Source organism: Vibrio superstes, from assembly GCF_003569005.1.
GTDB lineage: Bacteria > Pseudomonadota > Gammaproteobacteria > Enterobacterales > Vibrionaceae > Vibrio > Vibrio superstes.
On the sequence record NZ_BCUR01000004.1, the window covers coordinates 2,196,893 to 2,283,926 of the forward strand.

Below are 87,034 nucleotides of genomic sequence, written 5' to 3' on the forward strand. Positions count from 1 at the left end.
ACGTTCAATTCGTAATGATGAACGTAGTCGAGCTAATGAAGACCGCTCGATCAACAATGAGACCAAGACAGAACATAATCGCCGTCAAATTGAAAATAACCAAGAAGGCATAAAAAATAACACTGATGCAATCAAAGACACTAACACTCGTATCACCGATGAAGTAGCTAAACAAGATACTATAAACAATGAAGCTAAGTCTGAACGATCCAATAACCGCAACGATATAAACAAGAATACCAAGCGTATTGATGACGAAATTGAAGCAGGAAAAAAAGAGTCAGAGGTAACTGTTCGCGCTGCTATCACTGAATTCGAAAAGCAAGACCGAGTCATAGAAAGACAACAAACCTCCATCGAATCTAACTCTACAGCGATTTCGAAGAACAGTGCGAGGATTGATAGTCTTGAAGAGGCAATCAAACAACAAGGACAAGAAATGAGAGAGCGCTATGACGGCGTTAAAGCAACAATGCATGCTGTTACCAATGCGCGCCCGGTAGCTTACGGCGTTGGTGAATTCGCGGTTGGTGCTGGTATTGGTGCTGCAGGTTCAAAACAAGCGCTAGCTATTGGTGGCGCCTACCGTTTTAATGAGTCTTGGAGTAGTTCATTTACCACTGCGTATGAAAGTGAAGGTAAACAAACTAAGGCTGACTTGTCTGCAGGTGTAGGTTTACATTACTCATTTAAGTAGATAGCTACTCAAATTCTAGATAATATAAAAGACGACTTATATGAATTAGTTCAGACTAGATCTGACACTTCAATTTGAAAAGAAGAGGGTTACCTACTTTGATTAAAGGTGCTTATTCCGTAATCAAAGACAACAAGAGGTAACTCTCATGCTTCATACTCGCAATCCAATCATCAAACACACAGCTGGCCTTCTCAATCTTGCAGGAGAACTCGGAAATTTATCTAAAACCTGTTAGATTATGGGCGTCTCCAAAGACTCTTTCTATCGTGATTAATAGTTGGTAGAAAAAGACAACAGGGTCAGGCTTTAGGTTTTTCCCCGCATTATTTTTTGTATGTCAAAATTGGCGGGCTATCTGAAACGTGTTAAAAAGTGAAAGAAACTTTGGGGCAGTTTCGTGTTACGCGACCCCATGAAAAATGATCTAGGCATTTCCAGCTTGTAGCCCTCCTTTCCCCATTCAATCGACCATATATTTCACAAACCAATGGTGTTTGTTCGCCCAAATCTTTCTAAATCTCTGAGAGATCCCTAACTACTTCCTCCAATCCCTAATTATTTTCCCGAGCCACATTGCCCTCTAGAATAGAGCTTGGCTAAGGTGAGTCAATCACAGAGCCCCTCTAGGCTCAGGATAGAATTTAGTTCTTCAAAATCAGTGCTTTAAAATCAAATTTGACGGTCTACCTAGGTTTCAAATCCCCATCTCTCCGCCACATTCGAAAGCCCATGCCTTAACAAATAGAGCTTATTTCGTTGCCCCAGTCGATTGGCATGTAACGAGCGAGTGGTACGAACATGTTCTTACTCAAAAACCGAAATACTACGCACACCACAACTTTGCTAAAGATAAAATACGTTTAGGCTTTGTTGCTGCATGAAGTGATCAAAGTAAATTAGACTTAATTACATAGTAAGGAAACCGTTAATCAGTTGCCGTTTAAAATAACTTACTTCAACGTATTCGTCGAACCAAAAAAGGCACATCGAAATGCACCTTATTCTCTTGGGAAACCATTGGGCAGTCTAATTGGGTGCCAAACAACCTGTTACTGTTCACACTCAAACACAGGCTAACTCTGCGCGCTCGCGAAACTATCATGTACCCAGTTATCAATTTCCTTTTTCGGCCACCCGATAACAACCCCATCACTTGAAATCGGCTTGGGGAAGAGTCCTTTTTGGCGAATACGCCAGAATGTCGTAGAGCTTAAACCTAAGTATTCTGACGTTTCTGTTACGTTCATTAACTTTAGTTGGTTTTTTTCCATCATTACTCCCCTAGATAAAAGAGACTAGCCAACCAACTTGGTTGGCCTTCAAAGCAATACTTCTGCATTCAGTCTTAGTTGGCTATAGGTGTTCTACTTAAACACCTATATTTCTGCTTTTTCTAACGTGGTTATGGGATCGTGATAGCAAAAATGTTTTTGTTCAAGAGAACTAAACTGCATCCTAGGAAATGCTTAGACAAAAGAAGGTTAGGTTATTTAGTGCCTGAGTGTTAGAAGCAATATGTTTTCGAGCTTTATGCTTTAGCTCTAATCTCACCTTTCAACTATCTCCCACTTTCTGAGTCAATATAAGAGCCTTCGTTATCGACTTTTCAAACCGTTTCAATTATTGCCAACTCCCAACTTGACTAATTACTTGACTAAAAACGACAGAAACGAAAAAGGCCTGATGACTCAAAGAGTCATCAGGCCTTATAGAATATGGCGCGCCCTGTAGGATTCGAACCTACGACCACATCCTTAGAAGGGACGTGCTCTATCCAGCTGAGCTAAGGGCGCGCTATGGGGAAGGATTATACGAGTTGAGATACAATGGTCAACGGCTTTATTGAACATTATGATCTAAGTGCCGAAAAAAAAGTCAGCACTATACATTGTGGATATAAAATACTCGACGCAAACGTTTGCTATGTAGCAAAACTGTTTCGTTTCTGCGACAATGCGCCAAAATGTTGAACCGCCTTAACTTAGGGATCGTCATGACTGCTCAAAACATTGATGGAAAACTGATTTCTCAAACCGTTCGTTCTGAAGTTTCAGCTCGAGTAAAAGCTCGCACTGAAGCTGGGTTGCGTGCACCAGGCCTAGCTGTTGTTCTTGTGGGTCAAGACCCTGCATCTCAAGTCTATGTCGGTAGTAAGCGCCGCGCTTGTGATGAGGTTGGCTTTGTGTCTAAGTCTTTTGACCTGCCATCTACTGCTACCGCGCAAGAGCTTTTAGAGCTGATTGACCAACTTAATGCTGATAATGAAATCGACGGCATCTTGGTTCAACTTCCGCTTCCAGCGGGTATCGACTCTACTGAGATCCTTGAGCGTATCACTCCAGAAAAAGATGTGGATGGCTTCCACCCTTATAACGTGGGGCGTCTTGCACAGCGTATGCCTAAGCTTCGCTCTTGTACGCCAAAGGGTATCATCACTCTGCTAGAGCGTTACAACGTACCAACACACGGTAAGCATGCGGTAATCGTCGGCGCTTCCAACATCGTTGGCCGCCCTATGACTCTTGAGCTTCTGCTGGCGGGCTGCACAACGACAACCTGTCACCGCTTTACTAAAGACTTAGAAAGCCACGTGCGTCAGGCCGATGTACTTGTGGTTGCGGTAGGTAAGCCTAACTTTATTCCGGGTAACTGGGTGAAAGAAGGCGCGATCGTGATTGATGTAGGCATTAACCGCCTAGACAATGGCAAACTAATTGGTGACGTTGAGTATGATGTTGCGCGTGAGAGAGCAAGCCTTATCACTCCAGTACCAGGCGGTGTTGGCCCAATGACAGTGGCAAGCTTGATTGAAAATACCATGATTGCCTGCGAGCAGTTTGGTAAATAAGGCTCAAAACAACATAACAACACAAAAAGAGCGAGGTTATCCTCGCTCTTTTTAAACTACTTCAGCTGATCCGCTAAGTGGCTCACTGCCAACCCAAAATAGTAGGAACGGTTCCATTTCATTAACACCTGATAGTTGTTATACACCAAGTACACCCGTCCTGACGACGAATCTGGTGCTACCAGCCAAGCATCTATATCGTTTTTAAGCTTAGGTAAATCATGCCCTTGCAGGTTTCGAACTCCTAGCGCTTGCCACTGTGCTAATGTTTTGGCTTGCTCAAGCTGTCGCCCAAAGAGGCTGTTATCTAGAGGCTCAGATAAGGTCACCTGACGACCCCAGGTGTAGGTATCATTCCATCCAGATTGCTTTAGATAGTTAGCAGCAGAGGCGAACACATCGGATTCATTCTTCCAAATATTTTTACTGCCATCACCGTTACCATCAGCCGCATAATTTAAAAAAGAACTTGGCATAAACTGAGGCTGACCCATAGCTCCAGCCCACGACCCTTTCATATTTCTCGCTGTGATATGACCTTCATCTAAGATGGTTAGCGCCGCCATTAACTCATTGCGGAAAAACGTCTCACGGCGCCCTTCATAAGCCATAGTGGTCAAAGCATCAATCACATTGTAGCCGCCAGTCAGCACGCCAAAGTTACTCTCAACGCCCCATAGAGCAACGATAAACCTTGGCTGGACGCCATAAAGCTCACCGATGCGCTCAAGCTCAGCTTGGTGTTTACGATACTTCTGCTTGGCCTGTTTTACTTTCCACTTTGGTACAGCTCTAGGTATGTACTCATCCAGAGTGATTTTGTTTTCTGGCTGAGAACGATCAGCAGACACTGCACGTGGTTTAAACTGAACATTAGCAAAGGCACTTTCTATGGTTTTAGAAGTAATCCCCTGCTCTGCTGCCTCGCTTTTGAGCGCAACAACGTATTCATCAAAGCTGGCACCTCGTTCAGGTATCTGCGTATTCGCTGATACTGAAAAACTACTTGCTAGTAAGATAAGCCCAATGCTTCTTGCGCACTTCAACATCCTTATCATGCTATCTGTATTCCTTTAGTTAATCAGCCGAATCGTCTTGCTCTTTTTTACGTCGCTTATAGGCATCCAATTCATTCTCAACTGGAGGTGGCAACTGCAGGAAGAAGCCATCGCTCAGCAGTGACTCTTTTACTTTATCGACATTGACAGTGGCAAGACCGCGCTTCGCTAAATTCACCACCATCACCATGGTCGGCTTACCGAACATCTGCATCAATTGATCTGGCACTGCAGAAAAATCATCTTTCTTAGTGATGTAGAGGTACATCCCCTGTTTTTTGTTACTTTTATAGATTGCACAAATCATATATCGCCTTGATCTATCGAGTTCATATCCAAGCTTAAACAGCTAAAGTGTCAATTTTAAAGACTTTGTGTAATTTTGAGCTTAAAACCAACATTTGACAACAAGTTACTTGTTCGTTGTCACTATGATAGATAACATAACAGGTAACTGTTTGATTATATGCCAAGGCTAGGTTAGATGTCTCAAACTCCAGATCTAAAGGGAAGCAGTTTTCCACTTACTGTGCTTCACATGTATGAGCACGACACTGATTCAGCAATTCGTTATTTAGATGAAAAAGTGGCTAAGGCCCCTGCCTTTTTCAAAGCTGCTCCACTGGTCGTTAACCTGTCTCAGGCAAGCTCTGAGCTCGATTTAGCTCGTCTCAAACAAGGCATTATTAATATTGGTATGGTGCCTGTAGGCGTCACCGATTGCACCAACAAACACCTCGAAAAGCTAGCAAGAGAAGCTGGGCTTGCTGTTATGACTGGTACCAACCGTCCAGATAAGGCACCCGTAGCCATTACGCCAAGCAAAATTATTCGTACTCCAGTGCGTTCTGGACAACAGATCTATGCCAAAGATAGCGACCTTATCATCCTGAGCCATGTGAGCGCTGGTGCAGAGGTGATCGCTGACGGAAGCATTCATATCTATGGCACTTTGCGCGGACGTGCTATCGCTGGCGCGAGCGGGCAAGCAGCCTCAATACTTTGCCATAACATGCAAGCAGAATTAGTCTCCATTGCTGGAAACTATTGGCTTAGCGAACAAATAGAATCTCACTTCTGGGGAGAAAAAGTGATCTTGGGTTTAACGGACCAAACCCTGCACTGCGATCTCCTCAATATTAAATAAAGGATAAAATGATGGCACGTATCATTGTTGTTACTTCAGGAAAAGGCGGCGTAGGGAAAACCACCTCCAGTGCTGCTATTGCATCGGGTCTAGCCCTGCAGGGTAAGAAGACCGCTGTTATCGATTTCGATATCGGTCTACGAAACCTAGACCTTATTATGGGCTGTGAGCGCCGCGTAGTGTATGACTTCGTTAATGTCATCAACGGCGAAGCGACACTAAACCAAGCGCTTATTAAAGATAAGCGCACAGAAAACCTATTCATTCTGCCTGCATCGCAAACTCGTGATAAAGACGCACTTTCTAAAGAAGGCGTTCAGCAAGTATTGAATGACCTAGACGAAATGGGTTTTGATTTTGTTATCTGTGATTCTCCAGCGGGTATCGAGCAAGGTGCATTAATGGCATTGTACTTTGCCGATGAAGCGGTTGTAACAACCAATCCTGAAGTATCATCAGTGCGCGATTCAGACCGTATCCTAGGTATTCTTGATTCTAAGTCACGCCGCGCGGAACAAGGCCTTGAGCCTGTGAAGACGCACCTGCTACTGACTCGTTACCATCCTGCCCGCGTAACTCAAGGTGAAATGCTTAGCGTGGAAGATGTAGAAGAAATTCTTCACATCAACCTATTAGGCGTGATTCCTGAGAGCCAAGCGGTACTGAATGCGTCTAACAAGGGCGTGCCAGTTATCTTTGACGAGCAGTCTGATGCAGGCATGGCTTACCACGACACTGTACAGCGTCTACTAGGTGAGCAGATCGAATTTCGATTCCTTACGGAGCCGAAGAAAGGTATCTTCAAACGTCTATTTGGGGGTTAATTAATTTATGTCTTTACTAGAATTTTTCCGTCCAAAAAAGAAGACGACGGCTAACGTTGCCAAAGAGCGTTTGCAGATCATTGTTGCAGAGCGTCGCAGTCATGACGACCCAGCGCCGTCTTACCTGCCAGAACTTAAGGCTGATATCTTGAAGGTTATCAGCAAGTATGTAGACATTGATCCAAATATGGTGAACGTCTCTTTTGAGCACAAAGATGATGACATTTCTGTACTCGAATTGAACGTGAAATTACCAGAAGAAGAGTAACTCTTACTCTGACAGAAAAAAGTAAGGCGATGATTTCTCATCGCCTTTTTTATCACTTCAATTTCTTGAGTAAACGCTCACCAAGCAGTGGTTTACGCCAGCCCTGCATTAAATCAGGGGTGGACTCTGGCGCCATGTTCTTACGCCATACCCAAGAGATAAGTTGGTTAACTTGCTTCTTAGAGGCCAAAAACTCTGGGGCAAGATGTGAGTCCTTCACCACCTTGTTCACTTCGTCTTTCAATGACTTGAAAGTCTGCTTGTAGTTTGGCAGATCAACCAGGCGATCAATCTTTTGCGGCCACTCTGCTTCTGGCGTGCTTTGCGCCTTACGCACAATATTTGCAATCACAGTGCTATAGCGGCGTACCGAGCGCACATCACACTGCTCTCTTTCCATATCTCGTGCTGAGGTGAGGCTAAAGCGAGCAACTGCGAGCAGATCGACTTCTTTAAACACAAAGTTAAGTGCTAAGTCTTTACGCAGTGCCATTTCATAGCGCCATGTTGCCAACGGCTTAAGAACGCTAAGTTGCTGTGGAGACAATTGCCATGCGCCCTTGATATCAAGGTACGCTTTCTCTGGCTGATGATGACGAATACGCTTAGACACCTGTAGCTCAGACTCTTGCATCGCATTCTGCCAGTAACCCGACTCCTTAAGAGCGGTTTGCAGTTTGTCAAATAGAGGCTGCAGATAGAACACATCCGCTGCCGCATAATCGAGTTGTTTTGATGTCAATGGACGAGCTAGCCAATCTGTACGCGCTTCGCTTTTATCCAGCGCTACTGACAAATATTCGTTCACTAAGGTCGCAAAGCCTGTAGAAAGGCCGTGGCCTAAAAATGCCGCCATTACCTGAGTATCGACCATAGGTGTTGGGACACTCTGGAAATGGTGCTGGAAGACTTCAATATCTTCACCACAAGCATGCAACACCTTAAGCACAGAGGTATCTTGTAGCAGTTGCACTATCGGAGTGACATCATCAATAACGGTGGTATCTATCAAGCTAAGAAGCTCACCATCGTACATCTGAACCAAGCCAAGCTGCGGGAAAAAAGTACGGGTACGGACAAATTCGGTATCCAACATCACCGCTTCTTTTTGACGGGCTTGTTCGCACGCCTGTGCCAGAGTTTGAGTGTCTGTCACTATCTGATAATTCAAAACAGTCTCTTTATATTTCCATAATTAAAAATGCCCCTGCATTGCATGCGCTGATTGCGTCTGCTCTACAGGGGCTTATATCGATCATACTACATACTGCTCAATATCGGTTTCGTTTAAGCCGATTTTGCTTCTTTAGGGTCAGTACGTAATTCACGACGCAAGATCTTGCCGACGTTTGTCTTTGGCAGATCTTCCATAAACTCAACAATCCTAGGTATCTTATAACCTGTTAGATGCTGACGACAATGGTTAATTAGCTCATCCTTGGTTAAAGATGGGTCGCGCTTAACTACGCAGATCTTAACCACTTCACCGGATACATCGTGCGGTTCGCCAATCGCGGCAACTTCTAGTACCTTACCATGCAGCGCAACCACGTCTTCGATCTCGTTTGGATAAACGTTGAAGCCAGACACTAGAATCATGTCTTTCTTACGATCAACAATGTGCAAGAAACCTTCATCGTCAAACTTAACAATGTCACCGGTTGATAGCCAGCCGTCTTGAGTGATCACCTCACGAGTTGCTTCTGGGCGTTTCCAGTAGCCCTGCATAACCTGCGGACCACGGACTTGTAGCTCACCCACCTCAGTGTTTTCTAAAGGCAAGCCTTCGTCATCAACAATACGAACCTCTGTAGAGGGTACAGGTAAACCGATAGCGCCATTGTAATCAGTCATGTCGTGTGGACAGCCCGATACCAGTGGAGAACATTCTGTCAAACCATAGCCTTCAAGCAAAAAGACACCTGTTGTCTTTTTCCATTTGTCCGCCACCGCTTGTTGAACCGCCATACCACCACCAACAGATAGCTTCATACGGCTAAAGTTCAGCTCGTGGAAATCTTCATTATTGACTAAGGCATTGAACAAGGTATTTACGCCCGTAATCGCGGTAAACGATACCTTCTTCAATTCTTTCACAAAGGTAGGAATATCACGCGGGTTGGTGATCAACAGGTTGTTGGCCCCCAACTCTAAGAACAGCAAGCCGTTCACGGTCAAAGCGAAGATATGATAGAGCGGCAGAGCGGTAACGACTAACTCCTTGCCCTCCTCTAGCTTAGCGGCATATGCCCCCTTAGCTTGCAATACGTTGGCAACCATATTGCGATGCGTCAGAACCGCACCTTTGGCCACGCCTGTTGTTCCACCGGTGTATTGCAAGAAGGCAATATCTTCACCACTCATAAATGGCTTAACATATTGAAGGCGACGGCCTTTATGCAATGCTTTTTTGAATGAGATAGCACCAGGAAGGTCGTATTTTGGCACCATGCCTTTCACGTACTTCACTACAAAATCGACAACCGTACCTTTGGCTGTCGGTAGCATTTGTCCTAGGCTCGTCAATACCACGTTTTTCACGGAGGTATTGTCAACGATTTGCTCAAGGGTGTTCGCAAAGTTAGAAACAATAACAATGGTCTCTACTTCGGCGTCATTCAGCTGATGTTCAAGCTCGCGAGGGGTGTAGAGTGGATTTACGTTCACTGCAATACAACCAGCACGAAGCACACCAAACAAAGCAATGGGGTATTGCAGCAAGTTTGGCATCATCAAGGCAACTCGATCGCCCTTTTTAAGCTTTAATTCATTTTGCAAATACGCAGCAAATGCACGACTTCTTTCTTCTAATTTACGATACGTCATTACCGACCCCATATTGAGGAAGGCAGGTTGGTCAGCAAACTTTAGAACACTGTTTTCAAACATCTCGACCAAAGATGGGTAGGTATCTGGGTCAATCATTTCTGGTACATCAGAAGGATATCGAGAGAGCCAAGGTTTATTCACGTTATTACTCCTGAAAAAATAGCAACGCATTATATACGACTATCAGGTTGAATTTCTTTGTTTTATTGCGATTCCATTACAGGATAGCTGGAAAATACAAAGGCGTTCAAATGGTGTTCACAAAAGCACACTAACCGAACAAAATTAGAGCGATTATTGCCTCAGAAATAGACCTTGGACAGGTTAAGTGGCAGTGATGACCACCCTTAATGTGTGAAATTCGCGTCGTTGGAGTACAAATTGAGCTCAAATGGGTAAAACCCGTATCCCCCAAAATGAGTAGATTTGACTTAGGAAGTGCATCAATAACCTGTTTCGCATGCGCTTCTGTCATCCGATACAGGGACTCAGCCTTGAGCTTTTTGTCGTGTCGCCAACGCCAACCTTGCTCTGTTTGCTCAGAATCTCGCTCCACCAGCGGAGTGATTTCATCAGCGTTTAAAACATAACGCTTAGCGCGCAGCTGCAGCATTTCTTCAAAACTTTCAAAGAAACGCGCTGGTTTTTTGCTGACTCTTTGCCGACTCAGCACACCCTTTCTCAATCGAGCTAAGCTGTTTTGTGGCGACTCGGATATCGGGCCATAACCCTCTATTTGAACCAAGTGATCGATATTCTCCGGAAAGGCTGCAGAGTAACAACTAGCGATAAGCGCACCCATTGAATGCCCCACTAGGGTTAGCGGGCAATTGAGTTCTTTCTTTAGCTCAGTGATAACTTGATGTAGGGAATCAATATAGTCATGAAAGGGGTAATAGCCACTGCGTGAGTGGGAGCTATAACCGTGACCAGGAAGGTCTAACGAGATGAGTTGGATGTCAGGGCTTTGCGAACGCATCACATCCATTAAAGGAATAAATGATGCCGCATTATCTAGCCAGCCATGTAGCATCAAAACACAATGCGAAGGGCTTTGTGATTCATGGCACAAAGCCGATAGCGAGTAGTCACTAACCTCAAAAGTGCGTTCTGATAACACCGTTATTCAACACTCTGCACGACGTGTCCTGTTCTAGGTCCATAGTTGACCTCTCGACAGTACAGCGAACGACAAGGGAACATACTCAGTGGTTCATCATGCACAATCAGCTTTTCTTTGATTTGCCATAGATGGTAGCCATCGGCATTAAGCACAGGGAATCGATATTCATACTCCCCTACTTTTCCACTCTCATTGCCAACAGGCTTTCCTAGCACAGAGATCAAACGCCCTTTGGTGAAGGTTACAGGATCTATAAAGCCATCGACGTAGGCAACAAAGCGCCCCTCAGGCTCTACATTGATATCCGGCTTGCCATCTTTAGCTATCGGTAGGTTCACTATTTCAAGGCGTGTTTTCGCTTCAAGATTCGTGATCTTGGCAATCACACCGCCAAGTCGTACTTCGGAGACCTCTTCGGTTGCGCTGTTCACCCAAGTCTCATAGTCGGTCACTATCTTCTCGTTGCTTGAAACAAGTGAATCAGGCAAAGAGCTACAGCCTGCTAATACTATGCCGAATAGAACAACGGTTATAAATCGATACATACAACCTCCATATACAACTTATCTAAGGTGGTGTGGATTATTCTCGCCCCGGAAGCTTCTTCCAAGCTACTTTGTCTCGCAGATAAACAGGTGACGCTTCTTCCGCCCCCACTTGATTGCCATTGGCAAGTTCGTGCTGAGCCAAAATAACGATATCTTGCGACTCAGGGTATAGTAGACCGCTGTCAGTGCGCTTAAGTTCAAGCTGATTTAACTCTTCCGCATACGCTTCCCAGCCAGTACCTACTTGAGCCCAAACTAATTCGCTTTCCGCCGTTTGCTGAACAAGCTCAGCAGGAGGAATTACACACTCTTCATCTTCGATGTGCCAAATGCCTGATTCCATACGGCTGAATCGGCCCCAGTACACCTCGCTCATGCGAGCATCAATGGCAGCAGCCACGTTGTTTGCTTGAGTCGTACGATACGCACCTTGAGCCATCGCTTGCAGGGTAGAAACACCCACCATAGGCAAATCAGCACCAAAGGCTAGGCCTTGAGCAATACCAATACCAATCCTAACACCCGTAAAACTGCCAGGGCCTTGGCCGTAGGCAAGGGCATCTAAATCCCCCAGTTTCAAACCTGCATCAACCAAGAGTTGATCCACCATCGGCAAGATCTTGGTGGTGTGTTCACGAGGGGCAACCTCACCTTTAGATAACACCTCTCCGTCAACCATAATGGCTGCAGAGCAAAACTCAGTTGAGGTATCTAGTGCTAGAATTTTCGCTTTCATCTATTACTCAATTATTCGCTGTACTATTCAGCTTCGATCACGACATCGGTCGAAGGCTGTAAGAAATTTATAATGTTCGAAACACTACGAGTGCGCGGTATCGGTGGCAGACTGGATAAAAACATTTTGCCGTAATCGCGTGTTACCAAGCGATTATCGCAAATAATCAGTGCACCTCTATCGCTTTTATCTCGAATTAAGCGCCCCACCCCTTGCTTCAATGCAATAACAGCATCAGGGAGTTGCACCTCATAAAAGGGTTCGCCACCGTTGAGTTTACAGTCCTCAATGCGCGCCTTTAATAGCGGGTCATCAGGGGCGGTAAACGGCAATTTGTCGATAATAACACAGCTTAACGCGTCACCTCTAACATCTATCCCTTCCCAAAATGCTCCGGTTGCCACCAGCAAGGCATCGCCTAGCTCAGTAAACTCTTTCAATAACGCCTGCTTACTACTCTCGCCTTGCATCAACACAGGCAAGTCTAGTCGTTGTCTAAAGCGTTCGGTGAGCTCTTTCATCATGGCGTGCGAGGTGCACAAAAAGAAGCAGCGCCCTTTGTTGGTTTCAATAACGGGCGTCAACATAGACACCAGCTTTTGCGCCATTTGCGGGCTGTTTGGCTCAGGCAAATAGCGAGGCACGCACAGCCTTGCTTGTGATTGATAATCAAATGGGCTGCTCAAGGCTAAACTTTTTTTTGCCTTTAATCCCAAACGAGAGGTAAAGTGCTGAAAATCGCCAGATACCGACAAGGTCGCCGAAGTAAACACCCAACTCCCGCCATGTGCATCCACTTGTTCTTGAAACTTATTGGCTACCGAAAGCGGTGTGATATTCAATGAAAAATGTCTTGGGGTGCATTCAAACCAGTAGGAATACCCCATAATCGAAGTATCACACACTCGCGTTAAGCGGTTTTGTATCTGAGTGACACGATCAAACGCAGTATCTAGAAGTTGGCTGCGACCCAACGCCATTTTGAGCACATCACGGCACAGCTGCAGTGCGTCTTGCAGTCGCTCCATCTCTCGTTGTAGCTTTTGATTCTTCAGCGCGTCGCGCCAGTTGCCACGAAAGCCTGGTTCACCCAGAGAAATGCGCATCTCAGAGGCCGAGCTCACCAGTTTATCCGCCACCTTTTGTAGCTGACGCATGTCTTTGGCTTCCGTGCGATAACCAATCTCTATGTCTTTGGCTAAATCCGCAATCTGCTTAGAGCTAATAGACTGACCAAAGTATTGGCTAGCAATATCTGGAATCTGGTGTGCTTCATCGAATATGAAGACTTCTGCCTCTGGCAACAGCTCACCAAAACCGGTTTCCTTTACCGCCATATCCGCCAAAAACAGGTGATGGTTCACCACCACAAGATCGGCCTCTAGCGCTTTATTGCGCGCCTTAAATACAAAGCAATCGCCGAAACTCGGGCATTCCTTTCCCAAGCAGTTTTCATTGTTCGAGGTAATGTCTGGGATAATTTGGCTGTCTTCGGCAAGATCTTCACACTCGCCAAGGTCGCCACTTTTTGTCGATGAGGACCAAGAACGAACCTTAACCAATTGGGTCAGTAATTGCGGGTCGGAATGGTGGCCGTGACTCTCGACAATCTGTCGGCTCAATCGGTCAAGGCACAAGTAATTGGCGCGCCCTTTTAACAGCGCAATGCGACCAGTAAAACCCAGTGCATCTTTCATCAATGGCAGGTCGCGGTGAAACAGCTGTTCTTGCAGGTTTTTCGACCCGGTAGAGACGATGGTTTTCTTACCGCTCAACAATGCAGGAGCAAGGTAGGCAAAGGTCTTTCCGGTACCCGTTCCCGCCTCAACCACCAGTTGAGACTGCTCTTTAATAGCTTGATGGACACTGTCTGCCATCATGGTTTGCTCATCACGCGGCTGAAAGCCAGAAATCGCTTTACCTAGTGCGCCATCGGCAGAAAAAACGGTACTGATATTCACAAAAGGGGCCTTGTTGATTGAGCGAGAAAATAATTATGTCAGCTTTTGCCATTTGGTGCGACTGTGAGCTTAGGGTGCTAGGCAATTTAGCCACTCGTTGAATTTGCAAGCAGGAGAAAAATTGGATAATGTCGAAGCAGACCTATTTTCATCATTTTTATTAAAGAGTCATCATGGAAAGAAAGACCCTACTCACCCATTGCTCTGACGAGCCTGGGCTGATCGCGAAGATCACCAATATCTGTTACAAACATCAACTGAACATCATTCATAACAACGAATTTGTAGACAACACCAGTGGTCACTTTTTCATGCGTACAGAGCTTGAAGGCAACTTCAACGATTCGGTATTTATGGAAGATCTAGCGTTTGCATTGCCTAAGAACGCCAGTAAGAAACTGGTGGATTCAAGCAAGAAGAAGGTAGTGGTGTTAGTCACCAAGGAATCGCACTGTATAGGCGATATCTTAATGAAAACCTTTGATGGTAGCCTAAATGTGGATATCACCGCAGTGGTCAGCAACTATGACATCTTGCAGCCATTAGTAGAGAAGTTTGATATCCCGTTTCGTCACGTAAGCCATGAAGGGCTAAACCGTGAAGAGCATGAAGCGAAAGTGAAGGAAGCCATCGATGGTTTTGACGCGGATTACCTGGTGCTGGCCAAATACATGCGTATTCTAACGCCAAGTTTTGTTGAGCATTACCGCAATCGTATCATTAATATTCACCACAGCTTCTTACCGGCCTTTATTGGCGCTAAGCCTTATCTTCAGGCGTATGAGCGCGGTGTGAAGATCATCGGTGCAACGGCACACTTTGTGACCAACGATCTGGACGAAGGCCCAATCATCAAGCAAGACGTGATCCCTGTGGATCATAACTTCAGCGCTCAGGACATGGCGCAAGCAGGTCGCGACGTTGAGAAGAACGTGCTGAGTAAAGCGCTAAACAAGGTAGTGAACGACCACGTGTTTGTTTACGGCAATAAGACCGTTATCTTGTAATCTTCTACAACTGAACCCCGTTTGGGGTTCAGTTCCTACCTTGTTACGCTTGCTCTGATTCTACAATGCTCTTTAGCGGATGCGGATGCAGTTTGATGCACACTCCGTCTTTCTTAAACGCTACGGTAGGATTAGCTAAACGCTCCCCTTCACCCTTAGGGCTAGATAGCTTCATTTTCATCCCTGTTTCAAGGTTAAAGCTTGGGAATCGTTGCTTGATATCTTGCAGGTAATCTTGCGCATCAATCTTATCTGATGGAATCACAAACTCGATGTGCTCCCAATCTTGAGCAGGATAGATCTTTCCCTTTGCAGGATAAGGAAGCTCTAGGCAATCAATTGACCAAGCGCCGGCGGTGATTGGGGTATCAAAGGCAATCACTATGATAGGTCTGCCATTAATTTGCGCCTGTGAAATGGTCGCTCCTAGCTCTGACCACGCCTCGTGAGCAAGCTTAGCAAGAGCCGAATCATTGATTCTAAGGGCAATATGATCCGCCTGAAATTGGCTAAGGTCTAACCCTAGTTCTTGTCCCAAGACGGCTATCTTTTCGGCAAACGCATCCACCCTATCTAGCATCTGTTGTGGGTGCAGATTTACCTGTTGTAATTGCTCCATATTCCCTACCCTTTGGTCATTTAATCCGGTTTTGGCAGAAGTTTACCTGCAACAGAGAGTTTTGCTACAGATTAATTGGATTGCACCCTTTGAGAGCACTTTTAGATCAGCGCTGATCTTGTTATCATTACCCCCATTTTTGTGAACTACGGCACGAAAGCACTTATTATTAGCTTTCTTGACACTCCTTGAATTGAAGGAATTGCGTGTGAATATCCAAGCACTTATTAACGACAAAGTATCTCAAGCACTAGAAGCAGCAGGCGCGCCAGCAGGCAGCCCAGCAGCAGTGCGTCAATCTGCAAAAGCTCAGTTTGGTGACTACCAAGCGAACGGCGTAATGGGCGTTGCAAAGCGACTAGGTACAAACCCACGCGAATTTGCTCAAAAAGTGCTTGAGCACCTAGACCTTGATGGCATCGCTAGCAAAACTGAAATCGCAGGCCCAGGTTTCATCAACATTTTCCTAAGCGAAGAGTTCCTAGCGAAATCAGCCAAAGCAGCATTAGCGGATTCTCGTCTTGGCGTTGCATCAGAAGCACCGCAAACTATCGTAGCTGATTACTCTGCGCCAAATGTGGCAAAAGAGATGCACGTAGGTCACCTTCGCTCAACCATCATTGGTGATGCTGTAGTTCGTACTCTTGAGTTCTTGGGACACAAGGTAATCCGTGCTAACCACATTGGTGACTGGGGTACTCAGTTCGGTATGCTTATCGCAAACCTTGAGCGCGTTTCAGAGCAAGACGGCGAAGTTTCAATGAAACTGTCTGATCTTGAAGCCTTCTACCGTGAGTCTAAAAAACTGTACGACGAAGACGAAGAGTTCGCGGTTAAAGCTCGTAACTACGTGGTTAAGCTACAAAGTGGCGATGCGTTCTGCGTAGACATGTGGGAGAAGTTGGTGGATATCACCATGCAACAGAACCAACTGAACTATGACCGTCTAAACGTCTCTCTAACTCGTGACGACGTTATGGGTGAGAGCCAATACAACGACATGTTAAAAGGCATCGTTGCTGACCTTAAAGAAAAAGGCCTAGCAAAAGAAGATGACGGCGCACAGGTTGTATTCCTAGACGAGTACAAGAACAAAGACGGCGAGCCTATGGGCGTTATCGTTCAAAAGCGTGACGGTGGCTTCCTATACACCACAACCGATATCGCTTGTGCAAAATACCGTTATGAAGAACTAGGCGCGAACCGCGTACTTTACTTCATCGATTCACGTCAGCATCAGCACCTAATGCAAGCTTGGACTATTGTTCGCAAAGCTGGTTACGTGCCAGAAGACGTTTCTCTTGAGCACCACGCGTTTGGCATGATGCTAGGCAAAGACGGTCGTCCATTTAAGACTCGTGCTGGCGGTACTGTTCGCCTAGTTGATCTTCTTGACGAAGCAGAAGAGCGCGCGGGCAAGCTTATCGAATCTAAGAACCCAGAGCTTGCAGAAGACGAGAAGAAAAACATCGCGTCTACTGTTGCTATGGCTGCAGTTAAATACGCTGACCTTTCTAAGCACCGTACTACTGACTACGTGTTCGATTGGGACAACATGCTGGCATTTGAAGGCAACACAGCGCCGTACATGCAATACGCTTACACTCGCGTAGCGTCTGTATTTGCAAAAGCTGGTGTGTCTATGGATGACCTGCAAGGCGACATCATAGTGACTGATGAAAAAGAGAAAGCGCTTATCGCTAAACTGATGCAGTTTGAAGAAGCAGTACAAGCTGTTGCTCGCGAAGGTCAGCCTCACATCATGTGTAGCTACCTATTCGAACTAGCGGGTCAATTCTCTAGCTTCTACGAGGCATGCCCAATCCTAGTAGCAGAAGACGAAGCGGTTAAGCAAAGCCGTCTGCAACTAGCAGCGCTTACAGCGAAGACCATCAAGCAAGGTCTGTCTCTACTGGGTATTGAAACTCTAGAGCGCATGTAATCTACTGATCTAGAAATAGTTTTGTAGCATCAAACATGACAAAGGGGCTGAATATTGCATTCAGCCCCTTTTCTATAGAAATCATTAAATCGTCATCTCTAATTCTTGAATTTTCTTTATCTTGCGCTGTACAAGCAAGTAAGCGCGCCAATAATTAAAGACCCCACCTAGCAAGAAAAGTAAGCTGCCAATCATATACTGCCAGGCAAGAAAATTGAGAATAAGTCGATGATCATTGGGCGACTCAAATGCCCACAAATAAGGCACAGAAGCGGTGCCATATAGGACAGAACCCACAATGAAAGTAATCGATGTTAGGTTCATCAATTGCAGTAGTTGCACTGACTCGGCTTTGATTATTAGCAACACATTCGTAGCGGCGCCCACAATAAAGAGAAGACTTCCTATGATAAACAGCCAGGTGCTGGTCATGGCGAGATCTAATATAGGGAAGCCGGTAATACGCCCAATAACAAAACATAGGGTACCGAGTAAATAACAAGCCCCCGCGAAATACTCCATCATTTCGTCCAAGCTATGAACCGAATGACTCTTCCAGTAACGCCTAATTTCCATCATATCGTGGGCATTCACCACTAGGTAAACCAAAGAAGCACATAGGAATAACCAACCGCCGATAAACGCATATTCAGCCTGACTTGGGAAAAAGAAATAGCTACCAATAACAAACAGAACACCGCCCAGTTTGTAGGCCAATGCATTGATTGTTTCCCAGCGAAATTGCGCTGCTAGGTCTTTACGATTTGAGGTTAGATTTAAGAAACGTCGACGATTAGAAAAAACATGAGGCATTGATGAGTGTTCTCTTTTGATATTCGGTTAAATAAGGGGCTTTTTGAGGGGAGGTAGGACAATGCCCTATTGCTACACCCTCTCTTTCTAAATAAACACTTAAGATGAAAAGCATTTTTCTATAGTTCCAACTCTTTAACGAATCTCTTATGCAGGGCAAAACCCTACATGCTTGGTGTTCAAACTCACTGCAACACTATTTATTGACTTTTGATGGTTTAGATCAATCAAAGTTGATTTTATGAATAACCTTATCCTACATAGTATTTACCTCACCGTACTGAAACACATTTCTATCCCAGGTAATAAATAGGTGAACACTATGAGCAAATCACTACAACGAACCCCACTTGAAGAATTCATTAATGGTTTTCCTTTAGAGCTTTCACAAAGAACCATGCACGCCAAATTACCCGTTTTATTCGCCGGTGGCGACGAGTCACATTATTGGTCAATGCGCACCGCTGAAATCCTGCCAACTGCGATCATTCCTAAACGCACCGAGACTATGCCTTTGGCAAGGCGAATCATGCCGGAAATTGGCGCTATCAAAGCAGAAACGGAACACTTCGGCACTCTGACACTGAATGAATTTCTTGCTCGCCCTGACAGCTTTTCACAAGGTTATCTAGTGATTCATAAAGGTGAGATCGTGTTTGATGCCTATCCTCGTATGCGCCCTACAGATCACCATGTATGGATGTCTACCGCTAAGCCAACCGCTTCGTTATTGGTTGAATTACTGATTAATGAAGGCAAGATTGACGAGCATGCGCCTTTGTCCGATTACATTGCAGAGTTTAAAGGCACTGCATGGGACAATGTGACGGTGAACAACACATTGAACATGGCAACAGGCCTTGATGTTGAGGATACGAGTGAGTCTCGTGCAGACCCTGACTCACACCCTACTCGTCTGTACAGTGCCGAATTTAATCTGCTGTATAAAGGTAAGGTAGAACACCTCATTGATGTGCTAGCTGATGCAGAAAAAGAGTGTGAACCTGGTGAGAAATTTGCTTATGCATCCGCCCATACCCAAGCCTTAGTATGCCTAGTAGAGTCATTAACTGGCGAACGCTGGCATCAGACCTTTGACCGCTTAGTATGGTCAAAAATGGGAGTCAATGCTCCTTTGCAAGTTCATACCGCTCCAGATGGCAGTGCCCTTGCCCACGGCGTGATCTCTAGTCAACTGATTGACCTCGCCCGATTTGGCATGCTGTATACGCCAAGTTGGAACAAGACAGCAACAGAACAAGTTGTCTCAGACGAAACCCTAAAGCGCATTCAAGATGATGTTCAGACTCATGAACTATTGATGGCGGGTTTTGATGGCCCGGTATTTGCGAGCTATCACGGCGAAGTAGACGCACCCACCTTTATCTCAAACTCTCGTCAATGGGATGTTCTATGGCCGGACAATGATATGTGGAAGGGGGGAATGATGAGCCAGGGCCTTTATGTATCCCCGGACAAAGACCTCGTGGTTGTGTACTTTGGCACAAACAATCACGACCATTCCGTCCATCGCTGGGCACGTCGTATCGCAACTTCTGGTCTATTTTCCTAGTATTACTGTTGACCTTTTGCGATTAATGATGAAAATCTCTGCTCGTTTGGACGACGAACAGAGATTTTTCTGCATCTAGATAGGATTTATTTCAGAGGGTCGTTATCGGGTAATACGCTATGCATCCACAACGCCAGGCGGTGCTTAATGTTAGGGCCGTCCAGTTTGTTATCTGGCAATGGCGTGATTTGATTTACGCCTACTAGAAACAAGTACACACCTTGCGCTTTCAATGGTCCTGTCGAACTCGGCAAATCAATGCCTTGCATTTTTGCCATCTTCAAACCGACTTCTATTGCCTTTTTTACTAGCTTGTCTTCGTTGTGAATCTTTGCGGTTTTTGACATATCGAGCTCATCCTTTGCGTTGATTTACAACTGAGTATATCAAAGGCTAAGAGTCTCACGCTTACGCAAATCTCAAGTTGAGAAGTGAGTCTCAGGCCGCTTGCATTAACGTTCGATTGCTAGAGCGTCTGGTTTCATAAATAAGCTGTGCCAGTAGCAGTATTCCTGTCACTCCAAGACCCACACCGATACCGCCCCAAATACCCGCTAAGCCATAAGCCTTCATCAAGTACCATGCGGCTGGCAAACCAAATGCCCAGTAACCGATTGCCGTCATTATGGTCGGCACCATCACTATCTTCATGCCGCGCAGCAGGTTAATGGCTAGTAGCTGCCATGCATCCACCACAAAGCACAATGCTACTACCCAAATCATCGACGCAAGCATAGTGGTCAGTTCATGACTGCCCTCTGTATCCAATTGGAACAGGTTAGCAATGGCCTCTGGCCATACGATAAAGCCAAAGGCGATCACAAAGCTCAGCGCGGTAACCGCCACAAAGCTCTTCTTAGCGATGGTTTTGATGCCGTCATAATTGTTCGCACCGTATTCTTTGCCCACCAAGATGGCAGAGGCTTGTGCAAAGCCAAAGTTGATGTTCCAAGTAAAAGACAAACACTGCAGTAAAATTTGGTGCAATGCCAGTGATGCCACACTAATCATGCCTGCCATCAAGGTGCCGCCATAGATAAGGCCGTGTTCCAGCATGCCTGCTAACGCAATTGGCATACCCATAGACAAAATCGGTCCCATGAGCCTTGGGGTGTACTCGTGCATATTTTGCCAAGGTGCAAAGCGTTGATATTTGCTTTGACGAAATACCCAAGTGCCATAACCCACCAATACAAACCAAGCAGCGATTGCAGTGCCGTAACCAAGGCCTGCAATACCCCAATCTAGAGTAAATGCAAGGAAGTAGCTGATTGGCACATTGATGATTACCGTCAGAATCGACATCACCATCACTGAGCGTACATCACCAAAGGTGCTGGTAAGACCGCGCAAAACAAGCAAAAGCAGCGTTGGCAACATTGCCCACTTCAATGCATTAAGATACAGCATTGCAATATCTATGACTTCTGGTGATTGCTGTGCTTTAGCGAGCAGTTGGGGTGCATACAAGAAGCTAAAACTCAGTATGACCGCTAGCAAAACAGAGAGCATCACAGCGCCTTTAACCGCAAAGCGGATCTGCTGCTGGCCAAAATCTGGACGTGCAATACTCTGCCCATAAGCAATGGCTATCAAGTTGGCGACACAGCCCACGATGCTGCCTGCCATTAGAAAAACAAACGAATACACAGAGGCGCCCAATCCACCAGCGGCGAGATCGGCAACACTGATTTGCGACATCATCCAAACATCGGTGAGTACCAATGCCATAGCGATGAGTTGGGATAATGTCAGCGGCAATGCCAGTTTAAGAATGTTTTTCATACAGCCCTCTATAATTTGGGCTCAAAGTACTGCTAATTGAGCTAGGATTCAATTAACATTTATGTCAGTTGCCATTACCTGAGATCATGTGAATAACTATGACGCCTTATCCCGATATCCCCTACTCCCATAACAGCTTGAAAACCTTTGAGGCTGTTGCTCGCCATCTGAGCTTTACTGAAGCAGCAGATGAGTTAAACGTTACCCAAAGCGCCGTCAGTCGTCAGGTAAAACAGCTCGAACAAGGCCTAGGTGTCGAATTAATTGTAAGAGGGCATCGAAGCATCGACTTAACGCTGCAAGGCTCAGAACTGTTTGCTGTGCTTCAGCGGAACTATCAGAGCGTACAAACCTTAGTACAGTCTTGGCAGCCCAATCAGCAGCAGCGAATCGTAATTAAGGCAGCGCTCAGTTATGCCACTCGTTCCTTGCTCCCAAAGATACAGCAACTGCAAGAGCGCTACCCTGAACATGAAATCGTGGTGATTCCGACTATTGATGAAGACGAGGCGCTTAAATCCACTGACTATGACTTGCTGATTCTTAACACTCGAGTTCCCCACCAATACAAGAAGCGCTCCGATGTGGTGTTTTTAAGAGATGAATACATGGCACCAGTATGCTCTCAAGAGCTGTATTCAAAAGAAGGAAACCTGCAATCTCTACTAGCGATGCCACGATTGCACCCAACCCTTGACCACCATGACTGGAAAACCTGGCTGGCCCGTGTCGGACATAAAGACAGTGTAAAGGTACGCAACACCACCTTTTTTACTCTAGATTTGGCCTTGAGTGCTTGTCTATCCAGCCAAGGAGTGACAGTGAGTGACCTACTATTGATCTTGCCTGAGCTGGAACACGGCTATTTAGTTTGCCCTAGCAATGCACAAATCCAGCCTAGTGCTTGGCAATACTTCTGCCATTGCCGAGGCACTTCCGACATTGTTAAAGAGATCCACCAATGGATTCAAAAAGAAACGGCAAAAGAATTAGAGACATTAGAGAGGTTAAGCAGAGAATTTGGCTGGAATAGCGTTTAAACGCAATTACAGGCAACTAAAGTGAATATAAATGCACGGGTGATTTCTAAATAAACAAGCGATAAATTTGAATTCGCAAGCCACAGTGATGTTCAAGAATAAGAGACTTTAAGACAGAAAGTGGCGCTAAAACACGTAAAGTTCTTTGAACAACTCAAGCGAAAACATTTTTCAGAGAGATATTTTTAGGGGTAATCAGCTAGTGATTGTGCAATAAACTAGCGATTAACTGCAATTATGCGATCAATGCCCGATAAATGTACTTTTAAGGGTTTCAACTTTACTCACAAACTGGTTAACTTGCCACTCTTAGAGCGTCACTCAAAACTTATATGGTGTACACCTTTGTTTACATCCCTCTTTTTAAGGCGCCGAGTAGTAAAAACACAACATTAAATTTGGAGTAATTGTGGCGACTGGAAATGCATCAGCAGCCCCTCGTGATAACTGGGGTTCAAAACTTGGATTTGTAATGGCAGCGGCTGGTTCAGCTGTTGGCCTTGGTAATATTTGGAAATTTCCGTACACAGCGGGTGAGAACGGTGGTGGTGCATTCGTACTTATCTACCTAGCATTCGTAATCATTATCGGTTTCAGCGTAATGCTGACTGAGTTTGCAATCGGCCGTCACACTAGCCGTTCTGCTGTAGGCTCATTCAAATCAACAGATAAGCGTTGGAGCTTTGTTGGTGTTATTGGTGTACTAAGTGGTCTATTGATCATGGGCTTCTACCCTGTTGTGGGTGGTTGGGCTCTAGCGTACATCCCTAAAGTGGCTACTGGCCTACTAGACACCCCTGAAGCAATCGGTGATAGCTTTGGTGGTTTCATCTCTAACCCTATCCAACCACTAATGTGGATGGCTGCATACCTAGTACTTAACATTGTCATTGTTAGTAAGGGTATCTCTGGCGGTATTGAGAAAGCAGGCAAGATTCTAATGCCTTTGCTATTCCTTATTCTTATCATTGTAGCGGTTAAGGGTCTGTCTCTACCTGGTGCAAGCGCAGGTCTTGAGTTCCTATTCAAACCAGACTTCACTCAAGTAGATAGCCAAACTGTTCTAGCAGCACTGGGTCAAGCGTTCTTCTCCCTATCTCTTGGTATGGGTTGTATGATCACTTACGGTAGCTACCTGAAGAAGAAAGAGAACCTAGTTCAAACTACAGGTATGGTTGTAGGTATGGATACTGCGGTAGCTCTACTTGCAGGTATCGCGATGTTCCCTGCCATGTTTGCATTCAACATGGAACCAGCGGCTGGTCCAGGTCTAGTATTCGTTGTTGTTCCTCAGCTATTTGCTGAAATGGGTGGCACAGGTCTTATCTTTGCACTTATCTTCTTCGTTGGTCTAACGGTTGCTGCACTAACTTCTTCTGTATCTCTACTAGAAGTAGTTGTGTCTTACCTAATCGATGAGAAAGGCATGAAGCGTGTTAACGCTGTACTTTCTGCAAGTGCAGTAATGGCAGTAATGTGTGTGTTTGCTTCTCTATCACTAGGTGGCCTTGGTCCTAAGCTGTTCGATACAGGCGTATTCGACATCTTCGACCTACTTACTGACAAGGTATTCCTAGCGGTTGGCGGTATGTTCATCTGTATCTTCGCAGGCTGGCGTCTAAACCGTGTTGACCTTGAGAAAGAAATTACTAACGACGGTAAAGTATCTTTCCCACTATTCGGTCTATGGTACAACCTAGTTAAGTACATCATCCCTGTAGCAGTTGCTGTAGTTGCAATCGCAGGTATCCTAAGCGGCTTTGAAAGCGGCAAAGGTCCAATCATGATTCTAGCAATTGCTATCATTGGTTTGACTGCGGTAGTTTCTAAGAAGCTGTAATTAAAATAGCTGACAGCTTGACGCTTCAAGCCGTCAGATAAAGATTTGAAGAGACCCTTTTGGGTCTCTTTTTTTTGTCTGCTGGCCACTGAAAGCCTGTCTCTTAATTACACCGAGTGCCTCTGTCAGGATCTATAAACGCACAATCCTGAGATTGCCGATAAGAGACTTCGGCAATGACGCGTTTTCTTAAGCAAGTCGCGTGCACACAAGCAACCGCAGTCATCCTCGAGCGCTCCTATCGAGGATCTGTGAACGCACAATCCTAAGATTGCCGATAAGAGACCTCGGCAATGACGCATTTTCCTAGGCTAGTCGCGTGTACAAAGGTCAATCCAGTCATCCTCGAGCGCTCCTATCGAGGATCTGTGAACGCATAATCCTGAGATTGCCGATTAGAGACCTCGGCAATGACGTTTTTACTAGGCTAGTAACCTGCACAAAGGGCGACCCCAGTCATCCTCGAGTGCTCCTATCGAGGATCTATGAACGCACAAGCCTAAGATTGCCGATTAGAGACCTCGGCAATGACGTTTTTACTAGGCTAGTAACTTGCATAAAGGGCGACCCCAGTCATCCTCGAGTGCTCCTATCGAGGATCTATAAACGCACAAGCCAAAGATTGCCGATAACAGACCTCGGCAATGACGTTTTATTCTAGGCTAACAGCGTGCACAAAGGTCAATCCAGTCATCCTCGAGCGCTCCTATCGAGGATCTATAAACGCACAGTCCTGAGATTGCCGATGAGAGACCTCGGCAATGACGTTTTTACTAGGCTAGTAAAATGCACAAAGGGCAACCCCAGTCATCCTCGAGTGCTCCTATCGAGGATCTATAAACGCACAAGCCAAAGATTGCCGATAACAGACCTCGGCAATGACGCGTTTTCTTAAGCAAGTCGCGTGTACACAAGCAACCCCAGTCATCCTCGAGTGCTCCTATCGAGGATCTGTGAACGCACAATCCTAAGATTGCCGATTAGAGACCTCGGCAATGACGCACTTTCCTAGGCTAGTCGCGTGTACACAAGCAACCGCAGTCATCCTCGAGCGCTCCTATCGAGGATCTGTGAACGCACAATCCTAAGATTGCCAATTAGAGACCTCGGCAATGACGCATTTTCCTAGGCTAGTCGCATGTACAAAGGCCGCCCCAGTCATCCTAGAGCGCTCCTATCGAGGATCTGTGAGCGCACAGGCCTGAAATTGCCAATAACAGACTTTGCCAATGACTCGTCTGATGTTGCTTGCGTATAAAAGTCAGGCTAAAGGCTTCCCACCATAAAAACCCATTTTCTCTGCCTCTAAAGTTTGCTACCTTAAATGGACTTCAGGGCGGGGCGGAATTCCCCACCGGTGGTAAAAGCCTAGCTTGAGCCCACGAGCGCCTTCACCAAGTGAAGGGACAGCAGATCTGGTGTGAATCCAGAGCCGACGGTTACAGTCCGGATGAAAGAAGTGACACAATTGATAGCGTATGACCACCAAGCGAGCTCTCGTTATTGGTGTTGATTGCGTTTTTCGCAAAACTGCACTCAAGATCCGTCTTGGGCGGTTTGGCGCATCATATTGCCTTGCCTCTTAGCTCTGTTCACGTTTTTAGAAATCTAACCCGATAGCGCGTCGCTACTGGTATGAATTTGGAGATCCTCGTGGCAGGTATAGTTTTTGTAATGATCGCGGCTGGTTTATGGGCTGCTGATACCCTATTTCGTTACCCTCTTTTAGAGACAAACAGCACCTTACAGATCGTGTTCTTTGAACACATAGTGTTGGTGGTGATGATTGCCCTATTGCAAATTGCAGTACCGAGATGGCGCTTTGCCTACATCAAGGGCTCACTACTGCCCTTTATCTTAATTGGCGTACTTGGCTCAGCCATTGGCACCCTCGCCTTCACCAAAGCTTTTACCCTGATGAATCCGACTATAGTGATCCTGCTGCAGAAGCTTCAGCCTATCGTGGCTATTTCGCTATCGGTAATCTTGCTCAAAGAAAAACTCCAGAAACATTTTGTACTGTGGGCGAGTGTTAGCCTTGTTGGCAGTATCGTGATGATTGCGCCGGATATAATTGAACTATGGTCAGAAGGCTCGGTTTGGCACTATGACCCGAAATTAATTGCTATCTTGCTTGGCTATGGCGCAGCATTGCTCGCCGTTGTCGCCTGGGGAGCTTCCACTGTGTATGGCCGCAAGCTGACGATGATAGGTTACAACACCATGCAAATCATGTCGGGTCGCTTTAGCCTTGCTCTCGTTACACTGACCATTGCGATGCTTTTCTATGGTGAACATTTCACCCTATCTGAGGGCAGTTTTGATAGCCTGTTTTATATGGTGTTGTTGTCGGGTTTATTGGGAATGTTCATCTATTACAAAGGGCTTGAAAGAATACCTGCGCGATACGGCACAATTGCAGAATTGTTCTTTCCTGTTTCCGCTGTTGCCATCAACTGGGTGGCGTTTGATGCTACTTTAACTCCACAACAGATTTCGGGTGCAGTATTGCTAGTCGGCGGCGCATTGATGATGAGCCGCGAGCCTAAACAATCACTACCAGCAGAGCCTGTCACCGCACAATAACAAATAAGGGATTATCGATGGAATTTCAACTTCATCCGCAGTTAGCAAAAGATACCAGTGTGATTGGTGAGTTTCCGCTGAGCTTAGCGCTGTTGCATAAGGATAACTGCGTGCCTTGGGTGATTTTGGTGCCCAAGAAGCATGAGCTTAAAGAACTTCACCATCTACCGATGCAAGATCAACAGCAGTTTTTAGTGGAATCACAAACGGTGATGCAGGCACTAGAAGGGTTATTTTCTCCCGATAAGATGAATCTTGGCGCTCTGGGCAATATGGTACCGCAGCTGCATATTCATCATATTGCGCGCTTTAAGACCGACGATGCATGGCCAGGACCAGTATGGGGAAATACTAAAGGTGAATTCAGAAGCGATCTGGAACAACAGCAACTGCTAGAGCAGATCAAAAAAAAGCTAGGCAACTGCGAGCAGTTTAAACCTAGCTGATTGGAAACTTAGCTTGTAAAGACGTTTACATCTGAACGTTTAAGCTTATACCTTGATTGATGGTATAGCGCACGCCCTTTTCTTGACCCTTGATGGTGTCAAACATGCGGGTGACCTTACCTTTGTTCACCCACACTTGAAGCATTGCGTCTACACCGTCTTCAGATAAACCAAAGTGATTGGCTAGCACGGCTCTCTCAGTGGTGCCGTGCTGTTCGAGATAAGACTTGAGTTGTTGCAGTATCATAATCGACCTACGCCGCAGATTCTTGTTCTTGGAACTGCTGTTTGTTGCCTTGGTGCTTCAAACCTAGGTAGGTTGCCACCGACACTATCATTACAGCCAATATCCAAATAGCGCTCTTAGCCGGGTGAGCTGAGAAGTTCATTACTTGGTTGTAAAGCACAGCGCCAAAGTAACCCAGCCCCATAGTCCACACTGCTATAAAGCGTGCATACTGAGCACCAAACTCACGAACGTATGCACCCATCGCTGCTACGCACGGTGTGTACAATAGGATAAACAGTAGGTAAGCAAAGGCTGCATGGCCGTTAGCAAACTTACCCTGTAGGTTCGCAAACACAGACTGATCGACTTCTTGGTCATCCGCCACGGCTTGAGTATCTGTCAGGTCGCCTACTTCGATACCTAGCGGGTCACTAAAACTCAGACCGCTTAGGTTTTCAGGAATCGACATTACTGCCTCTTCTAGGCTCGCCATTAAGTCAAATTCGGCTTCTTCATCAGAAGGAGAGGCGTATAGGTTGTTCAATGTCCCTACCACGGCTTCTTTTGCAAAAATACCTGTGACGATACCTACCGTTGCTGGCCAGTTATCTTGCTCGATGCCCATAGGTTCAAACACTGGAGTGATGACTTGCGCAGCCTTCGATAGAACCGAATGCTCGCTGTCTTCATTACCAAAGCTGCCATCAGTACCGATAGAGTTTAAGAAGCTAAGAATAGTCACAACCACAACGATGGTTTTACCTGCGCCAAATACAAAGCGCTTCAGTTTTTGCCATGTCTTGATCATTACGTTACGCAGACGAGGGATTTCGTAATCTGTCATTTCCATAACGAAGCTGTCGTTGCTACCAGGGTAGATAGTGTTCTTCAGAATAAACCCTGTGAATACCGCTGCTAGAATACCAATCACATACAGCGCAAATACCACGTTTTGACCCGCACTTGGGAAGAAAGCCGCTGCAAACAACGCGTAAACTGGCAGTCGAGCACCACAAGACATAAACGGAGCCATAGATGCAGCTAAACGGCGCTCACGCTCTTGGTCAAGTGTACGGCTTGCCATGATAGCAGGTACGTTACAGCCAAAACCTAATACCAGTGGAACAAAGGCTTTGCCCGGCAGGCCTACTTTCTGCATTACTTTATCCAGTACGAATGCCGCACGAGACATGTAGCCAGAACCTTCCAGTAGGGTAAGGAATAGGTAAAGACCGGCAATAACAGGGATAAAGGTTGCTACGGTTTGGATACCGCCACCGACACCATCGGCAAGCAAAGTCACCATCCATGCAGGCAGAACTGGATCTAGAAGCGCATGAGTACCATCGACTAATACCGCACCAAAGGCAATATCAAAGAAATCGATGAAGGCGCCACCGATGTTGATAGCAAACATAAACATCAGGTACATCACGCCAAAAAACAGCGGTACACCAATCCATTTATTCAGCACAACGGCATCAATCTTCTCGCTTAGGCGACGGGTGATTTTTCCTTCTGTCGTTCTGAAGGATTTAGACAACTCATGTAAGAAAGTGAACTTCACATCTGCAATGTGCAGCTCTATATCCATATCAAGAGAGTGACGTGCTTGAGCGGTCGCGTCTTTTACTTCTGCAGGCACTGTGTGCATGACAAGCTGATCGTTCTCTAGCGCACGAATGGCCAGAGCACGATTACTCACCATGTCGTTTTCAAACTGATCTTGAATATCTGACACCACTTCTTCAAATTGAGTGCCGTAGTCCAGTGCCAGAGGTTCAACCTCAATGCCTGTTGCTAACATCTTGTGCAGGTCGGCTTTTAGCTTATTTACCTCGTTGTTACGAGTCGCTGTTACCGCCATAACCGGACAGCCAAGCGCTTTAGATAAGCCTTTGATATTCACCTTCTGACCCATGCGAGCCAGCGCATCCATCTTGTTTAGGATAACGATCATCGGACGACCCAACTCACGCAGCTGCAGCGTTACGTATAGGCTGCGCTCTAAACAAGTGGCATCAATAACATTGATGATAATGTCAGCAGGCGTGGATAACACAGCGCGAGAGGCAATGGTCTCATCCAAGCTGTTGTTGTCATTACCACTGTCCAGAGCATAGATACCAGGAAGGTCTGTCAGGCTAAACTCTTCGCCAGCTAGAGAATAAAGACCTGTCTTTTTCTCAACGGTCACACCAGCCCAGTTACCGACTTTTTGGTTTGCACCGGTGAAGGCGTTAAAAAGTGTGGTTTTACCGCTGTTAGGATTACCAACGGTCAGAATTGAATAGTCCACTATGCAACCTCTACTGAAATTTGTTCTGCTGTAGATTTACGAATTGCAACGCTAACGTCTCGAACTCTCACTTGTAGTGGGTCGCCCATTGGCGCTTTACGCACTAAAGTGACTGGCGTATTAGGAAGAATCCCCATTACCATCAGTTTTTTACGAGTAGAGCCATCTAATTGTTGCAGAGAAGAAATAGTGGCTTCTTGTCCTATTGTTAGTTCAGCGAGCTTCATAATCTAAATGCCAATCGTTATCATTTGCGTAGACTTTAACACAACTTGTTACAAAGTCACCTGTTCTAAATCAAAAAAAAGCGCCCTTTGAAAAAGAGCGCCTTGTGAAAGTTTAAATGTTACTTATTTCAAGCACGTCTCAAATTTACCCGATAACTGCCTCAAGAACGCAAAATAAGCACCCGGTTTATCGTCAATGTCTGTTGCTAAAGGGTCTAACTCACCAGTATTCACATTACTGCCTCGCGTGACCGTTTCAATCACCGCAGGAGTATATTGAGGCTCACTGAACACACAATATACGTCCCCTTCCGCTAACCGTGTTTTTATCTGAATTAGGGTTCTCGCACCCGGTTTTCTTTCTGGGCTTACCGTAAAGTGCCCTAGATTATTCAAGTCGAAGAAGTTTTCAAAATAACCATAAGCATCATGAAAAACAAAGTACCCATGACCACGTATAGGGTCAAGACGCTCATTAATTTCACTAGTTGTCAGCTGCAAATTGCTCATGAATTCTTCAAGATTATCTTTGTAATGAACAGCATTTTCAGGGTCTAATTCTATCATTTTATTGGCAATCGCTTTTGCGACCGTGCCCACTTGCTTTGGACCCAACCAAAAATGCGGATCAGTATTGCCATGATTATGGCCATCATGATCATGGTGACCTTCCTCAAAATGACGCAAATCCAAGTCTGGAAGCTCGCTGATGGTTAATACATTATCTTGACCTTCAACAATAGAGGACATGAAGCTTTCGAGATCATGTCCAAACCAAATTACAAGATCGGCATTCTGAACCTTTTTCACATCAGATGGGCGCAATGAGTAATCATGCGGAGACATATTGGTGCCGAGTAATGCTGACGATGAAGAGACGTCTTTCGTAATTTCTTGGGTAATAAGGTGTATCGGTTTAATACTATTAAGCACCTCAATAGCTTGGGCACTAGTAACAAAGCTCAGTGAGAGCAGACATAAAAATAAACGTTTCATCAATGCGGTTCCATTGCAATAGCCAAATTTCTGCGCAAATGTTACTTTATATCATTCGCAATAAGCAAACGATAAGTATGTTTGCACACTATTATTTTACTTTACTCTTTGGATGAACAAGGGTAGAAAACCTCAGTTTGCTACCCAATCCATACACAGGCCTAATGCTATGACGCAACTCGTCACCCTAGAAGACGTGACTGTTCAATTTGAACAACGAAAGGTATTGGACAAGATCAACCTTTCCATTAATGAGTCTGAAATTACTACCTTAGTTGGGCCAAATGGCGCGGGTAAATCTACCCTAGTTAAGGTGATACTGGGGCTTCAGAAAACAGACTCTGGCAAGGTCATTAAGCACGGTAAACTGCGCATTGGCTATGTTCCGCAAAAGCTTAAACTCAATGAGACCCTGCCTCTTACTGTTGATCGCTTTCTGCGTTTAGCTGGGAAATACAGCCAACAAGAACGTCAAGATGCGCTGTCACTTGTAGGTGCAAGCCACCTTATTAAGGCTGATGTCCATAAGCTATCTGGAGGAGAAACTCAGCGAGTGCTGCTGTCCCGTGCCCTTTTGATCAGACCTCAATTACTGGTGCTTGATGAGCCGGCTCAAGGAGTGGATGTTCAGGGTCAGGTTGACCTTTATAACCTCATCGATACCATTCGTCATAGGTTTAACTGTGCGGTGTTTATGATCTCTCATGACTTGCATTTAGTGATGGCCAAAACCGACAATGTGATTTGCTTACAGCACCATATCTGCTGTTCAGGCACGCCTTCAGCCATCTCAAATCACCCTAGTTATTTGCAGATGTTCGGCAATACCCCTGAATCTAGTCTCGCGCTTTATCAACATCATCACGACCATCATCATCATGATCTCTCTGGCGACCCTGTGACTGGAAACGCTATCTCATGTCAGAACCACAAACACGGACATACCCATGATTGAGTTTTTATTGCCTTCATTACTGGCAGGCTTCGGCATCGCTATTATCGCCGGCCCTCTCGGCTCTTTCGTGGTTTGGCGAAAAATGGCTTACTTTGGCGACACCCTCGCTCACGCATCACTGATGGGGTTGGCTTTAGGGTTTCTGTTAGACATTAACCTTTATTTAGCGCTTGTTGTGTGTTGTATGGCGCTAGCCATAATTTTGGTGACATTGCAGAGACAACAACTCGTAGCGACCGATACCTTGCTGGGTATTCTTGCGCACAGTGCGTTATCGCTAGGCCTTATTGCGGTGAGCTTTTTGGACAACGTGCGCATCGACTTAATGGGCTACCTCTTTGGTGATCTTCTGTCGGTGAATAACTACGACGTTATGTTTATTTATGTGGGCGCAGCAGTGGTAATGCTGCTGCTGGTCGCATTTTGGAGACCGCTACTTTCCAGTACCGTAAATGAAGAGTTGGCTGCCGTTGAAGGCGTGAATATCTCTCTGATGAGGTTACTGATCATGCTGATGATTGGCTTGGTTATTGCTGTGGGTATGAAGTTTGTTGGCGCCTTAATAATTTCTTCGCTGTTAATTATCCCAGCAGCAACCGCAAGGCGCTTGTGCCGCAGTCCTGAGCAGATGGCGATCATGGCTTCTATCATTGGCATGATCTGTGTCTGTACTGGATTAAGCATGTCTTGGTTCTACGATACCCCAGCAGGCCCTTCGGTCGTGGTAAGTGCTACGGTGCTATTTTTGCTGGCACAGTTTAAGCGTCAGGTGGGGTGAAGCAAGCTGTCAGCTATTAGCCTTCTCTTGATCACAAGTCAGACTTTAGGTTTTCCGTCATGCCCGAGTGCTTTTATTCAAAGTATTGATCTAATAAGGGGTACACCTTGTTAGATCACATTTAGATCGACTATCAATACTTGTGTATGAAAGTCAGACTATTAGCTTTCAGCGATCAGAGTTTTCAATGCGAAAAACAAGTGACACTTGCTAATCACCAACAAAAAAACCTCTGATAAATCAGAGGTTTTTACGTATTAGTATCAAAGAAAAGCTAGACTACCAACCGGTGATCTCACGTAATCCTTTGCCGATGTCTGCAAGGCTTTTCACTGTCTTAACTCCAGCCGCTTCTAGCGCTTGGAATTTGTCTTCAGCTGTACCTTTACCACCAGAGATGATTGCACCAGCGTGACCCATGCGTTTGCCTGGAGGCGCTGTAACACCTGCGATGTAAGACACTACAGGCTTAGAGACGTTGTCTTTAATGAATGCAGCCGCTTCTTCTTCCGCTGTACCACCGATCTCACCAATCATCACGATAGCTTCAGTTTCAGGGTCTTGTTCAAACAGCTTCAAGATATCGATGAAGTTTGAACCAGGGATTGGGTCACCACCGATACCAACACACGTTGATTGGCCAAAGCCTTCGTCTGTGGTTTGCTTAACCGCTTCATAAGTCAGCGTACCTGAACGCGATACGATACCTACTTTACCCTTCTTATGAATGTGTCCTGGCATGATGCCAATCTTACATTCATCAGGAGTGATAACACCCGGGCAGTTAGGACCGATCATGACCACGCCGGCTTCATCTAAACGCACTTTTACATCAAGCAAGTCGAGAGTAGGAATGCCTTCAGTAATAGTAACGATAAGCTTAATCCCAGCGTCAATCGCTTCTAGGATTGCGTCTTTACAAAATGGCGCTGGTACATAAATAACTGACGCCGTTGCACCCGTTGTTTCTACCGCTTCACGTACCGTGTTAAATACAGGCAAGCCAAGGTGTGTTTGACCACCTTTGCCCGGAGATACACCACCGACCATTTGCGTACCGTAATCGATCGCTTGCTCAGAGTGGAATGTACCTTGTCCGCCGGTGAAACCTTGGCAGATCACTTTAGTCTCTTTATTAATTAGTACAGACATTATTTGCCCTCCGCTGCAGCTACTACTTTTTCAGCTGCTTCAGTTAGAGAGTTTGCAGCAATAATGTTTAGACCACTTTCAGCCAGTTTCTGAGAACCTAATGGTGCGTTGTTACCTTCAAGTCGAACAACTACTGGTACCTTAACGCCTACTTCTTCAACTGCGCCAATGATGCCGTCTGCAATAAGGTCACAACGTACGATACCGCCAAAGATGTTGACTAGAACCGCTTTAACATTGCTATCAGATAGGATGATCTTAAACGCTTCAGTTACACGTTCTTTAGTCGCGCCGCCGCCTACGTCTAGGAAGTTAGCAGGTTGGCCACCGTGCAGGTTCACGATGTCCATAGTACCCATCGCAAGACCAGCGCCGTTAACCATACAACCAATGCTACCATCTAGAGCAACATAGTTAAGCTCCCACTGTGCAGCATGAGCCTCGCGCTCATCTTCTTGAGAAGGATCGTGCATTTCACGTAGCTTAGGCTGACGGTACATCGCATTTGAGTCGATATTGATCTTACCATCTAGGCAAAGCAGATTACCTTCACCCGTAATGACCAGTGGGTTGATCTCTAGTAATGCTAAATCGTATTGAGCAAACATGTCACCAAGACCCATGAAGATCTTAACGAACTGCTTAATTTGATCGCCAGTTAGACCCAACTTAAATGCTAACTCACGGCCTTGATATGCCTGAGGGCCAACCAATGGGTCGATGGCTGCTTTATGGATCAGCTCTGGTGTTTCTTCAGCGATCTTCTCGATGTCTACGCCACCCTCTGTTGAGGCCATAAACACGATACGACGTGAAGCACGGTCAACAACTGCACCTAGGTACAATTCGTTGGCAATGTTCGAAGCCTCTTCAACCAGAATCTTAGTTACAGGTTGGCCGTTAGCGTCTGTTTGATAAGTCACTAGGTTTTTGCCTAGCCACTTTTGGGCAAACTCTTTCACGCCATCTTTAGTGTCGTGTAGTTCCACGCCACCCGCTTTACCACGGCCACCAGCGTGAACCTGACATTTTACGACTTTCTTAGCGGTGCTAATACGTCCAGCCGCTTCAAACGCTTCTTGTGGCGTGTCGCAAGCAAAGCCTTCTGGTACTGGCAGTCCAAACTCAGCGAATAGCTGTTTAGCTTGATATTCATGCAAATTCATTAGTATCTTCCATTCTTATTTCTATTCCAAAGCACGCTTTGCATAGAATTATTTCCTATGGTTAAAGATTGCTCTTTAACAGGTGTAGGTGTACATCTTGAGCTTTGACCCGAGGGTCTAATAAGGGTGCCAAACGACACCCCTAATTTCTAATTAAACATCCAATAGAAGGCGAGCTGGGTCTTCTAGTAGTTCCTTGATGGTTACCAAGAAGCCTACTGATTCACGGCCATCAATCAAACGGTGATCGTAAGACAGAGCCAGATACATCATTGGTAGGATTTCAACCTTGCCATCGACAGCCATTGGTCGGTCTTGGATTTTATGCATACCCAAGATAGCGGCTTGTGGTGGGTTGATGATAGGTGTCGACATCAGAGAGCCGAATACGCCACCGTTAGTGATTGTGAAGTTACCGCCAATCAACTCATCGACGGTTAGCTTGCCGTCACGACCTTTTATTGCCAGCTCTTTAATGCCCTTTTCAATCTCGGCAAAGCTGAGTGTGTCACAGTCTTTTAGCACTGGAGTCACTAGGCCACGCGGTGTAGATACCGCCATGCTGATATCGAAGTAGTTATGATAAACAATATCGTCACCATCGATAGACGCATTCACTTCTGGGTAGCGTTTCAGTGCTTCTGTCACAGCCTTCACATAGAAAGACATGAACCCTAGGCGAGTGTCATGACGCTTCTCAAACGAGTCTTTGTACTGCGCACGAAGATCCATAATTGGCTTCATGTTCACTTCGTTGAACGTCGTCAGCATTGCGGTGCTGTTCTTCGCTTCTAGTAGACGGTTTGCAACTGTCTTACGCAAGCGAGTCATAGGCACACGTTTTTGCGTGCGAGCGGCGGCTGGTAGCTCAGGCTCTGCAGCTGGAGTCGCTACAGGTGCAGCTTTGGCAGCTTTAGCCGCGTTAGCTAGGTGCGCATCGACGTCTTCACGAGTAATACGGCCACCAACACCTGTGCCTTTCACATCTGATGGGCTAAGGTTGTGTTCAGCTAGAAGACGACGTACAGCTGGGCTCAATGCCTCATTGCTCTCTTCTGTCAAAGACGCCTTGTGACGCTTGTCAGGAGAGGCCTCTGTATCTTCAGTGCTGTCTTTGGTTGGCTCGCCAGCAACAGCGCCTAGCTTGATCTTTGCAAGAAGTTGCTTTGAAAGAACCGTTGCACCTTCTTCTTCGAAAATCTCTTCAAGAACGCCTGCTTCAGGAGCGGGTACTTCAAGGACAACTTTATCAGTCTCGATATCAACCAATACGTCATCACGCTCTACTCTTTCACCTGGCTTTTTGTGCCAAGTTGCAACGGTAGCATCTGCAACTGATTCAGGTAAATCAGGAACCAGAATTTCAATTGTCATTTGTTGGGCTTCCTTATTCTTCTAGTTCTTTGTCAATGGTAAGAGCGTCATTGATTAACGCCTTCTGTTGTTTCAAGTGCACTGACATATAACCAACCGCAGGCGATGCAGAGGCTGGGCGGCCTGCGTAGCTCAAGGTGGTGTTAAATGGCGTTGCCGCTCTAAAGTTGTGCTGGCTTGAGTACCAAGCGCCTTGGTTTTGTGGCTCTTCTTGACACCAAACGAAGTCTTTCGCTTCAGGGTAAACCGAGATCACTTCACGAAGGTCCGCTAGCGGGAATGGATATAGCTGTTCAATACGAACAATCGCTACATCATCAAGCTCACGCTTACGTCTCTCTTCTAATAAGTCGAAGTAGACCTTACCCGAACAGAATACAACGCGGCGTACCTTAGCGTTATCGAGCTCATCGACCTCAGGAATCACCGATTGGAAGGTACCTTCCGCTAGGTCTTCTAGAGACGACACACACTGCGGGTGGCGCAATAGCGACTTAGGTGACATCACAATAAGAGGACGGCGCATTGGGCGCACTACCTGACGACGCAGCATGTGATACACCTGCGCAGGGGTAGATGGCACAACAACCTGCATGTTCTGTTCAGCACACAACTGTAGGTAGCGTTCTAGGCGAGCCGATGAGTGCTCAGGGCCTTGTCCTTCATAACCATGAGGTAGCAATAGTGTGATACCACATAGACGATTCCACTTTTGCTCACCAGAAGAGATGAACTGGTCAATCACTACCTGAGCGCCGTTGGCAAAATCACCAAACTGAGCTTCCCAAATAGTCAGGCCACCTGGCTCTGCCGTGGTATAGCCATACTCGAATGCCAATACCGCTTCTTCAGACAATACTGAATCGAAAACTTGGAACGGGCCTTGCTTATCATGGATATTCGCAAGTGGAACGAAGGTGCTGGCATCTTCTTGGTTATGCAATACCGCATGACGGTGGAAGAAGGTTCCACGGCCTGAGTCTTGACCTGAGATACGGATGCGTTTTCCGTCATCCACTAAGGTGGCATAAGCGAGTGTTTCTGCCATGCCCCAGTCGATGGCTTTCTCGCCCTCGACCATTGACTTGCGGTCGTTATAAAGCTTATTTACGCGGCTTTGCAGCTTGTGGCTATCTGGGTAATCACAGAGCTTGTTGCCCAGTTCTTTAAGACGAGTCAGCTCATATTGGCTGTCCCACTCCATATCCCATTCATGGCCTAGGTAAGGAGACCAATCCACTGAGTGCAATGCCATTGGACGCCACTCTTTCACCACCACTTCACCGTGGTCGAGGGCATCTCGGTATTCATTCACCAGTTGAGTCGCAGTATCGATACCAATCTCTTCGCGCTCCATCATGACATCAGCGTACAGCTTACGTGGCGTTGGGTGCTTCTTGATTTTTTGGTACATCAACGGCTGTGTTGCATTCGGCTCATCGGCTTCGTTGTGACCATGACGACGGTAACAAACTAGGTCGATGACCACATCACGCTTAAAGGTGTTGCGGTAATCAAGAGCGATACGCGTTACAAACGCGACGGCTTCAGGATCATCAGCATTCACGTGGAAGATAGGGGCCTGTACCATCTTAGCGATATCAGTACAGTACATGGTTGAGCGCGTATCACGAGGGTTAGAGGTGGTAAAACCAATTTGGTTGTTCACAACGATTCTAACCGTACCGCCCACTTGGAAACCACGCGCTTGAGACATGTTAAACGTCTCTTGCACCACACCTTGACCTGCGATTGCAGAGTCACCGTGGATAGTAATTGGTAATACCTTTGAACCATTCTTGTCACCAAGACGGTCCTGACGAGCACGTACTGAACCAATAACTACTGGATTAACGATCTCTAGGTGAGAGGGGTTAAATGCCAATGCTAAGTGAACATTGCCGCCTGGAGTGGCAAAGTCCGCTGAGAAGCCTTGATGATACTTAACATCGCCGGTACCCCAGGTTTCATCGTGCTTACCCGCAAACTCATCAAACAGGTCCTGAGGTTTTTTACCCAGAACGTTGACTAGCATGTTCAAACGACCACGGTGAGCCATGCCCACAACGACTTCACGCATACCGCTGCGACCAGCATGACGAATCAGCTCTTTGGTCATCGGAATAAGTGCGTCACCGCCTTCTAGAGAGAAGCGTTTTGCGCCTGGGAATTTAGCGCCAAGGTAGCGCTCTAACCCTTCGGCTGCGGTAAGTTCGTCAAGATAGGTGATCTTCTCATCGAGAGAAAATTCTGGCTGAGATTGAACCGATTCAAGGCGTTGCTGAACCCAACGTTTCTGTTCTGTGTTGGTCATGTGCATGTATTCTGCACCGACGGAGCCACAGTACGTTTTGTTGAGCGCTTTATAGAGGTCTTTTAACTGCATGGTTTCTTGCGCTACCGCAAAAGAACCGACGTTAAAACTTTCGTTGAGGTCGTCTTCGGTCAGACTGTGGAACGCAGGGTCTAGTTCAGGCTGAACTGGGCGTTCCCATAATCCTAGTGGATCCAGATTGGCCGCTTGGTGGCCTCTAAATCGATAGGCGTTAATAAGTTGAAGTACCCTTACTTGTTTTGCATCGACATCAGGATCACTTACTTGGACATTATAATGCTTAGTCTCTTGTGCAAGTCTGCGAAAGTAGTCACGAACACGCGTATGAGATTGCTCCCCTTGCTCTGATGCCTGCACCGGCAGTTCATCAAAAACGCGTTTCCATTCCTCACTCACCAGATCTGGGTCACTTAGATAAAGTTCGTAGAGTTCTTCTACGTACGTTGCATTGGCGCCTGCCAAGTGTGAAGACTCGAGCCATGCCTTCATCACACCGTTATGCATATATTCCCTTAACCTGTAGATTAATACTTATTGTTTCGGTCTTTGCCGAACTTCTGCCCAAACCTAAATGTTTGGCTACGACGGGCTAAACAGTAAACTCTGAAAAGCCCGTAATTTCAATAATCTATACCGAACGATTGACCAACATTGTCTTAATATGCCCAATCGCTTTGGTAGGGTTCAACCCCTTAGGACATACACTGACACAGTTCATGATGCCATGACAACGGAAAACACTAAATGCGTCGTCTAGATCGCTCAGTCGTTCATCAGTTGCCGTATCTCGGCTATCAATTAACCAGCGATAAGCCGCTAAAAGACCTGCAGGACCAATGAACTTATCCGGATTCCACCAGAATGATGGGCATGATGTGGTACAACATGCACACATGATGCACTCATACAAACCATCGAGATGAGCACGCTCTTCTGGTGACTGTTTATGTTCACGCGATGGTGGCAATTCGCCGTCTGAAATTAAGAACGGCTTCACCTTGGCGTAGTTGTCATAGAACTGAGTCATATCAACAATCAAGTCACGCACAACAGGCAAGCCTGGTAGCGGACGAATCGTCAAATTATCGCCTTTTAAGGCTGACAGTGGCGTGATACACGCCAAACCGTTCTTACCATTCATGTTGAGGCCATCACTGCCACACACACCCTCACGGCATGAGCGACGGAATGAAAGCGATGGGTCTTGTTCTTTCAACAAGATCAACGCATCCAATACCATCATGTCCGACCCTTCTTCCACGTCAAGCGTGTACTGTTTCATGTAGGGCTTGCTGTCTACGTCTGGGTTATAGCGATAGACAGAAAAATTCAGGTTCATATCTCGCTCCCTTAATAGGTTCTAGCTTTCGGTGGAAACGCTTCGCGATGCACAGGTTCCATGTTCACGTCACGCTTAGACATGCTCTCCGTTTCCGGGTTGTAGATTGAGTGACACAGCCACTGCGAATCATCACGGTCTGGATAGTCAAAGCGAGCGTGTGCGCCACGGCTCTCTGTACGGTAGTTCGCAGCAACAGCCGTTGCTACAGCGGTTTCCATCAAGTTGTCTAGCTCTAGACACTCAATACGTTGTGTATTGAATTCTGTTGATTTGTCGCTAAGGTGCGCATCTTGTAGACGCTCACGGATAACACGTAGCTCTTCAAGACCTGTTGCCATCGCTTCACCTTCACGGAATACCGAGAAGCTGTTTTGCATGCAGCTTTGCATGTCTTTACGAATCTGAGCTGGGTCTTCGCCGCTAGTACTGTTTTCCCAGCGCATGGTACGAGCTAGAGAAGCCTCAATATCCGACTCTGAAACCGGACGAGCTTCTGATTGAGCGGCCAACGTATCGCCAAGGTGCAGACCAGTCGCTCGGCCAAATACCACCAAATCAAGTAGCGAGTTGCCACCTAGACGGTTAGCGCCGTGTACTGATACTGATGCAATTTCACCACAAGCAAACAAGCCTTGTACTTCAACATCTGAACCGTTTTCGTCTAGCTTGATCGCTTGACCAGAAACCTGTGTTGGTACACCACCCATCATGTAGTGACAGGTTGGGATAACCGGAATCGGTTCTTTCACTGGGTCAACGTGAGCAAAGGTACGTGATAGTTCACAGATACCTGGCAGACGTGACTCGAGTACGTCTTTACCCAAATGATCCATCTTCAGCTTAATGTGTGGACCCCAAGGACCATCACAGCCACGACCTTCACGGATTTCGATCATCATTGAACGAGCCACAACGTCACGACCGGCCAAGTCTTTCGCATTTGGTGCATAACGCTCCATGAAGCGTTCGCCGTCTTTATTGAGCAGGTAACCACCCTCACCACGACAACCTTCGGTCACAAGCACACCTGCACCGGCGATACCAGTTGGGTGGAATTGCCACATCTCCATGTCTTGCATAGGGACGCCAGCACGAAGTGCCATACCAACACCATCACCTGTGTTGATGTGCGCATTAGTAGTTGAAGAGTAGATACGACCTGCGCCACCGGTCGCTAAGATAGTGGCCTTCGACTTGAAGTAACACATCTCGCCGGTTTCCATACAGATTGCCGTACAACCCATGACGACGCCGTCTTGGTTTTTCACCAAATCAAGGGCGTACCACTCACTGAAAATAGTGGTTTTGTATTTGATGTTCTGTTGGTACAGGGTGTGCAATAGTGCGTGACCTGTACGGTCAGCTGCCGCCGCAGTACGTGCAGCTTGCTCGCCACCGAACTGTTTTGACTGGCCGCCAAACGGACGCTGATAAATAGAGCCGTCTTCGAAGCGAGAAAATGGTAGGCCCATTTTTTCTAGCTCGATTACGGATTCTGGACCGTTCTTACACATGTATTCAATCGCGTCTTGGTCACCAATGTAGTCCGACCCTTTAACGGTGTCGTACATGTGCCATTGCCAATTGTCTTCATGTGAGTTACCCAGAGCAACGGTGATACCACCCTGCGCTGATACGGTGTGAGAACGAGTAGGAAATACTTTTGATAACAATGCGCAAGTCAAACCTTGCTCAGAGATTTGCAGTGCTGCACGCATGCCTGCACCACCAGCACCAATGACTACTGCATCAAATTCGCGAACTGGAATCGTCATTTATGCCCCCCAAAGAATAAATAGGCCAGAGAAGAAATAACCTAGTAGCACTGCAATGAGAACCAGTTGCAGACTACCGCGCAATAGCGCCGGTTTAATGTAGTCGGTCAGAACCTGCCATAAACCAATCCATGCATGAATCAGAATGCAGAACAACGCGATCATGGTGAAGATCTTGGTGAACAGTCCACCAAAGAAGTTGCTCCACTCCATATAACCTATGTCACCTGAGATCAGGAAAAATCCACATAAGTAGATGGTGTAGAGAGTCAGGATGATTGCAGTTGCACGAACCAGCAGGAAATCATGGACGCCATTGCGCCCAAATGAAGATACGTTGTTTACCATACGATTATCCCCGCAACGAGTGCCAGAACGCCGGTAATGATGAAGGAGATTTGTGCGCTTTTAGCACCGCTCTCTAGTTCTTCAAAATACCCTAAGTCTTGGCAAAGGTGTCTAATACCGCCCACGATATGGTAGAAAAGCGCAGTTAGTATTCCCCACAAAATGAATTTAACGAAGAAGCCATCAACGTAACTGGCAGCCTCCATAAACCCTTTAGGTGACGACAGAGAAATGGAAAGTAACCAAAGTAAGATTCCGACAGCGACAAAGGTGATAACACCAGATATCCTGTGCAGGATCGAAGCAATGGCAGTGATCGGGAAGTGAATCGTCTGGAGATCCAGATTGACAGGTCTTGTTTTTTTCTTGTCCACGGCGTGCTCACTCAGCTCCTTTGAGCAGTTTTACAAATTGTAAACATTTGGGCTTCTTTAGCAGAAATTTAACAAAAACTTACATAACTACGGGTCGCCCCTGAATGTTTTGTCACTTTGTTAGTCTATAAAATAGAACACTCTCCCTTAGCAAAGCCGATATCATAGGGAGATGAAACAAAGATATAGCTTAGATTTCAGCGCCACTATACGACCGTTAACAATCCAATACAATTGCATTAACAAATAATGTTACATAGACCCAATTTTTACTAAATCTACGTATAGAAACCTAAACAAGTGCACACAAAAAGGTATATAAATTGACTTCTCGCCCGAAGATCAGTACAAATTTGGTGCACCATTGAATCAAGATGGAAAATAAAATAACAAAGGAGAATGTTATGGCAGATAAGCAAGCGACTCTGACTATTGAGGGTCAAGCGCCTATCGAATTGCCGATTATGAAGGGAACCGATGGCCCAGACGTGATCGATGTTCGTACATTGGGAAGCAAGGGTTACTTTACCTTTGACCCTGGTTTTCTTGCCACTGCATCTTGTGAATCTCAAATCACTTACATTGATGGTAACGCGGGCATTCTATTGCACCGTGGTTTTCCAATCGATGAATTAGCAAACAACGCGGATTATTTGGAAGTTTGCTACATTTTGCTGTACGGAGAAGCCCCAACTCGTGAAAAATACGAGGATTTCAAGAAGATTGTAACGCGCCATACTATGGTGCATGAGCAAATCGCAAGCTTCTTTCACGGCTTCCGTCGCGACGCCCACCCAATGGCGGTAATGTGTGGGGTAGTCGGTGCACTAGCGGCCTTCTACCACGATTCACTAGACATTAATAATGATAAACACCGCGAGATTGCGGCATTCCGACTTCTGTCGAAAATGCCAACACTAGCGGCAATGTGCTACAAGTACAGCATAGGTCAACCATTTATTTACCCAAGAAACGACCTAAGCTATGCAGAAAACTTCCTTCATATGATGTTCGCAAATCCTTGTGAAGAATATGAAGTAAACCCTGTCGTTGCTCGTGCTATGGATAAGATCTTTACCCTGCACGCTGACCACGAACAGAATGCTTCTACGTCGACCGTTCGACTAGCCGGCTCTTCTGGTGCTAACCCATTTGCGTGTATCGCAGCGGGTATTGCATCTCTATGGGGACCTGCTCACGGCGGTGCAAACGAAGCCTGCCTACATATGCTTGAGGAGATCGGCAGTGTAGATAAGATTGAAGAATATGTAGCACGCGCGAAAGACAAAGATGACCCATTCCGTTTAATGGGCTTCGGTCACCGCGTTTACAAAAACTACGATCCACGCGCAACAGTAATGCGTGAAGCGTGCCACGATGTATTGAAAGAGCTGAACATTAAAGATCCTCTGCTAGATGTAGCTATGGAACTTGAGCGTATCGCTCTATCAGACGAGTACTTTGTAGAGAAGAAACTGTACCCTAACGTAGATTTCTACTCAGGTATCATTCTTAAAGCGATTGGTATCCCAGTATCTATGTTTACGGTTATCTTCGCTATCTCTCGTACCGTTGGTTGGATTGCACACTGGAGCGAAATGCACAGTGACCCTCACAACCGCATTGGCCGCCCACGTCAGCTATACACTGGTGAAACGCAGCGCGAGTTTAAGCCCCTTCACGAACGTGAATAACCACGCTTAAGCGACAACGATCAAAAGCCGTATTTCGATACGGCTTTTTTCGTTATTGGGCTATCAATAACCTCTACAATCGAAAGTTCACGGCCCTACTCTCAGCGCCAGAAACAAAAAAATCGCCCCATAGAGGCGACGTTAAATAGCATTATCACCATACATCTGCCTGAATACCCACAATGAAATCATCTTCTAATTCAGTGGAGCCATCTGGCTGTATGTGCTTATACCTAACCCAAGCAATTATTTGGCTGAATTAAGCACAAGGTGTGTTTATAATTGGGCTATCCGAGCACTTCAACTCAACGATGAATGTTCGTTCTTTCTCGAAATAGTTAGATTTACAAACTTATCACTGTTTCGAGAAGTAAATTAACAGGTAATAAAATTGGCAACGATAAAAGAAGTTTCAGCGCTAGCAAAAGTCTCAACAGCAACCGTTTCACGAGTTCTCAACGGGCACGCTTATGTTAAGGAGGCTAACAAGCAGAGAGTCTATGAAGCGATGAAGGCTTTGAATTTTCAACCAAACGCGTCTGCTCAAGCCTTGGCATCCAATAAAACCAATAGTATTGGCATGCTAGTAGGCTCCTTCGATAGTCCCTTTTACGGTCCTTTAATGCATCACGTTGAACAGCAAGTGCGTGAGAAAAACATGCATCTGATCGTAACCAGTGGCCAAGAGTCTCTTCAAAAAGAACAAGACTCCATCGAATTTCTTCTTGCTAAACAAGTCGACGGATTGGTTGTTCATTCAGATAAGCTCTCCGATGACACTCTGATTAGCTTGCTGTTACGCCATCCCAATACGATGATCGTTAACCGTCTTGTTCCAGAGATTGCCGAGAGTTGTATCTACATTAACAATGAGCAAGGTGGCATGGTTGCCACTCAGTTTTTGATAGACAATGGTCACACTGAAATAGCCTGTATCAGCGGCCAAATGAGCAAGGTTGATAGTAGAGATCGCTTGCAAGGGTACAGAAACGCGCTGGGTGCTTCCGAGCTTCCTTACAATCCAATGTATGTGATAGAAGGAAGATTTGATCATCAGGGAAACCACGATACAGTAAGACGATTGCTTGATCGAGCGCCGCAAATCACCGCCGTCTTCTGTCAGAACGATAATATAGCGTTGGCCGTTTACGATGTATGTGCGGAGCGAGGCATTACTATTGGCAAAGAGTTATCTGTCATCGGCTTTGATAACAATAGCCATAGTCAGCACGTGAGACCAAGACTGACGACGATTGATTATCCTGTTCATCGAATTGGTGAGGTGGCAGCGAAAGCCTTGCTAGCACGAATCGAGAACCGAAAATATTTACTGTCTAATAACCTTATACCAGAGTTGGTAGAGCGAGATTCTGTCTGTAAGCTCAAGTAATACCAATCACAGTAAGTAAGTGGTCAGAAATAGCGTAGGAAAAACGCTGGATAACAAGGCAGAACTTTTTGATAAGTAGTGATTCTACAATCAAAAATTCTAACGCCGTTATCGAGTGTTTTAACAAGCTAGGATGATCAGTTATTTACTACGATTGGTATAAGGGTAGCCCGCTCGTTATTACTAATGCTCTGGGGATACCCATTACCATTAAACTGGATTATTAATATCAACAAAGGTTACATCTAGCCCGTGCTCTGCCGCTAGCCATTCACCCAGCGCTTTAATGCCATAGCGCTCTGTCGCGTGGTGACCCGCTGAGAAGTAATGAATATCTTGCTCACGAGCCACGAATGTGGTGCGCTCTGAGATCTCACCTGAGATGAAGGCATCCAAGTCGTAGTCTGCAGCCAATTGAATGTAATCCTGACCACCGCCCGTGCACCAGCCAACGGTTTCAATCTTTTTATCCGCGTTTTCAGGTGCGATATGCAGTGGCTCTCTATCTAGAGCTTGGGCGATGCGCTTGGCAAATTCCGCGCCGCTCACCGCTCGTTTCAAGCGGCCGTGCATGGCGACAGATTGAGCATGCCCCTCTAACCCGCCTTCAACATCAATCTCTAGTAGCTGAGCCAGACGTGCGTTGTTACCCAGTTCCGGATGGATATCCAATGGCAAGTGATATCCATAAAGATTAATATCGTTCTTGATCAATGAGCGAATACGGCGACCTTTCATACCGACTATCGGCTCAGGCTCACCCTTCCAGAAATAACCATGATGAACAAGGATAGCATCGGCACCTAACTCGATAGCCTTATCGATAAGCGATTGAGAAGCAGTCACTCCGGTAACAACTTTATTGATGGTTTTGCTTCCTTCAACCTGAAGTCCATTCGGCGCGTAATCTTTAATCAGTTCAGGGGAAAGCGTGTAATTGAGAATGCGTTGCAGTTGTAAATTGTCCATTTTGCTTCCAAATAATTGAAAATACGTCTGATATGTAGCAAGTTAAACAAACAAATGTCTGCTCGTCTACCTGCTAGGGTCTGTTAACCAATGCCAAATACCTATGTTGATGTCTCTACTTTATCTCAATTCGCTGATTGGATAGCGACAACACCGCCGCTGCTGCATGGTGATGAGATTATTGTAGAAGAGCTTCCTTTTAAAACCCTCTGCGCCGAACAAATGCAAACCTATACGGGCAACCCTCGACTCGGGTTTATCTATCAGCACCTGTGTGAGCAACTGTTCATACAACACCCTTCCCTATCCATCACCACCACTGAACTGCAGCTCAGTGATAATGGAAGAACCATTGGCGAGCTGGATTTTATTCTGCACAACCACCAGCACGATAGAACCGAGCATTGGGAAGTAGCCATTAAGTTTTACCTGTTACATGGGGATAAATGGTACGGCCCTAATGCCATTGACCGACTCGATAAAAAGCTTAAACATATGCTGGAAAGACAACTTCAGCACACACAATCAGACATCTTTATCCGTCAATATCCACAATGGAAAGACCTATCACAACACCTGTTAATGCAAGGACGTTTGTACATTAACCCTTTTGAGAATCACACTGTCCCCACTCACTGTGAAGGGAAAAGGATAAACACCTCGCAGATCGTCGGCTATTGGTGTCATCAGAATCAGGCTCATCGAATAGCTGAAAAACTGTATCGCTTAGATAAGCCGCTTTGGGCTACTGGTAGAACCGAAAACTCTCCATTATTGGATAGTATTCAAGGCAAAGTTTTGCACTGCCAAAGCGAATCAGGTCGCTTCTGGTTTATTGTTCCTAATGATTGGCCCAATAATATTTAATCAAATGTAGAAACAGTGATTTCACATTCAAAACAGTCAATAACGAGTGCAAATAAATCTTTTTAATACAACAAGTTAAATATTGTATATCCACTTACTCATAAAGGTGCGCCGCATAAGCGCATGGGCTCATATTGAATCCTAACCTACATAGGCATACAGTCTCGCTGACTTAAAACACTTGATATATATGCGATTCATCTAGGAGTTCCCATGACCGAATTGATTGAAGCCATATCTGTTTTTATGCTGATGCTCTGTGCACCAATCTTGCTTGTCACTTTATTTCAGAGAAAGCAAAAAAATAAACAGATATAATACCAATCGTTTTGACACCATAAAAAATCCCCACTGTGCGCAAACACAATGGGGATTTATTTATTCAGGCTTAAGCTATAAAACGTAAGTTCTAAGGCTTAAATTACAGGCCTGCAGCCTTGAATACTTGGTTCACAATCTCTTGTGCTTCCGTTTCAATTAGCTTCAGGTGCTCAGCACCCTTAAAGCTTTCACAGTAAATCTTGTAGATTTCTTCTGTGCCTGATGGACGCGCTGCGAACCAGCCGTTGGCTGTCGTCACTTTAAGTCCACCAATTGCCGCACCGTTACCTGGCGCGTGAGTCAAACGAGCAGTGATTGCATCACCTGCTAGTGTATCCGCAGACACCATTTCAGCAGATAGCTTCTTAAGCACATCTTTTTGTGGGCCATTGGCAACCGCTTGAATACGGTTATAGCTAGACTCACCGTGCTTAGCCGCTAGTTCGTTATAGTATTGCTGAGGGTTCTTGCCAGTTACTGCAGTAATTTCTGCTGCAAGAAGACATAGGATGATGCCATCTTTGTCCGTAGCCCAAGGTGTGCCATCTTTACGCAAGAATGAAGCGCCCGCGCTCTCTTCTCCACCAAAGCCAAACTTACCTTCGTATAGACCATCTACAAACCATTTGAAGCCAACTGGCACTTCACATAGCTCGCGACCAAGGTCAGCAACAACGCGGTCGATGATTGCACTTGATACTAGAGTTTTACCAACAGCAACCTCAGCGCCCCAACCTTCACGGTGACGATATAGGTAATCGATACATACCGCTAGGAAGTGGTTAGGGTTCATTAGACCTGCTGGAGTCACAATGCCGTGACGGTCATAATCTGGGTCGTTACCAAATGCCAGTTCATAGTCGTCTTTCAGTGCTAGTAGACCTGCCATTGCATAAGGAGAAGAACAGTCCATACGAACCACGCCGTCTTTGTCCAAAGACATAAACTGGAAGCTAGGGTCTACTGCTTCGCTTACTAGAGTGAGGTCTAGGTTGTAAGCCTTCTGGATTTGACGCCAGTAATCGATGCCTGAGCCACCTAGTGGATCAACACCAATCTTAAGATTTGCTTTTTGGATTGCTTCCATGTCAACAACGTTCACTAGATCAGCAACGTAAGGAGCAACCAAATCTTTCTCAACGAATAACTCGCTAGCTTTTGCTGCGGCAATGCCTACACGTTTCACATCAGCTAAACCTGCTGCGATGATCTCGTTTGCGCGATCTTCGATAGCTTGAGTTAGCTCGCCCTCAGCAGGACCACCGTGAACTGGGTTGTACTTGATGCCGCCATCTTGTGGTGGGTTATGCGACGGAGTAATTACAATGCCGTCTGCTTTTGCATCATTAACCAAGTTGTAAGTAAGAATTGCATGAGAGATACCCGGAGTTGGCGTGTAGCCTTCGTCTTCTTGACAGATAACTTGAACACCGTTTGCCACTAATACGTCGACAACCGTTGCAAATGCTGGCTCTGAAAGTGCGTGAGTATCTTTACCCACAAATAGAGGACCAGTCACACCGTTGCTTGCGCGAACTTCAGCGACCGCTTGAGCGATAGCGAGAATGTGGTTTTCGTTGAACGTAGTTTTGTCAGCACTACCGCGGTGTCCAGAGGTACCAAATGCTACCTTCTGATCCGCGTTGCCTGCTTCAGGTTGAAGTAGGTAATAGTTAGCTACCAACTGAGGGATGTTGTGTAAATCTTCTTGCTGAGCCTTTTGCCCAGCGCGAGGATGCATAGCCATTGTGTTATTCCTTTTTTATAGTTCTTCAAATATTAAAATGCCCGCAAAAAGGGGGGAAGTTCTTTGCAGGCATAATTCCTTGGGATTAAATTGAGCGAGTCACTCGCTCTATTAACTCGGCGGGGAATGACATTCTCACCATCAACTGCTCAACCATCTGACGTTTACGGCTGGTATTGTTATTGGTGATCACCCAGAAAGGTGACCCAGGAATGGCTCTTGGTTTGGTCGTGGTGCCACTTGCCAAGAGCACTGCTTCGTTATCTGCGAAGTAAACGCGTTTGCGACCCTTAACCTGAGTCGCTTCGGCGAATCCATCTTTATCAATTCGATGAAGTGCAGATAAAACAAACATAAATCTATCAATCGCTTTATCTAAAGCGGCAAATTCATCAGAGATAAGTTCACTGCGAATCTGCTTGATAGGGTCAATCGATTGCGACGGTTTACCTACGATGATAGGTGTGGCCGCGCCTGTAGGCTCAATATCTGTTTCTGGCTTTGCCTCAACAGATTCTGCTTCTAGCTTGGCTATACCATCCACATCTAGTAAACGTCGTAGAATATCGGATGCACTCTCTCCAATGCGTTGGGTACGGCTCGCGATAAATCTATACAGTTCTTCGTCAACTTCGATGGTTTTCATTCGCTTTTCACAATCTTATTAGTTTAAACTGCGCCAGATTATACCCAGTTATTGAGTAAGTCTCTACGGAAAGCAAAAGGGAATTGGAGAAAATGTCGAGCCAGTTACACTATAAGATCCAAGGTCATGGTAAACCTATACTTTTGATCCACGGTTTGTTTGGAAGTTTGGATAATTTAGGCCTCCTCGCCCGCGATCTCAGCCAAGATCACCAAGTGATTAGCGTGGATCTGCGCAATCATGGGCGATCCTTCCACAGTGATGAGCATACTTATGCCGCACAGGCCGAAGATATTCGTCAGTTAATCGATGAACTAGCGCTAGATGAGTTAACCGTGGTCGGCCATTCGATGGGCGGTAAGGTGGCAATGAAGTATGCCTCTATTAGCCCAATGAACATCAAAAGATTGATTGTATTGGACATGGCACCTGTCGCCTACAACGTGGATCGACACAGCAATGTCTTTGCTGGGATTCAAGAAGTCGCCAAACAGAAGCCAAAACTACGCTCTGAAGCTATGAGCCTTATGGCCAAGCACATCGAGATGGAAGGTGTAAGGCAATTTTTGAGCAAGTCGCTCTATAAAAATGGCGATACCTTAGATTGGCGCTTCAACCATCAAGCCCTTAAGTCACAATATTCTGAGATCATGACCTGGTCTACCCTAGCAGAAAACCCTTTGCCTACCCTCTTTATTAAGGGCGCAGATTCGGATTACATTCAAGGTGAACATCAGCCTGAAATTATGGCCCAGTTCCCGAACGCCAAAGCGCATGTGATTGCGAATACAGGACACTGGCTGCATGCCGAGAAACCGGACATGGTGTTGCGAGTTATTCGCAAGTTTATTGCACAAAATTAAGGGTCAAGGGTAAACAGATATAAGCTGACTGTGATATAGTTCCGCGATTGATAAAGCATAAAGGGATGCCATGCTCTACGATTACATAAATCAGATTGAATCCATTGGACTTGATTTGTTGTTTGCCTCCGTATTTTTACTCATCGGTCTCGCAATCAAAGACGTTCTAAAGCAGGGTAATGTCCCTCCATTTGGCCGTCGTATCGTATGGCTTGTGTTGTTTTTAGGTTGTGCTGGTTTCATTATCAAGGGGCTTATTCAGCTCTCTTGGGAAGGTTCAGGTATATAACCTACAACTCACTTTATAAACGCATCCGATTACATCTAATATAGGTACTGATTCTATGGCAAGTGTAGGTCTCTTCTTCGGCAGTGATACTGGTAATACAGAAGCTGTTGCAAAGATGATTCAAAAGCAACTAGGTAAAAAACTGGTTCACGTTCAAGATATTGCAAAGAGCAGCAAAGAAGATATTGATAACTTCGATCTGCTTCTAATCGGCATTCCAACATGGTACTACGGTGAAGCTCAATGTGACTGGGACGATTTCTTCCCTGAACTAGAGGGTATCGACTTTAGCACTAAGCTCGTCGCTATCTTTGGTTGTGGTGACCAAGAAGATTATGCTGAATACTTCTGTGACGCTATGGGTACCGTCCGCGATATCGTAGAAGGCAAAGGTGGCACCATCATGGGTCACTGGCCAACAGAAGGTTACGAGTTTGAAGCATCAAAAGCACTTGTTGATGACGACAATTTCATCGGCCTATGCATCGACGAAGATCGTCAGCCAGAATTGACTGACGAGCGCGTAACTAAGTGGGTTAACCAAATCCACGCTGAGATGTGTCTTGCTGAACTAGAAGACTAAGCTTGCACAGATTTTGAAATTTTGAAAAAGGGGCTTAGTGCCCCTTTTTTGTACCTGTTATTTCACGAGTTACAAATTTGTAAATATTTATCACATACTATTCGTGACATCCTTCCGTTTTATGACCAAAAGAAATAACCATCATAAGTACATGGTTTATTGTTCTGGTTCCTTCCCATATAATGAACGTTAGAGTAAGGCTCAGATTTTTATAGGAACATGCATGCCAGATAATAATAAAGCCCTAAAGGAAGCAGGGTTGAAGGTCACTTTACCACGCTTAAAAATTTTAGAGCTACTTCAACAGCCAGGTTGTCAGCACATAAGTGCGGAAGAGCTGTACAAGAAATTAATAGATATCGGTGAAGAGATTGGTCTTGCTACCGTTTACCGAGTTCTCAACCAATTTGATGACGCAGGCATTGTTACTCGTCACCACTTTGAGGGTGGTAAATCAGTGTTTGAACTGTCTACCCAGCACCACCATGACCATCTTGTTTGTCTAGATTGTGGCTCAGTCATTGAGTTTAGCGACGAAGTTATTGAAGAGCGTCAGCGCGAGATTGCAAAACGTTACAATATCAATCTGACTAACCACAGTCTCTACCTATACGGCCGCTGTGCCAATGGTGACTGTAAGGCGGGTCCTAAGGCGCACACGCCTAAGTAGTAGAGTCAAAAAACAAAATGTCTATCAGTAAAAACGGATTTACGCTGATTGAGTTAATTGTTGTTATCGTGATAATCGCGGTGCTAGCTGTTGTGGCTGCCCCGCGATTTTTAGATCTTAACTCAGACGCACGAGAATCGATGCTTAAAGGTGCGGCGGCTGAACTCCAACAGTCTATTAATTTTGCGCATCAAAGATGGGCTCTAGAAGGCAGAGGCACGGAATCGTACGCAAATATGCCAGGGTACGCTGAAGGAACAGATTCAGCTGAAGGCAGTAACACCATAGATAGCCACCTCGATATGAATGACGTTGGATACCCGCTTGGAGTTGATAAAAATGACCCAATGGGAGCGCCCTTTAATATTGGTAAAGGTGATAAAGCCTGTTATTTATTATGGGATAGGCTTCTCGATTCATCACTAACTGCGACCGATAATGTAAATCAAGCTGAAAATTATGATTTTTATGCCATTCGACAAACAGGTAAAGAAGGTCATTATTCTAAGTGTGTTTTCATCTATACCAAAGACGGATATACGTCTAACCCAAACAACGCGAAACACGTGATCTGGTATGACTCTCGAACCGGTGATGTCTCTTACGTTCTAAACGATTGACTAGAGTTAGCCTCATAAAGCAGACATAAAAAATGCCAGCATCTAGCTGGCATTTTTGTTTCTAGCACAAAGCATTAATTAGCTATTGTTTGCCCAAGTATCACGTAGACCGACTGTGCGGTTAAACACTAGGTTTTCTGCAGTGCTGTCTTTGCTGTCTACACAGAAGTAACCTGTGCGCTCGAACTGATAACCCGCTTCTGCTTCAGCACCCACTAGGCTAGGTTCAACAAAGCCTTGTTTCACATCTAATGACTCAGCATTAATCGTTGCTTTAAAGTCTTCTGCCGCTGCTGGGTTTGGTACCGTAAACAAGCGATCGTATAGACGAATCTCTGCAGGAACACCTTTGTCAGCGGATACCCAATGGATAACGCCCTTCACTTTACGACCGTCCGCTGGGTTCTTACCTAGCGTCTCATCATCATAAGTACAGAAGATAGTGGTGATGTTGCCTTGCTCATCTTTATCGATGCGCTCAGCCTTAATCACGTAAGAACCACGCAGACGCACTTCTTTGCCTAAAACTAGGCGTTTGTACTTCTTGTTCGCTTCTTCACGGAAGTCATCAGCCTCGATCCACACTTCACGAGTGAAGGGTACTTCACGACTGCCCATTTCAGGTTTGTTCGGGTGATTCGCAACGTTTAGTGTCTCTACCTGACCTTCTGGGTAGTTTTCGATCACGATCTTAACGGGCTCAAGAACCGCCATTGCACGAGGTGCATTCTCGTTTAGGTCATCACGAATACAAGACTCTAGTGAACCAAACTCAATCATGTTCTCTTGCTTGGTGACACCAATACGCTTACAGAATTCACGAATAGACGCAGGAGTAAAACCACGGCGACGCAAACCAGAGATGGTTGGCATACGCGGGTCATCCCAGCCATTTACCAAATTTTCAGTCACTAGTTGGCTCAGCTTACGCTTAGACATAACCGTGTATTCAAGGTTTAGGCGGCTAAACTCATACTGATGAGGCTGAGTCTCAATGGTAATGTTTTCCAGCACCCAGTCGTACAAGCGACGGTTGTCTTGGAATTCAAGGGTACACAAAGAGTGAGTAATTCCCTCTAGGGCATCCGAGATACAGTGAGTGAAGTCGTACATTGGATAAATGCACCACTTGTCAGCGGTTTGATGGTGATGGGCAAAACGCACACGATATAGAACCGGATCGCGCATCACCATGAATGATGAGCTCATATCGATCTTAGCACGCAGACATGCTTCGCCTTCTTTGAAGCCACCATCACGCATTTTTTCAAATAGCGCTAAGTTTTCTTCAATGGTGCGGTTGCGATATGGGCTTTCTTTACCCGGCGCTTTCAACGTGCCACGGTATTCACGAATCTCGTCAGCCGTTAGCTCTTCAACATAAGCTAGGCCCTTGTTGATCAACTCAACAGCATACGCATACAACTGATCAAAATAGTTTGACGAGTAACAGATATCGCCAGACCAGTTGAAACCAAGCCATTGAACGTCATTCTTAATTGATTCAACGTATTCAATGTCTTCTTTTTCTGGGTTGGTGTCATCAAAGCGCAGGTTACACTGGCCCTGATAGTCTTGAGCAATACCAAAGTTTAGACAGATCGACTTAGCGTGTCCGATATGCAGATAACCGTTTGGCTCTGGCGGGAAACGAGTATGCACGCTGTTATGTTTGCCATCCGCGATATCTTTATCGATGATTTGGCGGATAAAATTCGATGGTCGAGCCTCAGCTTCACTCATCTACAACACCTCATGGTTCAATTTTGAAATTCTTCTACGCCCTACATTGTATTCGTCTAAAGAACTAAATCTAGATGTTTGTGTTATGAAAGGTAAAAAAAATGCCTCCCGAGGGAGGCATTGGCACAATAATCTAGGAGTTATTGATTAAGATGGAAGCTGTACAGTTGTTAGGTCAGCATCTGCAGGGATTTGTTTCATCTCACCTGCTACGATTTCTGCTAGTGGACCTAGGATAACTTGAACGTTATTTGAACCTAGTTTAACCACACCCATTGCACCTAAGTCTTTTAGTTGCTTCTCGTTGATTACGCTTGTGTCGTTTAGAGTTAGGCGTAGACGAGTGATACATGCATCAATTGAAGAGATGTTGCTGTGTCCACCTAGTGCTTTCAGGTACTGCTTAGCAAGCTCAGAAGAGTTTGAAGAACCCGCAGTTGTTGAAGCGCCATCTTCGTCATCTTCACGACCAGGAGTCTTAAGACCGAACTTAATGATTACTGTACGGAACACTGCGTAGTAGATTCCGAAGAATACTAGACCTTGAACGATTAGCATGTACCAGTTAACAGCTAGTGGGTTACGGCTAGATAGAACCATATCCACAAGACCTGCTGAGAAGCCGAAGCCTGCAATCCATTCCATTGATGCTGCGATGTATACAGAGATACCCGTCAAAACAGCGTGCAGAACATACAGTGCTGGCGCTAGGAACATGAATGAGAACTCTAGTGGCTCAGTCACACCTGTGAAGAAAGAAGCGAAACCTGCAGCAATCATGATAGACGCTACTTTTTCTTTGTTCTTAGATTTTGAAGTGTGGTAGATAGCCAGTGCTGCACCTGGTAGACCGAACATCATGATTGGGAAGAAGCCCGCTTGGTACATACCAGTAATACCTACTGTTGCAGTACCTTCAGCGATAGACTTAGCGCCACCTAGGAAGTTAGGGATATCGTTAATACCGGCAACGTCGAACCAGAATACTGAGTTCAATGCGTGGTGAAGACCAACAGGAATCAATAGACGGTTGAAGAATGCGTAGATACCAGCACCTACAGAACCCATACCTTGGATAGACTCACCGAAGTGTACTAGGCCATCGTAGATTGCAGGCCATACGTACATAAGTACGAATGCCATTACGATACCAGCAAAAGAAGTCAAGATAGGAACAAGACGCTTACCAGAGAAGAACGCTAGTGCTTTATGAAGCTCAACGGTCGAGAAGCGGTTGTAGATTTCAGCAGAGATAATACCGACTAGGATACCTACGAATTGGTTTTGAATCTTACCAAATGCCGCTGGAACTGCGTCGCCGCTAATACCCTGAATCTGTGCTACTGCACCAGGAGATAGAAGAGTAGTAACAACGTACATCATTACAAGGCCAGCCAGTGCCGCTGCACCATCTTTATCTTTAGACATACCGTAGGCAACACCCACAGCGAATAGCCAAGACATGTTGTCGATGATTGCTGCGCCCGCCTTAATAAGGAAGCCAGCTAGTGCACTGTTGCCACCCCAACCGGTTGGGTCAATCCAATAACCGATACCCATTAGTATCGCTGCTGCTGGTAGCGTAGCAACCGGCACCATTAGCGCCTTACCTACCTTCTGAAAATATCCAAGAATGTTCACGTTATCTCTCCCTCTGAGGAATCTGAAAATAAGTTAAAAACTTTTTTTAGTTAATTAATTTAGTCCTCTTCATCTTAATGGCTTAAATTTGCGTCGCAAATTAAAACCCTATAAAACGTGAGCCATGTCATAGCAATCCGTGTGAACAGCCTATTTTTGTTAGGTAGATCATAAAACTTATTTCACTCTTAAAAATAACGATCATTTTGAGTATACTAAGGACAATTAAATAAATCTTAAATCTTAAATCTTGGCGAGGTATCCACCGTGAGGCTCATCCCATTACAAACAAGCGCAGACGTCGGTCGTTGGTCTGCTCGACATATTGTTAATACTATAAATAAGTTCAACCCGACAACTGACAGACCTTTTGTGCTTGGCTTACCTACCGGTGGTACACCACTAAATACCTATAAGTATTTAATTGAAATGTACAATGCAGGAGAAGTGAGCTTTAAGAATGTAGTGACCTTCAATATGGATGAATACGTTGGCCTGCCTAGCGATCACCCTGAATCATACCGCACCTTTATGTACGAATACTTCTTCAACCATGTCGACATTCAACAGCAAAACATAAACTTGTTGGATGGCAACACTGAAGACCACGATGCCGTGTGCAGAGCTTATGAAGCTAAGATTAAATCTTATGGCCGAATTAACCTGTTCATGGGTGGTGTGGGTCATGACGGTCATATCGCATTTAACGAGCCAGCATCGTCTCTTTCATCACGTACCCGCATTAAAACGCTGACCGAAAAAACCCGTATTGCTAATTCTCGCTTCTTTGACGGTGACATTAGCCAAGTGCCTAAGTATGCACTGACTATCGGTGTTGCGACGCTTCTCGATGCAGAAGAAGTGATGGTGTTGATTACTGGTCACAATAAAGCTCAAGCACTGCAAGCAGCAGTAGAAGGTTCGGTCAATCACTTATGGACAGTAAGCGCAATGCAGATGCATTCAAAAGCCGTTATTGTCGCGGACTCTCCGGCTTCTCAAGAATTGAAAGTCAAAACCCTAAAATACTTCCGCGAGTTAGAAGCGGAAAACATCAAAGATCTTTAATTAGGAGCAGCAAGTATGTATGCATTAACGAACTGCACCGTATTCACGGGTAGCGACATTTTAATTAACCACGCGGTTGTCGTTGAGAACGACCGTATCAAGGCGGTATGCCTTGAAGAAACATTAGACTCAGGCATTGAACGTATCGATCTAGAAGGCGCTAATCTAAGCCCAGGCTTCATCGACCTTCAATTAAATGGCTGTGGCGGTGTGATGCTCAATGATGACATCTCGCCTGAAACGATGCAGATTATGCACGAAGCCAACCTAAAATCCGGCTGCACCAGCTTTTTACCAACGCTGATCACCTCTTCAGACGAAAATATGCGCAGCGCTATCGAAGCTCAGCGTAAATATCAGGAACAAAACAAGCATCAGTCACTCGGTCTACACCTTGAAGGTCCTTACCTTAACCTTGCAAGAAAGGGCATCCATACCGAGTCATACATTCGTCAATCGGATGATGAGATGATCGGTTTTATTTGCCAGCACTCAGACCTAGTGGCCAAGGTAACTCTAGCACCAGAACAAAACAGACCTGAGCACATCAAGCAACTGAAAGAAGCTGGGATTGTTGTTTCTATTGGTCACACTGCCGCAACGTATCAAGAAGCACGTGATAGTTTTGAGCAAGGTATTACCTTTGCAACTCACCTATTTAATGCTATGACGCCAATGACAGGTCGTGAGCCAGGCGTAGTGGGCGCAATATTCGACACTCCAGACGTATATGCGGGCATTATCGTTGATGGGCATCATGTTGATTATGCTAACATCCGTATCGCTCACAAACTTAAGGGCGAAAAGTTGGTGCTAGTAACCGATGCAACAGCCCCAGCAGGCGCTGAAATGGACCAGTTCAATTTTGTCGGAAAAACCGTGTACGTTCGTGATGGGATGTGTGTGGGTGAAGACGGTACATTGGGCGGTTCTGCACTTACCATGATTGAAGCCGTAGAGAACTGCGTTAACCATGTAGGTTTATCTCTCGATGAAACGCTACGCATGGCAACACTCTATCCCGCAAAAGCTATGGGCATGGAGCATAAACTAGGTCGCGTAAAAACTGATATGATTGCAAACCTTACCATTTTCAACAACGACTTTAACGTTAAAGCGACCGTAGTAAACGGTCAATTTATACAGGGATAATTATGACTGGCGGACAAATTGGCAACGTAGACCTAGTAAAGCAGTTGAACAGCGCAGCTGTTTATCGACTGATTGATCAACAAGGGCCTATATCACGCATTCAGATTGCTGAATTGAGTCATTTGGCGCCAGCGAGTGTCACTAAGATCACTCGTCAGCTATTGGAATGTAATTTAGTACAAGAGGTTGCACAGCAGGCCTCGACCGGTGGCCGACGAGCGATATCCCTAACCACACAGGTGACTCAGTTCCACTCTATTGCGGTGCGTGTTGGCCGAGATTATATTCAATTGTCTTTGCATGACCTGAGCGGAGAGATCCTAGCGCAAAGTGAATCGGCAATTCAGTACAGCGACCAAGAGCAATTGGTTGGGCAAATATTCGATAAAATTAAACTTTTCAAAGCCAGTAACGAGGGCATTTCCCATAACCTGATTGCGATTGGTGTGATTTTGCCTGGCTTAGTAAACCCAGATGTAGGCGTTGTGCAATACATGCCTAACACTAAGATTGATAATCTACCTTTGGCGAAAATTCTGAAAGATGAATTTAAGACCGAGTGCTTTGTGGGTAATGATATCCGCGGTATGGCTCTTGCTGAGCACTACTTTGGCGCGACGCGTGACTGCAAAGATTCAATCTTAATTAGTGTTCACCGCGGAACCGGTTCTGGCATTATGGCTGGAGGTCAGGTGTTCTTGGGCTCAAACCGAAACGTAGGCGAAATAGGTCATATTCAAGTAGACCCTCTTGGCGAGCAGTGCCAGTGCGGTAACTTTGGCTGCCTAGAGACAATCGCAGCTAACCCTGCGATTATCAAAGGTGTAAAAGCACGTTTAGCGCAAGGCTATAACTCTACGCTTGCCGATGAGTCCCAAGTTACCATCAATGCTATCTGCAAGCACGCACTCAGCGGCGATGCGCTAGCGACACAAAGTATTGTACGCGTGGGCGATCAACTCGGTAAAGCTGCGGCCATTGTAATTAACTTGTTTAACCCGCAAAAGATAGTTATTGCAGGTGATATTACCAAAGCAAAAGAGGTATTATTCCCAGCAATTCAAAGGAACGTAAATAGCCAATCGCTCACTGCGTTTCATAAAGACTTACCTATTGTCTCCTCTGATCTAGAGCAGTATCCGACAATGGGGGCGTTTGCTATTGTTAAGCGAGCCATGTTAAATGGCATATTGTTACAAAAATTGATGGATTCTACGCAATAAGTTCAATCATCTCAGACTCGTTTGTGGTTGAATATGCGCCAATTTCTCAACCACTTTCGAGACTGCATAAATGGATATAATGCTCATTTTCGGTGCTTTTGTTGCCGGCTTTGTCGCACAGCGCTGTAACCTCCCTCCCCTTGTCGGTTTTTTGCTGGCTGGTTTCACCCTTAATGCCTTTGGTTTCGAAAGCAACGATGCAATCAATCAGCTTGCTGATCTTGGTGTCACCTTGCTGCTATTCACTATCGGACTAAAGCTGGATATTAAGGTACTACTGTCCAAAGAGATTTGGGCTGGTGCTACCCTGCACAACCTTGCCTCTACCGCCTTTTTTACGTTCTGTTTAGTGGCATTACAAGTTATCGGTGTAAACCTTTTCGCTGATATGTCCTTTGCGCAGCTCATCATCCTAGGCTTTGCACTCTCTTTTTCTAGTACCGTATTTGCCATCAAGGCCCTACAAGATAACGGTGAACTAAACTCCGTCTATGGCACCATTGCCATTGGTATTTTGGTCATGCAGGATATCTTTGCGGTGGCTTTTCTGACCGTATCTACCGGTAAGATCCCAGAATGGTACGCCATTATCCTATTTGCGCTGCCGTTAGTCCGCCCTCTTTTCTACAAGGTATTAGATAAAGTAGGCCACGGAGAGTTATTAGTACTGTGCGGTATCTTCTTCGCCTTAGTTGTGGGGGCTGGGCTATTTGAATTAGTCGGCGTGAAAGGCGATCTCGGTGCGCTAATTCTTGGCATGCTGCTTGCCGGGCATAAGAAGGCGTCTGAGCTTTCCAAGTCTCTGTTCAATTTGAAAGAGATGTTCTTGGTCTGTTTCTTCCTGAACATTGGTCTGTCTGAACAACCGACCGTGGCAGGATTGATTCTGGCTCTGGTATTCATGCTGTTGTTGCCAGTCAAGGGAGTGCTGTATTACCTCATCTTAGACCGATTTAAATTTCGAGTTCGAACCTCGCTACTCGCGTCACTCACGCTATTTAACTTCAGTGAGTTTGGCTTGATTGTCGGCGGTTTAGCCTACAAACAAGGCTGGATATCCGGTGACATCATGGTTTCTATCGCCCTAGCCGTATCGATTTCTTTTATTATTGCTGCGCCCCTTAACCGCTTTAGCAATAGCATCTATCGCCGCAGTGCCAGCTGGCTTAAAGAGCACAGCGACGCCAAGATTAATATTCGCGACCAGTTTATTGGCGTTGGTCAGGCTCAGGTTATGGTTCTGGGTATGGGTCGTATCGGCACAGGTGCCTATGATGAACTCACACAGCGACACGGTGATATCTGTTTAGGCGTAGAAATACGAAATGACACAGCCGATCACCACCAACGCCATGCTAGAAATACTATTTGTGGTGATGTGACCGACTCCGATTTTTGGGAGCGTATCCAGAAACTGGATCAAATAGAGTTGGTCTTACTGGCCATTCCGAATAACCAGGGTAACCGCTTCGCCCTAGAGCAGCTACGACTTCGAGGCTACCAAGGGAAAGTCGCCGCCATTGCTGAATATCAAGATCAGGTTGAGCAGTTTATTGAACTTGGCGCAGATGCAGCATTCGATATATACCGAGAAGCGGGTAGCGGTTTTGCACGGCACGTGTGCGATACATTGTCTCCCAACTTCAAACCCATCAAATAAAAGCAGATCGAGTCTTCATTGAGGGCTCGATTTGCTTTATTTCATTGATAATAAGGAATATTCCAGATTGAGCTCCGAGTTGTTCTATGATTAATATAAATTATTGATAGAGCGGATATTTGTGTCCTCAGCCCCGTATAACTCAGTTCAACGTAGCTTCAGCCTGCACGTAGTCAAAAACAACAAAAATCAGTTGCAGCGTGGATTACCGCTTATAGCTCTGCTCATGTTTGCTCTTGGGGTGTTCATGCCTCTATGGGAGTCAAGAAGCTTTTTACTCAATTTAGAGCACACCTACGGACTGTTCCGCTCTTATATGGTTTACGTGGCTCCCACTCTCATACTAGTTACTTGGGCATTGGTCAGTAAGCTACGTGCAAGCTACATCACTAATCTGACTTGCCTGTTTGTTGTTGCTAACCTTCTAGCGGTTCAACATGCCGCTCTGGTCACCCTTTCCATCACTCTCTCCCCCGTATCGGTCATTATAGTGACAGCCATGGCAAAATTGGTCATTTTGCGCACCAGAGAAATTATCGTTATCTACTGTTTCAGCCTACTCGCCGGATTTGGCATTGTTGAGCTAGTTCATAACCAACAAATCATGTCTTTGCACCTTTATGTGACTATTGCCATCCTGCTAGTTTGGGTCCTATATCTTGGCAGCGACCATTACAAAGCCCATCTTCGAGCCTTTGTGCATAGTAAAGAGCAGTGGCGCGCTCAAAAACAGATTCGATTACAGTTGATGGAGCTGGAAGCTCAAAAAAAACAACTCCAACAGCTTTTAGGTAAGGATGCTCTGACGGGAATCTTCAATCGCGGTTACTTCGATCAACATTTAAGGGACGAGATTAAGCGAACCTCCCGTTCGTCTGCCCCGCTAGGGTTGCTAGTTGTGGATATCGATCACTTTAAAATGGTTAATGATCAGTTGGGTCATCATACTGGCGATGTTTACTTAACAAAAGTGGCCAAGGCGTTGGAAGACATTGCCAAGCGACCAGCAGATGTCGTTGCGCGCTATGGCGGTGAAGAATTTGTCCTTTTACTCCCTGATACTGATAAAAAAGGGCTTGAGATACTCTCACAGAAAATCCTATTTAGCATTAACGAGCTAGGCATCCCTCACCCTATTCAATCACAACTTACCGTCAGCATCGGCGGTTGTGAGTTTGATTCACACTCTATGGATAAGGTGTCGTTTTTTGAGCGAGCAGATCAGGCTTTGTATCGAGTCAAATCCAACGGACGCAATAACTACTTTATTGCAAACTAGCCTCATCCCTACACTGATATTGTCTAATTGTTGACTTATATTAGATGTCATCTAACAAAAAGGCCTTTTTACTAAACAAAATAAACATTAGTCACTCTTTGATTATTAAAATGTTGATTAGTGGGTTGCTTTTTTTAGCGACAATGGCAAATTGAACACATACGGAAATGAATTTGTAAGGAAGATATATGTGTTCGGTATTTGGTATCCTCGACATTAAAAGTGATGCAGAGAAACTTCGCCCATTGGCGTTAGAGATGTCGAAGAAACTTCGTCACCGCGGACCTGACTGGTCTGGTATTTACTCATCAGAAAAAGCGATTCTAGCGCATGAGCGTTTGGCTATTGTGGGTCTAAACAGCGGCGCGCAACCTCTATACAGCCCAGACAAAAAGCTAGTGCTAGCGGTTAATGGTGAGATCTACAACCATAAAGAAATCCGAGCACGTTACGAAGGTAAATACGACTTCCAAACAGATTCAGACTGTGAAGTTATTCTAGCCCTTTATCAAGATATGGGTGCTGACCTACTTGAAGAGCTAAACGGTATCTTTGCGTTTGTTCTTTACGATGAAGAGAAAGAGACTTACCTCATTGGTCGTGATCATATTGGTATTATTCCTCTATACCAGGGCCATGATGAACACGGAAACTTCTACGTTGCTTCAGAAATGAAAGCACTGGTACCTGTATGTAAAACCGTCAGCGAATTCCCTCCTGGTTGCTACCTAGAATCTGGCGCACTAGATCCAACTCGCTACTACATCCGCGACTGGAACGAATACGCAGCAGTTCAAGGGAACTCCACCAGCAAAGAAGACCTAACAAAAGCGTTAGAAGATGCCGTAAAACGTCAGCTAATGACAGATGTGCCTTATGGAGTGTTGCTCTCAGGAGGTCTAGATTCTTCTATCACTTCTGCTGTCGCAAAACGTTTTGCTGCAATGCGTGTTGAAGATGATGACCAATCTGAAGCTTGGTGGCCACAGCTTCACTCATTTGCTGTTGGCTTAGAAGGCGCACCGGATCTTATTGCCGCTCGCGAAGTAGCTGACCAAATCGGTACTGTACACCACGAAATGACTTACACCATTCAAGAAGGTTTAGATGCGATTCGTGATGTGATTTACCACATTGAAACGTACGATGTGACAACGATTCGAGCTTCAACACCAATGTACTTATTGGCACGCAAGATCAAGGCGATGGGCATCAAGATGGTGCTTTCTGGTGAAGGTGCAGATGAAATCTTTGGTGGCTACCTGTACTTCCACAAGGCTCCAAACGCACAAGAGTTCCACGAAGAAACAGTACGTAAACTACTGGCGCTAAACATGTTTGACTGTGCTCGTGCTAACAAATCACTGGCAGCATGGGGTGTCGAAGGTCGCGTACCTTTCCTAGACAAAGAGTTCATTGATGTGGCAATGCGTCTTAACCCAGCAGACAAAATGTGTGGCAACGGTAAGATGGAGAAACACATCCTGCGTGAATGTTTTGAGCACTACCTACCAGAATCTATCGCATGGCGTCAAAAAGAGCAGTTCTCTGACGGCGTTGGCTACAGCTGGATTGATACCTTGCGTGAAGTCGCTGAAGCTAAGGTAACGGTTCAGCAAATGGAAACCGCTAAGTTCCGCTTCCCATACAACACTCCTTTAACTAAGGAAGGCTATGTATACCGCGAGATCTTTGAAGAGTTGTTCCCGCTGCCGTCAGCCGCTGAGTGTGTTCCTGGTGGACCATCTGTAGCGTGCTCTTCAGCTAAAGCCATTGAGTGGGATGAGTCGTTTAAGAACAACGCAGATCCTTCAGGTCGTGCAGTTAAAGCGGTACATAACGAGGCTTATTAAACCTCTCAGCAAAACACAACAAAGGGCACTGTTTAGTGCCCTTTTTCTATTTCAAATCCAGTGTTAACTAGGTACTGACCTGTCTGGTATTTGTCGCGTATGAAAGTCTAGCTTCTAGCTTCAATATCTTGGTTGTCTACTTGAACTTCTACCTTCTTGTTGATCATAGTAATCAACAAAATAGAGCGCTTCTCACCATCAGCCTCATGGTAAATCGCATCGACACCAGCAAATTGCCCTGATTTGATCATGACTTCATCGCCTTTTTGGAATAAGTCAAATGCAACCTCAGTATCTTCCTGAGAGCCCTCAAATTGCTTAAGGGTATACACTAGATCACCTTGCAGCTCTGTAGGGTAGATACCATTACGAATAAAATCAGACACACCACGTGTTGAACGCACAGTGGTAAAGGAAGGGCCTACTTCAAAATCAAAGCGTACAAACATATAGCTTGGAAATAGAGGCTCAGATCTCTTCTGGCGCTTACTTCTAACCATTTTTTCTACAGTGATCTTGGGGTAGTAAACCTCTACACCTTGATTTTCAAGGTGTATTTGCGCCCGTTCTTGATCACCGCGCTTACAATACAATAAATACCAACGTTTCATGGCTGCTACCTTTTATCTGATACTAGGCTTTGCGCCGTAATTTTAACGTTGGTATTCTATCAGCTCACCCACCGACATGAAATCCGACCGAGCACGAGTGCTCACTCTCCATTCAATAAACGCGCATTTACTAGACTGGCCATCAGTTCAATATGCTTGTCTCCGTCGTTAAGGCACGGTATGTAATTAAAGCTTTCACCACCCGCCTCTTTATAGAGTTCGCAGCACTCTTCAGACAGCTCCTCTAGTGTTTCAAGACAATCCACAGAGAAAGCAGGTGCTAAGATATCCAGCTTCTTAATACCTTGTTTAGGCAACTGCTCTAATGTCTTATCGGTATAGGGCTGCAGCCATTCTTCGCGACCAAAACGCGATTGATAGGTCATGCCCATTCGATCGGAGCCTAGCCCAAGCTCTTGCGCTAATAACTCCGTAGTCTTCTCGCAGTGTTGAGGGTAGACATCACCATTGTCAGCAAATCGTTTCGGTATGCCGTGATATGAGCAAAGTAGGTATTCACTCTCTCCACGCTCACGCCAAGATTCTCGTACTGAGTCAGCCAGAGCCTTAATATAAAGCGGGTGATCATGATAGTCACCAATCACTTCAAAGGAAGGCACTACCGTCATCTGTTTGAACGCCTTACCCAGACCATCAACAACAGCAGCGGTTGTGGTTGCAGAATACTGCGGGTACAAAGGTAGCACTATGACCTTTTCAACGCCCTGCTCAAGCAGTGATTGCATGCCAGACAGCAGGCTTGGATTACCGTAGGTCATCCCTAGTTCGACCGGAACATTAAGGCTTTGTTTTAATTTACTCGCTTGCCTGCGAGAGAAGACCATCAGGGGTGAGCCTTCACTCATCCACACCCCTTGATAGAGCTTGGCTACCTTAGGAGCGCGAATAGGCAATATCACGCCGTGCAGCAACGGGCACCATACCCAACGCGTCATATCCACTACACGCTTATCGTGCAGAAACTGGCTTAAGAATCGTTTAATGGCTTTAGGGGTTGCTTCATCTGGGGTCCCTAGATTAACTAATAACACCCCTGTTTTAGATTGGTTTTCCATAACATCCTGACATATAAGCAATAAAAAAGGACGACCAATGGGTCGTCCTTCTAGTATCTAAATTCGCTTAACAATAAGCAATGATTAAGATAACGCTTTTTCGATGTCAGAGCTTACTTCTGCTACTTGCTTAGTACCATCGAACTTAAGGTACTTAGTGTTACCAGCTTCTGCTTCTTTACCGTAGTACTGAACTAGCGGAGCAGTTTGCGTGTGGTATACACCTAGGCGAGCGCGAACAGTCTCTTCTTTGTCGTCATCACGAACAACAAGCGCTTCACCTGTTACGTCGTCTTTACCTTCCTCTTTAGGCGGGTTAAATACAACGTGGTATGTGCGACCTGATGGAAGGTGAGCACGACGACCGGCCATACGCTCAACAATAACATCGTCAGCTACGTCAAATTCGATAACGTAATCAACATCAATACCCATCTCTTTAAGGCCATCAGCCTGAGGGATAGTGCGTGGGAAACCATCTAGTAGGAAGCCTTTCTCACAATCGTCTTGTGCAATACGCTCTTTGATAAGACCTAGAATGATATCATCAGAAACCAATTGGCCTGCATCAATTACACCTTTAGCTTTTTTGCCTAACTCAGTGCCCGCCTTGATAGCAGCACGTAGCATGTCACCAGTAGAAATTTGTGGGATACCGTATTTTTCCATGATGAACTGAGCCTGAGTGCCTTTACCTGCACCAGGAGCACCTAAAAGAATGATGCGCATTGTTTTTCCTCTTTAATGTTCTTCTTTTATACCGAAGCTCACAAACCGACAACAAACAGTAAGCCACTGATTTTGTTGTAAGTTTCGGTATAACTCTACGTTTAGTAATGATTAAGCCCAGAATACTATCATAATTCTGGGCTCAATGTTCAGCTTTGCGACTAATCCGTGAGATTGACTATTTAATCAACAATTGGTTTACCGCGCTTAAGAACTGGCTTGGATCTTCTAGAGAACCACGCTCTGCAAGCATAGCTTGACCAAGTAGAAGCTCAACATAACGACCAAAGGCAATCTCATCAGCAGTATCAGCCATTTGTTTCACCAAATCGTGCTCTGGGTTTAGCTCTAAGATGTACTTCACCTCAGGAGCGGCTTGACCTGCAGCCTCAAGAAGCTTAGCCATCTGCGTGCCCATTTCCATATCATCGGTAACCACTACCGCTGGAGTGCTTGCAAGCTTAAAGGTGGTACGCACCTCTTTAACGCGGCCACCCAGGTACTCTTGCGTGCGCTCAACCACAGACTTAAACTCTTCTTCGGTCTCTTTCTGCTTCTCTTTCTCTTGCTCGTCTTCAAACTTGCTGAGATCTAGGCCTGCTTTGGTGATTGACTGAAATTGCTTGCCGTCGAATTCTGTTAGGTAGTTCATTAGCCATTCATCGATGCGATCAAACATCAATACAACTTCAATACCTTTGGCTTTAAATTGCTCAAGGTGTGGGCTGTTTTTAGCCGCTGCGTAGCTATCAGCAGTCAAGAAATAGATCGTGTCTTGACCTTCTTTCATACGCTCAACATAGCTTGCAAGACTTACCGACTGCTCATTGCTATCAACTTCTGTTGAAGCAAAACGCAATAGGCCTGCGATCTTCTCTTTGTTAGCGCTGTCTTCTGCTGGGCCTTCTTTTAACACCAAACCAAACTCTTTCCAGAAAGAAAGGTACTTGTCATCGTCTTTCTTCGCTAGTTTCTCTAGCATGGTAAGAACGCGCTTAGTACACGCATTACGAAGCGACTGAGTCACCTTGTTGTCTTGCAGGATTTCACGTGACACGTTTAGTGGCAGGTCGTTTGAATCAATCAAGCCCTTAACAAAGCGCAGGTACGAAGGCATGAACTGCTCTGCGTCATCCATGATGAATACACGCTGAACATACAGTTTAAGACCACTCTTATGGTCACGGTTCATCATATCCCAAGGTGCTTTTGAAGGAACGTACAGCAGGCTCGTGTAATCGTTCTTACCTTCTACCTTGTTGTGGCTCCATAGCAATGGATCCGCAAAGTCATGAGAAACATGCTTGTAGAACTCTTTATATTCTTCATCATTGATGTCAGATTTTGCACGAGTCCAAAGCGCTTGCGCCTTATTGATTTGTTCCCACTTGGTTTCGTCTGTTTCCTTGCCTTCTTCATCCGTTACCTTGATAAGAATAGAAACAGGAATACCAATGTGGTCAGAGTATTTGCTGATCACATCACGTAGACGCCATTCAGATAGGAACTCTTTACCTTCATCACGCATGTGCAAGATGATGTCAGTACCGCGGCTTTCTTTGGTAATGTCTTCAATGGTGTAGTCACCTTCACCCGCAGAGTGCCACTGTACTCCGTGATCAGCCGACAAACCGGCAGCACGTGTACGCACAGTTACTGCATCTGCAACGATAAAGGCAGAATAGAAACCAACGCCAAATTGACCAATAAGCTGTGAGTCTTTTGATTGGTCTTCAGAAAGCTTAGAGAAGAACTCCGCAGTGCCCGATTTTGCGATTGTGCCTAGGTGCTCAATCACATCATCACGGCTCATGCCAATACCATTGTCCGATACTGTCAGAGTGTTGGTCTTCTCATCGAAAGAAAGCTTCACACCGAGATCGGCATCGCCTTGGTATAAGTCAGGGTGAGATAGTGCTTGGAAGCGCAGCTTATCAGACGCATCTGATGCATTAGAAATAAGCTCACGTAAGAAAATTTCTTTATTTGAATACAGTGAGTGAATCATAAGGTGCAGCAGTTGCTTTACCTCTGATTGGAAACCTCGAGTTTCTTTATTAGCTGACACAGTCTCGCTCATTTTGACTCCATACTTTTATGTTTACTCATAACTGCACCAGGTTAGAATTTACTGGTGCTTGTACTCATAAGGCATGAAATAAGGGTGAGAAGTGCAAATTCAAGGTCAATTACTATAAAAAAACTGTTTTTTAGATAAAATTTTATTATGCTAGGGCGGTTATTCGCTCTAAAAGGCGATATATCTCACACTTCATATGGAGTGAGTGTGATGGGTTATGGAAGCGTGTGTCAGCGAAAATCAAAGAAGATCTAAATGAGTAAAATCGGTATTAAATACGTACTAGCCCAGAAGTATATTTTTGATCCAAACAGCAACTCACTTGTCGATCAATCAGATGACGATAGTTTAGTGCGACTTGGTAGTAATGAAAGTCGAATCCTCACCCTACTTTGCGAACATCCAAATGAGGTGGTTACTCGTGACCAACTGCATGAATTTGTTTGGAGAGATCAAGGTTTTCAAGTTGATGATTCTAGCTTAACTCAGGCAATTTCTACTCTTAGAAAAATGCTAAAAGATTCCACCAAATCCCCACAGTTTGTAAAGACTGTGCCGAAGCGTGGCTATCAATTGATCTCGTCTGTCGAGCGCGAAACCCCGACGCCTCAAACAGAGGAAAAAGTCGCTACTCCAGCAGCAGAGCCGGCTCTTGCTTCGATCACTACGTCGCAGCTAAAAGAATCTAAAGCCGAGCAAAACACCAAGAAACACGCGTTCTGGACAAATTGGGATACAAACACCCGAATTTTACTGTTGGTGGCGATTTTATTGCCAATTATTGCACTAATCATCCCTAACTCTTCACCGTCTACATTCCGTGCCGTCACGGTAGTCAATGATGTACCGGTTAAAACTACCGAAGGCCACCCTGATCTGACCAACTGGATGGAAAGCATCGAAAGCTGTGTAGACCATTACATGACCGCTTATACGGATGAGTCTGACCCTGTTGAAATCATTGCAACGGCAAGCCAATCAGAGCAGCTCTATTTAAGCTACATTCATGGGCCACAGTTTACCTCTGAAAATAGCACTGTTCGTCTTGTTGGCAAACAGCAAGACCTTGCCAAGATCTGCGCAAAAGGAGGCAGCAAGTAATGAACCAACGTGTAGCATCAATTCTATTAGTAATCTCTGTCGTGTTCAGTGGTTGGTTATACTGGGGCAGTGACGTCAAGATCGAACAGGTATTGACCTCTCGTGAATGGCAAACAAACCTTAATACGTTTGTTCACTCTGATCTCGCTGACGATAGCATTGGGCCTCTGAACAAGGTCCACATTATGTCTAATGTAAAATACCTACCTAATGGCGACTACATTCGTGCATCACGTATCCAGTTGTTCAATGACGTCAATGTTGTGTCATTTACGATGAACATTACTGAATCAGGTCTGTGGCAACTAAGTGATAACTATCTGTTGATCGATCCTAAAGAGTTTAAAGATTCTTCAGCTATCGATAGCCAAGATTTCACTGAACAACAGCTTAGAGTGATAAAGCAGCTGTTTATCACTGATGCCCAACAAAGCCGTCGCGTGGACATCATCGATGACAATTCAATCTTGCTGACCAGCCTAGGGCATGGTTCTCGAGTGTTGGTATCGACGCCGGCGATGTAAGTTAAAATAAAAAAGGAGGCTCAGCCTCCTTTTTTGACCCTAGGTTCTAGATTCCTAGATATTAGTTTCCGCCAACACATCCCCATCAAAGCTAACAACGCTAAGTCTGTTGTCTTCAAGCACCCCGTAGCTTGCTACATTGCCACCTTTAGGCAAGGTTACAGAACCAGGATTAAACAAGGTATACTCGCCCATTGATGCGGCTACAGGCAAATGAGTATGTCCGTGCGCGAGAACATCACCGCTTTTGAGTGGTGGCAATCTATCTTGGTTGTACAAGTGCCCGTGGGTTAAGAACAGGCGCTTTCCGCTTTCTAGTAATACAATGGCAAAGTCGCTCAGTACAGGGAAATCAAGCAACATCTGATCCACTTCACTGTCACAGTTACCTCTTACTGAAATAATGTCGTCTTTATACTTATTGAGAAGTTCCGCTACCTGCGCTGGCGCATAGGCTTCTGGAACTGGATTTCTCGGTCCATGGTTTAGGATATCGCCGAGCAAGATAAAATGCTCCGCACCAGAGGCGTGATAAGCTTCGACAGCTTTTTCCGTTGAGGCTAGGCAGCCATGCAAATCAGAAGCAAAAAACAGTTTCATATTGAATTACTCTATCGTCTTACATTGGCCGAGAGTGTACCAATGCCCTCTGTTTTTCTCCAGAGGATACCGTCTGAAGTTGGTAAACAGCTATTACTTCACTCTTATGCAGGCCCTTGTGGTTAGGTTAGAACTCCGAATCTAACACCATGCCCTTCACAACAATATTGTTGTAGCTCACCATCCCAAGCACATTACCATCTAAAACAACCGGAGCCCGGCTAATTCCAAATCGCTCAAACAATCGTGCGCAATATTTGACATTCATATCTGGTGATACACACAACGCAGGCTTACTCATTATCTCATAGACATTAGTTCGAGCCGGTGAGCGATTCTGAGCCAATACTTTCTTGGCAATATCGTTCATCAACACCAAACCATATTCGTCATCCTCATGGCGTTTATTTACGATCAGTGCTTTGACCTCGTTTTCACGTGCTATGCCTATTGCTTCCTGAACTGTCATTAGGCCATCAACAATGGCATAGGTTGCAGACATAACATCCTTTACTCTGCGGCTGGTGTGACTTTTCATATCATAGTTCCCTCTCTACTAATTTGGTTAGAGTCTCAACCTGATGGGCGACTCCAACGGCATCCTCCACATCTATCTGTACTGCGATACCTTGTCCTGATTCTTGGTCAAATTCACCAATATCGCTGATCTTCTCCAAAATACGGCGCGATAAGTGCTCTTCAACCACAAACAACAATACGTCCTTTTGAACCTCAAGCGTCAACCCTAAGAAAGTACGCTTTTGATTCAACCCTTCACCTCGAGCATTACTGATCACAGTCGCACCCGTTGCACCCGCAGACCTTGCAGCATCAAGTACCGCGTCCGTGCGGATATCCTCAACAAAGGCTAGTATCAATTTAAATCGCATTAGAATCCTCCTTAATAGGATGGCGCTGGTTAAGCCAGCGTGTAATCTGCGCATACCCCATGACAGTAATAATTGGGAATAGACTGGCAAAGGCAATAAGGCCAAAGCCATCAATCAGTGGGCTTCGGCCCGGTACCGTCGAGGCAAGCCCTAAACCTAGTGCCGTCACTATGGGCACTGTGACGGTTGATGTGGTAACACCGCCACTGTCATAGGCAAGGGGAATGATCATGGATGGAGATAGGTAGGTTTGCACAATAACAATCAGATAACCCACTATGATGTAGTAGTGAATAGGATCACCTGCAACTATGCGATAACAGCCTAGTGTAATGCCAATCGCGACACCCAATGCAACCGCCAATCGCAATCCATTAACCTTGATACTACCGCCAGAGACCTGATTGGCTTTAATCGCTACCGCTATTAACGAGGGCTCGGCTATGGTGGTACTAAAACCGATGCAAAAGGCAAACAGATACACCCAGTAATAATCAAACCAACGCAGCAATCCAGCCTCAGATAATCGCATCTCTTTTAAGAACTCTGGCATGGTCAGTTGCATGGCCATAGTTTCTCCCAATGGGAACAACGCGGCCTCTAGTCCAATCAAAAATAGCGCCAATCCGACAATCACTAATACGAAGCCAAGCAATACCGAGGGCAAATTTCGTATAGGTCTGCGCAAAACCGCCACCTGAAAGCCAAACAAGATCACACCAATGGGAAAGACGTCCATGACTGTGGAGGCAAACACTTCAAGGGTATGAGCTAGAGTAATCATGACAGCCACATCCCATACAGCATTACGAAGATCATGGGTAACAAGGAAGCAAATGCGATTAGCCCAAAGCCATCCACCATAGGATTGCGACCCTTGATCGAAGAAGCAAGCCCTACTCCTAAAGCGGTGACTAAAGGCACAGTGATGGTCGACGTTGTCACCCCACCTGAGTCATAGGCAATGCCAATGATGCTTTGCGGAGCAAAAAAGGTCAGCGAGACCACCAGTAAGTAACCACTGATAATCAAGATGTGGATTGGCCACCCTTTAAGAATTCGATACACCCCAAGCACCAGGGCGCACCCCACCGACAGCGCGACGGTTAATCTAAGGTGGAAGGTATAATCTTGCATACTGTCATCATTAAACGCGATCACCCCTTCTTTCGCAGCCACCTCTGCAGCCTCCATTGCCACAGCCGTAAGCGCAGGCTCCGCTATAGTTGTGCCAAAACCAAGACAAAAAGAAAAGAATATCAGCCATGCCACACTACCCTTGCGTGCAAACGCCTGCGCCATCGACTCTCCGATGGGGAACAGCCCCATATTGAGCCCAAGCACAAATAAGGTAAGCCCCAGCACCACCAGTAGCATGCCGAATAAAATGGTAAAGAAATGCGGGAGGGGTTGTTGCAGAATAACTAGCTGAAAGAATGCCACCACCAAAACGATGGGCGTCAGATCTTTTGCACTATCAATGAAAGATCGTAGGAAGACATTCATCTGCTTGCGTTATTCCTTACGTATTAAAGAAATTAAACCGTGTGTTAATCTTATAGATTAACTATGGTCAATTATCCGTGGCCTAGGTGTGACGTGAGGCTCGAAATGTAACGTCTATAATTATAGGCTCTTTCAGCTTAGCGCTGGATATACACATAACGTCGATAATACTGGCTAGGGTCTGTTGACCTTCTGCGATTACTCTACTTGGAGCAGGTATGCACATATTGATTACTGGTGGTACTGGGTTTATTGGCCGCGCGCTGGTCAAACAACTCATCCCTCATCAAATGACTATCTTGACTCGTGACAGTGACAACGCTGCGCAGCAATTAAAGCACGTAAACCCTAATTGCTTGCACTTTGTGCAGTTTCTTGACCAACTACAAGACCTTTCTGGCTTTGATGCTGTGATTAATCTGGCCGGAGAGCCTATTGTGAATAAGCGCTGGTCTGACGCGCAAAAGAAGCGCATCTGTGACAGTCGCTGGGACATCACTCGGCAAATCGTAGACCTCATTAAACGCTCTTCAAATCCGCCCAAGGTATTGATCAGCGGCTCTGCAGTCGGCATTTACGGAGATCAAAATCAAATTCGCGTCGACGAAGAAACTCCCTATAAGGCAGAGGGTTTTCCGCATTACGTTTGCCAAGAGTGGGAAGACATCGCCAATCAAGCGCGCAGTGAACAAACCAGAGTCGCGCTGCTTCGAACAGGAATCGTGTTGGGGGAAAATGGGGGCGCACTAGAAAAAATGCTCCTCCCATACAAGCTTGGTCTCGGTGGCCCATTAGGCGCTGGCCAGCAATACATGCCATGGATTCACATTCAAGATATGGTGAGAGCCATTCAATTTCTACTCGAAACAGAGAGCTGCTCGGGAGTCTTTAATATGGTGGCACCGCACCCTGTTACCAATAAAGAATTTAGCCAAACATTGGCAAAGACCCTCTCAAGACCCCACTTTTTATTTACACCTAAATTTGCCATGCAGATGGCCTTGGGCGAATCCAGTTGTTTATTGTTTGATAGCGTCAAAGCCAAGCCAAAACGCCTCACTGAAATGGGCTTCACTTTTAATTACTCGAGGGTCCAGCCAGCGCTGTCGCAAATTTTGTCACACTAACTTTTTACAATTTTTTCTTCAAAATCGTCGTTTCGCCATAAATTTGTAATAAAAGGTGTGCAAAATACCAACTGTTATGATTAATCATGTTTAAGTTTCAGAGGACAGCATGTCTTTAAACAAACTCAACTGGTTAAGTGTGGGGGTTGTGGTTCTTGTTTTAGTGCTATTTTAACCCTTACACTAACCAAGCCTACAGAAACTCAGGTTCGCTCCGTTAATTAATAAGATTAGCGAGAATGGCCTGAGTTTTTTGGTTTTCATAAACATACACCTTGAGATTGCCTAAAGTAACCCAATCTATAAGGTATTGTTATGCATACTCATCATTAGTCTAGGGACACATTCATGCCATCAGAATTCATCGTCGAAATGAACCAACAAAACTTCCAACAGATCTTGGAAGGCTCAATGAACACACCCGTTGTGGTCTACTTTTGGGCGCCGATGAGTCAAGAAAGCGCTGATCTTGTTCCACAAATCCAGCAACTTGCGCAGCAATACGCGGGCGCCTTTACCCTAGCCCTGCTCAACTGCGAGCAAGAGCAGCAAATTGCGGGACAGTTTGGTATTCAAGCGCTGCCAACTATCGCATTGTTTAGTCAAGGCCAAGCCATTGATGGATTAGGTGGGCCGCAGCCAATTCAAGCCATTGAGGCTATGCTACAAAAACACCTGCCAAGCCAAGATGAGCTTAATCTACAAAAAGCATTGAGCTTGATGTCAGAGCAGCAATACACAGAAGCTCTTGTTCTGTTTGGCTCTTTACCTGAGGAGTTGCAAAATAAGGGTGAAGTAAAACTGGCTAAAGCTGATTGCCTAATCGCGACCGCCCAATTTAGCGAAGCTGAAGCTGTGCTTTCTCATATCCCGCTAGAGTATCAAGACAACTACTACAAAGGATTGATGGCGAAGTTAGAGCTTCACGCTCAAGCTGCAAACAGCCCAGAGATACAAGCCTTAGAAACTCAGCTAGCTAATGATACCGAGAATGCAAAAATCGCCAACGAATTGGCGCTGCAATACCATGAAGTCAACCGTAGCGATGAAGCCCTTGAGCTATTGTGGTCGTTTATCTCTAAAGACCTAGGTGCATTAGACGGTGAGATGCGAAAAACCTTTATGGATGTGCTCTCTGCACTAGGTCAAGAAAACACGATCGCTAAGCAATACCGACGCCAGCTTTACTCCATTCTTTATTAATGGAGTGATTGAGCCCTGCTTAGGGCAATCCGAACACACCATGTATCAAGAATAAAAAAGACTGTCACTATGTATGGCAGTCTTTATTCGTTTATCCATAACACGGTTACTCGGCAATAACTAAGGCATCCAACCTATAAGCTGGACTAACACCTGCCAATTACTCTGTTTTCCTATGTCAGCGTAAGATTCACTCACTTTCTAACGCAACCAGAGTTATCAAGACAGTTCCCTGAACTCAAGATAAATATGATGGATATGGAGGATATACATGGCTTGGCACCCAATGATTCAAATACGGCAGATATCATCATTGCACCGGCAAAACTTCATCAACGCGGGGGCTATGAGTCACAGTTTATAGAACAGATTAAGTGGCGATTTGTTGTTGTCCCATCTCATCCCTTGGCACAAAAACAAGCCGAACTTTCAAGACATGATCTTCTTTCGCACGTGCAACTCATCCCCCAAGTAAGCGGCTTTGCTGACGCCGATCTTGTGGAATCACTGCGCTAAAGCACAAACTTGATTCACTGCTCGCAGTTTTATCATTTACAGTCGTTGCTGTTACAAGGCGTTGGGTTTTGTCTTTTGCCAGAACCACTCTCTCAACCCCTTATAGAAGCTACTGCTGTAACAGAACTAAGAGTAGATTTTGATGGCAACCAAATGCTATGGCCTATAGAGATAGCATGGTCTCCATCACTTGGGCCAGCAGGGAGTTGGTTTATAGAGCAGTTTATTGATTTCTAACGAGTTCACAAACTAACCAGATAATCATACACAATAAAATAGGCGCTCCTCTTCAGAAGCGAAGATCTATTTAGAAACGATAACCTACTGTAATTCTACCCTCAGTCACTAGATCGAGCTTGGCGGAGAGACCTTTTCCTTTATCGGTAAAATCAGTCGATTGAATACGACCGTCAAAATAGACACCATTATCTAATATCGTTCGTACCCCTATCGCACCTCGACCTGTTTTAGCGTAGTTGTTTTCGCCTAGCATTTTGCTTGTGTCTTTATCAAATGTGACAACACCGACGGCTACATAAGGCTTAACCAAAGTATCACCATCAAACGAAAAGGTGTAGCCAAGCTCCGCTTCAAGAGCAAGTTCATAGATAGTGCCCTTACTCTGATTCGAGTTACTCTTTGAAGTTGACTTGAAGCCGGTACCAGCTCCCTTAACATTAAAAGCAAATATATCATTGAAATCGTACCCCAACTCTAGACTAATTGAAGGGTCTGTACTGATACTCATTTGTGAATTATCGATATCCTGCAATGAATAGTCTCCAATGCCAGTGCCCAAACCACCGCCAACGCGCAAACCAAGATAATCAGCGGAAATTGCAGTAGAAGAAGCCAAGATCAAAGCTGAAGCTAGAACATATTTTTTCATGGTACCTTACCTCGTGAATCTGAAAGAACTCCTTTTGCTTATTACCAGTCCGGTTTGGTTTATCGAGATAATTTACCCTTACAAAGGCGATACTATAAATTAATACCTATCTTGATTTTCTATAGTTCGAATAAGGACATTGAGAGTGTTAAGTTCGTTGTCAGCTGCCTGAGCCTAATAGATATCCCAATAAACAGACATAAAAAAGCCTCCACTAAGGAGGCCTAATTCGTCAAGATAGCGCTATTCTTAACTCGCTATCAAGCGCTCTAAAATTTATAACCCACTGTAAGCATGGCCTGGGTCAGCAGGTGATCCTTACTATTAAACTTCTCAGGTTTCGGGGTAAGATCGGTAGCTTGTAGGCGCCCATCAAAATACAGCCCGCTGTCCAAAGTCATTCGTGCGCCTAGTGCTCCACGTGTTCGTATTGCATGTGTGCCACTCTCACCCAAACCTGAGCTTGTGGTGGAATCAAAAGCCACTGCGCCTAAAGCCGCATAAGGCTTAATTGAAAAACCTTTATCTGTTACAAAGGTATAGCCAGCCTCACCCTCAACGGTAAGATCCCAGGTTGGACGATAATTTTTAGGATTATCACCATAATCCGTATAGGTAGTCACATTGCCCTTTACATTCAAAGCAAAGATTTCATTGAAGTCATAACCTGCTTCTAAGATGAAAACGGGATCAGCAGACACGCTACGACTCTCACCTAAACCATGTATCTGATATTTTCCAACATCGCTACCAAAACCACCCCCAATACGAAAACCTGAATGATCATCCGTAGAGGCGAAAGAAGAGGCTGACATAATTGCCAGAGTTGATGCTAATAGTAATTTTTTCATTGAATTGCCGAGTAAATAGTTTAAACACCTCCCTTTTTCCACTGCCCGTCCTGTTGGCTAGGCGTGAATTTACATTAGATAAATTAATTGTAGAAAATAGCTACTATGCAAATTTCCCATAGGTTAGTCGGTGCTTAATATTCAATTTGCAGAGGGCACTGACAAAGTTCTTTGTTCGTTGCTAATACCAGCAAACAAAAAAGCCCCCTTGCGGGGGCCCTAGTTAGGCGAGGTAATCGCCTAAATTAAAATGCACATATCAATACAATGATTGAATTAGAACTTGTAGCCCACAGTCACTAAGCCTTGAGTTAACAGATCATATTTTGCGTCAAAATCACCGCTTTTCGGTGAAAAGTCCGTTGCCTGAACTCGACCATCGACATAAATACCATTGTCTAACGTCATACGAACACCCAGCGCACCGCGCGCCTTAATTGCGTTCTTGTCATTACCATCTTCAAGTTGGAAATATTCCGTCGTATCTTTATCGTAACCCACCGCACCTACTGCTAGGTATGGTTTGATTGAAGTAGAACGGTCAAGCTTAAATGTGTAACCTGCTTCAGCCTCTACAGCCAGGTCGTAAGTAGTGCCTAGATTGTATGATTTGCCTCTGCTTCTTCTCGAATTTCCATAAATTTTATTGCCAGTAGCAGACCCTTTGACATTGATAGCAAAGATATCGTTAAAGTCATAACCGGCTTCAAGGACCACGGTTGGGTCGGCTTCAACGGAATGGCGGCCGCTAGATTTCCTAGGTTGATGATTGCCAAAATCTGTACCAAAACCACCACCAACACGGAAGCCTGAACTGTCGTTCGCAGCAAAAGAAGGCGCAGATAGTAGAACAAGCGTTGACGCTAAAAGTATTTTTTTCATGTTTGATTACCTCATAAAACTACAAATACCTCCATGTAGTTCTTTACCAATCCGTTTGGCTTGAGGCGAAATTTACGCAAGTATGTCCAATAGATAAAAATAAATTTCATCTATAAAATCGATAGGTAAGGTTTTTAATGCGACAGCGAATAGCAGCAAACGGTACTTCCTATATATAAATAGAGAGAGAAAGAGAGAGCATTTCAATCCATCTATTTTGACGATACTTATTCATTGTACCTATTCCCTTTAGCACTAGATAATAGCGCCATCAACGAGGAGATAGTCATGAACCAACAAACCGACACTCAACCAATACGTCCACTAAAAAGCAGACTGCTGCGAGCACTTACTCTAGAAGGTGGGATCTTGCTGTTAGTGGTACCTGTGTTCATTGACGATTTCGCAGATATCAACCTAGTCAGTGGCAAAATACTGCTACTCATTACTGCCGCCATCGTTTGGAATGCTGCCTATAGCTTTGGTTTCGATACCTATCTATGGAAATGGCGACGTAGTTTAGAGAAAACAGCGAAGTGTCGTTTTGTGTATGCACTACTGTTCCAACTAGGACTGCTTGTTATTTCAGCGCCTATATTCTTTTCTATGCTCGACTCTTCATTCTGGCAAGTCATGTCCGCTGACTTATGGTTTAGCGTTCTTGTATTTGCTTACACCTATTTTACTAATGCTCTTTACGATAAGTTTTGCTAGGCCAACTTAAAGTTACTAACGATTAGATGAGAGATATATTATGAATACTAACAATATTAAAACCAATCGTTCTTTGATGGACAGAATTCGTCACACTATCTTTTTTGAAGTTGGGTTAATTGTGACTTTAATACCTATTGGCATGATGTTTATCCCAGGTGCTAGCCATCATGTAGGTATTCTTGCTATGGCGATGTCACTACTTGCGATGGCATGGAATATGTTATTTAACTTCTTATTTGATCGACACCTGAGTAAAACACAAGGACACTGTAAAAAAACCTCAAAGCAAAGAATCATGCATGCAATTTTGTTTGAACTTGGTTTAATTACTGTCACAGTTCCAGTACTTGCCTTGAGCTTAAATTTGACCTTCATTGAAGCTTTTATCGCGGATATTGGCTTTGTCATTTATGCTTTGATTTACTCGGCTGTATTTAACCTTATTTATGACCGCCTATTTCCAATCAGCACAACTCCATTTCAACCGATATGTACTGTAAATTAAGTCACTCCTGTAAACGAGGCGCTAGTCAGCGCCTCATTTTCCCCTCTACCAGTCCTCTGCAACCCCAACTCCCAACCGGCCCAGACAGTTAGGCCTCAGCTAACAACTCTACAAGTAACTAACCTCCCTACATACTAAATCCACTCGATCTTCTCACCTTCTTTTCTCACTCTTCAATCTATCTACAATAGCGATACTTACTCATTCTAATTATCGGGACTTGCGCTGTAATATCTGCTTACAAACTCGCATATGGCTAACAAGCTAAAGCGTACACTCAGCAAATTGAACGGTAGCAAGCGAAGATGAAAAAGCTCAAACTATGTTTAATCACAGCAAGTATACTGACAAGTAGCGTTTATGCTGGCGACCTTTCTGTTACCCTTGGCGGCGTGTACAACTCTGCGAACAGTACTGCATCTCTGGGTGTTCCCATCCTTGGTGCTAAATTGAAACTCGATGCCGAAAGTCACCTAGATTTAGATGAAAAAAACCTCTCACCTTATGTAAAGATTGAGTACCAGTTCGATAGTGGGAATAGTGTCTATGCAGATTGGCGTTCATTGCATCGTAATGCTCGCACCACTGTATCCAGTGATCCAATCAAGATCCTCGATGGTAAGTTTAAGGCGAGCGCAACCTTAGACCTAAATCTAGATATAGACATCGCTCGCATTGGCTATGCTCATCGCATCATATCTACGGATAACTTTAATCTAGACGCAATGTTGGGCCTGCATCTAATGCAAATATCGGGGCAAGGTGGCATCAGCGCTAATATCAATGAAGGCGGTCAAGACTGGCTGAGTTTTAATACCAAAGGTAAGAAAAACACCCTTGCCCCTATGCCAAACGTAGGCGTTAGGGGAAACTATCAACTGACTCAAAATCTAGGGCTGACATCTCACTTAGAAGCCTTTATGCTGTCTACTCGACTGTTTGACGGCCATTTAATTGATTTTAATGTCGGGGCATATTATCAAATAACAGACTCGCTGATTTTTAATGCCTCATATAACCATTATGAGATAGGCGCTGAGTATGGCGATTCATTATTAAATGCTAATGTCGGCATTGACTTTAGCGGTCCAATGCTCTCACTACAATATACTTTCTAATATTTTACTTAATAGTATTTACAGATAATATTTTATTGCTCTGCTTTATAGTGCTTCTGACTATTAATATTTCTCTAAAAGACTATTTTATTATCATTTGATGACTTCATGGTAAAATATCAGAACGATTATTAAATAGAATTTTAATAACCAGTTATCTATCTGGAAATTTTGCCAGTTCACCAATAATAAAATCCATCGCAGCATTAGTTGGTTTTGCAGAAAGCCAACTAATTTCTGTCGACCATCGGTTAGAGCGGATAGATTCAGTAGGGTTGACGTAAAAATGCTCAATCTCGCCCTTTTCTATTGCATCCTGGCAAAGAAATTTTGGAAGCATTGCCCACGAAGTAATCTGTTTCAACAGTTCAATCGTTCCCCCAAGGCTATTGCTATAGATCATTCTCGAACTTAAATTATGTGTATCTTCACGTGCAACCTGCTTCATAAACAAAGCCGAAATTTGCAGTTTACCTCGCAGTTCTGCTAAGGGTATCACTTTATTTTCGAAGTGCAGTTTAGGGGAAGAAACGAAAGCAACATCAAACGAATATCCATCTGCAATAGTCAGCTCGTGGTGACCACTAAAGAGTGAAATACCAAATCCTATATCAGCCTGCTCGCTCAGAACATGACTCCTTACTTGCATAGGATCAACGGCGATAACTTTAAGGTTCAACGCTGGAAACCTATCGATCAATCGAGCAACTATTTTGCTGACCCCACTATCCATTAGATCACTATCTACGGCTATGGTAAATGAGGATGGTAACCCCTCGAGCAAGCTATTAGCTTTTACATCAAGTAAATCACATTCCCTGATAACTGATTGAGCATAACGGTAAATTTCGACTCCTTGCTGTGTGATCTCAAGTGAGCGCGGCTTACGCACAAATAGATCCATACCCAATTCAGACTCGAGATTCGCTATCAATCCGCTCACTGTCGAAGTGTGCTTTCCCAAACGAATACTCGCTTGCTTAAAGCTTCCTTTCTCAACAGTTTCAACAAAAGCTGTCAGCTGCTCCAACGTCATCGCCATATCGTTCGCTCCAGATCTCAACCTAATGAAGGAAAGCCTAAGAGAGGGATAACCCCACTCTTGGCGCAGTTAACATTCTAGTATGCCTACCTCATAATTCAATCATCAACTGGCGGGATAACCAACATAATTTGTTGGAAGCCACCTGAATTCACTCTTAATACAACCATTAAATAGGTATGAACTCATGAAGAACTTTAAACTAAACAAACTAGCCATCGCTGCAATCGCTGCTGCTTCAATCGCATCTGTAACCACTACAGCAAGCGCGTGCTCACGTCTTATCATGGACGGTGGTGAGACTCACGGTGTAACTGTTGCTCGTTCTTTTGACTGGGGTGGCTCTGAACTACAATCCATCGCAAAAGCTTACCCTTCGGGCGTAGCTGTAGAAGCTTACAATGTACCAGAGTACAAAAACCCTGCATCTTGGACAGTAAAACACCATACCGTCGATTACGTGGAAGTAGAAACGTTCCATAGTACGTCAGGTGAGGCCGTTAACGATAAAGGTCTATCGGCTTCTATCCTTTACCAAAACCCATCGGTTGAATTTGTAAAGGACGCAGCAGACAACGGCGCACCAGCGGTACATATGTCGCAAATCGTAAACTACTTGGCCACTCAATTTGCTACTGTTGACGAAGCAGTAAAAGCATTCGAAGCAGGTGAGTTCCAAACTGCTTGGAAAACCGGCATTGGAGGCCACCAACACGGTTTCCACTTCTCGGTGCAAGACAAGTCTGGTGACATCGCATTATTCCAGTTGAACGAAGGCGGTAAGATGGTTGTTCACCGTGGTGACATCAGCAGTGACCTGCGTGTAATGGCTAACATGCCATTGCGCCAAGACATCCTTGCTCACGCTGAAAATTTTGACCTAAGCAACGCTGAAACACTACCTAGCGATATCAGCTCCCCATCTCGTTACCTGCGTGGTTACCATGTCACTGCAAATGCGAAACTAGATCCAAAAGCAGACTGGGTGGATACTCGCGGTAAAATGAAAGGGTTTTTCGACTACGGTAACAAGGTTCCCCAGGAGCTAATTGACCCAACAAACGATACGTCATACGCAACTTGGGAGACCTACATCTACAACCTAGAGACCGGTAATACAACTTACTACAATGAAGGCAATGGGTCGCAAATAGACATCAACTTTGCAGAAACAACAGCCTTTGCTAAGACCATGTGTGCAGATATCTTCAAGCAAGCTCGCTCTGCTGAGAAGATCAGTTGGGAAGAGTGTAATACCAATCGTACTAAATAACTGGTCATCCTAGCTTGTTAAAATACTCGATGACTGCGTTAGAATTTATGATTGTAGAATAACTACTTATCGAAAAATTCTGCCTTGTCCTCGAGAATTTTTCCTACGCTATTTCTGATCACTTACTTAGTGTGATTGGTATAAATAACCCAAAAAGGAATAATAGCTTGTGCGGCTAAGTAAACTATCTAGCTCAATGTATCCTTTCTAGAATACCTTGAGCCCTTTCTAAAAAGCCAACAGAGTTAACTGTTGGCTTTTTTCACGTAGCGTAATCTAACACGCTATCACCAGTAAAATAGCCCCTCACTACCCGCTCCATTTCATTACCGTGCTTATCACTATCAAGACACAATACTCGTGTCAGCATTCCGTCAGCTCTAGCCAATGCATATTGGTATCCATTTTACTCATCTATTATTGGATAGCTTAATGGCATCTCTCTTCAATCTGCGTTGTACGAACAACATTAACTAACCTCGGCCTTAGGTATGGACATTCGCCCCTCTATATCACTATAAAAGTACCTCTTTATAACTTATCAAGATGCCCTACCTCCGCGTTACTGATGTTTCGAAGAGGTTATTGTCTATGATTTCTGGCAACAGCTAACCACCAGAGAGGGGAATGTAGAGCCTATCATTCGTTAAGCCCTTACACTGCGTGCAGCCTGTATATAGAAGGGTTAGAGTCAGTTTAAAGGAACAGAATGAACTTTGTTGGCTCAAATAGCTCAGTGTTGATAACAAGCCATACGATAACTTAAAGTTTTAATAGATATGTAATCACGCTGAGTGTGTTTAGAGAAGGTGTAGCTTAGGGTCATCATCGTCTCATCTCAATGTATAAATACATGTCGGTAAGAAACGCCATCCACAAAAAAGCCCCCTTTCGGGGGCCCTAGTTAGGCGAGGTAATCGCCTAAATTAAGATGCTCATATCAACGAAAGAGTTGAGTTAGAACTTATAACCAACGGTAACCATACCTTGAGTTAGCAAGTCATCTTTAGCATTGAATGTTTTGCCTTTTTCAGAAAAGTCTGTTGCTTGGAGGCGACCATCGACGTACACACCATTATCAAAGGTCATGCGAGCACCTAAAGCACCACGTGCTTGGACTGCATTTTTACTGTCACTCAACCATGCGCTAGTATCTTTGTCATACGCAACTGCGCCCAACGCAACATAAGGCTTGATTGATGTGCCACCATCTGTAACGAATGTATAGCCTGCTTCTGCTTCTACTGCTAGATCGTAAGTTGTATAAAGATTTTGGCCATTGCGCCCACGTCGGTTTGTAGCTTTTGTGCCAGTACCAGAGCCCTTAACATTAATCGCAAAAATGCTATTGAAGTCATAACCAGCTTCTAGCACTACTGTAGGATCAGTTTCAATCTTACCTTCGCTAGAGTTTCTTTGTTTATAGCTGCCAACATCCGTACCAAAACCACCACCGACGCGAAAGCCCGACTGATCGTCTGCAGCGAAAGAAGAAGCAGACATTAGTGCAAGAGTTGAAGCTAGAATTAATTTTTTCATGTTTAATTACCTCGTTAAAATTTAATTACCTCCATTTGATTTGTTGCCAGTCCTGTTTGGCTTGAGGTGTAATTTACGCGAGCATGGCAAATAGGTAAAAATAGTTAGTATTAACTTATTAGATAGGTAGGGGTGTTTTTGTGAAGCTAATCAACATTAAAAATCAATCTCCGCAATGGTTAATTAGGTTTTCATTTTGTTTGGGCAATAAAAAACCCCAATAATTGATATCCAACTATTGGGGTGGTTTTATATACCATTTTATCGCTCTAAATTACTACTCTTAGAATTTATAGCCGATGGTGACTAAACCTTGAGTTAACAAATCTTCTTTACCCGAAAGCTTGCCATCATAGGCAACATTGGTTGCCTGAACGCGGCCATCGAGATAGAGCTTATTATCTATCGAAACTCTGAGTCCAATTGTGCCACGGCCACGCACGTCACTCCCGCCATCATTACCAGTAAAAAGAAGGTTCGCCTGCTTGTTATAATAAACACCCCCTAGGGCAACATACGGCTTAATGGTAAACCCACGCTCAGTTACCTTGGTATAACCGACTTCACCTGCCACAGCCACCTCGTAGGCGGTATCTATATACTGGGGTTTCTGTTTACCACGATCCCACTTAAAGCCCGTTGCAGCACCGGTGACATTTATGGCAAAGATGTCGTTAAAATCATAACCAAGATCAACAATGACCGAAGGATCGGAGTCAAAGCCTGTCACTTTATCTTCTAGTTTGAACATGCCCATGTCTGAGGCTAAGCCTGCACCAACACGCAAGCCTGAATGATCCATTCCAGCTATTGAAGAACTGGAAATCAACAAAAGCATTGATGCAAATAGTCTATTCTTCATGTCTTTATTCTCAATACAAAAAAGCCCCCTTGCGGGGGCCCTAGTTAGGCGAGGTAATCGCCTAAATTAAGA

At 45.1% G+C, this 87,034-nt stretch carries 82 protein-coding genes, 1 tRNA gene and 1 riboswitch; of the genes, 37 read left to right on the top strand and 46 right to left on the bottom strand.

Going from position 1 to position 87,034, the window contains the following annotated elements; genetic code table 11:
• Positions 1-697: YadA C-terminal domain-containing protein (locus D5I41_RS21300; protein ID WP_208639147.1), on the top strand; the 697-nt coding region annotated here is incomplete at its 5' end.
• Positions 698-1,773: 1,076 nt separating this feature from the next.
• On the opposite strand, the gene D5I41_RS17970 is transcribed toward D5I41_RS21300, so the two are convergent.
• Together D5I41_RS17970 and D5I41_RS17975 are read right to left on the bottom strand one after the other, a co-directional pair.
• Positions 1,774-1,971, bottom strand: a complete 198-nt coding sequence (locus D5I41_RS17970) for a helix-turn-helix transcriptional regulator (RefSeq protein ID WP_162892860.1) — start codon at positions 1,969-1,971, stop codon at positions 1,774-1,776.
• A gap of 445 nt (positions 1,972-2,416) precedes the next feature.
• Positions 2,417-2,493 (bottom strand) — tRNA-Arg (locus D5I41_RS17975).
• A gap of 200 nt (positions 2,494-2,693) precedes the next feature.
• Here D5I41_RS17975 and folD point away from each other — a divergent pair.
• Positions 2,694-3,548, top strand: a complete 855-nt coding sequence (gene folD, locus D5I41_RS17980; RefSeq protein WP_017029469.1) for a bifunctional methylenetetrahydrofolate dehydrogenase/methenyltetrahydrofolate cyclohydrolase FolD — start codon at positions 2,694-2,696, stop codon at positions 3,546-3,548.
• A 56-nt stretch (positions 3,549-3,604) separates the two neighbouring features.
• On the opposite strand, the gene D5I41_RS17985 is transcribed toward folD, so the two are convergent.
• Positions 3,605-4,606, bottom strand: coding sequence for a lytic murein transglycosylase (locus D5I41_RS17985; protein ID WP_371860092.1), 1,002 nt, complete (start codon positions 4,604-4,606; stop codon positions 3,605-3,607).
• A 19-nt stretch (positions 4,607-4,625) separates the two neighbouring features.
• Positions 4,626-4,913, bottom strand: coding sequence for a YcgL domain-containing protein (locus D5I41_RS17990; RefSeq protein ID WP_017242502.1), 288 nt, complete (start codon positions 4,911-4,913; stop codon positions 4,626-4,628).
• A 177-nt stretch (positions 4,914-5,090) separates the two neighbouring features.
• Between D5I41_RS17990 and minC the strand changes: the two genes are divergently transcribed.
• Genes minC through minE form a run of 3 tightly spaced genes read left to right on the top strand, consistent with a single transcriptional unit; the run spans position 5,091 to position 6,845 of the window.
• Positions 5,091-5,753, top strand: a complete 663-nt coding sequence (gene minC / locus D5I41_RS17995) for a septum site-determining protein MinC (protein ID WP_017029472.1) — start codon at positions 5,091-5,093, stop codon at positions 5,751-5,753.
• Positions 5,754-5,764: 11 nt separating this feature from the next.
• A complete protein-coding gene (minD, locus tag D5I41_RS18000; protein WP_017029473.1) occupies positions 5,765-6,577 on the top strand; it encodes a septum site-determining protein MinD in 813 nt (270 codons plus the stop codon).
• 7 nt (positions 6,578-6,584) lie between these two features.
• Positions 6,585-6,845, top strand: a complete 261-nt coding sequence (gene minE, locus D5I41_RS18005) for a cell division topological specificity factor MinE (protein WP_017029474.1) — start codon at positions 6,585-6,587, stop codon at positions 6,843-6,845.
• A gap of 52 nt (positions 6,846-6,897) precedes the next feature.
• Here the strand turns inward: minE and rnd are convergent, their stop codons facing one another.
• The 6 genes from rnd to yoaA form a co-directional block, all read right to left on the bottom strand.
• Positions 6,898-8,016: a ribonuclease D gene (rnd, locus tag D5I41_RS18010; RefSeq protein WP_119010986.1), complete on the bottom strand. Its 1,119-nt coding sequence runs from the start codon at positions 8,014-8,016 to the stop codon at positions 6,898-6,900.
• Positions 8,017-8,132: 116 nt separating this feature from the next.
• Positions 8,133-9,815: a long-chain-fatty-acid--CoA ligase FadD gene (gene fadD / locus D5I41_RS18015; RefSeq protein ID WP_119010987.1), complete on the bottom strand. Its 1,683-nt coding sequence runs from the start codon at positions 9,813-9,815 to the stop codon at positions 8,133-8,135.
• 130 nt (positions 9,816-9,945) lie between these two features.
• Positions 9,946-10,794, bottom strand: a complete 849-nt coding sequence (locus D5I41_RS18020; protein ID WP_235868947.1) for an alpha/beta fold hydrolase — start codon at positions 10,792-10,794, stop codon at positions 9,946-9,948.
• 2 nt (positions 10,795-10,796) lie between these two features.
• Positions 10,797-11,342, bottom strand: a complete 546-nt coding sequence (locus D5I41_RS18025; protein ID WP_119010989.1) for a Slp family lipoprotein — start codon at positions 11,340-11,342, stop codon at positions 10,797-10,799.
• 37 nt (positions 11,343-11,379) lie between these two features.
• On the bottom strand, positions 11,380-12,081 hold the full coding sequence (gene tsaB, locus D5I41_RS18030; RefSeq protein WP_119010990.1) for a tRNA (adenosine(37)-N6)-threonylcarbamoyltransferase complex dimerization subunit type 1 TsaB: 702 nt from the start codon (positions 12,079-12,081) through the stop codon (positions 11,380-11,382).
• A gap of 23 nt (positions 12,082-12,104) precedes the next feature.
• A complete protein-coding gene (gene yoaA / locus D5I41_RS18035) occupies positions 12,105-14,042 on the bottom strand; it encodes a DNA repair helicase YoaA (protein ID WP_119010991.1) in 1,938 nt (645 codons plus the stop codon).
• Positions 14,043-14,215: 173 nt separating this feature from the next.
• On the opposite strand from yoaA, the gene purU reads away from it, so the two are divergent.
• Entirely contained in the window at positions 14,216-15,049 is an 834-nt protein-coding gene (purU, locus tag D5I41_RS18040) for a formyltetrahydrofolate deformylase (RefSeq protein WP_119010992.1), read from the top strand.
• A gap of 43 nt (positions 15,050-15,092) precedes the next feature.
• Here purU and D5I41_RS18045 read toward each other — a convergent pair whose 3' ends face one another.
• The gene (locus D5I41_RS18045; protein WP_119010993.1) at positions 15,093-15,668 is read right to left on the bottom strand and encodes a VOC family protein; all 576 of its coding nucleotides are present in this window, start codon (positions 15,666-15,668) and stop codon (positions 15,093-15,095) included.
• Between the two features lie 208 nt (positions 15,669-15,876).
• Between D5I41_RS18045 and argS the strand changes: the two genes are divergently transcribed.
• Positions 15,877-17,610, top strand: coding sequence for an arginine--tRNA ligase (argS, locus tag D5I41_RS18050; protein WP_119010994.1), 1,734 nt, complete (start codon positions 15,877-15,879; stop codon positions 17,608-17,610).
• An 84-nt stretch (positions 17,611-17,694) separates the two neighbouring features.
• Here argS and D5I41_RS18055 read toward each other — a convergent pair whose 3' ends face one another.
• Positions 17,695-18,423 carry a YrhK family protein gene (locus D5I41_RS18055; protein WP_119010995.1) on the bottom strand — a complete coding sequence of 243 codons (729 nt, stop codon included), beginning with the start codon at positions 18,421-18,423 and terminating at the stop codon, positions 17,695-17,697.
• Between the two features lie 322 nt (positions 18,424-18,745).
• Between D5I41_RS18055 and D5I41_RS18060 the strand changes: the two genes are divergently transcribed.
• Entirely contained in the window at positions 18,746-19,996 is a 1,251-nt protein-coding gene (locus tag D5I41_RS18060) for a serine hydrolase domain-containing protein (protein ID WP_119010996.1), read from the top strand.
• 86 nt (positions 19,997-20,082) lie between these two features.
• On the opposite strand, the gene D5I41_RS18065 is transcribed toward D5I41_RS18060, so the two are convergent.
• Both D5I41_RS18065 and D5I41_RS18070 read right to left on the bottom strand, forming a co-directional pair.
• Positions 20,083-20,343 carry a DUF5062 family protein gene (locus D5I41_RS18065; protein ID WP_017029606.1) on the bottom strand — a complete coding sequence of 87 codons (261 nt, stop codon included), beginning with the start codon at positions 20,341-20,343 and terminating at the stop codon, positions 20,083-20,085.
• A gap of 91 nt (positions 20,344-20,434) precedes the next feature.
• Positions 20,435-21,781: an MATE family efflux transporter gene (locus D5I41_RS18070; RefSeq protein WP_119010997.1), complete on the bottom strand. Its 1,347-nt coding sequence runs from the start codon at positions 21,779-21,781 to the stop codon at positions 20,435-20,437.
• A gap of 98 nt (positions 21,782-21,879) precedes the next feature.
• Between D5I41_RS18070 and D5I41_RS18075 the strand changes: the two genes are divergently transcribed.
• The 4 genes from D5I41_RS18075 (at position 21,880) to D5I41_RS18090 (ending at position 27,693) form a co-directional block, all read left to right on the top strand.
• Positions 21,880-22,821, top strand: coding sequence for a LysR family transcriptional regulator (locus D5I41_RS18075; RefSeq protein ID WP_119010998.1), 942 nt, complete (start codon positions 21,880-21,882; stop codon positions 22,819-22,821).
• Positions 22,822-23,230: 409 nt separating this feature from the next.
• The gene (locus tag D5I41_RS18080; RefSeq protein WP_119010999.1) at positions 23,231-24,661 is read left to right on the top strand and encodes a sodium-dependent transporter; all 1,431 of its coding nucleotides are present in this window, start codon (positions 23,231-23,233) and stop codon (positions 24,659-24,661) included.
• Between the two features lie 1,323 nt (positions 24,662-25,984).
• A riboswitch (FMN riboswitch) is annotated at positions 25,985-26,127 on the top strand.
• Positions 26,128-26,314: 187 nt separating this feature from the next.
• Positions 26,315-27,247 (top strand): DMT family transporter, encoded by a 933-nt coding sequence (locus D5I41_RS18085; protein ID WP_119011000.1) that lies wholly within the window; start codon positions 26,315-26,317, stop codon positions 27,245-27,247.
• 17 nt (positions 27,248-27,264) lie between these two features.
• Entirely contained in the window at positions 27,265-27,693 is a 429-nt protein-coding gene (locus D5I41_RS18090; RefSeq protein WP_119011001.1) for an HIT domain-containing protein, read from the top strand.
• Between the two features lie 25 nt (positions 27,694-27,718).
• Here D5I41_RS18090 and D5I41_RS18095 read toward each other — a convergent pair whose 3' ends face one another.
• The 4 genes from D5I41_RS18095 to znuA form a co-directional block, all read right to left on the bottom strand.
• A complete protein-coding gene (locus tag D5I41_RS18095; RefSeq protein ID WP_017029612.1) occupies positions 27,719-27,940 on the bottom strand; it encodes a FeoC-like transcriptional regulator in 222 nt (73 codons plus the stop codon).
• Positions 27,941-27,947: 7 nt separating this feature from the next.
• Positions 27,948-30,221, bottom strand: coding sequence for a Fe(2+) transporter permease subunit FeoB (gene feoB / locus D5I41_RS18100; RefSeq protein ID WP_119011002.1), 2,274 nt, complete (start codon positions 30,219-30,221; stop codon positions 27,948-27,950).
• Positions 30,221-30,448, bottom strand: coding sequence for a FeoA family protein (locus D5I41_RS18105; protein ID WP_017029614.1), 228 nt, complete (start codon positions 30,446-30,448; stop codon positions 30,221-30,223). The genes feoB and D5I41_RS18105 overlap by 1 nt, the downstream gene beginning before the upstream one ends.
• 123 nt (positions 30,449-30,571) lie before the next feature.
• A complete protein-coding gene (gene znuA / locus D5I41_RS18110; RefSeq protein WP_119011003.1) occupies positions 30,572-31,444 on the bottom strand; it encodes a zinc ABC transporter substrate-binding protein ZnuA in 873 nt (290 codons plus the stop codon).
• Between the two features lie 169 nt (positions 31,445-31,613).
• On the opposite strand from znuA, the gene znuC reads away from it, so the two are divergent.
• Positions 31,614-32,399: a zinc ABC transporter ATP-binding protein ZnuC gene (gene znuC, locus D5I41_RS18115; protein ID WP_162892861.1), complete on the top strand. Its 786-nt coding sequence runs from the start codon at positions 31,614-31,616 to the stop codon at positions 32,397-32,399.
• Entirely contained in the window at positions 32,392-33,177 is a 786-nt protein-coding gene (gene znuB, locus D5I41_RS18120; protein ID WP_119011005.1) for a zinc ABC transporter permease subunit ZnuB, read from the top strand. Before znuC ends, znuB begins: the two co-directional genes overlap by 8 nt.
• Positions 33,178-33,456: 279 nt before the next feature.
• Here znuB and sucD read toward each other — a convergent pair whose 3' ends face one another.
• The 8 genes from sucD to sdhC all read right to left on the bottom strand — a co-directional run bounded on the left by sucD (position 33,457) and on the right by sdhC (position 43,043).
• Positions 33,457-34,329, bottom strand: a complete 873-nt coding sequence (sucD, locus tag D5I41_RS18125) for a succinate--CoA ligase subunit alpha (RefSeq protein ID WP_119011006.1) — start codon at positions 34,327-34,329, stop codon at positions 33,457-33,459.
• Positions 34,329-35,495: an ADP-forming succinate--CoA ligase subunit beta gene (sucC, locus tag D5I41_RS18130; RefSeq protein WP_119011007.1), complete on the bottom strand. Its 1,167-nt coding sequence runs from the start codon at positions 35,493-35,495 to the stop codon at positions 34,329-34,331. Before sucC ends, sucD begins: the two co-directional genes overlap by 1 nt.
• A gap of 153 nt (positions 35,496-35,648) precedes the next feature.
• Positions 35,649-36,869 (bottom strand): 2-oxoglutarate dehydrogenase complex dihydrolipoyllysine-residue succinyltransferase, encoded by a 1,221-nt coding sequence (odhB, locus tag D5I41_RS18135; RefSeq protein WP_119011008.1) that lies wholly within the window; start codon positions 36,867-36,869, stop codon positions 35,649-35,651.
• Positions 36,870-36,882: 13 nt separating this feature from the next.
• Positions 36,883-39,708, bottom strand: coding sequence for a 2-oxoglutarate dehydrogenase E1 component (gene sucA, locus D5I41_RS18140; protein WP_119011009.1), 2,826 nt, complete (start codon positions 39,706-39,708; stop codon positions 36,883-36,885).
• Positions 39,709-39,832: 124 nt separating this feature from the next.
• Positions 39,833-40,543, bottom strand: coding sequence for a succinate dehydrogenase iron-sulfur subunit (locus tag D5I41_RS18145; RefSeq protein ID WP_119011010.1), 711 nt, complete (start codon positions 40,541-40,543; stop codon positions 39,833-39,835).
• An 11-nt stretch (positions 40,544-40,554) separates the two neighbouring features.
• A complete protein-coding gene (gene sdhA, locus D5I41_RS18150; protein WP_102448956.1) occupies positions 40,555-42,321 on the bottom strand; it encodes a succinate dehydrogenase flavoprotein subunit in 1,767 nt (588 codons plus the stop codon).
• Positions 42,322-42,669, bottom strand: a complete 348-nt coding sequence (gene sdhD, locus D5I41_RS18155) for a succinate dehydrogenase, hydrophobic membrane anchor protein (RefSeq protein WP_017026746.1) — start codon at positions 42,667-42,669, stop codon at positions 42,322-42,324.
• The gene (sdhC, locus tag D5I41_RS18160; protein ID WP_119011011.1) at positions 42,663-43,043 is read right to left on the bottom strand and encodes a succinate dehydrogenase cytochrome b556 subunit; all 381 of its coding nucleotides are present in this window, start codon (positions 43,041-43,043) and stop codon (positions 42,663-42,665) included. Before sdhC ends, sdhD begins: the two co-directional genes overlap by 7 nt.
• Positions 43,044-43,447: 404 nt before the next feature.
• Between sdhC and D5I41_RS18165 the strand changes: the two genes are divergently transcribed.
• A complete protein-coding gene (locus D5I41_RS18165) occupies positions 43,448-44,737 on the top strand; it encodes a citrate synthase (protein WP_017026748.1) in 1,290 nt (429 codons plus the stop codon).
• A 391-nt stretch (positions 44,738-45,128) separates the two neighbouring features.
• Entirely contained in the window at positions 45,129-46,127 is a 999-nt protein-coding gene (locus tag D5I41_RS18170; RefSeq protein ID WP_119011012.1) for a LacI family DNA-binding transcriptional regulator, read from the top strand.
• 210 nt (positions 46,128-46,337) lie between these two features.
• On the opposite strand, the gene D5I41_RS18175 is transcribed toward D5I41_RS18170, so the two are convergent.
• Positions 46,338-47,096: a Nif3-like dinuclear metal center hexameric protein gene (locus D5I41_RS18175; RefSeq protein ID WP_119011013.1), complete on the bottom strand. Its 759-nt coding sequence runs from the start codon at positions 47,094-47,096 to the stop codon at positions 46,338-46,340.
• Between the two features lie 90 nt (positions 47,097-47,186).
• Between D5I41_RS18175 and D5I41_RS18180 the strand changes: the two genes are divergently transcribed.
• Positions 47,187-47,963 (top strand): DUF1853 family protein, encoded by a 777-nt coding sequence (locus D5I41_RS18180; RefSeq protein ID WP_119011014.1) that lies wholly within the window; start codon positions 47,187-47,189, stop codon positions 47,961-47,963.
• A 421-nt stretch (positions 47,964-48,384) separates the two neighbouring features.
• On the opposite strand, the gene pgm is transcribed toward D5I41_RS18180, so the two are convergent.
• Together pgm and seqA are read right to left on the bottom strand one after the other, a co-directional pair.
• Positions 48,385-50,031: a phosphoglucomutase (alpha-D-glucose-1,6-bisphosphate-dependent) gene (pgm, locus tag D5I41_RS18185; protein WP_102366777.1), complete on the bottom strand. Its 1,647-nt coding sequence runs from the start codon at positions 50,029-50,031 to the stop codon at positions 48,385-48,387.
• An 85-nt stretch (positions 50,032-50,116) separates the two neighbouring features.
• Complete coding sequence (seqA, locus tag D5I41_RS18190; RefSeq protein WP_119011015.1) at positions 50,117-50,677, bottom strand: replication initiation negative regulator SeqA; 561 nt, start codon at positions 50,675-50,677, stop codon at positions 50,117-50,119.
• Positions 50,678-50,769: 92 nt separating this feature from the next.
• Here seqA and D5I41_RS18195 point away from each other — a divergent pair, with 92 nt between their 5' ends.
• From D5I41_RS18195 to D5I41_RS18215, 5 genes are all read left to right on the top strand, one after another.
• Entirely contained in the window at positions 50,770-51,540 is a 771-nt protein-coding gene (locus tag D5I41_RS18195; protein ID WP_119011016.1) for an alpha/beta fold hydrolase, read from the top strand.
• 70 nt (positions 51,541-51,610) lie between these two features.
• Positions 51,611-51,829 carry a DUF2788 domain-containing protein gene (locus D5I41_RS18200; protein WP_017026761.1) on the top strand — a complete coding sequence of 73 codons (219 nt, stop codon included), beginning with the start codon at positions 51,611-51,613 and terminating at the stop codon, positions 51,827-51,829.
• A gap of 55 nt (positions 51,830-51,884) precedes the next feature.
• Positions 51,885-52,412, top strand: a complete 528-nt coding sequence (gene fldA, locus D5I41_RS18205) for a flavodoxin FldA (protein WP_017032610.1) — start codon at positions 51,885-51,887, stop codon at positions 52,410-52,412.
• A 223-nt stretch (positions 52,413-52,635) separates the two neighbouring features.
• On the top strand, positions 52,636-53,082 hold the full coding sequence (gene fur, locus D5I41_RS18210; RefSeq protein WP_119011017.1) for a ferric iron uptake transcriptional regulator: 447 nt from the start codon (positions 52,636-52,638) through the stop codon (positions 53,080-53,082).
• A gap of 17 nt (positions 53,083-53,099) precedes the next feature.
• Positions 53,100-53,702 carry a prepilin-type N-terminal cleavage/methylation domain-containing protein gene (locus D5I41_RS18215; protein WP_119011018.1) on the top strand — a complete coding sequence of 201 codons (603 nt, stop codon included), beginning with the start codon at positions 53,100-53,102 and terminating at the stop codon, positions 53,700-53,702.
• A gap of 78 nt (positions 53,703-53,780) precedes the next feature.
• Here the strand turns inward: D5I41_RS18215 and glnS are convergent, their stop codons facing one another.
• Together glnS and nagE are read right to left on the bottom strand one after the other, a co-directional pair.
• Positions 53,781-55,445 carry a glutamine--tRNA ligase gene (gene glnS / locus D5I41_RS18220; protein ID WP_119011019.1) on the bottom strand — a complete coding sequence of 555 codons (1,665 nt, stop codon included), beginning with the start codon at positions 55,443-55,445 and terminating at the stop codon, positions 53,781-53,783.
• 147 nt (positions 55,446-55,592) lie between these two features.
• Positions 55,593-57,086 (bottom strand): N-acetylglucosamine-specific PTS transporter subunit IIBC, encoded by a 1,494-nt coding sequence (gene nagE, locus D5I41_RS18225; RefSeq protein ID WP_119011020.1) that lies wholly within the window; start codon positions 57,084-57,086, stop codon positions 55,593-55,595.
• A 267-nt stretch (positions 57,087-57,353) separates the two neighbouring features.
• Here nagE and nagB point away from each other — a divergent pair, with 267 nt between their 5' ends.
• The 6 genes from nagB to asnB all read left to right on the top strand — a co-directional run bounded on the left by nagB (position 57,354) and on the right by asnB (position 65,321).
• Entirely contained in the window at positions 57,354-58,154 is an 801-nt protein-coding gene (gene nagB / locus D5I41_RS18230) for a glucosamine-6-phosphate deaminase (RefSeq protein WP_119011021.1), read from the top strand.
• Between the two features lie 15 nt (positions 58,155-58,169).
• Complete coding sequence (nagA, locus tag D5I41_RS18235; protein WP_119011022.1) at positions 58,170-59,306, top strand: N-acetylglucosamine-6-phosphate deacetylase; 1,137 nt, start codon at positions 58,170-58,172, stop codon at positions 59,304-59,306.
• A gap of 2 nt (positions 59,307-59,308) precedes the next feature.
• Positions 59,309-60,529: a DNA-binding transcriptional regulator NagC gene (nagC, locus tag D5I41_RS18240; RefSeq protein ID WP_119011023.1), complete on the top strand. Its 1,221-nt coding sequence runs from the start codon at positions 59,309-59,311 to the stop codon at positions 60,527-60,529.
• Positions 60,530-60,599: 70 nt separating this feature from the next.
• The gene (locus tag D5I41_RS18245) at positions 60,600-62,189 is read left to right on the top strand and encodes a cation:proton antiporter domain-containing protein (RefSeq protein WP_162892862.1); all 1,590 of its coding nucleotides are present in this window, start codon (positions 60,600-60,602) and stop codon (positions 62,187-62,189) included.
• 247 nt (positions 62,190-62,436) lie between these two features.
• On the top strand, positions 62,437-63,468 hold the full coding sequence (locus tag D5I41_RS18250) for a GGDEF domain-containing protein (RefSeq protein WP_235868948.1): 1,032 nt from the start codon (positions 62,437-62,439) through the stop codon (positions 63,466-63,468).
• 188 nt (positions 63,469-63,656) lie between these two features.
• Complete coding sequence (asnB, locus tag D5I41_RS18255) at positions 63,657-65,321, top strand: asparagine synthase B (RefSeq protein WP_119011025.1); 1,665 nt, start codon at positions 63,657-63,659, stop codon at positions 65,319-65,321.
• A gap of 107 nt (positions 65,322-65,428) precedes the next feature.
• On the opposite strand, the gene rfaH is transcribed toward asnB, so the two are convergent.
• From rfaH to htpG, 4 genes are all read right to left on the bottom strand, one after another.
• Positions 65,429-65,932 carry a transcription/translation regulatory transformer protein RfaH gene (rfaH, locus tag D5I41_RS18260; RefSeq protein WP_119011026.1) on the bottom strand — a complete coding sequence of 168 codons (504 nt, stop codon included), beginning with the start codon at positions 65,930-65,932 and terminating at the stop codon, positions 65,429-65,431.
• Between the two features lie 101 nt (positions 65,933-66,033).
• Positions 66,034-67,008, bottom strand: a complete 975-nt coding sequence (gene hemH / locus D5I41_RS18265) for a ferrochelatase (RefSeq protein WP_119011027.1) — start codon at positions 67,006-67,008, stop codon at positions 66,034-66,036.
• Between the two features lie 84 nt (positions 67,009-67,092).
• Positions 67,093-67,737, bottom strand: coding sequence for an adenylate kinase (gene adk, locus D5I41_RS18270; RefSeq protein ID WP_017029273.1), 645 nt, complete (start codon positions 67,735-67,737; stop codon positions 67,093-67,095).
• Between the two features lie 178 nt (positions 67,738-67,915).
• Complete coding sequence (gene htpG, locus D5I41_RS18275) at positions 67,916-69,817, bottom strand: molecular chaperone HtpG (RefSeq protein ID WP_119011028.1); 1,902 nt, start codon at positions 69,815-69,817, stop codon at positions 67,916-67,918.
• A gap of 255 nt (positions 69,818-70,072) precedes the next feature.
• Here htpG and D5I41_RS18280 point away from each other — a divergent pair, with 255 nt between their 5' ends.
• Entirely contained in the window at positions 70,073-70,918 is an 846-nt protein-coding gene (locus D5I41_RS18280) for a winged helix-turn-helix domain-containing protein (protein ID WP_119011029.1), read from the top strand.
• Positions 70,918-71,442, top strand: coding sequence for a regulatory protein ToxS (locus D5I41_RS18285; RefSeq protein ID WP_119011030.1), 525 nt, complete (start codon positions 70,918-70,920; stop codon positions 71,440-71,442). The genes D5I41_RS18280 and D5I41_RS18285 overlap by 1 nt, the downstream gene beginning before the upstream one ends.
• Before the next feature lie 54 nt (positions 71,443-71,496).
• Here the strand turns inward: D5I41_RS18285 and yfcE are convergent, their stop codons facing one another.
• From yfcE to D5I41_RS18310, 5 genes are all read right to left on the bottom strand, one after another.
• Positions 71,497-72,042 carry a phosphodiesterase gene (gene yfcE / locus D5I41_RS18290; protein ID WP_119011031.1) on the bottom strand — a complete coding sequence of 182 codons (546 nt, stop codon included), beginning with the start codon at positions 72,040-72,042 and terminating at the stop codon, positions 71,497-71,499.
• Positions 72,043-72,169: 127 nt separating this feature from the next.
• On the bottom strand, positions 72,170-72,580 hold the full coding sequence (locus D5I41_RS18295) for a CBS domain-containing protein (protein ID WP_065210124.1): 411 nt from the start codon (positions 72,578-72,580) through the stop codon (positions 72,170-72,172).
• Position 72,581: 1 nt separating this feature from the next.
• Positions 72,582-72,932 (bottom strand): P-II family nitrogen regulator, encoded by a 351-nt coding sequence (locus D5I41_RS18300; RefSeq protein WP_119011032.1) that lies wholly within the window; start codon positions 72,930-72,932, stop codon positions 72,582-72,584.
• A complete protein-coding gene (locus D5I41_RS18305) occupies positions 72,922-73,716 on the bottom strand; it encodes a DUF1538 domain-containing protein (protein ID WP_119011033.1) in 795 nt (264 codons plus the stop codon). The genes D5I41_RS18300 and D5I41_RS18305 overlap by 11 nt, the downstream gene beginning before the upstream one ends.
• On the bottom strand, positions 73,713-74,438 hold the full coding sequence (locus D5I41_RS18310; RefSeq protein ID WP_065210125.1) for a DUF1538 domain-containing protein: 726 nt from the start codon (positions 74,436-74,438) through the stop codon (positions 73,713-73,715). The genes D5I41_RS18305 and D5I41_RS18310 overlap by 4 nt, the downstream gene beginning before the upstream one ends.
• Positions 74,439-74,656: 218 nt before the next feature.
• Here D5I41_RS18310 and D5I41_RS18315 point away from each other — a divergent pair, with 218 nt between their 5' ends.
• The 3 genes from D5I41_RS18315 to D5I41_RS18325 all read left to right on the top strand — a co-directional run bounded on the left by D5I41_RS18315 (position 74,657) and on the right by D5I41_RS18325 (position 77,284).
• Positions 74,657-75,565 (top strand): TIGR01777 family oxidoreductase, encoded by a 909-nt coding sequence (locus D5I41_RS18315; RefSeq protein WP_119011034.1) that lies wholly within the window; start codon positions 74,657-74,659, stop codon positions 75,563-75,565.
• Positions 75,566-75,913: 348 nt separating this feature from the next.
• Positions 75,914-76,768, top strand: a complete 855-nt coding sequence (locus D5I41_RS18320; RefSeq protein WP_119011035.1) for a co-chaperone YbbN — start codon at positions 75,914-75,916, stop codon at positions 76,766-76,768.
• A 249-nt stretch (positions 76,769-77,017) separates the two neighbouring features.
• On the top strand, positions 77,018-77,284 hold the full coding sequence (locus D5I41_RS18325; RefSeq protein ID WP_208639148.1) for a type 2 periplasmic-binding domain-containing protein: 267 nt from the start codon (positions 77,018-77,020) through the stop codon (positions 77,282-77,284).
• Between the two features lie 307 nt (positions 77,285-77,591).
• On the opposite strand, the gene D5I41_RS18330 is transcribed toward D5I41_RS18325, so the two are convergent.
• From D5I41_RS18330 to D5I41_RS18340, 3 genes are all read right to left on the bottom strand, one after another.
• Positions 77,592-78,173, bottom strand: coding sequence for an outer membrane beta-barrel protein (locus D5I41_RS18330; protein ID WP_119011037.1), 582 nt, complete (start codon positions 78,171-78,173; stop codon positions 77,592-77,594).
• 269 nt (positions 78,174-78,442) lie between these two features.
• Positions 78,443-79,024, bottom strand: a complete 582-nt coding sequence (locus tag D5I41_RS18335) for an outer membrane beta-barrel protein (protein ID WP_119011038.1) — start codon at positions 79,022-79,024, stop codon at positions 78,443-78,445.
• Positions 79,025-79,300: 276 nt separating this feature from the next.
• The gene (locus tag D5I41_RS18340) at positions 79,301-79,906 is read right to left on the bottom strand and encodes a porin family protein (RefSeq protein ID WP_119011039.1); all 606 of its coding nucleotides are present in this window, start codon (positions 79,904-79,906) and stop codon (positions 79,301-79,303) included.
• Between the two features lie 288 nt (positions 79,907-80,194).
• Between D5I41_RS18340 and D5I41_RS18345 the strand changes: the two genes are divergently transcribed.
• The 3 genes from D5I41_RS18345 to D5I41_RS18355 all read left to right on the top strand — a co-directional run bounded on the left by D5I41_RS18345 (position 80,195) and on the right by D5I41_RS18355 (position 82,246).
• Positions 80,195-80,620, top strand: coding sequence for a chlorhexidine efflux transporter (locus D5I41_RS18345; RefSeq protein ID WP_119011040.1), 426 nt, complete (start codon positions 80,195-80,197; stop codon positions 80,618-80,620).
• A 40-nt stretch (positions 80,621-80,660) separates the two neighbouring features.
• Positions 80,661-81,128 (top strand): PACE efflux transporter, encoded by a 468-nt coding sequence (locus D5I41_RS18350; RefSeq protein WP_119011041.1) that lies wholly within the window; start codon positions 80,661-80,663, stop codon positions 81,126-81,128.
• Positions 81,129-81,433: 305 nt separating this feature from the next.
• Positions 81,434-82,246 carry a hypothetical protein gene (locus D5I41_RS18355; protein WP_119011042.1) on the top strand — a complete coding sequence of 271 codons (813 nt, stop codon included), beginning with the start codon at positions 81,434-81,436 and terminating at the stop codon, positions 82,244-82,246.
• A 154-nt stretch (positions 82,247-82,400) separates the two neighbouring features.
• Here D5I41_RS18355 and D5I41_RS18360 read toward each other — a convergent pair whose 3' ends face one another.
• On the bottom strand, positions 82,401-83,288 hold the full coding sequence (locus D5I41_RS18360; RefSeq protein ID WP_119011043.1) for a LysR family transcriptional regulator: 888 nt from the start codon (positions 83,286-83,288) through the stop codon (positions 82,401-82,403).
• A gap of 187 nt (positions 83,289-83,475) precedes the next feature.
• Here D5I41_RS18360 and D5I41_RS18365 point away from each other — a divergent pair, with 187 nt between their 5' ends.
• Positions 83,476-84,561 (top strand): linear amide C-N hydrolase, encoded by a 1,086-nt coding sequence (locus D5I41_RS18365; RefSeq protein ID WP_119011044.1) that lies wholly within the window; start codon positions 83,476-83,478, stop codon positions 84,559-84,561.
• 957 nt (positions 84,562-85,518) lie between these two features.
• Here the strand turns inward: D5I41_RS18365 and D5I41_RS18370 are convergent.
• Together D5I41_RS18370 and D5I41_RS18375 are read right to left on the bottom strand one after the other, a co-directional pair.
• Positions 85,519-86,100, bottom strand: coding sequence for a porin family protein (locus D5I41_RS18370; RefSeq protein WP_119011045.1), 582 nt, complete (start codon positions 86,098-86,100; stop codon positions 85,519-85,521).
• Positions 86,101-86,383: 283 nt separating this feature from the next.
• Entirely contained in the window at positions 86,384-86,962 is a 579-nt protein-coding gene (locus D5I41_RS18375) for an outer membrane beta-barrel protein (protein WP_119011046.1), read from the bottom strand.
• Positions 86,963-87,034: the final 72 nt, after the last annotated feature.

Coding starts and splice junctions, on each gene's coding strand:
- D5I41_RS17970 (WP_162892860.1), bottom strand. CDS start 1,971: ATGGAAAAAAACCAACTAAAGTTAATGAACGTAACAGAAACGTCAGAA.
- folD (WP_017029469.1), top strand. CDS start 2,694: ATGACTGCTCAAAACATTGATGGAAAACTGATTTCTCAAACCGTTCGT.
- D5I41_RS17985 (WP_371860092.1), bottom strand. CDS start 4,606: ATGATAAGGATGTTGAAGTGCGCAAGAAGCATTGGGCTTATCTTACTA.
- D5I41_RS17990 (WP_017242502.1), bottom strand. CDS start 4,913: ATGATTTGTGCAATCTATAAAAGTAACAAAAAACAGGGGATGTACCTC.
- minC (WP_017029472.1), top strand. CDS start 5,091: ATGTCTCAAACTCCAGATCTAAAGGGAAGCAGTTTTCCACTTACTGTG.
- minD (WP_017029473.1), top strand. CDS start 5,765: ATGGCACGTATCATTGTTGTTACTTCAGGAAAAGGCGGCGTAGGGAAA.
- minE (WP_017029474.1), top strand. CDS start 6,585: ATGTCTTTACTAGAATTTTTCCGTCCAAAAAAGAAGACGACGGCTAAC.
- D5I41_RS18025 (WP_119010989.1), bottom strand. CDS start 11,342: ATGTATCGATTTATAACCGTTGTTCTATTCGGCATAGTATTAGCAGGC.
- tsaB (WP_119010990.1), bottom strand. CDS start 12,081: ATGAAAGCGAAAATTCTAGCACTAGATACCTCAACTGAGTTTTGCTCT.
- purU (WP_119010992.1), top strand. CDS start 14,216: ATGGAAAGAAAGACCCTACTCACCCATTGCTCTGACGAGCCTGGGCTG.
- D5I41_RS18045 (WP_119010993.1), bottom strand. CDS start 15,668: ATGGAGCAATTACAACAGGTAAATCTGCACCCACAACAGATGCTAGAT.
- D5I41_RS18055 (WP_119010995.1), bottom strand. CDS start 18,423: ATGCCTCATGTTTTTTCTAATCGTCGACGTTTCTTAAATCTAACCTCA.
- D5I41_RS18060 (WP_119010996.1), top strand. CDS start 18,746: ATGAGCAAATCACTACAACGAACCCCACTTGAAGAATTCATTAATGGT.
- D5I41_RS18065 (WP_017029606.1), bottom strand. CDS start 20,343: ATGTCAAAAACCGCAAAGATTCACAACGAAGACAAGCTAGTAAAAAAG.
- D5I41_RS18070 (WP_119010997.1), bottom strand. CDS start 21,781: ATGAAAAACATTCTTAAACTGGCATTGCCGCTGACATTATCCCAACTC.
- D5I41_RS18075 (WP_119010998.1), top strand. CDS start 21,880: ATGACGCCTTATCCCGATATCCCCTACTCCCATAACAGCTTGAAAACC.
- D5I41_RS18090 (WP_119011001.1), top strand. CDS start 27,265: ATGGAATTTCAACTTCATCCGCAGTTAGCAAAAGATACCAGTGTGATT.
- D5I41_RS18095 (WP_017029612.1), bottom strand. CDS start 27,940: ATGATACTGCAACAACTCAAGTCTTATCTCGAACAGCACGGCACCACT.
- D5I41_RS18105 (WP_017029614.1), bottom strand. CDS start 30,448: ATGAAGCTCGCTGAACTAACAATAGGACAAGAAGCCACTATTTCTTCT.
- znuA (WP_119011003.1), bottom strand. CDS start 31,444: ATGAAACGTTTATTTTTATGTCTGCTCTCACTGAGCTTTGTTACTAGT.
- znuC (WP_162892861.1), top strand. CDS start 31,614: ATGACGCAACTCGTCACCCTAGAAGACGTGACTGTTCAATTTGAACAA.
- znuB (WP_119011005.1), top strand. CDS start 32,392: ATGATTGAGTTTTTATTGCCTTCATTACTGGCAGGCTTCGGCATCGCT.
- sucD (WP_119011006.1), bottom strand. CDS start 34,329: ATGTCTGTACTAATTAATAAAGAGACTAAAGTGATCTGCCAAGGTTTC.
- sucC (WP_119011007.1), bottom strand. CDS start 35,495: ATGAATTTGCATGAATATCAAGCTAAACAGCTATTCGCTGAGTTTGGA.
- odhB (WP_119011008.1), bottom strand. CDS start 36,869: ATGACAATTGAAATTCTGGTTCCTGATTTACCTGAATCAGTTGCAGAT.
- sucA (WP_119011009.1), bottom strand. CDS start 39,708: ATGCATAACGGTGTGATGAAGGCATGGCTCGAGTCTTCACACTTGGCA.
- D5I41_RS18145 (WP_119011010.1), bottom strand. CDS start 40,543: ATGAACCTGAATTTTTCTGTCTATCGCTATAACCCAGACGTAGACAGC.
- sdhA (WP_102448956.1), bottom strand. CDS start 42,321: ATGACGATTCCAGTTCGCGAATTTGATGCAGTAGTCATTGGTGCTGGT.
- sdhD (WP_017026746.1), bottom strand. CDS start 42,669: ATGGTAAACAACGTATCTTCATTTGGGCGCAATGGCGTCCATGATTTC.
- D5I41_RS18165 (WP_017026748.1), top strand. CDS start 43,448: ATGGCAGATAAGCAAGCGACTCTGACTATTGAGGGTCAAGCGCCTATC.
- D5I41_RS18175 (WP_119011013.1), bottom strand. CDS start 47,096: ATGGACAATTTACAACTGCAACGCATTCTCAATTACACGCTTTCCCCT.
- D5I41_RS18180 (WP_119011014.1), top strand. CDS start 47,187: ATGCCAAATACCTATGTTGATGTCTCTACTTTATCTCAATTCGCTGAT.
- pgm (WP_102366777.1), bottom strand. CDS start 50,031: ATGGCTATGCATCCTCGCGCTGGGCAAAAGGCTCAGCAAGAAGATTTA.
- seqA (WP_119011015.1), bottom strand. CDS start 50,677: ATGAAAACCATCGAAGTTGACGAAGAACTGTATAGATTTATCGCGAGC.
- D5I41_RS18195 (WP_119011016.1), top strand. CDS start 50,770: ATGTCGAGCCAGTTACACTATAAGATCCAAGGTCATGGTAAACCTATA.
- D5I41_RS18200 (WP_017026761.1), top strand. CDS start 51,611: ATGCTCTACGATTACATAAATCAGATTGAATCCATTGGACTTGATTTG.
- fldA (WP_017032610.1), top strand. CDS start 51,885: ATGGCAAGTGTAGGTCTCTTCTTCGGCAGTGATACTGGTAATACAGAA.
- fur (WP_119011017.1), top strand. CDS start 52,636: ATGCCAGATAATAATAAAGCCCTAAAGGAAGCAGGGTTGAAGGTCACT.
- D5I41_RS18215 (WP_119011018.1), top strand. CDS start 53,100: ATGTCTATCAGTAAAAACGGATTTACGCTGATTGAGTTAATTGTTGTT.
- glnS (WP_119011019.1), bottom strand. CDS start 55,445: ATGAGTGAAGCTGAGGCTCGACCATCGAATTTTATCCGCCAAATCATC.
- nagA (WP_119011022.1), top strand. CDS start 58,170: ATGTATGCATTAACGAACTGCACCGTATTCACGGGTAGCGACATTTTA.
- nagC (WP_119011023.1), top strand. CDS start 59,309: ATGACTGGCGGACAAATTGGCAACGTAGACCTAGTAAAGCAGTTGAAC.
- D5I41_RS18245 (WP_162892862.1), top strand. CDS start 60,600: ATGGATATAATGCTCATTTTCGGTGCTTTTGTTGCCGGCTTTGTCGCA.
- D5I41_RS18250 (WP_235868948.1), top strand. CDS start 62,437: ATGCCTCTATGGGAGTCAAGAAGCTTTTTACTCAATTTAGAGCACACC.
- asnB (WP_119011025.1), top strand. CDS start 63,657: ATGTGTTCGGTATTTGGTATCCTCGACATTAAAAGTGATGCAGAGAAA.
- rfaH (WP_119011026.1), bottom strand. CDS start 65,932: ATGAAACGTTGGTATTTATTGTATTGTAAGCGCGGTGATCAAGAACGG.
- hemH (WP_119011027.1), bottom strand. CDS start 67,008: ATGGAAAACCAATCTAAAACAGGGGTGTTATTAGTTAATCTAGGGACC.
- adk (WP_017029273.1), bottom strand. CDS start 67,737: ATGCGCATCATTCTTTTAGGTGCTCCTGGTGCAGGTAAAGGCACTCAG.
- htpG (WP_119011028.1), bottom strand. CDS start 69,817: ATGAGCGAGACTGTGTCAGCTAATAAAGAAACTCGAGGTTTCCAATCA.
- D5I41_RS18280 (WP_119011029.1), top strand. CDS start 70,073: ATGAGTAAAATCGGTATTAAATACGTACTAGCCCAGAAGTATATTTTT.
- D5I41_RS18285 (WP_119011030.1), top strand. CDS start 70,918: ATGAACCAACGTGTAGCATCAATTCTATTAGTAATCTCTGTCGTGTTC.
- yfcE (WP_119011031.1), bottom strand. CDS start 72,042: ATGAAACTGTTTTTTGCTTCTGATTTGCATGGCTGCCTAGCCTCAACG.
- D5I41_RS18295 (WP_065210124.1), bottom strand. CDS start 72,580: ATGAAAAGTCACACCAGCCGCAGAGTAAAGGATGTTATGTCTGCAACC.
- D5I41_RS18300 (WP_119011032.1), bottom strand. CDS start 72,932: ATGCGATTTAAATTGATACTAGCCTTTGTTGAGGATATCCGCACGGAC.
- D5I41_RS18305 (WP_119011033.1), bottom strand. CDS start 73,716: ATGATTACTCTAGCTCATACCCTTGAAGTGTTTGCCTCCACAGTCATG.
- D5I41_RS18310 (WP_065210125.1), bottom strand. CDS start 74,438: ATGAATGTCTTCCTACGATCTTTCATTGATAGTGCAAAAGATCTGACG.
- D5I41_RS18315 (WP_119011034.1), top strand. CDS start 74,657: ATGCACATATTGATTACTGGTGGTACTGGGTTTATTGGCCGCGCGCTG.
- D5I41_RS18320 (WP_119011035.1), top strand. CDS start 75,914: ATGCCATCAGAATTCATCGTCGAAATGAACCAACAAAACTTCCAACAG.
- D5I41_RS18325 (WP_208639148.1), top strand. CDS start 77,018: ATGATGGATATGGAGGATATACATGGCTTGGCACCCAATGATTCAAAT.
- D5I41_RS18330 (WP_119011037.1), bottom strand. CDS start 78,173: ATGAAAAAATATGTTCTAGCTTCAGCTTTGATCTTGGCTTCTTCTACT.
- D5I41_RS18335 (WP_119011038.1), bottom strand. CDS start 79,024: ATGAAAAAATTACTATTAGCATCAACTCTGGCAATTATGTCAGCCTCT.
- D5I41_RS18340 (WP_119011039.1), bottom strand. CDS start 79,906: ATGAAAAAAATACTTTTAGCGTCAACGCTTGTTCTACTATCTGCGCCT.
- D5I41_RS18345 (WP_119011040.1), top strand. CDS start 80,195: ATGAACCAACAAACCGACACTCAACCAATACGTCCACTAAAAAGCAGA.
- D5I41_RS18350 (WP_119011041.1), top strand. CDS start 80,661: ATGAATACTAACAATATTAAAACCAATCGTTCTTTGATGGACAGAATT.
- D5I41_RS18355 (WP_119011042.1), top strand. CDS start 81,434: ATGAAAAAGCTCAAACTATGTTTAATCACAGCAAGTATACTGACAAGT.
- D5I41_RS18360 (WP_119011043.1), bottom strand. CDS start 83,288: ATGGCGATGACGTTGGAGCAGCTGACAGCTTTTGTTGAAACTGTTGAG.
- D5I41_RS18365 (WP_119011044.1), top strand. CDS start 83,476: ATGAAGAACTTTAAACTAAACAAACTAGCCATCGCTGCAATCGCTGCT.
- D5I41_RS18370 (WP_119011045.1), bottom strand. CDS start 86,100: ATGAAAAAATTAATTCTAGCTTCAACTCTTGCACTAATGTCTGCTTCT.
- D5I41_RS18375 (WP_119011046.1), bottom strand. CDS start 86,962: ATGAAGAATAGACTATTTGCATCAATGCTTTTGTTGATTTCCAGTTCT.